General features: G+C 59.0%; 128 protein-coding genes, 1 tRNA gene and 2 pseudogenes (1 of these 131 running past the window's edge). 60 read left to right on the top strand and 71 right to left on the bottom strand.

Annotation, left to right across the window (positions count from 1 at the left end):
• The 7 genes in view from GOX88_RS09095 to GOX88_RS09065 are tightly spaced (at most 39 nt apart) and all read right to left on the bottom strand, a layout consistent with a single transcriptional unit that may run on beyond the window.
• Nucleotides 1-39 carry the 5' portion of a lysophospholipid acyltransferase family protein gene (locus tag GOX88_RS09095; RefSeq protein ID WP_170400844.1) on the bottom strand. Its footprint begins 861 nt before the window's first position, so 39 of the gene's 900 nt are visible here — the first part of the coding sequence; the start codon lies at nt 37-39; the stop codon falls past the left edge of the window.
• Between the two features lie 39 nt (nt 40-78).
• Nucleotides 79-348 (bottom strand): HPr family phosphocarrier protein, encoded by a 270-nt coding sequence (locus GOX88_RS09090; protein WP_170400843.1) that lies wholly within the window; start codon nt 346-348, stop codon nt 79-81.
• Nucleotides 349-350: 2 nt separating this feature from the next.
• Entirely contained in the window at nt 351-758 is a 408-nt protein-coding gene (locus tag GOX88_RS09085; RefSeq protein WP_170328298.1) for a PTS sugar transporter subunit IIA, read from the bottom strand.
• A complete protein-coding gene (gene rapZ, locus GOX88_RS09080; protein WP_170400842.1) occupies nt 755-1,648 on the bottom strand; it encodes an RNase adapter RapZ in 894 nt (297 codons plus the stop codon). Before rapZ ends, GOX88_RS09085 begins: the two co-directional genes overlap by 4 nt.
• A complete protein-coding gene (locus GOX88_RS09075) occupies nt 1,633-2,103 on the bottom strand; it encodes an HPr kinase/phosphorylase (RefSeq protein ID WP_170400841.1) in 471 nt (156 codons plus the stop codon). The genes rapZ and GOX88_RS09075 overlap by 16 nt, the downstream gene beginning before the upstream one ends.
• Nucleotides 2,104-2,107: 4 nt before the next feature.
• A complete protein-coding gene (locus GOX88_RS09070) occupies nt 2,108-3,823 on the bottom strand; it encodes an ATP-binding protein (RefSeq protein ID WP_170400840.1) in 1,716 nt (571 codons plus the stop codon).
• 32 nt (nt 3,824-3,855) lie between these two features.
• On the bottom strand, nt 3,856-4,560 hold the full coding sequence (locus GOX88_RS09065) for a response regulator transcription factor (RefSeq protein WP_170328302.1): 705 nt from the start codon (nt 4,558-4,560) through the stop codon (nt 3,856-3,858).
• A 348-nt stretch (nt 4,561-4,908) separates the two neighbouring features.
• On the opposite strand from GOX88_RS09065, the gene GOX88_RS09060 reads away from it, so the two are divergent.
• The 3 genes from GOX88_RS09060 to GOX88_RS09050 all read left to right on the top strand — a co-directional run bounded on the left by GOX88_RS09060 (nt 4,909) and on the right by GOX88_RS09050 (nt 7,738).
• On the top strand, nt 4,909-6,507 hold the full coding sequence (locus GOX88_RS09060; protein ID WP_170400839.1) for a phosphoenolpyruvate carboxykinase: 1,599 nt from the start codon (nt 4,909-4,911) through the stop codon (nt 6,505-6,507).
• A 361-nt stretch (nt 6,508-6,868) separates the two neighbouring features.
• Complete coding sequence (locus GOX88_RS09055; RefSeq protein WP_170328304.1) at nt 6,869-7,159, top strand: hypothetical protein; 291 nt, start codon at nt 6,869-6,871, stop codon at nt 7,157-7,159.
• A gap of 27 nt (nt 7,160-7,186) precedes the next feature.
• Complete coding sequence (locus GOX88_RS09050) at nt 7,187-7,738, top strand: hypothetical protein (protein ID WP_254443306.1); 552 nt, start codon at nt 7,187-7,189, stop codon at nt 7,736-7,738.
• Here the strand turns inward: GOX88_RS09050 and GOX88_RS09045 are convergent.
• Complete coding sequence (locus tag GOX88_RS09045) at nt 7,735-8,499, bottom strand: sulfite exporter TauE/SafE family protein (protein ID WP_170400838.1); 765 nt, start codon at nt 8,497-8,499, stop codon at nt 7,735-7,737. The two genes, GOX88_RS09050 and GOX88_RS09045, sit on opposite strands and share 4 nt — an antisense overlap.
• 145 nt (nt 8,500-8,644) lie before the next feature.
• Here GOX88_RS09045 and GOX88_RS09040 point away from each other — a divergent pair, with 145 nt between their 5' ends.
• The 3 genes from GOX88_RS09040 (at nt 8,645) to GOX88_RS09030 (ending at nt 11,482) form a co-directional block, all read left to right on the top strand.
• Nucleotides 8,645-10,336: an acyl-CoA dehydrogenase family protein gene (locus GOX88_RS09040; RefSeq protein WP_170400837.1), complete on the top strand. Its 1,692-nt coding sequence runs from the start codon at nt 8,645-8,647 to the stop codon at nt 10,334-10,336.
• Nucleotides 10,337-10,496: 160 nt separating this feature from the next.
• Entirely contained in the window at nt 10,497-11,051 is a 555-nt protein-coding gene (locus tag GOX88_RS09035; RefSeq protein ID WP_170400836.1) for a hypothetical protein, read from the top strand.
• A 38-nt stretch (nt 11,052-11,089) separates the two neighbouring features.
• A complete protein-coding gene (locus tag GOX88_RS09030; RefSeq protein WP_170400835.1) occupies nt 11,090-11,482 on the top strand; it encodes an META domain-containing protein in 393 nt (130 codons plus the stop codon).
• Here the strand turns inward: GOX88_RS09030 and recO are convergent.
• Nucleotides 11,466-12,191, bottom strand: a complete 726-nt coding sequence (gene recO, locus GOX88_RS09025) for a DNA repair protein RecO (RefSeq protein ID WP_170400834.1) — start codon at nt 12,189-12,191, stop codon at nt 11,466-11,468. The two genes, GOX88_RS09030 and recO, sit on opposite strands and share 17 nt — an antisense overlap.
• A gap of 222 nt (nt 12,192-12,413) precedes the next feature.
• Between recO and GOX88_RS09020 the strand changes: the two genes are divergently transcribed.
• The gene (locus tag GOX88_RS09020; RefSeq protein ID WP_254436268.1) at nt 12,414-12,803 is read left to right on the top strand and encodes a VOC family protein; all 390 of its coding nucleotides are present in this window, start codon (nt 12,414-12,416) and stop codon (nt 12,801-12,803) included.
• A gap of 50 nt (nt 12,804-12,853) precedes the next feature.
• Here GOX88_RS09020 and GOX88_RS09015 read toward each other — a convergent pair whose 3' ends face one another.
• Together GOX88_RS09015 and era are read right to left on the bottom strand one after the other, a co-directional pair.
• The gene (locus GOX88_RS09015; protein WP_170400832.1) at nt 12,854-13,183 is read right to left on the bottom strand and encodes a DUF1491 family protein; all 330 of its coding nucleotides are present in this window, start codon (nt 13,181-13,183) and stop codon (nt 12,854-12,856) included.
• Nucleotides 13,180-14,088: a GTPase Era gene (gene era / locus GOX88_RS09010; RefSeq protein WP_170400831.1), complete on the bottom strand. Its 909-nt coding sequence runs from the start codon at nt 14,086-14,088 to the stop codon at nt 13,180-13,182. Before era ends, GOX88_RS09015 begins: the two co-directional genes overlap by 4 nt.
• 156 nt (nt 14,089-14,244) lie before the next feature.
• Between era and GOX88_RS09005 the strand changes: the two genes are divergently transcribed.
• On the top strand, nt 14,245-15,621 hold the full coding sequence (locus GOX88_RS09005; RefSeq protein ID WP_170400830.1) for a multicopper oxidase family protein: 1,377 nt from the start codon (nt 14,245-14,247) through the stop codon (nt 15,619-15,621).
• A gap of 122 nt (nt 15,622-15,743) precedes the next feature.
• On the opposite strand, the gene rnc is transcribed toward GOX88_RS09005, so the two are convergent.
• The 9 genes from rnc to folK form a co-directional block, all read right to left on the bottom strand.
• Nucleotides 15,744-16,424, bottom strand: a complete 681-nt coding sequence (gene rnc / locus GOX88_RS09000; RefSeq protein ID WP_170400829.1) for a ribonuclease III — start codon at nt 16,422-16,424, stop codon at nt 15,744-15,746.
• Nucleotides 16,421-17,260 carry a signal peptidase I gene (gene lepB / locus GOX88_RS08995; RefSeq protein WP_170400828.1) on the bottom strand — a complete coding sequence of 280 codons (840 nt, stop codon included), beginning with the start codon at nt 17,258-17,260 and terminating at the stop codon, nt 16,421-16,423. Before lepB ends, rnc begins: the two co-directional genes overlap by 4 nt.
• A 57-nt stretch (nt 17,261-17,317) precedes the next feature.
• Nucleotides 17,318-17,737 (bottom strand): holo-ACP synthase, encoded by a 420-nt coding sequence (gene acpS, locus GOX88_RS08990; protein ID WP_170400827.1) that lies wholly within the window; start codon nt 17,735-17,737, stop codon nt 17,318-17,320.
• Nucleotides 17,734-18,207 (bottom strand): hypothetical protein, encoded by a 474-nt coding sequence (locus GOX88_RS08985; RefSeq protein ID WP_170400826.1) that lies wholly within the window; start codon nt 18,205-18,207, stop codon nt 17,734-17,736. Before GOX88_RS08985 ends, acpS begins: the two co-directional genes overlap by 4 nt.
• Nucleotides 18,207-18,953 (bottom strand): pyridoxine 5'-phosphate synthase, encoded by a 747-nt coding sequence (locus GOX88_RS08980; RefSeq protein WP_170400825.1) that lies wholly within the window; start codon nt 18,951-18,953, stop codon nt 18,207-18,209. Before GOX88_RS08980 ends, GOX88_RS08985 begins: the two co-directional genes overlap by 1 nt.
• Entirely contained in the window at nt 18,946-19,644 is a 699-nt protein-coding gene (locus GOX88_RS08975) for a DUF2062 domain-containing protein (RefSeq protein WP_170400824.1), read from the bottom strand. The genes GOX88_RS08980 and GOX88_RS08975 overlap by 8 nt, the downstream gene beginning before the upstream one ends.
• A gap of 16 nt (nt 19,645-19,660) precedes the next feature.
• Complete coding sequence (locus GOX88_RS08970; RefSeq protein ID WP_170400823.1) at nt 19,661-21,793, bottom strand: RelA/SpoT family protein; 2,133 nt, start codon at nt 21,791-21,793, stop codon at nt 19,661-19,663.
• 26 nt (nt 21,794-21,819) lie between these two features.
• Nucleotides 21,820-22,173 carry a DNA-directed RNA polymerase subunit omega gene (gene rpoZ / locus GOX88_RS08965; protein WP_170328321.1) on the bottom strand — a complete coding sequence of 118 codons (354 nt, stop codon included), beginning with the start codon at nt 22,171-22,173 and terminating at the stop codon, nt 21,820-21,822.
• Nucleotides 22,174-22,267: 94 nt separating this feature from the next.
• The gene (folK, locus tag GOX88_RS08960) at nt 22,268-22,837 is read right to left on the bottom strand and encodes a 2-amino-4-hydroxy-6-hydroxymethyldihydropteridine diphosphokinase (RefSeq protein WP_170400822.1); all 570 of its coding nucleotides are present in this window, start codon (nt 22,835-22,837) and stop codon (nt 22,268-22,270) included.
• 140 nt (nt 22,838-22,977) lie between these two features.
• Between folK and GOX88_RS08955 the strand changes: the two genes are divergently transcribed.
• The 7 genes from GOX88_RS08955 to GOX88_RS08925 all read left to right on the top strand — a co-directional run bounded on the left by GOX88_RS08955 (nt 22,978) and on the right by GOX88_RS08925 (nt 27,431).
• The gene (locus GOX88_RS08955; protein WP_058283597.1) at nt 22,978-23,553 is read left to right on the top strand and encodes a LabA-like NYN domain-containing protein; all 576 of its coding nucleotides are present in this window, start codon (nt 22,978-22,980) and stop codon (nt 23,551-23,553) included.
• 196 nt (nt 23,554-23,749) lie between these two features.
• Nucleotides 23,750-24,700: a 4-hydroxy-3-methylbut-2-enyl diphosphate reductase gene (gene ispH, locus GOX88_RS08950; RefSeq protein ID WP_170400821.1), complete on the top strand. Its 951-nt coding sequence runs from the start codon at nt 23,750-23,752 to the stop codon at nt 24,698-24,700.
• Nucleotides 24,697-25,149 carry a DUF3429 domain-containing protein gene (locus tag GOX88_RS08945; RefSeq protein WP_170400820.1) on the top strand — a complete coding sequence of 151 codons (453 nt, stop codon included), beginning with the start codon at nt 24,697-24,699 and terminating at the stop codon, nt 25,147-25,149. The genes ispH and GOX88_RS08945 overlap by 4 nt, the downstream gene beginning before the upstream one ends.
• Nucleotides 25,146-25,730, top strand: a complete 585-nt coding sequence (locus GOX88_RS08940) for a class I SAM-dependent DNA methyltransferase (RefSeq protein ID WP_170400819.1) — start codon at nt 25,146-25,148, stop codon at nt 25,728-25,730. Before GOX88_RS08945 ends, GOX88_RS08940 begins: the two co-directional genes overlap by 4 nt.
• A complete protein-coding gene (gene rnhA / locus GOX88_RS08935; RefSeq protein WP_170400818.1) occupies nt 25,723-26,190 on the top strand; it encodes a ribonuclease HI in 468 nt (155 codons plus the stop codon). Before GOX88_RS08940 ends, rnhA begins: the two co-directional genes overlap by 8 nt.
• Entirely contained in the window at nt 26,187-26,810 is a 624-nt protein-coding gene (locus GOX88_RS08930; protein ID WP_170400817.1) for a trimeric intracellular cation channel family protein, read from the top strand. The genes rnhA and GOX88_RS08930 overlap by 4 nt, the downstream gene beginning before the upstream one ends.
• Before the next feature lie 18 nt (nt 26,811-26,828).
• Nucleotides 26,829-27,431, top strand: coding sequence for an alpha/beta hydrolase (locus GOX88_RS08925; protein ID WP_170400816.1), 603 nt, complete (start codon nt 26,829-26,831; stop codon nt 27,429-27,431).
• Between the two features lie 2 nt (nt 27,432-27,433).
• Here GOX88_RS08925 and speB read toward each other — a convergent pair whose 3' ends face one another.
• The 6 genes from speB to def (GOX88_RS08895) form a co-directional block, all read right to left on the bottom strand.
• Nucleotides 27,434-28,255, bottom strand: coding sequence for an agmatinase (gene speB, locus GOX88_RS08920; RefSeq protein ID WP_170400815.1), 822 nt, complete (start codon nt 28,253-28,255; stop codon nt 27,434-27,436).
• A 63-nt stretch (nt 28,256-28,318) separates the two neighbouring features.
• Nucleotides 28,319-28,555, bottom strand: coding sequence for a GlsB/YeaQ/YmgE family stress response membrane protein (locus GOX88_RS08915; protein ID WP_170400814.1), 237 nt, complete (start codon nt 28,553-28,555; stop codon nt 28,319-28,321).
• 1 nt (nt 28,556) lies between these two features.
• Entirely contained in the window at nt 28,557-28,793 is a 237-nt protein-coding gene (locus GOX88_RS08910) for a hypothetical protein (RefSeq protein WP_170400813.1), read from the bottom strand.
• A gap of 5 nt (nt 28,794-28,798) precedes the next feature.
• Nucleotides 28,799-29,713: a methionyl-tRNA formyltransferase gene (gene fmt, locus GOX88_RS08905; protein ID WP_170400812.1), complete on the bottom strand. Its 915-nt coding sequence runs from the start codon at nt 29,711-29,713 to the stop codon at nt 28,799-28,801.
• 2 nt (nt 29,714-29,715) lie between these two features.
• On the bottom strand, nt 29,716-30,210 hold the full coding sequence (gene def / locus GOX88_RS08900) for a peptide deformylase (protein WP_170400811.1): 495 nt from the start codon (nt 30,208-30,210) through the stop codon (nt 29,716-29,718).
• Nucleotides 30,207-30,725, bottom strand: a complete 519-nt coding sequence (def, locus tag GOX88_RS08895; RefSeq protein ID WP_170400959.1) for a peptide deformylase — start codon at nt 30,723-30,725, stop codon at nt 30,207-30,209. The genes def (GOX88_RS08900) and def (GOX88_RS08895) overlap by 4 nt, the downstream gene beginning before the upstream one ends.
• Nucleotides 30,726-30,819: 94 nt before the next feature.
• Here def (GOX88_RS08895) and GOX88_RS08890 point away from each other — a divergent pair, with 94 nt between their 5' ends.
• Entirely contained in the window at nt 30,820-31,992 is a 1,173-nt protein-coding gene (locus GOX88_RS08890) for a MalY/PatB family protein (protein ID WP_170400810.1), read from the top strand.
• 4 nt (nt 31,993-31,996) lie between these two features.
• Complete coding sequence (locus tag GOX88_RS08885) at nt 31,997-32,524, top strand: L,D-transpeptidase family protein (RefSeq protein WP_170400809.1); 528 nt, start codon at nt 31,997-31,999, stop codon at nt 32,522-32,524.
• 7 nt (nt 32,525-32,531) lie between these two features.
• On the opposite strand, the gene GOX88_RS08880 is transcribed toward GOX88_RS08885, so the two are convergent.
• Nucleotides 32,532-32,885, bottom strand: a complete 354-nt coding sequence (locus GOX88_RS08880; RefSeq protein ID WP_170400808.1) for a hypothetical protein — start codon at nt 32,883-32,885, stop codon at nt 32,532-32,534.
• Nucleotides 32,886-33,098: 213 nt separating this feature from the next.
• Between GOX88_RS08880 and GOX88_RS08875 the strand changes: the two genes are divergently transcribed.
• On the top strand, nt 33,099-34,088 hold the full coding sequence (locus tag GOX88_RS08875; protein ID WP_170400807.1) for a glutathione S-transferase family protein: 990 nt from the start codon (nt 33,099-33,101) through the stop codon (nt 34,086-34,088).
• Here GOX88_RS08875 and GOX88_RS08870 read toward each other — a convergent pair.
• The gene (locus tag GOX88_RS08870) at nt 34,070-34,432 is read right to left on the bottom strand and encodes a response regulator transcription factor (protein ID WP_170328338.1); all 363 of its coding nucleotides are present in this window, start codon (nt 34,430-34,432) and stop codon (nt 34,070-34,072) included. The genes GOX88_RS08875 and GOX88_RS08870 overlap by 19 nt on opposite strands.
• 183 nt (nt 34,433-34,615) lie before the next feature.
• On the opposite strand from GOX88_RS08870, the gene cobD reads away from it, so the two are divergent.
• The 3 genes from cobD to GOX88_RS08855 are packed head-to-tail and all read left to right on the top strand — an operon-like array spanning nt 34,616 to nt 37,672.
• The gene (gene cobD, locus GOX88_RS08865) at nt 34,616-35,581 is read left to right on the top strand and encodes a threonine-phosphate decarboxylase CobD (RefSeq protein ID WP_170400806.1); all 966 of its coding nucleotides are present in this window, start codon (nt 34,616-34,618) and stop codon (nt 35,579-35,581) included.
• Nucleotides 35,578-36,498 (top strand): adenosylcobinamide-phosphate synthase CbiB, encoded by a 921-nt coding sequence (cbiB, locus tag GOX88_RS08860; RefSeq protein WP_170400805.1) that lies wholly within the window; start codon nt 35,578-35,580, stop codon nt 36,496-36,498. The genes cobD and cbiB overlap by 4 nt, the downstream gene beginning before the upstream one ends.
• A gap of 10 nt (nt 36,499-36,508) precedes the next feature.
• Nucleotides 36,509-37,672, top strand: a complete 1,164-nt coding sequence (locus GOX88_RS08855) for a lytic murein transglycosylase (RefSeq protein WP_170400804.1) — start codon at nt 36,509-36,511, stop codon at nt 37,670-37,672.
• Between the two features lie 64 nt (nt 37,673-37,736).
• Here GOX88_RS08855 and GOX88_RS08850 read toward each other — a convergent pair whose 3' ends face one another.
• Entirely contained in the window at nt 37,737-37,892 is a 156-nt protein-coding gene (locus tag GOX88_RS08850; RefSeq protein WP_170400803.1) for a hypothetical protein, read from the bottom strand.
• A gap of 294 nt (nt 37,893-38,186) precedes the next feature.
• On the opposite strand from GOX88_RS08850, the gene GOX88_RS08845 reads away from it, so the two are divergent.
• Nucleotides 38,187-39,371, top strand: coding sequence for an aminotransferase class I/II-fold pyridoxal phosphate-dependent enzyme (locus GOX88_RS08845; protein WP_170400802.1), 1,185 nt, complete (start codon nt 38,187-38,189; stop codon nt 39,369-39,371).
• Nucleotides 39,372-39,586: 215 nt separating this feature from the next.
• Here GOX88_RS08845 and GOX88_RS08840 read toward each other — a convergent pair whose 3' ends face one another.
• The 4 genes from GOX88_RS08840 to GOX88_RS08825 all read right to left on the bottom strand — a co-directional run bounded on the left by GOX88_RS08840 (nt 39,587) and on the right by GOX88_RS08825 (nt 45,248).
• Nucleotides 39,587-39,946 carry a hypothetical protein gene (locus tag GOX88_RS08840; protein WP_170400801.1) on the bottom strand — a complete coding sequence of 120 codons (360 nt, stop codon included), beginning with the start codon at nt 39,944-39,946 and terminating at the stop codon, nt 39,587-39,589.
• 54 nt (nt 39,947-40,000) lie between these two features.
• Complete coding sequence (locus GOX88_RS08835; RefSeq protein ID WP_170400800.1) at nt 40,001-43,456, bottom strand: AAA family ATPase; 3,456 nt, start codon at nt 43,454-43,456, stop codon at nt 40,001-40,003.
• 140 nt (nt 43,457-43,596) lie between these two features.
• Nucleotides 43,597-44,004, bottom strand: coding sequence for a hypothetical protein (locus GOX88_RS08830; protein WP_170400799.1), 408 nt, complete (start codon nt 44,002-44,004; stop codon nt 43,597-43,599).
• A gap of 44 nt (nt 44,005-44,048) precedes the next feature.
• Entirely contained in the window at nt 44,049-45,248 is a 1,200-nt protein-coding gene (locus GOX88_RS08825; protein WP_170400798.1) for a PLP-dependent aminotransferase family protein, read from the bottom strand.
• A gap of 150 nt (nt 45,249-45,398) precedes the next feature.
• On the opposite strand from GOX88_RS08825, the gene GOX88_RS08820 reads away from it, so the two are divergent.
• Both GOX88_RS08820 and GOX88_RS08815 read left to right on the top strand, forming a co-directional pair.
• Nucleotides 45,399-46,169 carry an FCD domain-containing protein gene (locus GOX88_RS08820; protein ID WP_170400797.1) on the top strand — a complete coding sequence of 257 codons (771 nt, stop codon included), beginning with the start codon at nt 45,399-45,401 and terminating at the stop codon, nt 46,167-46,169.
• On the top strand, nt 46,169-46,657 hold the full coding sequence (locus tag GOX88_RS08815; protein ID WP_170400796.1) for a metal-dependent hydrolase: 489 nt from the start codon (nt 46,169-46,171) through the stop codon (nt 46,655-46,657). Before GOX88_RS08820 ends, GOX88_RS08815 begins: the two co-directional genes overlap by 1 nt.
• 119 nt (nt 46,658-46,776) lie before the next feature.
• Here the strand turns inward: GOX88_RS08815 and GOX88_RS08810 are convergent, their stop codons facing one another.
• The 5 genes from GOX88_RS08810 to GOX88_RS08790 form a co-directional block, all read right to left on the bottom strand.
• On the bottom strand, nt 46,777-47,337 hold the full coding sequence (locus GOX88_RS08810) for a F0F1 ATP synthase subunit B (protein ID WP_170400795.1): 561 nt from the start codon (nt 47,335-47,337) through the stop codon (nt 46,777-46,779).
• A 5-nt stretch (nt 47,338-47,342) separates the two neighbouring features.
• Nucleotides 47,343-47,894, bottom strand: a complete 552-nt coding sequence (locus tag GOX88_RS08805; RefSeq protein ID WP_170400794.1) for a F0F1 ATP synthase subunit B' — start codon at nt 47,892-47,894, stop codon at nt 47,343-47,345.
• Between the two features lie 86 nt (nt 47,895-47,980).
• A complete protein-coding gene (locus GOX88_RS08800) occupies nt 47,981-48,205 on the bottom strand; it encodes a F0F1 ATP synthase subunit C (protein ID WP_005981269.1) in 225 nt (74 codons plus the stop codon).
• 48 nt (nt 48,206-48,253) lie between these two features.
• Nucleotides 48,254-49,012 carry a F0F1 ATP synthase subunit A gene (locus GOX88_RS08795; protein ID WP_170400793.1) on the bottom strand — a complete coding sequence of 253 codons (759 nt, stop codon included), beginning with the start codon at nt 49,010-49,012 and terminating at the stop codon, nt 48,254-48,256.
• Between the two features lie 2 nt (nt 49,013-49,014).
• Nucleotides 49,015-49,347, bottom strand: a complete 333-nt coding sequence (locus GOX88_RS08790; RefSeq protein WP_170400792.1) for an AtpZ/AtpI family protein — start codon at nt 49,345-49,347, stop codon at nt 49,015-49,017.
• Between the two features lie 231 nt (nt 49,348-49,578).
• Here GOX88_RS08790 and GOX88_RS08785 point away from each other — a divergent pair, with 231 nt between their 5' ends.
• Nucleotides 49,579-49,920 carry an ArsR/SmtB family transcription factor gene (locus GOX88_RS08785; protein WP_170400958.1) on the top strand — a complete coding sequence of 114 codons (342 nt, stop codon included), beginning with the start codon at nt 49,579-49,581 and terminating at the stop codon, nt 49,918-49,920.
• Here the strand turns inward: GOX88_RS08785 and GOX88_RS08780 are convergent.
• The 4 genes from GOX88_RS08780 to GOX88_RS08765 form a co-directional block, all read right to left on the bottom strand.
• Complete coding sequence (locus tag GOX88_RS08780) at nt 49,917-50,330, bottom strand: universal stress protein (protein WP_170400791.1); 414 nt, start codon at nt 50,328-50,330, stop codon at nt 49,917-49,919. The genes GOX88_RS08785 and GOX88_RS08780 overlap by 4 nt on opposite strands.
• Nucleotides 50,331-50,418: 88 nt before the next feature.
• On the bottom strand, nt 50,419-50,703 hold the full coding sequence (locus GOX88_RS08775) for a hypothetical protein (protein WP_170400790.1): 285 nt from the start codon (nt 50,701-50,703) through the stop codon (nt 50,419-50,421).
• 62 nt (nt 50,704-50,765) lie between these two features.
• The gene (locus tag GOX88_RS08770; RefSeq protein ID WP_170400789.1) at nt 50,766-51,677 is read right to left on the bottom strand and encodes a DMT family transporter; all 912 of its coding nucleotides are present in this window, start codon (nt 51,675-51,677) and stop codon (nt 50,766-50,768) included.
• Nucleotides 51,674-52,552: a LysR family transcriptional regulator gene (locus tag GOX88_RS08765; protein ID WP_170400788.1), complete on the bottom strand. Its 879-nt coding sequence runs from the start codon at nt 52,550-52,552 to the stop codon at nt 51,674-51,676. The genes GOX88_RS08770 and GOX88_RS08765 overlap by 4 nt, the downstream gene beginning before the upstream one ends.
• A gap of 121 nt (nt 52,553-52,673) precedes the next feature.
• Here GOX88_RS08765 and GOX88_RS08760 point away from each other — a divergent pair, with 121 nt between their 5' ends.
• Nucleotides 52,674-53,255, top strand: coding sequence for an FMN-dependent NADH-azoreductase (locus GOX88_RS08760; RefSeq protein WP_170400787.1), 582 nt, complete (start codon nt 52,674-52,676; stop codon nt 53,253-53,255).
• 76 nt (nt 53,256-53,331) lie between these two features.
• On the opposite strand, the gene GOX88_RS08755 is transcribed toward GOX88_RS08760, so the two are convergent.
• Nucleotides 53,332-53,862, bottom strand: coding sequence for a prolyl-tRNA synthetase associated domain-containing protein (locus tag GOX88_RS08755; protein WP_170400786.1), 531 nt, complete (start codon nt 53,860-53,862; stop codon nt 53,332-53,334).
• Between the two features lie 263 nt (nt 53,863-54,125).
• On the opposite strand from GOX88_RS08755, the gene ffh reads away from it, so the two are divergent.
• The 11 genes from ffh (at nt 54,126) to GOX88_RS08700 (ending at nt 60,969) form a co-directional block, all read left to right on the top strand.
• Nucleotides 54,126-55,634, top strand: a complete 1,509-nt coding sequence (gene ffh / locus GOX88_RS08750; protein WP_170400785.1) for a signal recognition particle protein — start codon at nt 54,126-54,128, stop codon at nt 55,632-55,634.
• The gene (locus tag GOX88_RS08745; protein ID WP_367647807.1) at nt 55,635-56,189 is read left to right on the top strand and encodes a GNAT family N-acetyltransferase; all 555 of its coding nucleotides are present in this window, start codon (nt 55,635-55,637) and stop codon (nt 56,187-56,189) included. It abuts the gene before it with no gap.
• Nucleotides 56,186-56,737 (top strand): GNAT family N-acetyltransferase, encoded by a 552-nt coding sequence (locus GOX88_RS08740; RefSeq protein WP_170400784.1) that lies wholly within the window; start codon nt 56,186-56,188, stop codon nt 56,735-56,737. The genes GOX88_RS08745 and GOX88_RS08740 overlap by 4 nt, the downstream gene beginning before the upstream one ends.
• Nucleotides 56,734-57,030: a chorismate mutase gene (locus tag GOX88_RS08735; RefSeq protein WP_170400783.1), complete on the top strand. Its 297-nt coding sequence runs from the start codon at nt 56,734-56,736 to the stop codon at nt 57,028-57,030. The genes GOX88_RS08740 and GOX88_RS08735 overlap by 4 nt, the downstream gene beginning before the upstream one ends.
• A 71-nt stretch (nt 57,031-57,101) precedes the next feature.
• Nucleotides 57,102-57,491: a 30S ribosomal protein S16 gene (rpsP, locus tag GOX88_RS08730; RefSeq protein WP_170400782.1), complete on the top strand. Its 390-nt coding sequence runs from the start codon at nt 57,102-57,104 to the stop codon at nt 57,489-57,491.
• 12 nt (nt 57,492-57,503) lie between these two features.
• Nucleotides 57,504-58,139 carry a 5,6-dimethylbenzimidazole synthase gene (bluB, locus tag GOX88_RS08725; protein WP_170400781.1) on the top strand — a complete coding sequence of 212 codons (636 nt, stop codon included), beginning with the start codon at nt 57,504-57,506 and terminating at the stop codon, nt 58,137-58,139.
• Between the two features lie 4 nt (nt 58,140-58,143).
• The gene (locus GOX88_RS08720) at nt 58,144-58,293 is read left to right on the top strand and encodes a hypothetical protein (RefSeq protein ID WP_170400780.1); all 150 of its coding nucleotides are present in this window, start codon (nt 58,144-58,146) and stop codon (nt 58,291-58,293) included.
• Nucleotides 58,286-58,789, top strand: a complete 504-nt coding sequence (gene rimM / locus GOX88_RS08715; protein WP_170400779.1) for a ribosome maturation factor RimM — start codon at nt 58,286-58,288, stop codon at nt 58,787-58,789. Before GOX88_RS08720 ends, rimM begins: the two co-directional genes overlap by 8 nt.
• Nucleotides 58,789-59,604: a hypothetical protein gene (locus GOX88_RS08710; protein WP_170400778.1), complete on the top strand. Its 816-nt coding sequence runs from the start codon at nt 58,789-58,791 to the stop codon at nt 59,602-59,604. Before rimM ends, GOX88_RS08710 begins: the two co-directional genes overlap by 1 nt.
• On the top strand, nt 59,601-60,410 hold the full coding sequence (gene trmD, locus GOX88_RS08705; protein ID WP_170400777.1) for a tRNA (guanosine(37)-N1)-methyltransferase TrmD: 810 nt from the start codon (nt 59,601-59,603) through the stop codon (nt 60,408-60,410). Before GOX88_RS08710 ends, trmD begins: the two co-directional genes overlap by 4 nt.
• A gap of 196 nt (nt 60,411-60,606) precedes the next feature.
• A complete protein-coding gene (locus GOX88_RS08700; protein WP_170400776.1) occupies nt 60,607-60,969 on the top strand; it encodes a hypothetical protein in 363 nt (120 codons plus the stop codon).
• On the opposite strand, the gene GOX88_RS08695 is transcribed toward GOX88_RS08700, so the two are convergent.
• Nucleotides 60,966-61,769 (bottom strand): glycoside hydrolase family 25 protein, encoded by an 804-nt coding sequence (locus GOX88_RS08695; protein WP_170400775.1) that lies wholly within the window; start codon nt 61,767-61,769, stop codon nt 60,966-60,968. The two genes, GOX88_RS08700 and GOX88_RS08695, sit on opposite strands and share 4 nt — an antisense overlap.
• Nucleotides 61,770-62,148: 379 nt before the next feature.
• On the opposite strand from GOX88_RS08695, the gene rplS reads away from it, so the two are divergent.
• The 4 genes from rplS to GOX88_RS08675 all read left to right on the top strand — a co-directional run bounded on the left by rplS (nt 62,149) and on the right by GOX88_RS08675 (nt 63,956).
• Nucleotides 62,149-62,532, top strand: a complete 384-nt coding sequence (gene rplS, locus GOX88_RS08690; RefSeq protein WP_170328369.1) for a 50S ribosomal protein L19 — start codon at nt 62,149-62,151, stop codon at nt 62,530-62,532.
• 11 nt (nt 62,533-62,543) lie between these two features.
• Nucleotides 62,544-62,765: a 50S ribosomal protein L31 gene (gene rpmE, locus GOX88_RS08685; RefSeq protein WP_170387136.1), complete on the top strand. Its 222-nt coding sequence runs from the start codon at nt 62,544-62,546 to the stop codon at nt 62,763-62,765.
• A gap of 102 nt (nt 62,766-62,867) precedes the next feature.
• Nucleotides 62,868-63,635, top strand: coding sequence for a hypothetical protein (locus tag GOX88_RS08680; protein WP_254443305.1), 768 nt, complete (start codon nt 62,868-62,870; stop codon nt 63,633-63,635).
• Nucleotides 63,636-63,728: 93 nt separating this feature from the next.
• A complete protein-coding gene (locus GOX88_RS08675; RefSeq protein ID WP_170400774.1) occupies nt 63,729-63,956 on the top strand; it encodes a hypothetical protein in 228 nt (75 codons plus the stop codon).
• A 19-nt stretch (nt 63,957-63,975) separates the two neighbouring features.
• Here GOX88_RS08675 and GOX88_RS08670 read toward each other — a convergent pair whose 3' ends face one another.
• Both GOX88_RS08670 and GOX88_RS08665 read right to left on the bottom strand, forming a co-directional pair.
• A complete protein-coding gene (locus tag GOX88_RS08670) occupies nt 63,976-65,571 on the bottom strand; it encodes an MFS transporter (protein ID WP_170400773.1) in 1,596 nt (531 codons plus the stop codon).
• 80 nt (nt 65,572-65,651) lie between these two features.
• Complete coding sequence (locus GOX88_RS08665; RefSeq protein ID WP_170400772.1) at nt 65,652-66,539, bottom strand: AEC family transporter; 888 nt, start codon at nt 66,537-66,539, stop codon at nt 65,652-65,654.
• Between the two features lie 207 nt (nt 66,540-66,746).
• Here GOX88_RS08665 and GOX88_RS08660 point away from each other — a divergent pair, with 207 nt between their 5' ends.
• Nucleotides 66,747-67,556, top strand: a complete 810-nt coding sequence (locus GOX88_RS08660) for a division plane positioning ATPase MipZ (protein ID WP_170400771.1) — start codon at nt 66,747-66,749, stop codon at nt 67,554-67,556.
• A gap of 165 nt (nt 67,557-67,721) precedes the next feature.
• A complete protein-coding gene (locus tag GOX88_RS08655) occupies nt 67,722-68,540 on the top strand; it encodes a DUF2189 domain-containing protein (protein WP_170400770.1) in 819 nt (272 codons plus the stop codon).
• Between the two features lie 89 nt (nt 68,541-68,629).
• On the opposite strand, the gene GOX88_RS08650 is transcribed toward GOX88_RS08655, so the two are convergent.
• The 3 genes from GOX88_RS08650 to GOX88_RS08640 form a co-directional block, all read right to left on the bottom strand.
• On the bottom strand, nt 68,630-69,082 hold the full coding sequence (locus GOX88_RS08650; RefSeq protein ID WP_170431200.1) for a hypothetical protein: 453 nt from the start codon (nt 69,080-69,082) through the stop codon (nt 68,630-68,632).
• 15 nt (nt 69,083-69,097) lie between these two features.
• Nucleotides 69,098-70,336, bottom strand: a complete 1,239-nt coding sequence (locus tag GOX88_RS08645; protein ID WP_170400768.1) for an adenylate/guanylate cyclase domain-containing protein — start codon at nt 70,334-70,336, stop codon at nt 69,098-69,100.
• A 65-nt stretch (nt 70,337-70,401) separates the two neighbouring features.
• Entirely contained in the window at nt 70,402-70,836 is a 435-nt protein-coding gene (locus GOX88_RS08640; RefSeq protein ID WP_437436419.1) for a MarR family winged helix-turn-helix transcriptional regulator, read from the bottom strand.
• A gap of 75 nt (nt 70,837-70,911) precedes the next feature.
• Here GOX88_RS08640 and hmgA point away from each other — a divergent pair, with 75 nt between their 5' ends.
• From hmgA to GOX88_RS08605, 6 genes are all read left to right on the top strand, one after another.
• The gene (gene hmgA, locus GOX88_RS08635; protein ID WP_170400766.1) at nt 70,912-72,267 is read left to right on the top strand and encodes a homogentisate 1,2-dioxygenase; all 1,356 of its coding nucleotides are present in this window, start codon (nt 70,912-70,914) and stop codon (nt 72,265-72,267) included.
• A gap of 243 nt (nt 72,268-72,510) precedes the next feature.
• Entirely contained in the window at nt 72,511-73,767 is a 1,257-nt protein-coding gene (fahA, locus tag GOX88_RS08625) for a fumarylacetoacetase (RefSeq protein WP_170400764.1), read from the top strand.
• A gap of 155 nt (nt 73,768-73,922) precedes the next feature.
• Nucleotides 73,923-75,533, top strand: a complete 1,611-nt coding sequence (locus GOX88_RS08620) for an FAD-dependent oxidoreductase (RefSeq protein WP_170400763.1) — start codon at nt 73,923-73,925, stop codon at nt 75,531-75,533.
• 5 nt (nt 75,534-75,538) lie between these two features.
• The gene (locus tag GOX88_RS08615) at nt 75,539-75,736 is read left to right on the top strand and encodes a DUF2783 domain-containing protein (RefSeq protein ID WP_170400762.1); all 198 of its coding nucleotides are present in this window, start codon (nt 75,539-75,541) and stop codon (nt 75,734-75,736) included.
• 4 nt (nt 75,737-75,740) lie between these two features.
• Nucleotides 75,741-76,367 (top strand): maleylacetoacetate isomerase, encoded by a 627-nt coding sequence (gene maiA / locus GOX88_RS08610; protein WP_170400761.1) that lies wholly within the window; start codon nt 75,741-75,743, stop codon nt 76,365-76,367.
• A gap of 90 nt (nt 76,368-76,457) precedes the next feature.
• Nucleotides 76,458-76,799 (top strand): DOPA 4,5-dioxygenase family protein, encoded by a 342-nt coding sequence (locus tag GOX88_RS08605; protein ID WP_170400760.1) that lies wholly within the window; start codon nt 76,458-76,460, stop codon nt 76,797-76,799.
• On the opposite strand, the gene GOX88_RS08600 is transcribed toward GOX88_RS08605, so the two are convergent.
• Nucleotides 76,796-78,424: an acyl-CoA synthetase gene (locus GOX88_RS08600; RefSeq protein WP_170400759.1), complete on the bottom strand. Its 1,629-nt coding sequence runs from the start codon at nt 78,422-78,424 to the stop codon at nt 76,796-76,798. The genes GOX88_RS08605 and GOX88_RS08600 overlap by 4 nt on opposite strands.
• 223 nt (nt 78,425-78,647) lie before the next feature.
• Here GOX88_RS08600 and GOX88_RS08595 point away from each other — a divergent pair, with 223 nt between their 5' ends.
• Nucleotides 78,648-80,039 (top strand): aminotransferase family protein, encoded by a 1,392-nt coding sequence (locus tag GOX88_RS08595; protein WP_170400955.1) that lies wholly within the window; start codon nt 78,648-78,650, stop codon nt 80,037-80,039.
• Between the two features lie 125 nt (nt 80,040-80,164).
• Nucleotides 80,165-80,626, top strand: coding sequence for a hypothetical protein (locus GOX88_RS08590; RefSeq protein ID WP_170400758.1), 462 nt, complete (start codon nt 80,165-80,167; stop codon nt 80,624-80,626).
• 100 nt (nt 80,627-80,726) lie between these two features.
• On the opposite strand, the gene GOX88_RS08585 is transcribed toward GOX88_RS08590, so the two are convergent.
• The 6 genes from GOX88_RS08585 to pyk form a co-directional block, all read right to left on the bottom strand.
• The gene (locus GOX88_RS08585) at nt 80,727-81,596 is read right to left on the bottom strand and encodes a hypothetical protein (protein WP_170400757.1); all 870 of its coding nucleotides are present in this window, start codon (nt 81,594-81,596) and stop codon (nt 80,727-80,729) included.
• Between the two features lie 194 nt (nt 81,597-81,790).
• Nucleotides 81,791-82,156: a 50S ribosomal protein L20 gene (gene rplT, locus GOX88_RS08580; protein WP_008756009.1), complete on the bottom strand. Its 366-nt coding sequence runs from the start codon at nt 82,154-82,156 to the stop codon at nt 81,791-81,793.
• Nucleotides 82,157-82,170: 14 nt separating this feature from the next.
• Entirely contained in the window at nt 82,171-82,371 is a 201-nt protein-coding gene (gene rpmI / locus GOX88_RS08575) for a 50S ribosomal protein L35 (protein ID WP_010443552.1), read from the bottom strand.
• A gap of 182 nt (nt 82,372-82,553) precedes the next feature.
• Nucleotides 82,554-84,098 carry an alanine/glycine:cation symporter family protein gene (locus GOX88_RS08570; protein WP_437436421.1) on the bottom strand — a complete coding sequence of 515 codons (1,545 nt, stop codon included), beginning with the start codon at nt 84,096-84,098 and terminating at the stop codon, nt 82,554-82,556.
• Between the two features lie 20 nt (nt 84,099-84,118).
• Nucleotides 84,119-84,556 carry a universal stress protein gene (locus tag GOX88_RS08565; protein WP_170400755.1) on the bottom strand — a complete coding sequence of 146 codons (438 nt, stop codon included), beginning with the start codon at nt 84,554-84,556 and terminating at the stop codon, nt 84,119-84,121.
• Between the two features lie 245 nt (nt 84,557-84,801).
• A complete protein-coding gene (gene pyk / locus GOX88_RS08560; RefSeq protein WP_170400754.1) occupies nt 84,802-86,247 on the bottom strand; it encodes a pyruvate kinase in 1,446 nt (481 codons plus the stop codon).
• A gap of 133 nt (nt 86,248-86,380) precedes the next feature.
• Here pyk and GOX88_RS08555 point away from each other — a divergent pair, with 133 nt between their 5' ends.
• The 3 genes from GOX88_RS08555 (at nt 86,381) to GOX88_RS08545 (ending at nt 87,803) form a co-directional block, all read left to right on the top strand.
• On the top strand, nt 86,381-87,118 hold the full coding sequence (locus tag GOX88_RS08555; RefSeq protein ID WP_170400753.1) for an N-formylglutamate amidohydrolase: 738 nt from the start codon (nt 86,381-86,383) through the stop codon (nt 87,116-87,118).
• Between the two features lie 59 nt (nt 87,119-87,177).
• Nucleotides 87,178-87,417, top strand: a complete 240-nt coding sequence (locus GOX88_RS08550) for a DUF6868 family protein (protein ID WP_170400752.1) — start codon at nt 87,178-87,180, stop codon at nt 87,415-87,417.
• A gap of 71 nt (nt 87,418-87,488) precedes the next feature.
• A complete protein-coding gene (locus GOX88_RS08545; RefSeq protein ID WP_170400751.1) occupies nt 87,489-87,803 on the top strand; it encodes a DUF1244 domain-containing protein in 315 nt (104 codons plus the stop codon).
• A 43-nt stretch (nt 87,804-87,846) separates the two neighbouring features.
• Here the strand turns inward: GOX88_RS08545 and GOX88_RS08540 are convergent, their stop codons facing one another.
• From GOX88_RS08540 to dgcN, 3 genes are all read right to left on the bottom strand, one after another.
• On the bottom strand, nt 87,847-88,707 hold the full coding sequence (locus tag GOX88_RS08540) for a D-amino-acid transaminase (protein WP_170400750.1): 861 nt from the start codon (nt 88,705-88,707) through the stop codon (nt 87,847-87,849).
• A 10-nt stretch (nt 88,708-88,717) separates the two neighbouring features.
• Nucleotides 88,718-89,683, bottom strand: coding sequence for an N-acetyl-D-Glu racemase DgcA (dgcA, locus tag GOX88_RS08535; RefSeq protein ID WP_170400749.1), 966 nt, complete (start codon nt 89,681-89,683; stop codon nt 88,718-88,720).
• Between the two features lie 69 nt (nt 89,684-89,752).
• Complete coding sequence (gene dgcN, locus GOX88_RS08530; protein ID WP_170400748.1) at nt 89,753-90,754, bottom strand: N-acetyltransferase DgcN; 1,002 nt, start codon at nt 90,752-90,754, stop codon at nt 89,753-89,755.
• 294 nt (nt 90,755-91,048) lie between these two features.
• Here dgcN and GOX88_RS08525 point away from each other — a divergent pair, with 294 nt between their 5' ends.
• Nucleotides 91,049-92,011: an L-malyl-CoA/beta-methylmalyl-CoA lyase gene (locus GOX88_RS08525; RefSeq protein WP_170400747.1), complete on the top strand. Its 963-nt coding sequence runs from the start codon at nt 91,049-91,051 to the stop codon at nt 92,009-92,011.
• Nucleotides 92,012-92,044: 33 nt separating this feature from the next.
• On the opposite strand, the gene GOX88_RS08520 is transcribed toward GOX88_RS08525, so the two are convergent.
• The gene (locus GOX88_RS08520; protein ID WP_170400746.1) at nt 92,045-92,623 is read right to left on the bottom strand and encodes a PA14 domain-containing protein; all 579 of its coding nucleotides are present in this window, start codon (nt 92,621-92,623) and stop codon (nt 92,045-92,047) included.
• Between the two features lie 116 nt (nt 92,624-92,739).
• Nucleotides 92,740-93,192, bottom strand: a complete 453-nt coding sequence (locus GOX88_RS08515; RefSeq protein WP_170400745.1) for an Lrp/AsnC family transcriptional regulator — start codon at nt 93,190-93,192, stop codon at nt 92,740-92,742.
• 73 nt (nt 93,193-93,265) lie between these two features.
• Here GOX88_RS08515 and GOX88_RS08510 point away from each other — a divergent pair, with 73 nt between their 5' ends.
• The gene (locus GOX88_RS08510) at nt 93,266-93,862 is read left to right on the top strand and encodes a LysE family translocator (protein WP_170400744.1); all 597 of its coding nucleotides are present in this window, start codon (nt 93,266-93,268) and stop codon (nt 93,860-93,862) included.
• Between the two features lies 1 nt (nt 93,863).
• Here GOX88_RS08510 and GOX88_RS08505 read toward each other — a convergent pair whose 3' ends face one another.
• Entirely contained in the window at nt 93,864-94,697 is an 834-nt protein-coding gene (locus GOX88_RS08505) for an AraC family transcriptional regulator (protein ID WP_170400743.1), read from the bottom strand.
• A gap of 121 nt (nt 94,698-94,818) precedes the next feature.
• Between GOX88_RS08505 and GOX88_RS08500 the strand changes: the two genes are divergently transcribed.
• Entirely contained in the window at nt 94,819-95,781 is a 963-nt protein-coding gene (locus GOX88_RS08500; protein ID WP_170400742.1) for an acetyl-CoA carboxylase carboxyltransferase subunit alpha, read from the top strand.
• Here GOX88_RS08500 and GOX88_RS08495 read toward each other — a convergent pair.
• The 3 genes from GOX88_RS08495 to GOX88_RS08485 all read right to left on the bottom strand — a co-directional run bounded on the left by GOX88_RS08495 (nt 95,778) and on the right by GOX88_RS08485 (nt 98,391).
• Nucleotides 95,778-96,905 carry a lytic murein transglycosylase gene (locus tag GOX88_RS08495; RefSeq protein ID WP_170400741.1) on the bottom strand — a complete coding sequence of 376 codons (1,128 nt, stop codon included), beginning with the start codon at nt 96,903-96,905 and terminating at the stop codon, nt 95,778-95,780. The genes GOX88_RS08500 and GOX88_RS08495 overlap by 4 nt on opposite strands.
• A gap of 111 nt (nt 96,906-97,016) precedes the next feature.
• Nucleotides 97,017-97,664 carry a GntR family transcriptional regulator gene (locus GOX88_RS08490; protein WP_170328406.1) on the bottom strand — a complete coding sequence of 216 codons (648 nt, stop codon included), beginning with the start codon at nt 97,662-97,664 and terminating at the stop codon, nt 97,017-97,019.
• A 31-nt stretch (nt 97,665-97,695) separates the two neighbouring features.
• Nucleotides 97,696-98,391, bottom strand: coding sequence for a M48 family metallopeptidase (locus tag GOX88_RS08485; protein ID WP_170400740.1), 696 nt, complete (start codon nt 98,389-98,391; stop codon nt 97,696-97,698).
• Nucleotides 98,392-98,491: 100 nt separating this feature from the next.
• On the opposite strand from GOX88_RS08485, the gene GOX88_RS08480 reads away from it, so the two are divergent.
• Together GOX88_RS08480 and GOX88_RS08475 are read left to right on the top strand one after the other, a co-directional pair.
• Nucleotides 98,492-98,818, top strand: a complete 327-nt coding sequence (locus tag GOX88_RS08480) for a TIGR02300 family protein (RefSeq protein ID WP_170400739.1) — start codon at nt 98,492-98,494, stop codon at nt 98,816-98,818.
• Between the two features lie 144 nt (nt 98,819-98,962).
• A tRNA-Ala gene (locus tag GOX88_RS08475) sits at nt 98,963-99,038 on the top strand.
• Nucleotides 99,039-99,820: 782 nt separating this feature from the next.
• On the opposite strand, the gene GOX88_RS08470 is transcribed toward GOX88_RS08475, so the two are convergent.
• Nucleotides 99,821-100,171 carry a tyrosine-protein kinase family protein gene (locus GOX88_RS08470; RefSeq protein WP_254436273.1) on the bottom strand — a complete coding sequence of 117 codons (351 nt, stop codon included), beginning with the start codon at nt 100,169-100,171 and terminating at the stop codon, nt 99,821-99,823.
• On the opposite strand from GOX88_RS08470, the pseudogene GOX88_RS08465 reads away from it, so the two are divergent.
• Nucleotides 100,136-100,342, top strand: a pseudogene (locus tag GOX88_RS08465) (transposase); the annotation flags it as partial. The gene GOX88_RS08470 and the pseudogene GOX88_RS08465 sit on opposite strands and share 36 nt — an antisense overlap.
• Before the next feature lie 63 nt (nt 100,343-100,405).
• On the opposite strand, the gene GOX88_RS08460 reads toward GOX88_RS08465, so the two are convergent.
• The 5 genes and pseudogenes from GOX88_RS08460 to GOX88_RS08440 all read right to left on the bottom strand — a co-directional run bounded on the left by GOX88_RS08460 (nt 100,406) and on the right by GOX88_RS08440 (nt 108,344).
• On the bottom strand, nt 100,406-102,448 hold the full coding sequence (locus tag GOX88_RS08460; RefSeq protein WP_170400738.1) for a beta-propeller fold lactonase family protein: 2,043 nt from the start codon (nt 102,446-102,448) through the stop codon (nt 100,406-100,408).
• Nucleotides 102,449-102,635: 187 nt separating this feature from the next.
• Nucleotides 102,636-103,559 (bottom strand): annotated as a pseudogene (locus GOX88_RS08455) (IS5 family transposase).
• 156 nt (nt 103,560-103,715) lie between these two features.
• A complete protein-coding gene (locus GOX88_RS08450; protein ID WP_170400737.1) occupies nt 103,716-106,094 on the bottom strand; it encodes a calcium-binding protein in 2,379 nt (792 codons plus the stop codon).
• An 807-nt stretch (nt 106,095-106,901) separates the two neighbouring features.
• Nucleotides 106,902-107,387: a DUF2799 domain-containing protein gene (locus GOX88_RS08445; protein WP_170400736.1), complete on the bottom strand. Its 486-nt coding sequence runs from the start codon at nt 107,385-107,387 to the stop codon at nt 106,902-106,904.
• Nucleotides 107,388-107,450: 63 nt separating this feature from the next.
• Nucleotides 107,451-108,344 (bottom strand): lipid A-modifier LpxR family protein, encoded by an 894-nt coding sequence (locus GOX88_RS08440; RefSeq protein WP_170400735.1) that lies wholly within the window; start codon nt 108,342-108,344, stop codon nt 107,451-107,453.
• Between the last annotated feature and the right edge of the window lie 258 nt (nt 108,345-108,602).

Genomic DNA, 108,602 nt, shown 5'->3' with positions numbered 1-108,602 from the left:
CATCGGGCCTGTCTTGGTCTCGTGCGTCGTTTCCGCCAATTCCTGGTCTTCCCGTTCTTCGTATCGCGGCTGGTTAGGTCAGAACCCTTCGCCGAACTTGTCGTTCACCAGGGTTTCCAATGCATCAGCCAACGCCTCAGCATCCGGTCCGGACGTCTCGACGTCAATAGTCGTTCCGCGCGAGGCTGCCAACATCAAAAGGCCCATAATGCTGTCGCCCGAAGCAGAAAAGCCGTCCTTGGACACTTCGGCCCGTGCGTCAAAGCCCTCGACCACCTCAACCAGCTTGGCCGAGGCGCGGGCGTGCAGACCTTTTTCATTAATGATTTTCAAGCTTCGATTGGTCATTCTTAATCAATCCGGTCTTCTTCCAACGTCACATTTTGCGCATTGATATATTTGCGTCCAGCCTCCATCGCCTGCCGCACGGCGTCCGCAATGGGCAGGTGGCGGGTTTTAGCCAGTTTAATCAACATAGGCAGATTTGCACCGTAAAGAATACGGCGATCCTGCGGGGCGCAGGCCCGCAGACTCAGATTCGATGGGCTGCCTCCGAACAGATCGGTCACGACAACCACACCATCTCCGGCATCGACACTGTCGGCGGCCGCACAAATTTCGGCCTGCTTGGCCTCGCGATCATGATCGGCTTCGATCGAGATCGCGACCAGGCCGGGTTGCTTTCCGACCACATGCTGCATGGCGGCCAGGTATTCCTGTGCCAGCCCACCATGTGCTACGAGTACAATCCCGATCAATCCGGCCTCACATTCAACGATCGACGTTCCATTTCGCGGTGCCTAATTGCCACTTGCTGCCCCTCCTCCGCAAGGGCCTTTGCAACTGCTTCGGCCATAGCCACCGATCTGTGTTGCCCTCCGGTACAGCCGAAGGCCACGGACAGATGTGCTTTGCCCTCAGCCCGAAAGGTCGGAAGCAAGAGTTTGAGCAGGTCAACAACCCGGTCAAAAAACGGCGCATAGTTTGTATCCGACTGAACATAGTGCGCCACGTCAGGGTTTCGACCATCTTCTGCCCGCAGCTCGGGGCGCCAGTAGGGATTGGCCAGAAACCGGCAGTCGAACACCATATCCAAACCGCGCGGCAGACCGCGCTTGTACGAGAAGGACTCGATGGCCACGGCCAGGTGACGCCCGCCCTGAGGGGCAAACCAGCGTTCGACCTCTTCGCGCAGCTGATGGACGTTCAGTGGGCTGGTGTCGATCAGGATATCTGCGATTTCGCGGATCGGGGCCAGCAGTTCCTTTTCCTGCCGAACGCCGGTTTCCGGGCTGGCATCGGCGGCCACAGGGTGCCGGCGACGGGTCTCCGAGAACCGCCGTAACAGTACGTCGTCACTGCAATCCAGATACAGCGTCGTTAGATCGACCTGTTCCATCCGCCGCAGCCTGACGGCCAATTCGATAAAGCCGGTGGTCGAAAAATCGCGGTTGCGGGCGTCTATACCCAGCGCCATTGGGCGGTCACTTTGCGGACCTTCCAACAAACGCATTAATAGACCCATCGGCAGGTTGTCGATGGCCTCAAAACCCAAATCCTCGAGAACACGGATCGCCGTCGAACGGCCTGCGCCCGAGGGGCCGGTCACCAGGACGATGCGCCGTTGCGGTGTCATTTGCTGGGCCATTCCGGGTCCACGCGCCCCATCTTCAACAATTGCATAAGTGCCGCAGCCAAATTGGGTACACCCGCCGCCCGAAGCAAGGGAACAGTTTGCCTCAGCACCACGATTTCTGTCGGTTCTGGCAGGCGCGCCGGTTCGGTCTGGTCAAGGTCCACCACATAGCTGACCGGTGTCGCCCCCGCTGCCTGAGCGCGGAGCAAACCGATGCCGCGTGCCTCGATCAACCCGCGCAGGTTCGGGGCCGCATCAGCCATCGCGTTTTCGCCAACCATTCGCAGCTCTACCCTGTCATCACTGACCAAATCTGCCCCAAGCGTCAGCATTTGCAACGCCAGCGTCGATTTCCCTGCCCCCGAACGCCCGAGGATCAATACACCACGCCCCTCGACGGCAACGCATGTGGCGTGGAGTATGGCAGTGTCCTGGTGCTGGATGTTCAAGAGGGTCTGGCCGCTCATGCGCTTACACGGGCAGGCCCACGACGAAACGCGCGCCTTGCGGGTCCGACGTGATGTCCGCCTCGGTCGGGCGGATATTCTCGGCCCAGATCACGCCGCCATGCGCCTCGACAATCTGTTTCGAGATCGCAAGGCCAAGGCCCGAGTTATTGCCGAAATGTTCAACCGGTCGTTGCGAGTAGAACCTTTTGAAGATTTTGGTCAGCGCCTGCTCCGGAATGCCGGGACCGGTGTCTTCGACCACGATCAGGACGCGGTTTTCACGCCGCCGCACCCAGACCCGGATGGCATCGCTTTCCTCGCAGAAGGAAATCGCGTTGGTGATCAGGTTGACGAAAACCTGCGCCAGACGCGCCTCAAGCCCGTTGATGGTGATCGGCTTTGTTGGCAGGTCGGTGATATAGTCGATGCCTTTGGCGCGGGCGTCTTCACCCAGAAACTGGCTGATATTGCCCAAAAGTTTGAGCAAGTCGAAGGGTTGTTCCTCTTCCTTGACCAGTTCGGCATCCAGACGGGACGCATTCGAGATATCGCTGACCAGACGATCAAGCCGCCGCACGTCGTGTTCGATCACGCCCAGCAACTTGTCGCGCTGATCGTCGCGCTTGACCATGCGCAGGGTACCCACCGCCGATTGCAGACTGGCCAGCGGGTTCTTGATTTCATGTGCCACATCGGCCGCAAACTGTTCGTTGGCGTCGATGCGGCTATACAACGCCGTCACCATCCCCCGAAGCGCACGACTGAGGCGTCCGATTTCATCCGGGCGCGCGGTGAGGTCGGGAATGCGGATACGGCCCGGGTTGACGCCCGCGCCCCGATCCTTGCCCATTTCAGCGGCTGCTGCCAGATCGGCCAGCGGGTTGGCGATGGTTGAGGCCAGCACAAGGCTTAGCCCGATAGACACCAGCAGCGCCACGACAAACATCTGCAGAATGCGTTCCTGCTCGCGCCGGGCCAGCGCGTCGATCTCACCGGCAGGACCTGCCATGGCGACCGCGCCAACCGGCGCTCCGTCCAGCAGGATCGGTGCCGCGCTGACAATGACGGTTTGGCCCATGTCATCCTGAACCGCCTGCACCTGCATCTGGCCCTGTAACGCTTGTGGAATGATCTCCTGTACCCGTTGCGCAAGGGTTGGTGCGTCAGTACCGCCCCCACCGGCAAAGACCCGGGACAAACCGGTCCAGACCGCATTCAGCGCATCGCTGATCAACGTACTGCCGGTTTGAACCTCGGATTCAGACCTGAGAAGAACCGGCATCTGCGACGAGGTCGATGCCCCGCGCGTCCAGCCGATCAGAGTGCCACCACCGTCATAGACAAAGACCTCACCCCCGTCAGGAAGGCTGAGGCCTGCAAGCGTGTCCTTCACGTCCAGCGCCGCTTCCGAAGAGCCGGCGGCCTGGTTCTGACGCAGCTGGGCCTCGAACACGTTGCTGACCAGCTGTGCGTCGCCGATCAGGTTACGCGCAGTCTGCTGGACCTGCTCTTCCCGGGAATCATCGAGATACAGCAAGCCGGTGACAAGGATGACCAGCGCGATCAGGTTGAAGGTAATGATCTTCCGTGCCAGCGGTGAGCCGCGCAGCGAAAACAGGTTGCGCCGACGGCGCCTGGCGCGCAGCTCGGCCGACTCCGGATCCTGCGGGATGACCCAATCATCCCCGAGAACGACATCTCCGTCCCGTACTTCGATGGATTGTTCCGTATCGCGCACCAGATCCGGTTACCCTTTTTCAGCGGCCACGCTTATTCTTCGTTGTACCGGTATCCGATACCGTACAGCGTTTCGATGGCCGAAAACTCGGGGTCTGCGGCCCGCATCTTCTTCCGCAAACGCTTGATGTGGCTGTCGATGGTCCGGTCATCCACATAGACCTGATCGTCATAAGCGACGTCCATCAGTTGATCGCGGCTTTTGACGAAACCCGGACGCTGCGCCAGCGCCTGAAGCAGCAGGAACTCGGTCACGGTCAGAGAGACATCCGTTCCCTTCCAGCTGACTGCATGGCGCAACGGGTCCATCCGCAATTCGCCTCGTTCCATCACCTTGGTGTCGCCGGTATTGGCATTGGTCACATCGCCCGCGGTCGCCTCCTGCCGGCGTAACAGCGCGCGGATACGTTCGACCAGCAAACGCTGCGAGAAAGGCTTTTTCACATAGTCGTCTGCGCCCATGCGCAGGCCCAGCACTTCATCGATCTCATCATCTTTCGAGGTCAGAAAGATCACCGGCATCTGGGTTTTTTGCCGCAGCCGCTGCAGTAGGTCCATGCCGTCCATGCGTGGCATCTTTATATCCAGCACGGCCATGTCAGGCAGTTTCTTGTTGAATGCATCCAGGGCCGCTTGCCCGTCGTTATAGGTTTCGACCTCGAACCCCTCGGCTTCGAGTGTCATGGACACAGACGTCAGAATGTTTCTGTCGTCGTCCACCAGTGCAATCTTTGACATCGGGATTACCCCTATTCCTGCTCACTCATGCAATATTTCGCTTATTAGTAAGGCATCTTTGTCGGTTTTATGGCTGCGAATCAATCCGTATCTGCGAATCGCATGGTTGTTGTCACATAGTTGCGGCAAAAAAGCCGTTAATCCGCGCAGAAAAGTGCCTTGTTTTTCGACAGGAATTTCCTGATGGCGCTAAACCTGAGCTTGGTTGCGCTAACTGCGTCAAACCCTCCTGTTCATGCCCCAAACGACCGTGATAAGACGCGCCCAGCCGCCGGACTGTCCCGGCACACTGCCCCAAGAGCGCACGTGGCCCCAACCGCCGCAGCGCCGCCACAGGAGAAGACACACATGACATCTGGACGGGTTAACCCGCAATTCCGCCTCGAAGATCAGGGCATCGAGGGTCTGGGAAATGTCTATTACAACTTCATGGAACCGGCGCTGATCGAAGAGGCGCTGAAGCGCGGCGAAGGCACACTTGGCAATGGCGGGGCCTTTCTGGTCACCACCGGCAAGTTCACCGGCCGTTCGCCCAAGGACAAGCACGTCGTCAAGACCGACAGCGTCGCCGACACCATCTGGTGGGAAAACAACGCCGCGATGAGCCCCGAGGGCTTTGACGCGCTGTACCAAGACATGCTGGCCCATATGAAAGGCCGCGACTATTTCGTGCAGGACCTCGTCGGCGGGGCCGACCCGGCCTTTTCAATCAACGTGCGCATGGTCACCGAGCTGGCCTGGCACAACCTGTTCATCCGCCACCTGCTGCGCCGTCCGGATCGCGAGGATCTGAACGAGTTCGTCGCCGACTTCACAATCATCAACTGCCCCAGTTTCCAGGCCGACCCGGCCAAGCACAACTGCCGCAGCGAGACGGTGATCGCGCTGAACTTCGATCGCAAGATGATCCTGATCGGCGGCACCGAATATGCCGGTGAGAACAAGAAATCCGTGTTCACCCTGCTGAACTACATGCTGCCGGAAAAAGGCGTGATGCCGATGCACTGCTCGGCCAACCATGCCGTTGGCAACCCGGTCGACACCGCCGTGTTCTTTGGCCTGTCCGGCACCGGCAAGACCACCCTGTCCGCCGATCCGTCGCGCACCCTGATCGGTGATGACGAGCACGGCTGGTCGGATCGCGGCACCTTCAACTTCGAAGGTGGCTGCTATGCCAAGACGATCAACCTGAACGCCGAGGCCGAGCCGGAAATCTACGCCACCACCAGCAAGTTTGGCACTGTGATCGAGAATATGGTCTTCGATCCCGAGACCAAGGAGCTGGATTTCGACGACGACTCGCTGACCGCGAACATGCGCTGCGCCTATCCGCTCGAGTATATCTCGAACGCGTCCAGCAGCGCCTTGGGCGGTCACCCCAAGAACATCATCATGCTGACCTGTGACGCGTTTGGCGTTCTGCCTCCGATCGCACGGCTGACACCGGCGCAGGCAATGTACCACTTCCTGTCCGGCTTCACCTCGAAGGTCGCCGGGACCGAGCGGGGCATCACCGAGCCGCAGCCGACCTTCTCGACCTGCTTTGGCGCGCCGTTCATGCCGCGTCGACCCGAGGCGTATGGCAACCTGCTGCGCGACAAGATCGCCCAGCACGGCGCAACCTGCTGGCTGGTGAACACCGGCTGGACCGGCGGTGCCTACGGCGTTGGTTCGCGGATGCCGATCAAGGCCACCCGCGCCCTGCTGACTGCAGCGCTGGACGGATCGCTGCGCGATGCCGAGTTCCGCAAAGACGCCAACTTCGGCTTTGACGTGCCGGTTTCGGTGCCCGGCGTGGCCGAGGTTCTGCTGGACCCGCGCCGCACCTGGGATGATCAGGCCGCGTTCGACAAACAGGCGGAAAAATTGGTTCAGATGTTCGCCGAGAACTTCGAACAGTATCTGCCCTTCATTGACGAAGACATCAAAGCCGTTGCAATCGGCTAACGGAAAAGGGGGCGGTTTCGTCCCCTTTTTCCTTTGGACGTATCGTCGCGCAGAAATCTCCTCCAGGTTGTATTGCGCACAAGACGGTTACAAATCCGTTGCCCGAGACCACTTCATGGGTTATTTGATGACGTCATTATGACAAAAAGGTCCGGCGCATTTCCGCACCGGACCGAACTTGAAAAGACCTTGGGGCAGCTCGAGCAGACGATCACATCAGCAAATTGAGCAACCTAATCAGATATGTACTGTATTACAAAGGGAAAAAGTGTCAAGATGAGACGTGCTGAAACCACTCAGATCAGTGTGTCGCAATCGTCGCGGAGATGCGGCTGACGACACTGGAATCGATGGGTAGAATATGACTGAAATCTCGAAACTGACCGAACTGCGCAAGCTGATGCAAAGCATGGAGCGGACGCTGGGGCTGGAGCAGCTGTCTCCGGTAGAGCGCGATATCTATTATGCCGCGGAAGAGCTGTCCAAATCCGATGAAGAGGTGCGCACCTTTGGACTGATCGAGCACACACTTGTTCAAAGCGTCTCGCGCCCGACCTTCTTTCGCGCGCTGAAATCGCTGGTGCAGAAGGGCTATCTATCGCAAAGCGGCAGTGCCAACCGGGGCCGGTATATCGTTCATGCCCCCAAATGATGCCTTGAACCTGCGCACAGGTAGCTGATGATCGACGTGCGCAGTTGGGTGACTGACACATTCTGGGCCTCACTGGCTTATGTTTTGGCATCGTACCTCACGTTTCAGGTATTGATGCCGCTTCAGAATGTGTTCTTTCCGGAATATCCAAGCAGGGCCAGCCTGCTGTTCCTGCCGCACGGCGTGCGGGTCCTGTCGGCGTGGCTGCTGGGATGGCGGGCGATCTTTGCACTTCTGCCAGGGGTCTTTCTGGTTTTTGCCGCCCTCGGCGGCAGTGATGTGTTCCTGCCAAGCCGGTTGATGGCAATTGTCATTGCAGTCACCACGGTGCCAGCCGTGTTCTATCTGTGCAAATGGGCAGGCTGGGACCTGTTTCCCCGCCCCGATCGCAAACCCTGCTGGTCTTGCGTTATGGGGGTCGGGATCATCACATCTTTCCTTGTTGCCGGCCTGACTAACCTGGCCTTTGGCAGTGCGCGCGTGGAATATGTTGCCTTTCTGATCGGCGACATCTCGGGCCTGTTTTTCCTGATGCTGGGCTTGTATTTCACCTTCTGGTTCGCCGACCGTCACAGCTAACCCAGAATCCCGCGCCGCAGCAGGTTCACACCCGCAATCAACAGAACCAACAGGGTCACCTTGCGAAACACCGCCTGATCGATGCGTGACTGCAACCCCAGCCCGATCCACATTCCCGCCAGCGCCGGGAAGATCAGAATCGCGGAAAACGGCACTGTCTCGGCCCGCAGAATACCAGAGCCCAGATGCGCCAGCATCAGCGCCACTGCCCCTAGACCGTAGATCACACCCTGCACCCGCATCTGCACCGCTTTGGGCGTGTTCAGCGCAGTCAGATAGGCAACGGTCGGCGGCCCCCAGATGCCTGACATTCCGCCGATAAACCCGGCAATCACTCCGATCCCAACTTCGATCCCCGTTGAAGGTTTGCCAAGAGACAGCTGCACCCCCAGCACCTGTATCAGCGCGAAAAACGTGACCGGAATGCCGATCATCAGCAAAAAGGTTCGGGCGGGCACTGCGCTTACCAGTTGAGCGCCCAACAGTAGGAACACAAGCCCGACCATCAGAAATATCCGGAACTGTTTGATTGCCGAGACGGCGGCGGGCAGTCCTTCACGCAGGGCCTGAATGCCGTTGGTCACCAGCGTGGGCAGGATCAGCCCGGCAATTGCCAGATCCGGCGGCAGGAACATACTGAGCCCCGACACCAGAACCATCGGCATGGCAAACCCGACCATGCCTTTGACCCAACCCGCCACGAAGGCGATGATCAGGGCCAGCAACAGATCTTGCGGAGAGAGCAGGGAAAACAGCGTCATACGCCCGTGATATCACTCTTGGCGGGCGCTGCACTGCAAAATCGTCAAAGCAATTTTCGAACTTTTTAGCCGCACTTCACGTATTTTTGTTGCGCTGCACGTGCAGCATGATATGACCGGACGACACCAGAGAAGGACCTGATTCATGGCCCATGACGGACAGGATATGACCCAGATGACAACATCCGCGATTTTGCCCGAGCTTCTGACGCTGACCCGTGCCGCCCTGCCCGCGGTCGAAACCGTGTTTGAGCGCGCCCGTGACGCGGTTCGTGAGATGGTCATCCAAGACGGCCGGGTCTCTGGCGCGCTGATCGAGGCGAACCAGACCGCCGCGCATGGTCTGGCCTGGCTCGCGACGTACAACCAGTCTCTACAACAGATGCAACGCTGGGCCGATGCGCTGGAAGCGGACGGCAAGTTCGGTGAGCTGGAGCAATTGCTGCACCAGATCGCCTTTGGTGAATACCTGCATCAGGTCGCAGGCGGCATCCCGATGAACCAGGGCGAAGTCGTACGACTGCAGGATATGGGCCTAGGCTGGGACGCGCTGTCCGGCTTCCAATGTGCCGAGGTGCAGACGCTGATGGCACAGGCCAACTCTCAGGCCGCCCGCACCCGACTGGTGGCGCTGATGGAGGATCAGGCTGGCGCAACCATGTTCGGTGAATCCGGCCTGGACGAAGAACTTGAAATGATCCGCGACCAGTTCCGCCGTTACGCGCAGGAAAAGGTCGAACCAAACGCTCATGAATGGCACCTCAAAGACGAGCTGATTCCGATCGAGATCATCGAGGAATTGGCCGAAATGGGTGTCTTTGGCCTGACCATCCCGGAAGAATTCGGCGGATTTGGCCTGTCGAAAGCCTCGATGTGTGTGGTTTCCGAGGAACTGTCGCGCGGCTATATCGGCGTCGGTTCGCTGGGCACCCGGTCCGAAATCGCGGCCGAGCTGATCATCGCGGGCGGTACTGACGAGCAGAAAGCCAACTGGCTGCCGAAACTGGCCAGCGCGGAAATCCTGCCGACCGCCGTGTTCACCGAACCGAACACCGGGTCGGACCTTGGCAGCCTGCGCACCCGCGCTGTCAAAAACACGGACGGTGATTATGAGATTACCGGCAACAAGACATGGATCACCCACGCGGCGCGCACCCATGTGATGACCCTGCTGGCTCGCACCAACCCCGACACCACCGACCACCGTGGCCTGTCCATGTTCCTGGCCGAGAAAACGCCTGGCACCGACGAAAACCCCTTCCCCACCCCCGGCATGACCGGTGGCGAGATCGAGGTTCTGGGCTATCGCGGCATGAAGGAATACGAACTGGGCTTTGACGGTTTCAAGGTCAAGGGCGAGAACCTGCTGGGCGGCGAAGAGGGCAAAGGCTTCAAACAGCTGATGGAGACGTTCGAGTCCGCCCGCATCCAGACCGCCGCCCGCGCCATCGGCGTGGCGCAAAGCGCGCTGGATATCGCCATGCAATATGCGCAGGATCGCAAGCAATTCGGCAAATCGCTGATCAACTTCCCCCGTGTGTCCGGCAAACTGGCAATGATTGCGGTTGAAATCATGATTGCTCGTCAGCTGACCTACTTCTCGGCTTGGGAAAAGGATCACGGTCAGCGTTGCGACCTTGAGGCCGGGATGGCCAAGCTGCTGGGCGCACGCGTGGCGTGGGCGGCTGCGGATAACGGCCTGCAGATCCACGGCGGCAACGGGTTCGCGCTGGAATACAAGATCAGCCGCGTCCTGTGCGACGCGCGCATTCTTAATATTTTCGAAGGGGCTGCCGAAATTCAGGCACAGGTCATCGCTCGGCGTTTGCTGGGCTGATCGCTCTCGGCATTCCTGTTTCCCCGACTGGCCCGGCCTTTGTGCCGGGTCTTTTTCCGTTGGGTGCCGGTTGTGATCCGCCGACGCGCGAACTTCCCCTTTGATCTCAGGCGGCAATCTGGTTAGAGCACCCTGCGCTTCAAAAAGAACGGCACCCGGAATGAACAGACGACTATTCGCACTTTGGGCGGTTCTCGCAGCCCTTGCTCTGGGCGGCTGCTCCAAGACACAGCCAACCGCCACGCAGAACGATATCGACGATCTGGCGCAGGCCATTCAATCGCTCGACCCAAAGGTCGACCCGGCCGAGGCGCAAAAGGCGGCCACAATCGCCTATACCTACTCTCAGCAATTGAAGCACGAATGGAACGTCACCGACTCGGCCATCATTCACAACGCCAAGATCATCAACGGCTTTCGTGAAAAGGGCCTTTGCAATGACTGGGCGCAGGCCATGACGACGCGCCTGCGGCAGGAAAACTTTCGCACGCTGGACCTGCACTGGGCCACGTCTCCGCCGACGGAATTCCGGATCATCCACCACTCGGCCCTGATCAGCGCCAAGGGGGATTCGATGTATGACGGGATCATCCTTGATCCGTGGCGTGCAAGTGGCGCGCTGACATGGGCACCGGTGCGAGAGGACACCAGGTACAACTGGCGTCCTCGTCTGGACGTGCGAGAAGAGTTGATCAACGGCGAGCTTCCCTACTAGCGGTTCCGTCGACCGCCCTGCTGCGCTAAGACCGACCCATGACACGCCTGATCCTGACCCTACCCCTGCTCGCCCTGTTCCAATGCGAAAAGGATGAGACAGTCGCCGCCTATGGCGCGGCGGACCGGACATGGGCCCTGCAAGAGATTGACGGCCAGCCTTATGAAGCCAGCGCCCTTCTGCGCTTTCCCGAGACCGGCAAGATCGAAGGCAACGCCCCCTGCAACAGCTACAGCGGCACCCTGAACGCGCCCTACCCGTGGTTTGAGATTACAGACCTGTCCGCCACCCGCGCCGCCTGCGCAGGGCTCGAGGCCGAGGGTTTCTATTTCGCCGCCCTGATAGCCATGACCCAATCCGAAGTGTCGGGCGATGTGCTGATCCTGAGCAACGAGGATGGGCATGAGATGGTGTTTACAGCCGCCGAGTGAACCGATCTACAAACCGCGCCCGCGCCTCGGGCAGCGGATGGTGGCCCAGCGACGGAGCGACCCGGTGCTCCAGAAAATACCCGGTTGTCTTCAAGGCATCGACAATTTCGGCGTCCGGCGCAGCCCCTTCGCCGCTCAAACAGGGCGGTAGCGGCAACAGCTTGTCCGCCCACTCCCCCGCGCCTTGGACGCTGACGGCCCGGCCGGTCTTGGGTGAGACATAAACCAATCCCTCGGTCGCCCCCGTCACCGCACAGGCGGACAGGTCCAGACCAAAGCCCAATTCCTCAAGCAGCGCCAGTTCCCAGCGCAGATAAGCCAGCGGCCAGATCTCGTCCTGACCTAACAGGTCCATCAGTTGTTCGGTCTGCTTGTAGATCGCCGGATGCGGCTCGCGCTCAGGTAAACAGAACGACAGCAACGACACCACCGCATTCAGCCCTGCCAGCGCCAACCGCCCCGAAAACGCCGCCGCTGCCCGAGACCGCAGGGGTTCCACCTGAAACGTCCCGATATGCTCCTCAAGCCGTGCGCGCCAGAGCACATCCAACTGCGCCCCCGGCTGCAGGATCGGCGCGATCTTGCGACTGGTTCCTCCGCGCACGACCCCGGCATGGCGACCATGGCCTTCGGTAAAGACCTCGATGATCGCTGCCGTCTCGCCATGGCGGCGAGAGGTCAGAAGTATGCCGTGATCGCGCCAGTCCAAGTTTGGCTCCGTTAAGTTCGTAGATCAGTGTGCAGAAAATCTGAAGGCAGTTGCACGTGCAAGGTACAAACCGGCTCAGACGCACGAACACTAACGGCAATTTGCCGAACGCCGAACTCATTTGTGTTTGAAGAACGTTCATGCAGTACGGCAGAAACACATTGCACGCGACTAAGACACTCGCTAATGTTCTCTTTATGTTCTAGATGTCAGGATTCAAAAATGTCACTGAACTACGTTATGATCGGTTCAAACGATGTCGCTAATGCCCGCACCTACTATGACGCGGTCATCGCCGGGATTGGCGGTAAGGTTGTCGCCGAATACATGCCATACGCCGTCTGCTATGAACTGCGCGGCGGCGGGCGCATCTGGGTTTCTGTGCCACACGATCAAAAAATGGCAACACCCGGAAACGGCAACATGGTCGGATTGTTATGCCAGAGCGAAGATGAGGTGCGCGAAGTCCATGCAGCGGCGCTGGCCAACGGCGGCGCCAACGAGGGCGATCCCGGCCCGCGTCCGCAGTATGGTCCGGACTTTTTTGGCGCATATGCCCGCGATCTGGATGGCAACAAGATGAGCTTTGTCTATTTTAATGCCGTGGAGTGATCGCATTTAGCGTTCAGTGAACTGGATGGGTTTTGACTCTGCGTGAGGCGTCAATCCAACCCTTCTTCGCCAAGTAAATGCCGCCCTTGCCTGTCCTCGACCTCGATCACCCAGAGGTCGGGGTCAAAGCTGCGCTGGCGCCCGATGGCGGTGTCCACATCCACCTCGGGGCCAGAGGAGAGTTCGACCCATTTGCGCTCACCGCTCATCAGGTCAAAGCTGCGTTGGAAGGCCACCGCCTGACCGTCCAGAGTGTTGAGTTTGATCAGAACCGCCCCCGCCGTGTCGTCGCCATGAACCACAACAAAGGCCGGGATTTCCTGAAACCGAAGCCGCGCCAGATAGGCGTGGACCCAGAATTCAGCCGTCAGGCGGCTCATGTGTTGCCGTCTTTGAAATCCAGACCCATTTCCGAATAACGCTCGGATTCCTCCAGCCAGTTGGGCCGAACCTTGACCTGCAGGAACAGGTGGATTTTGCGATCCAGAAACTCTTCCAGCTCGGCCCGCGCAGCCTGGCTGACGGCCTTGATCGTCTCGCCGCGCTTGCCCAGAACGATGCCCTTGTGGCCGTCGCGCATGACATAGATGACCTGATCAATCTTGGCCGAGCCATCCTTGCGCTCTTCCCAGCTCTCGGTCTCGACGGTCAGTTGGTAGGGCAGTTCCTGATGCAGGCGCAGGGTCAGTTTCTCGCGCGTCATCTCGGCCGCGATCATACGCAGGGGCAGGTCGGCGATCTGGTCTTCGGGGTAAAGCCACGGGCCTTCGGGCAGTTTCGCCGCAAGCCAGGCGCGCAGGTCATCGACGCCGTAACCCTTTTCGGCGGAAATCATGAAGGTTTCAGCAAAGGGATAGCGCCCGTTCAGGTCGCTGGTCAGCGCCAGCAGCTTTTCGGAGGGCACCTTGTCGATCTTGTTGATCGCCAGCGCGATGGTGCGGCCCTGCCCGATCTCCTCCAGACCTTCAAGGATGCGTTCGACCCCTTCGGTGATACCGCGATGCGCCTCGACCATCAGCACGACGACATCGGCGTCCGCAGCCCCACCCCAGGCAGCGGCGACCATGGCGCGGTCCAGTCGGCGGCGCGGTTTGAACAGGCCGGGCGTGTCCACGAACACCAGCTGCGCATCGCCCTCCATCGCGACGCCGCGAATGCGCGCGCGCGTGGTCTGCACCTTATGCGTCACAATCGAAACCTTGGCCCCAACCATGCGGTTCAGAAGGGTGGATTTGCCTGCGTTGGGCTCTCCGATCAGGGCGATAAATCCGGCGCGTGTGGTCATGTTCAATGCGATCCTGTTTGCAAGTGCGCATCCCTATAGCAGAAAGGCCCGGCGGGCCAGAGGGATTTGTCGCATTGCCGCCATGCGGTTACGGTGGCAGAACCCGATCACGCCGCGCCAGACCCAGCCAGGCATTTCTACTTCTGTGAGGCAACAATGAAACGTCGCGAGTTTCTTTTGGGCAGCGGAGCCGCTGCCGGTGCGTTGGGGCTGGGGGGCTTCGGTCTGGCAGCGGGAGAACAGGAACTGGTTGTCCAACCCGCTAGCTTTGCGCTGCGTGATCAGGTGACCACTGGCATGGTCAGTTTGTCGCCGGACGCGCCCCCCCCGGTGCTTTATGGCAAACAGGGCGAGCCGATGCGGCTGCCGGTGCGCAATACCCTACCCGACTATACAGCGATGCACTGGCACGGGCTGCGCATTCCCAACGGAATGGACGGGGTGCCCTACCTGACCCAAATGCCGGTCGGGCCGGGTGAAGTGTTCGACTATGAATTCACACCGCCGGACGCGGGTACCTATTGGTACCACCCCCATTGCATGACGATGGAACAGATGGCCCATGGCCTGACCGGCGTGATGGTGATTGCCGAGACCGAAGACCCCGGCTTTGACAGCGAACAGGTGGTCAATCTGCGCGATTTCCGGCTGGATGAAGAGGGGACGTTCCTGCCTGCCTATACGGCACGCGGGGCCGCACGGGCGGGTACATTCGGCAATGTGCAGACGGCGAACTGGCTGAACGAACCGGTCTATGATCACGCTGCTGGCGGTTTGGTGCGTTTGCGGGTGGTAAATACGGACACGACCCGCATCTACAATATCCATTTGCAGGGAGCCGAAGCCCGGATCATTGCCTGGGACGGCCACCCGGTCGAGATTGAGGTGCCAATGCCCAACGCCGAGGCCCCTCTGTTGGTTGGCCCCGGGCAAAGGGCGGACTTCGCGGTACAGATGCCTGCAGGCGAAGGGCAGACCGTTGACCTGATGGCAAAATTCCCGGGCCAGCCCCATCGCGCCATGGCCCGCTTGCGTTCGGTCGGAGTGTCTGCATCCCGCGATCTGCGCGAGTTGCGGCCCCTGCCCGCAAACCCGGCGGCCAAACCCGATCTGAGCAAGGCCAAGATGCATGAGTTTGTCTTCGGCTGGACGCCCGAAGGGGGGGAACCGACCAACGGGTTCTGTGGCTCTCTGGGGGCTAATTTCTGGTCGATCAACCGGAAACCATGGCCCGGTGACGCTGCACAAAGGGTTGGCCCTCTGGCGACGCTGGCGAAGGGTAAAAGTTATGTCCTGCGGCTGCGCAACGAGTCTCCGAACCTGCATCCAATACATTTGCACGGTCTGGCTTTCTTGCCGTTGAAATCAAACCAGCGCAGCCTGCCACCCCTGATGACAGACACGATGCTGCTGTTGAAGGATGAGGTGGTCGACATCGCCCTGGTTGCGGACAATCGCGGGGACTGGGCGTTCCACTGCCATGTGATCGAGCATCAGAAAACCGGTCTGACGGGCTTTATCCGGGTCATCTGAGTTTCGAATTGGCTACGCCAATCCGACCGGCGGGGGCCAGCCCCCTCGCCCGGATTGCATCCGGGCTCACCCCCGAGATATTTTTGGCCAGATGAAAAGGACCCCGTTGGCGCTCGGGGCGGTTACTTCGGCAGGCTTTCCAGCAGTGCCTTGGCCGCGGCCTGTTCGGCCTGACGTTTTGATCCCGCCGTTGCCTGTGCCTCGGTCCCGTCCTGCAGGCGGGCGGCGATGGTAAAGACCGGTGCGTGGTCCGGGCCGCTGCGTTTAATCTCGACATAGTTGGGCGGTTTCTGTCCCCGAGCCTGTGCCCATTCCTGAAGCGAGGTCTTGGCATCACGGGCGTCGGCCTCGACCGTGTGGATGCGATCCCCCCAGAGCGCCAGGATCACGTCACGTGCGGCCTCGAACCCGGCATCGCGGTAGACGGCGGCGATGACGGCCTCCATCGCATCGCCCAGCAGAGCCTGTTTGCGGCGGCCGCCGGACAGCATCTCGGACCGGCCGAGTTTCAGTACAGCGCCCAGATCGATCTGGCGGGCAACGTCGGCGCAAGCCTCTTTGCGAACCAGCGCATTGAAACGGGGGGCAAGCTGGCCTTCTGAAGCTTTCTTGTCGGCCTCAAGCAGCGCGGTGGCCATCACAAGGCCCAGAACACGGTCGCCCAAAAACTCCAGCCGCTGGTTGTCGGGTCGGGTGGTCGACGAGACGGACCCATGCGTCAGCGCGCGCACCAGAAGCTCGGGGTTGGCGAATTCATACCCCAAACGCTGCTGAAACGCTTTTATCTCGGCCGAGAGCTTCAATTGACCGCCTTGAAGAAGCGATCACCGCGCCAGGTCCAGAAGAACAGCATCGACCGGCCTGCGGACGAGAACATGATCCGGTCGGCCCGACCGATCAGGTTTTCGTAAGGCACATAGCCTACACCCCCCGCGGAAAGCGGCAGGCGGCTGTCACTGGAATTGTCGCGGTTGTCGCCCATGAAGAAATAGTGGCCTTCGGGCACGGTATAGATGCCGGTATTGTCGGACGCCTGATTTCCGATATTCAGCACATCGTACGTGACGCCGTTGGGCAGGGTTTCAATCGAGCGGGATTTTTCACAAGCGGCGCCAACGCCCACCGGTCCGTTTTCACAGCGCGGGCGCAGACGTTGCGGGCCCTGCGGTGCGGCCGTTTCGGTGAAGACGCCATCGGGTTTTTGCGGGACCGGCGTGCCGTTCAGAATGATCTGACCGTCGCGGATTTGAATGCGATCACCCGGCAGGCCGATCAGGCGTTTGATATAGTCACGCCCGGTGGCAGGGTGGCGAAAGACGATGACGTCGCCGCGCTCGGGCTCTCCGCCCAGAAAGCGGGTGTTTTCGTCGCCCTGCATCCAGCCACAGATATCCTCGGCGTCGATGTCCAGACCGACGCGGGGAATGATCAGGCTGGGGCAGGACGCGTAGGAATAGCCATAGGCCATCTTGTTGACGAACAGGAAATCCCCGATCAGCAAGGTCTGTTTCATCGACCCCGACGGAATCCAGAATGGCTGAAAGAACAGGGTGCGGAAAACGCCCGCAATCAGCAGGGCATAGACGATGGTTTTGATCGTCTCCCATACGGGATTTCCGGTTTTGACGTCCTCGGCCATACTGCTCTCCGGTCCTTGGGTTGTTGGGGTGCTACATGCGGGGCCGAGGGGGGCAAGTCAAGGCTGCGCGCCCTGATCTTGCAGCGGTCGCGCCTCGATCACCACGAAGGCCTGCGCCCAAGGATGGTCGTCCGTCAGAGTGACATGGATGATCGCCTCATGCCCTTCGGGCGTCATCTCTTTCAGGCGCTCGGCGGCCCAGCCGGTGACGTGCATGACCGGCTGACCGGTGCGCAGGTTGGTGACCGCCATATCCTTCCACGCGATGCCCATGCGCAGACCGGTGCCCAGCGCCTTGGAACACGCTTCTTTCGCGGCCCAACGTTTGGCATAGGTTCCCGCCGTATCGGCACGGCGTTCGGCCTTGCGTTGTTCTATGTCAGTAAATACGCGATTTCGGAACCGATCGCCGAAGCGGTCGAGCGTACCCTGAATGCGATCGATATTCGCAAGATCCGTACCGATGCCCAGTATCATGCGCTGCGGTTCTTTTTCTTCAGGAACATCGCAAAGCCCTTTTTGACGCCAAGCATGAAGGCAAACCGGCACAGAACGAATGAGACGAAACCGACAACAACAATCTGGACGACGTATTGGATCAGCGCCGTTCCGTCAGCCATCAGCGTCCAAAGACCCAGCACGAAAACCTGGAACAGGAAAAGCGCCAGAACGATACAAAGCCCGGTCAGCACCATTTTTCTGGCAACGACCCAGCTTTTGAATGACGGGTCGCAGTGCTTGCCACTCCGACCGGCCCACACCCCGTATAGGAACGCCGCCGCCACAAGTGCGAAACTCATTGGCAATAGCGAGAAAGGCAGGTCAAATTCAAACACGCGCCTGATGATGGAAAAGACCACCAGAACCGCAAAGACAAGACCCACGTAAGTGACGTGGTCAAGCCTTACCTTGGCTTCTGTGGTGGGAGCGGGAACCTCTCGAGCCATTATACCCGCGCCTCATCCATCAGCCGGCGCATCTCGGCAATGGCGGGGGTAAGGCCGCGAAAGATCGACTCTCCGATCAGAAAGTGGCCTATATTCAGTTCACGCACCTCAGGGAAGGCTGCAATGGGTTTCACCGTGTCATAGGTCAGGCCATGGCCCGCGTGAACCTCAAGACCCAGTGAGTGAGCAAAGGCGGACATGTCACGCAAGCTTTCAAGCTCGCGCGAGGCCGCGTCCATGCGGCCTTCGGCATGGGCGTCGCAATAGGCACCGGTGTGCAGTTCGATCACCTCGGCACCGATACGGTGGGCGGCCTCGATCTGGCTTGGATCGGCGGCGATGAAGATGGATACGCGGCAGCCCGCCTCGCGCAGCGGCGCGATGTAGTGGGCGAGCTTGTTTTCCTCGCGCGCGACCTCAAGCCCGCCTTCGGTGGTTCGTTCTTCGCGCTTTTCGGGCACGATGCAGACCGCGTGCGGTTTGTGACGCAGAGCGATCTTCTGCATCTCGGGTGTGGCGGCCATTTCAAAGTTCAGCGGTACCGACAGAACCCCCATCAGACCATCGATATCTGCGTCCGAGATATGGCGGCGGTCTTCGCGCAGATGGGCGGTGATGCCGTCGGCCCCGGCTTCTTCGGCCAGTTTGGCGGCACGTAGCGGGTCCGGATAAGCGCCGCCACGGGCGTTGCGCACAGTGGCCACGTGATCGATATTCACCCCTAAACGCAGGTGGTTGTCAGACATCGCTTGTTTCCTTTTTCGATTTCCGGTCCGAGCCTACAGGAGGAGCAACCGGAACGGCCACCTTGGATTCCGCCAGCCGTTTGATTTCATCGAATTTTGCTTTGATCCGGGCGCGACGGCGCTGCTGATAGGTCCGAACCACCGGCAGGCTGAGGTAATAGCAGATGAACCCCGCCAGAAGCCCCGGAAAGATGCCTCCGATAAGATAGGGAAAGAACACCTCATCGTAAAACACGGCAAGGCCCCGCCAATCGGCAACGCGGTCCGTGAACATCGCCAGGAAGTTGTTCTTCAGATCGCTCAGCGCTTTGGAAAAGCTATCCATCAGACCATGGGTTTCGCCTTCGTCGAAATCGTCACCCAGCAGGTAGTTTCCGGTTTGCAGGCAGACAACGGCGATGGGCACATAGGTCAGCGGGTTGCCGAAAAAAGTACCGCTGAGCGACGCCAGCAGGTTGCCGTTGATCAGGCGGCTGATAATGGCCGCGATAACGAAGTGAAGTCCATAAAACGGCGTGAACGCGGTGAACACGCCCGCGCCGACGCCACGCGCGATGCGTTCAGGTGAATCCGGCAGGCGCCGGATGCGGTGCTTGACGTAGTGAAAGGCGCGAGTCCAGCCACCGCGCGGATAGACAAACTCCGAAGCGATCCGAATGGGTGAGCGTCGGTCTCGGCGCTTGAAAACCACTCCTGATCACCCCTTCTCAGCCAACCGCTACCGCGGTTTTTTCCCTGTCCCGGTGCCGTTCGACCGCGGCAACGTCGCTTTCGGCCTCAAGCATCAGCATCAGCGAATGCAGCTGTTCAAGGTCGCGCAGTTCGACACTGATCAGCAGACGGTAAAAATCCGGTTTGCGATCAACGAATTCCAAGTTCGAGATATTGGCCTTTTTCTCGCCGATCAATGTGCAAATACGCCCCAGTACCCCAGCGTCATTGCCGATGGTCAGATCCAGCGTCACACCATAGACGGCCGGGTGCGTGCCCGAATGCCAGTGCAGATCGACCCAGCGATCGGGTTCGCTTTCGTATTCGGACAGGCGGTCACAGTCGATGGCGTGAACAACCACGCCCTTGCCGCGAAAGGTGATCCCAACGATGCGTTCACCCGGCAGCGGCTGGCAACAGGGCGCGCGATCAAATTTCTGCCCCGGCTCCAGACCAATCACCGCGCGGCGCGGCGAGATGGCGTCGCCCTCGTCCTGCGTCAGTTCCGGATAGACCGCGCTGACCACATCATGCGCCGTCAGCTCGGCGCTGCCGAGACGGGCCAGCAGTTCGTGCCGATCCTTCAGACGCAGGTGTTTCGCCGCAGTGTCCAGGGCCTTGTCGGTGGCCTTGCGACCCACGTGATCGAACCCGGACCGCGCCAGTTCCTTGCCCAGCTTGATGAATCGCTCGCGATCCACCTCGCGCAGGGCGCGGCGGATGGCGGTACGCGCCTTGCCGGTCACCGCGATCTCAAGCCATGTGACCTGAGGGGTCTGGCCGTCAGCAGTGATGATATCCACCGACTGCCCGTTCTTGATCCGGGTCCACAGCGGCACGCGGATACCATCAACCTTGGCCCCCACACAGGCGTGGCCAATACGGGTATGGATGGCATAGGCAAAGTCAATCGGCGTTGCACCACGGGGCAACTTGACCACATCGCCCTTGGGCGTGAAGCAGAACACCTGGTCCGAGTACATCTCGAGCTTTACAGCCTCGAGGAAATCTTCGTGATCATCCTCGCTGTCGAACTGTTCGGTCAGGTTGGCAATCCATTTGGCCGGATCGACTGCAAACGGGTTTTCCGAGCGCACGCCATCGCGATAGGACCAATGCGCCGCAACGCCTGTTTCGGCGACATCATGCATCTGGCGGGTGCGGATCTGAACCTCGACCCGTTTGCCGTCACGCCCCGACACCGTGGTGTGAATCGAGCGATACCCGTTCGATTTCGGCTGACTGATATAATCCTTGAACCGTCCCGGCACCGCGCGCCAACGCTGGTGGATTGCGCCCAACGTCCGGTAACAGTCTTCCTCGGTCTGGGTGATGATGCGGAAACCATAGATATCGGACAGTCGCGAAAAGCCCTGATCCTTTTCCTGCATCTTGCGCCAGATCGAATAGGGTTTCTTGGCGCGACCGAACACCTCGGCCTCGATCCCTGCCTTTTCCAGCTCGTGCCGCATGTCGCCGGTGATGCGATGGATCACGTCGCCGGTTTCGCGTTGCAGAGTGATAAAGCGGCGGATGATCGACTGACGGCCTTCGGGGTTTAGAACGCGGAAGGCGAGGTCTTCCAGTTCCTCGCGCATCCACTGCATCCCCATCCGCCCTGCCAGCGGTGCGTAAATGTCCATGGTTTCACGCGCTTTGACGATCTGCTTTTCGGGGCGCATCGCCTTGATCGTGCGCATGTTGTGCAGACGGTCGGCGAGCTTGACCAGAATGACACGCAAGTCCTTGGACATGGCCATGAACAGCTTGCGGAAGTTCTCGGCCTGCTTGGTCTCACGGCTGGAAAGCTGCAGGTTGGTCAGCTTGGTGACGCCATCGACGAGCTTGGCGACCTCATCGCCGAACAGCTCGGACACCTTGCCGTAGTTAGCCTTGGTGTCTTCGATCGTGTCGTGCAACAGCGCCGTGATGATAGTCGCATCATCCAGACGCTGTTCAGTCAGGATGGCGGCAACGGCAACGGGATGGGTAAAATAGGGCTCACCGGAATGGCGGAACTGCCCTTCATGCATCTCTTGCCCGAAGTCATAGGCCCGGGCGATGCGATCAGCATTGGTTTTTGGGTTGTAGTTGCGGACCAGCGCAATCAGGTCGTCAGCAGAAATCATCCGGTCCGCACCTTCGTTTTTGGGAGTTACCCCTGGCCTTGAGCCTCCATCAGAGCGCGCAGCAGCTTCTCTTCCGACATATCGTCCTCGGCCGGTTTGTCCGATTCCGCACCCATCAGCAGAGCCATCTGATCTTCTTCGGGTTCATCGACCTCGATCTGGGTCTGATTGGCCTCGATCAGGCGTTCGCGCAGTTCGTCGGCGCTCTGGGTTTCGTCCGCGATCTCGCGCAGCGACACGACGGGGTTCTTGTCGTTGTCACGGTCGACGGTGATCGACGCACCGGCAGAAATCTCGCGCGCACGATGGGCGGCAAGCATCACCAGTTCGAACCGGTTCGGAACCTTGTCTACGCAATCTTCAACCGTCACGCGGGCCATGGGGCGCTCTCCGTTACTGAATCCATGTCAGGAAGACGTTTATCTAAGCGCGAATCCCCGCCTTGACAAGCAAGAAATACCGCAAATGCATCATTCACAGAGGGGTCACCGCCGCAACGTCCTCGGCGGGCAGGTCATCCAGCATCTCGGTGACAGTCCGCCCCAGCACCGGATGGCGCCAGTCGGGGGCCACATCCGCCATCGGAACCAGCACAAACGCGCGATCCTGCATGCGCGGATGCGGCAATATCAACTGATCCGGAACCTGCTGCGTCTGCGCCTCGGGCGGCAGGGCAAGCCATTGATCATATACGGTGCGGTCCGGCAGAATCCGGTCATCATAGCAGACCAGATCCAGATCCAGAGTGCGCATCCCCCAGCGCTGCACCCGTTCGCGACCGAATTCATGCTCGACCTCATGCAGCACTTGCAGCAGCTCTTCCGGGGTTTTGTCCGTCTCGATCAGGGCGGCTGCATTCACATAGTCGGGCCCTGCGCCGGGCGGGAAGCACGGGGTCTCGAAAAAGCGACTGACGGCGCGAATCACCACCCCATGACGCAAAATCGCGTCAATTCCCTTTTTAAGTGTCACCTTGGGTCCTGATTCTCTCAAACTGAGATTTCCACCCAGTGCAATCACCGCTTTAGACGAAAAAATGCTCATAAGACTCCCTATATCCGGCGAATTGCATGCTTGCGATACACATCAAATGCCCTAATTATAGACGTATCAGCGCGCCGCATTTTATCTAGCTCACTCACCTAACACCCGGTGTCGCTGGTTTGTACCGGAAGGAACTATTTATGTTTTATAAAGACGAACGGCTAGCGCTGTTCATCGACGGCTCGAATCTTTATGCGGCCGCAAAAGCACTGGGATTTGACATCGACTACAAATTGCTGCGCCAGGAGTTCATGCGCCGCGGCAAGATGCTTCGTGCTTTCTACTACACAGCGCTTCTCGAAAATGACGAGTATTCGCCGATCCGTCCATTGGTTGACTGGCTGCATTACAACGGCTTCACCATGGTGACGAAACCGGCAAAAGAATACACCGACAGCATGGGGCGTCGGAAAGTCAAAGGAAACATGGACATCGAACTGACTGTCGATGCCATGGAACTGGCGCCGCGCGTCGATCATATTGTGCTGTTCTCGGGCGATGGGGATTTCCGCCCGCTGATTGCCAGCCTGCAACGTCAGGGCGTGCGCGTGTCGGTCGTCTCGACCATTCGCAGCCAGCCTCCGATGATCTCGGACGAGCTGCGCCGTCAGGCAGACAATTTCATCGAACTGGAAGACCTGCGCGACGTGATCGGGCGGCCTCCGCGTGAAATGCCGATGGAGCCGCGCAGCGTTGCGGCTGCCGGCGGTCAGTAAAACCCCGGCCACACACCAAACCGGGGGAAAGAAACAGGCGCGGTCAGGGTTTGAAAACCTGACCGCGCTTTTTTTAACTAAGAACAGGTGCTGAAAACGCCTTCTGGCTAGCACCGATTCATGTCAGGCAAATGACAAGTTGGCGTCTGGACCAGGGCCGGGAAAAGACTTACCTGTGGCCTATGGAGACCGCGACATGACCAAGCCCCCCCTGACCCTTTACCTTGCCGCCCCACGTGGCTTTTGCGCCGGTGTGGACCGGGCGATCAAGATCGTCGAAATGGCGCTGCAGAAATGGGGTGCCCCCGTCTATGTGCGCCATGAGATCGTGCACAACAAATTCGTCGTCGACGGGTTGCGCGCGCAGGGTGCCGTGTTTGTCGAGGAACTGGACGAATGCCCCGATGACCGCCCAGTGATTTTTTCAGCCCATGGTGTTCCGAAATCCGTGCCCGCCACGGCTGCGCAGCGCGAGATGATCTATGTCGACGCCACCTGCCCGCTGGTGTCGAAGGTGCATGTCGAGGCCCAGCGCCACGCCGAAGCCGGGCTACAGATGATCATGATCGGCCACAAGGGCCATCCCGAAACGGTTGGCACCATGGGGCAGTTGCCGGATGGTGAGGTTCTGCTGGTCGAAACCGTCGAAGATGTAGACACCGTACAGGTGCGCAATCCGGACAAGCTGGCCTATGTCACCCAGACCACCCTGTCGGTGGACGACACCAAGGATATCGTTGCCGCGCTCGAGGCGCGTTTTCCGGCCATCGTCGGCCCCCACAAGGAAGACATCTGCTACGCCACCACCAACCGGCAAGAGGCTGTGAAAGCCGTGGCCCCGAAATCGGATGCTCTGCTGGTAGTCGGCGCGCCGAACTCGTCAAACTCACGCCGTTTGGTCGAGGTCGCCTCGCGCGCCGGGTGCACCTATGCGCAACTGGTTCAACGCGCGACCGATATCGACTGGCGCGCACTTCAGGGTATCTCGTCTGTGGCCATCACCGCGGGCGCATCGGCCCCCGAAGTGCTGGTCAACGAAGTGATCGACGCATTCCGGGATCATTTCGACGTGACCGTCGAACTGGTCGAAACCGCCGTCGAGAACGTCGAGTTCAAGGTCCCTCGCGTCCTGAGGCAACCCGCATGAGGGGCATTCCAAGGGCCCCGCTAATCCTGGGGCTGGCAGGGCTGATCCCGTTTATCTGGGGGGCGCTGACTTACCTGAGCGATGACCTGCATACCTGGGGAACGCATACTTTTGGATCGCGCTTTGTGGGGCCGTATGTACAGCTGTTTTACGGTTCGGTGATCCTCAGCTTCATGTCGGGGGTCTTATGGGGGTTCGCCACCAAGACCTCGGGCAGCAAGGCGGCGACCTGCTATATGCTATCGGTTTTGCCCGCGCTGTGGGCATTCTTCAAAACCGGCGGCGGCCCGGTCAGCACTGGCACCAATTTGATGTACGGGTTTGCCGGGGTACTGATTCTGGACGCCCTCTTCGCCTATTGGCGCCTGACCCCAACCTGGTGGTTGCGGCTGCGCGTGACGCTGACCGCCATCGTACTGGCCTGCCTGGCCGTGGGAGTTTACCTGTGACCGACAAAAGAACCATCAACGCCTATGCGACCCGCGTGGCAGACTATCTTCAGATCCCCCTGCCCCCGGAACAGATCGAAGCCCGCATGGCCTTTGCCGAGGCCGTGGGCTCGGGTCACATTCTGGATCTGGGCGCAGGCCCCGGATCAGACAGTGGATTTTTCATGCGCGAGGGCCTGACTGTTCGGGCGCTGGACGCAACCCCCGCCTTTGTCGAGCACGCGCGGGAAAACGGCGTCGATGCCCATCTGGGCACGTTTGACGATGTTACCGAAGAAGCCGAGTATGACGGCATTTACGCCAGCTTTTCTCTGCTGCACGCCCCCCGCGCCGATTTCCCCCGCCATCTGGCGGCGATCCACCGGGCGCTGAAACCCGAGGGTGTATTTTTCCTCGGCCTGAAACTGGGCACCGGTGAACATCGCGACGATCTGGATCGCTACTACACCTATTTCTCGCAGACCGAGATCGAAGAAGCGCTGGAGCAGGTTGGTTTCACCATCGACCGCATCACCACCGGCATGGGTACGGGTCTGGCCGGGTCTTATGACGGGTTCATTCTGGTGCTGGCCCATGCCTGAGCTGTTTGCCTATACCGACGGTGCCTGTTCCGGCAATCCCGGCCCAGGCGGCTGGGGCGTGCTGTTGCGCGCGGTCGACGGCGACAAAGTCCTGAAAGAGCGTGAGCTGAAGGGTGGCGAGGCCGAGACCACCAACAACCGCATGGAACTGCTGGCCGCGATCAGCGCGCTGGAAACGCTGGAGCGGGCGTCAAAAATCACCGTCGTCACCGACAGCGCCTATGTGAAAAACGGCGTCACTGGGTGGATTTTCGGGTGGAAGCGGAACGGCTGGAAAACCTCGAACAAGAAACCGGTCAAGAATGTCGACCTGTGGCAGCGGCTGGATGAGGCGCAGATCCGTCATGATGTCACATGGGAATGGGTCAAGGGTCACGCCGGTCACCCCGAGAACGAAAAAGCCGATGAGCTGGCCCGCGCGGGCATGGCCCCTTTCAAGCCGAAAAAGGCGCAATCGTGAGCGGGCTGGCCCTGCTGGACTATGCCTCGGTTCTGGTATTTGCCCTGACCGGAGCTTTGGTGGCCAGCCGGGCGCAGCTGGATCTGGTGGGGTTTGCCTTTATCGCCTGCCTGACGGCGGTGGGCGGCGGCACGGTGCGGGATTTGCTGCTGAACCGAGATCCGATCTTCTGGGTTGGGCAGCCTGACTATATCCTCATCGCCGTCGCCGCAGCGGTGCTGGTGTTTTTTACCGCCCACCTGGTCGAAAGCCGCTATAACTGGCTGATCTGGCTGGATAGTTTCGCATTGTCCGTTGCGGTGGCCGCCGGTACGGGTGCCGCGCTGTCGCTGGACCAACCGGGCGTGATTGTCGTGCTGATGGGCATTTCCACTGGCTGTCTGGGCGGGTTGATGCGCGACGTTGTCTGCAACGAGGTGCCACTGGTCCTGAAACAGGGTGAGCTTTATGTCTCCTGCGCATTTACAGGGGCACTGACCGCCGTGGTTGCAAACCGGCTGGGATTTGAAGAGTTTGTCGCCCTTGGCGCCTGTGCGCTGATCTGCTGGGCCTTGCGGGCAGGTTCGCTGCTGTTTGGCTGGCAACTGCCCGTCTATAAAAGCCGACCGCCACGCAACTGAGAAAGGCCAGGTCCCGCAATGAAGAGTTCGCCATTTCTCGCCGCAACTGGTTTCGCGCTTTTGAGCGCCTGCGCCGAATACTACGAGCCAGTCCGGTTCGAAGCGCAAGGGGATGAGATTGTCGTTGTCGGCACCATCGACCACACAACGTTGACCGAGTTTGAGGAGGTCACCCGGCAGAACCCACAGATCAAAACCCTTGTCCTGCAATACATCGAAGGGTCAGTGGATGACGATGCCAACGTCATCTTCTCGCGCGTCGTGCGTGAGCAGGGGTTTGACACGGTTGTGCCCTCGGATGGGATGGTCGCCTCGGGCGGAACAGACCTGTTTCTGGCGGGCAACCGACGTGTTCTGGAAACCGGGGCCTGTGTTGGCGTCCACAGCTGGGGCGGCTGGAACATCGTCGCCACCGAAATCCCCGAAGACGACCCAGAGCACGACCGCTATCTCGACTATTACGAAGACATCGGCGTTGACGACGCGTTTTATTGGTACACTTTAGACGCCGCACCCGCAGAAGGGATGCACTGGATGACCGCCGCCGAGGCCGATCTGTACGACCTGACCTCTGGCAGGGCACCGCGTCTCGGATCACCCGCTATCTGCGACGAACGCTAGCGTCAGTTTGACAACAGTCGCGCGCCAATTTCTTTGACGAATTTGGCCGCAACCATCGCGGTCATCCCGTAAGGGTCGCGATGCGGGTTCAGTTCGACAATATCCGCGCCGACCAGTTGCCCTTTGAACCGATGGATCAGGTTGATCACCTCCCGCGTGCTCAGCCCGCCGGGTTCATGATGCGACACGCCCGGCGCAAAGGCCGGGTCCAGCGCATCCAGATCAAGCGACAGGTAGACCGGGCCGTCAAAGCTGATCTCAAGATCGGGACGCCAGCTCTGCATGTCGATCACCTCGACCCCGAACTTGTCGGCCTGCTCCTGCTGGTGCTTGTTCATGGTGCGGATGCCGACCTGAACCAATCGGTTGATCTGGCAGGTCTCCATCACTCGTGCGAAGGGGCAGCCGTGGCCCAGTGGGCCGATCTGCTGGCTGTCATACAAGTCGGGATGCGAGTCGATATGCAGAATGTTCAGCCCCTCATACCGCTCGGCATGGGCCTTGATCAGCGGATAGGCCACCGAGTGATCGCCGCCCAGCGACAATAGCCGCGCACCGGTTTGGATGCGGGCAGCGGCCCCGGCTTCGATCCGGTCGATGGGTTCCTGCCCCATCATCTCGAAGACATCGAGATCGCCGGTGTCCTTGAACCGGTCGGTTGCACCCAGATCGGTGCCATCCTCGGCGGTCAGGTTGGCCGCCCCGGAATGTATCGCCTCACGGATGCGGCCCGGCGCAAAGGCAGGTCCCTGCAAAAACGAAGAGTGCAAATCCAGCGGCACCCCCATCAGGGCAACGTCACCGGTGTTCAGATCAAATGACATGGCAATTCTTTCGGGTTGAGCGTTACGGCGATCTGGCTGGGAAACCGCCCGAAGGTCAAGCGCTTAGCGCCGCAGGTATGTCTGCCAGATCCAGATCACCAAAAGCGCGCCCATCACGGCACCCACAAAGCCCGACAGCCAGCCGGCCACTGCGATCAAGGCCCGCAACAAAAAACCACCGACCAGAGCACCCACGATGCCGATCAGCATGGTCGTGGGGATGTCTGCCTCGATCCGCATCAGGCGGGTGGCCAGAAACCCGGCGGCGGCACCAATGACGATCAGGGCAATGACGGGCACGTTATTTCCTCCAATGCGTCGGCACGATGATCAGCGCGCCGATGGACGATAGAACAGCATCCAGACCCGGCGGGCCAAAGCTGATGCCAAACATGATGCGGACAAAATAGAACAGGAAGGCACCGCCGACGCAAATTATGATCGAGGGCAGATAGCCGTTGTGGGTGAACCCGGTTTTTTCGGACAGATACCCCACGATTCCGGCAATCACGACGGTGCCCATCAGGACCATGAACATCTGGCTTACTCCGAATTCAAGCGGGTCCCGGCCACGACCGGCCAGCCCCGCAGGAAGGTTTCCGTATCCTGTGCGCCCTTTCCTGCCCGCTGCAGGCGCAACAGGTCAATCGCCCCTTCGCCACAAGCAATGCGGAGTGTGTCGTTCAGAACCTCTCCGGGCGTGCCCTGCCCGTCAGCCAATGTCGAGGCCAGCAGCTTGACCCGGTCGCCCGCAATCTCGGTCCAGGCACCGGGAAAGGGTGACAGGCCGCGGATCTGGCGATCAACTTCAACCGCCGGGCGGGACCAATCGACCCGCGCCTCGGCCTTGTCGATTTTCGCAGCATAGGTCACGCCGTCTATGGGCTGCGGTTCGGGCGTCAGTTCGGGTAGACGGCCCAATGCCTCGACGATCAGACCGGCCCCCATGGGCGCAAGCCGGTCATGCAGTTGCGCCGTGGTTTCCTGCGACCCGATATCGGTGGCCTGCCGCAGCAGGACGGGGCCGGTGTCCAGCCCGGCCTCCATCTGCATGATGCAGATACCGGTCTGCGCATCCCCCGCCATGATCGCCCGATGGATCGGCGCAGCCCCGCGCCAGCGCGGCAGCAGGCTGGCGTGGATGTTCAAACACCCATTCTTCGGCGCATCCAGAATGGGTCGCGGCAGCAGCAAACCATAGGCCACAACCACCGCCACATCGGCGTTCAGATCGGCAAACGCGGCCTGCTCCTCAGGGGATTTCAGAGAAACGGGGTGGCGAACCGTAAGACCCAGCGCCTCGGCCCGCGCATGAACGGGCGTCGGGCGGTCTTTCTTGCCCCGCCCCGCCGGGCGCGGAGGCTGGCAATAGACGGCGATAATCTCGTGCCCGGCCTCAACCAGCGCGTCCAGCACCGGAACCGAAAACTCGGGAGTTCCCATGAAAACAACGCGCATGGTCACCCCTGTTTCTTGGCTTTGCGCAGCAGCATGTCACGTTTCACCTTACTGAGCTGGTCGAAATACATCCGGCCGTTCAGATGGTCGATCTGGTGCTGCACGCTGGTGGCTTCGATCCCCACGAAATCGCGACGGTCGATCATGCCCTGTTCGTTCAGGAATTTCACGGTCACCGCACGCGGGCGTTTCACCTTGGCAGAAACGCCGGGCAGGTTCGGGCTGGCCTCTTCATGCTCGCGCAGTTCGATCGAGCTGTGCAGGATTTCAGGATTCGCCAACCGCACCGCCTTGCCACGCTCGGTTGAGCCATCCACGACCGCCAGCCGCAGCATCACCCCGATCTGCGGGCCTGCGAGGCCAACACCGGGCATCGCCTCCATCGTGTCGATCATGTCGTCCCAGATGGCGCGGATTTCGTCGGTGATCTCAGCCACATCCTCGGCCCTGGTCCGCAGCCGTTTGTCTGGCCACGGCAGGCAGGTGCGAACGGTCATGCGCGGGCCTGTTCGCGTTTCAGTTTCTGCATCTTGCGCGTGATCATCTGGCGTTTCAACGGCTTGAGATAGTCAATGAACAGCTTGCCGTTCAGGTGGTCGATTTCATGCTGCACGCAGGTGGCCCAAAGCCCGTCAAAGGTTTCCTGCTTCAAGTTGCCATCGCGATCCATCCACGCAACGTCGACCACTTTGGGCCGGGTCACTTCTGCGAATTGCTCGGGGATGGACAGGCAGCCTTCCTCATAGACATTGGTTTCCTCCGAGGACGCAATGACCTCGGGGTTGAACATGACCAACGGGCGCGGCGCCTCGCCTTCTTCCTTGATGCAGTCCATCACGATCAGGCGCTCCAGCACGCCGATCTGCGGAGCCGCCAGCCCGATGCCAGGGGCGTCATACATCGTCTCAAGCATGTCGTCGGCCAGTTTTCGCAGCTCGTCCGACAGGTCGGCCACAGGGGTGCAGACCTTTTTCAGACGGGGGTCGGGATGGATCAGGATATTGCGTTTCATGGGCTTGATGTAGGCCATCCCGCCCCCCGCCGCAACGCCCCCCTTGCGCCTGCCGGAATTGTGGCTAGCTTTCCACCCAACAGACGGAGCAGACATGACTTTCAACGACCTGACCGACCGCCGCGGAACCAACAGTTCAAAATGGGACAAGATGGAAGACCTGTACGGCGTGTCGCCGCAGGACGGGTTGGCCATGTGGACGGCAGATTCCGACTATGCCACCGCACCTTGCGTGATCGAGGCGGTGCGCGAAGCGGCCGATCACGGGGTATTTGGCTATTCCTGGACACACCCTGATTATCTGGCCTCGGTCCAGTGGTGGATGAAGAACCGCCACGATTGGGAGATCGACACCGATTGGGCGTTGACCTCGCAGGGATTGGGTAACGCGATCGCCCTGTGCCTGGATGTCTGGACCGAACCAGGTGACGGGGTGGTGATCTTTACGCCCGTCTACCATGAGTTCGCCTACAAGGTGAACAAAACCGGCCGCCGCGTGGTCGAATGCCCGCTGGTCCGTGACGGCGAAAGCTATGGCGTCGATCTGGAGGACGCACAGTCTCGGCTGGACGGGTCGGAAAAGATGTTGCTGTGGTGCTCGCCGCAGAACCCTTCGGGCCGGGTCTGGACGCCGGACGAACTGCGCGCAGTGGCGGCGTTTGCCGAGCGGAACGGGTTAATTCTGGTCTCGGACGAGATTCACCACGATCTGGTCTATCCCGGTCACAAGTTTGTGCCGATGGATGTGGCCGCACCCGATGCGCGACCGTGGACGGTGACGCTGACGGCGGCGTCCAAGACGTTCAACATTGCCGGTCAGCGCACCGGCAACATGATCATCCCCGACCCCGAGCTGCGCGCCGCCATGCGCTATCGGCTGCACACGCTGGATTATGCGCCCAGCGCGTTGGGTGTCGCCATGATCACCGCCGCCTATTCTCCGGCAGGCGCGGCTTGGGTGGATGAACAGATCGCCCATCTGGACAGCAACCGCAAACTGTTCGACGCGACCATCGCCGAAATCCCTGGCCTGTGGTCGATGCCGCTGCAGGCAACCTATCTGGCCTGGGTCGATTTCTCGGGCACCGGCATGAACCACGACGAGTTCGTCCGCCGCCTGCGCGAAGACGCCAAGATCGCCACCTCCTCCGGCCCCGGCTTCGGCCCGGGTGGAGAGAATTTCGAGCGGTTCAACCTTGCCACCCAACGCGCAAGGGTGGAAGAGGCCTGCGCCCGCCTGAAACACGCGTTTGGCGATTTGCAATAGATTCATGCGACGGGTTGCGCGTGTCGTCCTTCTGATCTGTCTGATCGGCGCGGCGTGGTTTGGCTGGCATCGGTTCGGCCCACGCCCACCCGCGCCGCCCATGGCACCCGAGGCCACACAAATCGATCATATCCTGATCGAGAAATCCGCCCGCCGACTGACCGCATCCCTGGACGGGGCGATTGTCATGCAGGCGGATGTCGCACTGGGGTTCCAACCCGAAGGCGATAAACAGCAGGAAGGTGACGGCAAGACTCCGGTTGGGATCTTTCGGATCGACCGGCGCAATCCGCAGAGCGCTTTTCACCTCTCACTTGGGATCAACTATCCTTTGCCCGAAGATATTGACCGCGCCCAAAATCACGGCATTGACCCGGGCGGAGATATCTTCATCCACGGACAGCCGAACGGCGTTACAGGCCTGACCCTACCCGGCGATTGGACTGCGGGTTGCATCGCTCTGTCGAACGCTGAAATGGCACGGCTTTGGAGCCTGACGCCCACAGGCACAGTGGTGGAAATCCGCCCCTAGTCGCCGCCTAGTCCTCATACCCCAACAGCGCAATCGGTGCATCCGGCGCGCGGTAGAAGTCCAGCGGCGCCTTGTCGGCGGCTGCGGTGCTGCGCTTGAACTCGTAACGCATCTCGCCCGCTTCCTCGTCATCCGCGATGATCAGGCATTGGTACAGGTGATGCGCACCATCATAGATATCGACCAGTCCGCGCAATTGCGGCGTGGTTTCGGCCTCAACCGTGAAACCATCTTTCCACAATCTGAGAATTTTAAAGGTATTGTCGCCGAATTCCACACGAAGACGGCTGGTTTTCTTTAATCCTGCGATTCGCGCCGCATCCAATTCGGCGCTCATCTCCTTAGAAACATAGGTTGTCATAATAAATTACCCCCGGAAAACGGACTCCATTGTGCGGCACTGACTGTAAAAATCCAGTGAAGACGGCCACATAGCGCGGCGCGATTTCAATCTGTTGCGCGGAAATCTCAATCCGGGCTGTGCGCCGATGCAGACTCAATGCGCGGCACCTGATGTGGGAAGGCCCCGTTCAAAACCCTATGTTTGCGGAAACGCACAAGCGGAGGATGCGCAATGGGCCTGTTGGTCGACGGCAAATGGCAAGACACCTGGTATGACACCAAATCCACCGGCGGTGCCTTCAAACGAAGCGCCGCGCAGTTCCGCAACTGGCTGACCGCCGATGGCAGCGCAGGTCCTTCCGGCAAGGGCGGTTTCAAGGCAGAACCCAACCGCTATCACCTCTATGTCAGCCACGCCTGCCCATGGGCACACCGCACGCTGATCTTCCGCGAACTGAAAGGGCTGAGTGACCTGATCTCGGTCTCTGTTGTGCATCCGGATATGCTGGACAAGGGGTGGACCTTTGAAATGGACGACCACGGTGCAACCGGCGATACGCTCTACGGTTTCGATTTCGCACACCAGATCTATACCAAGGCCGACCCCTCCTACACGGGTCGTGTCACCGTTCCGATCCTGTGGGACAAGCTGCAAGAGACCATCGTTTCCAACGAAAGCTCGGAAATCATCCGCATGTTCAACTCGGCCTTTGACGGGATCACCGGCAATACCGACGATTACTGGCCCGACGCGATACAAGATGAAATCGAAGTGGTCAACGCGCGCATCTATTCCGACGTCAATAACGGCGTCTATAAGGCGGGTTTTGCCACCACCCAACAGGCTTATGACGCGGCCGTAGCCCCGCTGTTCGACACACTGGACTGGCTCGACGACCGCCTGTCCCGGAACCGCTACCTGATGGGTGACCGCATGACCGAGGCCGACTGGCGCCTGTTCACCACCCTGATCCGGTTTGACCCGGTCTACCACCTGCACTTCAAGTGCAACCGTCGACGGCTGGTCGATTACCCGAACCTATGGGCCTATACCCGCGAACTGTATCAGTGGCCGGGCGTCGCCGGGACCGTGAACATGAACCACATCGTGCGCCACTATCACTTCAGCCACGACACGATAAATCCAAACCGGATCATCCCGGTGAACCCCGTCCTAGACTATCTGGAACCCCACGGGCGCGATCAGCGGCCCGCCGCATAATGCTCGACCATCGCCGCCAGATCCTCTGGCGGCGTTGCGCTTTGCACATAGGCGCAAGCGTTGGGGCTGTGGGCAAAAATCGACCCGTCCGAGAAAAAGGTGGTGTTGGTGACAAAGATCACCCGCGCCTCAGGGCGGCGGTAGCTGGCGAAATCCGCTACTGCCAACGCACTGCCGGTTTCCAACACCAGATCCAATACGATGATATCAAAATCCTGGCCATAGAGCGCAAGAATCGCAGCCTCTTGCCCCGGCACCAGCGTCACCTCGGCGCCGTGCCGTTCAAGATGCCTTTTCCAGACCCGACCAAGGTCGGGGTTACTCTCAACAATCAAAACATTCATTCGCAACAACCTCGGCACATGATAGAGTGTCTGGTGCCGTCCCCCGTAATTCGTGATCCCGCTTATTCCTTAACAAAGTGTTAACAGCATCAGCTGGAGGCTCCGAACGGGCGGATTTGCTTGTGTAAATGGCAAAAATCCGCTTGAAGCAGGCCGAAACAAGCGATTCCGGCGAGAAACTCCATGGCAAGCGACAACGATAACTTGAACCCACGCGCCGCGCGTGACCATGGCGGCGGGCTGGACGGAGCCGTCGCCCGCTATGGCGGAGTCCGCGCGGATTGGATGGACTTGTCCACCGGTATCAATCCGCACCCATATGAGGTCTCGGGCCTGAGCCCATCGGACTGGGCCGAATTGCCCGATCACGGCGCGTTCGAGCACCTGACTGAAGCCGCGCGCCAGTTCTGGTCCGTCCCGGAAGGGGCCGCGATCCTGCCCGCACCCGGTGCCTCGGCCGTGATTGCACGCATTCCTGCGTTGGCACCTCGGGGCCGGGTTCAGATCACGACACCCACCTACAACGAACACGCTGCCGCCTTTGCTGCGCAGGGCTGGTCCATACAGCCCGACACCCAGGCCGAGGCCCGCGTCATCGTGCACCCCAACAATCCCGACGGGCGGATCTGGACAGAGACAGACGCTAACGCACCCCTGACAGTGATCGACGAGAGCTTTTGCGATGTCACCCCCGAGGCGTCGCTGATCCATCTGGCCGCGCGGCCCGGCGTGGTCGTGCTGAAGAGTTTCGGAAAATTCTGGGGTTTGGCGGGGCTACGGCTGGGTTTTGCCATCGGCCAGCCCGACCTGATCGCCCGGCTGAACGATCTGACCGGTCCCTGGGCTGTATCTGGCCCCGCCCTGAGGATCGGAACGCGCGCGCTGCAAGACGTCGAATGGGCCGATGCAACGCGCAACCGGCTGGCCGCCGAAACCGCCCGACTGGACGATCTGGTGACCGCCAAAGGCGCGACCCTTGTGGGCGGCACCACCCTGTTCCGCCTGTACGAAGTTGACAGCGCTGCCGACTGGCAGGACCGTCTGGCCCAAGCCCATATCTGGAGCCGCATCTTCCCCTACTCCAGAACCTTCCTGCGCCTGGGCCTGCCCCCTGCAGATGGCTGGGACAGGCTGGAGGCCGCGTTGTGAGCACGGCCTTCCTGCTGGTCTGCGCCATGTGCCTGGACGCCGCCTTGGGTGAGCCGGAGTGGCTGTGGTCGCGGGTGAAACACCCGGCTGTTATGATGGGAAACCTCATCGGCTGGCTGGACCAGCACCTGAACCAAGGGTCGCGGCGGCGGCTGAAAGGGGTCGCAGTGGTGGTCTTGCTGGTTTGCGGTGCGCTGATCCTCGGGCGGCTGCTTGCCCTACTGGGACCGGTGGCAGAGATCATCATCTGCGCCATACTGCTGGCCCAGAAATCACTGGTGACCCATGTGCGGGATGTAGCCGACGGACTGCGCGCCTCGCTAACCGAAGGGCGCGCGAAGGTTGCCATGATCGTCTCACGCGACACGCGCAACATGACCGAGGCTCAGGTTGCACGATCCGCGATAGAAAGTGCCGCAGAGAACCTCAGCGACGGGGTCATTGCACCCGCCCTCTGGTTTCTGGTCGCCGGTCTGCCGGGCCTGCTGATCTATAAGGCGGTCAACACCGCCGACAGCATGATCGGCTACCGCACCGAAAAATACCGCGACTTTGGCTGGGCTGCCGCCCGCCTGGACGATGTGCTGAACCTCATTCCGGCCCGCCTGACTTGCATGATGATCGTGGCATTGACCGGCCAATGGAAGCGCTGGCCAGACATGGTGGCGGATGCACGCCGCCATATCTCACCCAATGCCGGATGGCCCGAAGCCGCGATGGCCCGCGCCCTGAACGTCGCCCTTGCCGGCCCGCGCAGCTATGACGGGCAGATCCGCGATCTGGCCTGGGTTAACGGCAATGCTCCGCGCGAAATCGGCGCGCCGGAGGTTTTCCGCGCATCTGATATGCTGTGGAAGGTCTGGGGGCTTGCGCTCGGCCTCATGTCGGTGTGGGTTGGGCTCAACTTTATTCTCTGACGGAGCCACCATGCGCTTTCTCTCTGGCCTTGTTGCCGCCGCCCTGTTCGCCTCACCCGCTCTGGCCCAATGCGGCGGTGGGTTCAATGCCTTCGTCAAGGGTTTGAAAGGCGAGGCCGTCCAGCAGGGGTTCGACAAATCCACTGTCAACGCGTTCTTCAAAGGCGTACAGCAGGACGGCGCGGTATTGAAAGCCGATCGCGCGCAGGGCGTATTCCAGAAACCGTTCATCGACTTTTCCCGCCACCTGATCTCGCAAAACCGGATCGAACGCGGGCAGGCCATGTCGCGCAAATACGACGCGGTTTTCAACCGAATCGAGGCCGAATACGGCGTCTCGCGCGGGGTGCTTCTGGCGTTCTGGGCGTTCGAGACCGACTACGGCGCGTTTCAGGGCGATTTCAACACCCGCAACGCGCTGGTGACGCTGGCCCATGACTGCCGCCGCCCGGATTTGTTCCGCCCGCAGGTGTTCGCCGCGATCGAGCTGTACCAACAGGGCAATTTCGACCCCGCCCGCACCACCGGCGCCTGGGCCGGAGAGATCGGCATGGTGCAGATGCTGCCGCGTGACATTATCGAAAACGGTGTGGATGCGGATGGTGATGGTAAGGTTTCGCTGAAAACCTCGGCCCCGGATGCCCTGATGTCGGGCGCCAAGATGCTGTCGCATCTGGGCTGGCAACCGGGCCAGCCCTGGCTGCAAGAGGTCACGGTGCCCGCGCAGATGGACTGGTCACTGTCCGGCCCCGGCAAACCGCGTCCGGTGTCGGAATGGCAAGCGATGGGCGTGCAGGCCCGCAACGGGTCGCTGGCCAACCTGCCCGCCTCGCTGATCCTGCCGCAGGGGCACAACGGGCCTGCCTTCCTGGCCTATCCCAATTTCGACGTCTATTTCGAATGGAACCAGAGCTTTGTCTACGTCCTGACCGCCGCCTATTTCGGCACACGTCTTGAAGGCGCACAGGTTTACAACGCGGGCACCCCGGCACAAGGGCTATCGGGCGCGCAGATGAAGCAGTTGCAGACCAAGCTGCAGGCGCGTGGGCATGATGTGGGTAAGGTCGACGGCATTCTGGGGGCCGGAACGCGGGCTGCGGTGCAGGCGGAACAGGTGCGGTTGGGCCTGCCTGCGGATGCGTGGCCAACGGTGGAGTTGTTGGGCCGGTTGTGAGGCTGTGTCTGCTCTGAGCCCTGCGTGCCTTTTCAGGTCTATTTGACCGCTGCGCTTGCAGTCGTCAGGTTTGCTGGCATTGCAGACCTTCAGGGTTTGATTGACGAACGCACAAGACGCGCAAAAAGCGTAGTTTCGCCTGCTTCAAACCAGCGTCTGCATCCAGCCCAAATTGATCACTAAGTATGGCTTCCCAATGGGCGTCCATAGTGAGTTTCATAATTAAACCCCTGGCTTTTTTGGATTTGGTGAACACGATCTTCAACCCGACAGTTTTCCCTTGGCTGACTTCAGAATGTTAGGGTTTCGCCCGGAAACACTGCGGTAGTTCTTTGTGTAGATGCCGGCACCGAGGCAAAAATGGGAATATTCCCACGACATGAGCGTCTGCGTTGCGCCAGCCAAATGGTGAAAAATGCTGCAAAATAGCTGTAGGTCTGGTACCCCTAATTTGTTCGGCACTACGCAGTTCCTGCTGGGCTAGTACAGCCGAAACCGTAGTAGGGAGAATTCCATGACTGTAATTGCCCGACGCGCGAGCGCAGCCGCGCGATCAATCCGGAAAGTCGAATCCTTCTTTACATCCTACCATGCAGCGGTGAGAGAAACGCCTGCAGTCGCTGACTTCACATTTGGCAACCCACATGAAATGCCTTTGCCCAATCTCATCGATGCGCTTAAGACACACGCCGAACCTCAGAGTGTGGACTGGTTCGCATACAAAACCAATGAAGCAGACCCGTGTGCGTTTCTGGCGGACGCGTTATCTGAAGAGTTAGGTCTACCTTTCGAGGCCGAAGATATTGCGCTGACTAAAGGTGCTTTTGGGGCGATCAAGATGTGTTTCACCATGCTTCTTGAACCCGGTGACGAATGCATCGTGCCATTACCGGGCTGGTTCTGCTATGGGCCAATGCTGGCCGCTGCCGACGCCAAAGAGGTACAGGTGCCTCTGGACCCAGACAATTTTGACCTCGACTTGGAAGCCATTGCCAGTGCCATTACCCCGCGCACCAAGATCGTGGTTGTCAATACGCCGCACAATCCGACAGGTCGTATATACTCGCGTTCGGATCTGCAACAGCTCGCCGACCTGCTCGAGGCCAAGTCAGCTGAGATCGGTCATCGAATTTGGATATTGTCTGACGAACCTTATCGCCGCATTCGGTTCGACAGCATTGGATTTACGACACCGGCTGCTGTCTATCCGCACACGCTGATCGACTACTCTTACGGGAAAATTCTCCTCGCACCCGGGCTACGCCTTGGTTACCTTGCGATTTCTCCAACCCTACCTGCAGCAGAGCGAGAAGAGCTTCGGGCGCTGCGGTTTGCCGTACAGATGGCGGATGGATGGAACGTTCCAGATGCTCCGTTAATCTATGCGCTGCAGGACCTCGAAAACGTATCAATCGACGTTGCCGCGCTGGCCCGCCGTCGCGAACGAATGCTTGGTGCTTTGAGTCAGTGGGGATACAACATGACAAGACCGGAAGGCACCTTCTATTTATGGGGGCGGGCCCCCGGCGGCGAAAGCGATGCCTTTGCTGAATATCTTCGAAAGAGTGGCGTCTACGTGATGCCCGGAACAGTCTTCGACCGCCCAACGGATTTTCGTGTTTGCCTTACCGCTACTGACGAAATGATAGAAAACGCAATGCCCGCATTTCAGGCAGCAGCGAACAAAATGCAGGTATAAGCACCTGCGTTAGATCGAGTTTTTGGCGTTACCACTAAATGGCGGCCTTGTCGTGCAGAGCTGCCGATGTGAACGCTCGACTATGCGACGACAGCGAATGGCAGCTTAGCGGCCGGTTACCCCTTGCCTTGCCCAACACATTGCAGGCGCGGCGAATGTCGGCAAGGGTCCGCATAGCTGCCATTAGAGGAAACGATTATCGGTGCGCTTCCGATTTACTCCGGCCGCACCGGATAGCGGTCCCCTTTCTCGTCAATCAGGATCAGCCGCTCACCACTGCGCACATACAAATCACACCGGCTAAAGCCGTTGCGATAGGCGATGCAGACGCTGCCGTCTTCAGCGATACGATAAGAACCATAGGCCGTACCCCCGCCATTGGCTGCGGAATAGGTATAGGAATAGGCGCCTCCGGCCAAGAAAGCGGCCTGACCGTCATCGTAGAAGGTGAACGTCTGGCCTGCCAGGGCATTCAGTTCCTCGGCGGACAGGGGAACGTCTCCGGGTTTTGTGGGCCATTCGGCGGCGATGACCGGGCTGGCGGTCAACAGAGCAAGGATCAGAAATCGGGTCATGCAGCCAGCTTACCCTGTGGGGCCGCAAGGTCGTCATAACGTTGCAGTGAGTGGTCAGGCGACCATCTGCTCGGCTTTTTTCAGGTCGACCGAGACCAGTTGACTGACGCCCTGCTCCTGCATGGTCACGCCGAACAGCCGATCCATCCGTGCCATCGTTACCGCGTGGTGGGTGATGATCAGGAACCGCGTATCGGTCTGGCGGCACATCTCGTCCAGCAGGTCGCAGAACCGGGTCACGTTGGCATCGTCCAGCGGCGCGTCGACCTCGTCCAGCACGCAGATCGGGGCCGGGTTGGCGAGGAAGACGCCAAAGATCAGCGCCGTCGCGGTCAAGGTCTGTTCGCCGCCTGACAACAGGCTGAGGGTCGAGAGCTTCTTGCCCGGCGGCTGGCACATGATCTCAAGCCCAGCATCCAGCGGGTCATCGCTTTCGACCATGACCAGATTGGCCTCGCCACCGCCAAACAGGTGCTTGAACAGCATCGCGAAGTTCGAGTTCACCTGTTCGAATGCGGTCAGCAGACGTTCGCGCCCTTCGCGGTTGAGGCTGGCGATGCCGCTGCGCAAGGCCTTGATCGCCTCTTCCAGATCGGCCTTTTCGGTGTTCAGCGTGTCAAACTCTTCCTGAACCTCTTTGCTGTCCTCTTCCGCCCGCAGGTTCACGGCCCCCATCGCATCGCGCTGACGCTTGTGGCGATTCACTTCGGCCTCAAGGGCATCCGCAGCAGGCATCTGGTCGGGGTTTACATCCAACTGGTTCAGCAACTGGTTCGGCGTCAGCTGCTGATCCTCGGCGATGCGCTCGGCCGCAGCGGTGACGCTTTCCTTAGCCGCATCACACCGCGCTTCAGCCGCGGCCCGAGTTTCGCGAGCTTCCGAGGCCAGACGTTCCGCATCCCGCTCGGCCAGCACGACCTCGCGCTGTTGGGTTTCGGCTTCGGCCAGTTTGTCCGCGGCCTCGGCGCGGCGGGCTTCGGCGGCTTCGATCAACTCGTTCAGCTCTTCCCGTGCCTCGGCGATTTCCGTAGGGGCCGCCATGGCTTCGGACAGTTCTTCTTCCGAGCTTTCCTTGCGTTCCGCCAGTTCGGAAATCCGTTTCTCAGCCGTCTCCAGACGGTGTTTCCAGCCGCTGAGGTCCTTGGTCACCTCTTGCGAGCGGCGGGTGCGGGCTTCGCCCTCGCGGCGCAGCTCATCGTGGGTCGAGCGGTGGGTCAGCATGGTGATCCGCGCGGCCTCGACCGTCTGCTTGATGTCCTCAACCTGCGCGCGGGCGCTGTCGAGGTCACCCAGCTCGTTCAGCGCCCCTTCGGCCTCGCGCAGTTGCGCACGGGCGGACATGGCGTCTTCCTTGTGGCGGTCGACGGCAAGGGTCAGGGTCTCAAGCTTGCCTTGCGCCAGATTGCGGTCCGCCTCGGCGCGGCTGAGTTGACGCGCAGTTTCGGCCATGCGCTGATCGGCGGCACGGCGGGCCTCACGCGCGCGGCGGTCAGCTTCGGTCACATCCGCCAGTTGCTGCGACAGCGCCTCATGCGCGGCGCGGGCACCATCGGCCTGCGCCTCGGTCCGGGCCAGTTCCTGTTTCAGCGCTTCCAGCTTGTTGAGTTGTTCCAGACGCAGGGCCGCTGCACTGGGCGCATCCTCGGCCCAAGCGCGGAAACCGTCCCAGCGCCACAGGTCACCCGAGCGCGACACCAGCCGCTGTCCGGGTTGTAATGACGCCTGCAAACGCGCGCCCTGATCCGCATCGACCAAGCCAATCTGCGCAATCCGGCGACTGAGCCGATCCGGTCCCGAAACATGCAATGCCAGCGGTTCAACCCCGTCCGGCAACGGCTGATCCGCGTCGTAACCAGCAACCTGCACCCAACCCGAGGGGCCATCCCCTTCGACCAGTGGTGCGCGTAGATCATCGGCCAGAGCCGCGCCCAAAGCCTTTTCATAGCCCGGCTCCACGCGCAGCAGGTCCAGCACCTGCCCGCCCTCAGCCGTGTCACGCTCGACCAGTTTGGCCAGAGCGGTGGTTTCGGCGCGGATCGCACCCAGTTCACCTTCGGCCTCGGACCTTTGCGCGCGGGCCTCGGCCTCACGCGCCTGAGTGTCGTTGCGCAACTCGTCCGCAGCAGCCAGCGCCTCTTCGGCGGCTTCGGCGGCTTCGCGGGCCTCTTCCTCACCCTCTTGCGCGGCCTCGAACGCCTCGCTGGCACGGGTCAGAGCACCGCGCGCTTCATCCACGGCAGCACGTGCCTTTTCCTCTTCAGTCTCGGACCGGGCCAGCGTTTTGCGGCTGTCCTCGACCAGACGCTGCGCCGACTGGTGACGGGCCACCAACCGCGCCATATCCTCGGTTTGCTGCGAAAGATGATCTTCACGGTCCTGCAACACCGCGGCGGCCTCACGGGCAATCTCAGCGGCCTCAGCGACCTTGTCGTCATGTCCCTCGGCAGCCTTGGCCAACTCACGGGCCTCCCACTCCAGACGTTCGATCATCTGGCCCGCGTCGCGGTTCAGACCTGCCTCGCGTTCGATGTCATTGCCCAGTTGCTGAATCCGATTGGTCAGCGTTTCAATGGTCTGGCGGGCGCGGGTTTCCTGATCCGAGAGTTGATCGCGCTGTACCTGCTGGCGTTGCAGGACGGCGGCGGCAATAGCCTCTTCCTCGCGCAGAGGCGGCAGGGTTTCTTCGATCTCGGCGCGTTTTGTTGCTGCCGCGCGGGCCTCAGCCTCGGCGCGGGACGCCTCGGTGATGCGCTCGCGCAGCTTTTCCTCAGCCTGCTGGCGGGCCATGTCGGCCTCTTTCCAACGGCGGTACAGCAACATGCCTTCGGCCTGGCGCAGCTGTTCCCCGATCTCACGATACCGCGCGGCCTGACGGGCCTGACGCGCAAGCTGCGCCAATTGTCCGCCCAACTGCTCCAGCACGTCGTCGACGCGGGTCAGGTTGGACTCGGTCCCCTTCAGCTTCAGCTCGGCCTCATGGCGGCGCTGATACAGGCCCGAGATGCCGGCGGCCTCTTCCAGAATACGGCGACGGGCGCGCGGCTTTGCGTTGATCAGCTCGGCAATGCGGTTCTGCCCCACCAGCGCAGGCGAATGCGCCCCGGTTGAAGCATCGGCGAACAGCATCTGTACATCGCGCGCACGCACATCCTTGCCGTTGGTTTTGTAGGCACTGCCAACATCCCGCGTGATCCGACGTACAATCTCCAGCTGATCGCTGTCGTTGAACCCAGACGGTGCCAGCCGTTCCGAGTTGTCCATGGTCAGGACAACCTCGGCAAAGTTGCGGGCGGGGCGTGTCGCCGCCCCGGCAAAGATCACATCTTCCATCGCACCGCCCCGCATGGATTTGGGACGGTTTTCGCCCATCACCCAGCGCAACGCTTCCAGAAGGTTAGACTTGCCGCAACCGTTCGGCCCCACCACACCGGTCAACCCATCCGCGATGATCAGATCGGTCGGATCGACAAAGCTTTTGAAGCCGGTGAGTTTGAGTTTGCTAAAGCGCAAAGGCGGCGGGTCCCATGATTCCTACGTCTTTGAAGTCTGCGCAAGGGATTGGGGATGAGTCAACGGAGTTGCGCAGGATATGGGATATCAACCCGACTTATCCACAATATCTTGCCGAAATGCGCAGGAATACGCGTATCTCAGTAGGGCGTGCACTCAAATACCTGATAGCCGTTTCCGTTGCCGATGTTTTCATAGATGCCGTAATCGACGCATTCGTAATTCGGGGTCGACACAGCCGTCAGCAGCAAGCGCTCCCCGGCATCACGGTCGCAGCCCAGCACACCCACGGTCACCGCCGCATCCCCCAATACATCCAGAATCGGACAGCCCGAGACCTGCGCCATGGCCAACCCGGCCCGATCGCGGATCGGACCCAGACGCGGGGCGTATTGGGTGTCGACCCGCACCGCCTCGGCCAACTCCCCGCGCACGCGCACGTCAAACACGCTGCCGTTCACTGCTATGCGGGTGGCCGGTACGTCGCGAAAGTAAGACGTGCCGGCCGAACAAGCGGCCAGCACGAGGAGGGAAAGATACCGGATCATGCGTCCAGCTTTGCCGCAATATGGTTAACAGAACCTTTCCAGATTCAGGCGCGCAGCGCATCCCCCAGCCTTCGGATGCCCTCGCGGATCGTGTCCTCATCCGAGTTCGAGAAGCTCAACCGGATCGTGTTGGCCCCGGACCCGTCCGGAAAGAACGCCTGACCGGGGACAAAAGCGACCTTGACCGTCTCAAGCGCCCGCGCCAGCAGGTCAGCCCCGACCATGCCCTTAGGAAGCGTCACCCAGATGAACATGCCGCCTTCGGGCTTGGTCCACTCAACCCCGTCCGGCATGTGCTGATGCAACGCGTCCAACATGGCGTCACGACGCGCACCGTAGACGCGGCGCAGCATCGGGATATGAGTGTCAAAGCAGGCCCGCGCCACGTCATTGATGGCCATCTGATTGATCGTCGCCGAATGAAGATCGGCAGCCTGTTTCATCAGCACCAGTTGCGAGATCACCGGTTTGGCCGCGACGACCCATCCAACCCGCAACCCCGGAGACAAGGTCTTCGAGAAACTGCCGCAATAGATCGTCCTGCAGGTTTCAATCGCCCCCTTGCGCGCCAGTTCCAGCGCCAGAACCGGCGGGATTGCCTCTCCGTCAAAGCGCAAGGCCTGGTAGGCACCGTCTTCGATGATGGCACAGTTCAGGTCCTCGGCCAGATCCAGCAGGGCTTCGCGACCACGCAGGTCCACGGTCTCTCCGGTCGGGTTGGCGAAATCCGGCGAGAGATAGGCGAACTTCACCGCCCCCTCGCCCGCCGCCGCCCTGTATTCCGCAGCGCCGCGATTGCCGTTGATGCTAAGCCGACCAAAACGCGGCTCATAGGCGTTGAAGGCCGCCAGTGCACCCAGATAGGTGGGCCACCCAACCAGAGCCGTGTCACCCGGCGATATGTAGAGCTTGCCCAGATAGTCCAGCGCCTGCTGCGAGCCCGAGGTGATCAGGATGTTGTCCAGCCCGCACTCGATACCGATCTGACGCATGTGATCGACCAGCCATTCGCGCAGCGGCACATAGCCTTCGCTGACGGAGTATTGCAGTGCCTGCGCCTGGCTTTCCGGACCCAACGCATTCTGGAACGCCATCGCAAAACCATCCGTCGGAAACAGCGCCGGATCGGGAATACCGCCAGCAAAAGAAATGATCCCCGGCTGGTCTAACAGCTTGAGCAATTCGCGAATCTCGGACGCCTTCATCCGGGACGCTCGCGTGGCAAACAGATCTTTCGTCAACATCGGTCTCCTCCGCCTGGATTTAGGGCAGCGTAGGTGTCACGTCATTAAAGTCAATAGTTCTGACCTATTGTAACAAAACAGGTGATCGGCTTTCCTTGAATCAACCCCTTATACGTGGTCATATGATTTGACCAATTTCGGAACATCCACATGCCCTTTCAGAAAATCCAGCCCGAAAAGCTGTCCCTCGCAGTGGTAAAACAGATCGAGATGCTGATCCTGCGCGGCATCCTGCGGCCGGGTGAACGGCTTCCGGCTGAACGTGAGCTGGCAGACCGGCTGGGCGTGTCCCGGCCTTCGCTGCGCGAGGCGATCTCGAACCTGCAGGATCAGGGGCTGCTGACCGCCAAGGCCGGATCAGGCATCTATGTGGCCGAAGTTTTGGGTTCGGCCTTTTCCCCCGCACTTGTCCGGTTGTTCGGAAGTCACGAAGAGGCAGTGTTCGATTATCTCTCCTTCCGCAAAGATCTTGAAGGTCTGGCAGCGGAACGAGCCGCGCGGCTTGGATCGGACAGCGATCTGAAGGTCGTGCAGGCGATCTTTAACAAGATGCAGGCCGCCCATGAGCGCAACGCGTCCGAGGATGAGGCGCAGTTGGACGCCCAGTTTCACATGGCCATCATCGAAGCGAGCCATAACGTGGTGATGCTGCACATGATGCGGTCGATGTACGAGTTGCTGCAACAGGGCGTGTTCTACAACCGTCAGATCATGTTCCAGCAGCAAACCACCCGCGGGGCTATTCTGGACCAGCACCGCGCAATCAACACCGCCCTGCAAGCCCGGGACCCGGAAGGCGCGCGCGATGCGGTTCACAAACATCTCAGCTTTGTCCAGAGATGTATGGAAGACCATCAGAAAGCCCAGCGCAACGAAGCCATCGCGCAGCAGCGGCTGCAGCACGAGACAGGTCAGACCTGATGTTCATCGGGCATTTACCGGGGGCTTATCTGGTCTTTCGGGCCGCCACGCCAAATGTCGGGAAAACGATTTTCGCCGCGGCGATGCTCGGCGCGATCGCACCGGATCTGGACATGCTATGGTTCTATCTGGTCGACGACCGGGCACATCATCATCACGCATACTTTACACATCGCCCGGTTTTGTGGGCAGGTATCGTATTGCTGGGGTTTGTCATCGGGTTGAGCCAGCCGCAAGCGGGGCGTGTCGTGACCTTTTTTGGGGCCGGTGGGCTGGTCCATATGGCGCTGGATTCCATCGTCGGTGAAATCACTTGGCTTTGGCCGCTTTCGGACTTTTCCCACCCTCTCGTGACCGTCGAAGCCACGCATTCGCACTGGGTCCTCTCCTTTCTCAACCACTGGACGTTTATGGTTGAGATCGGGGTCACCGTGCTGGCCGCAATCGTGTTTTTTGCTGGCAGAAACAGGTCGGTCCGCACCGGCTAGGATCAGCTTTGGGCATAGCGCTGCTACCCGAGTGTCGCTCCGGGCAAAAAACCCGCCCCTGAAAACGGCAGACCCGGCAGAAAACTACCGGGTCGCACAATGTTCATACTGGGCAAAGCTTAGTGCAGCTTTTCGCCTACATCGGCAATCGCCGCGTCGATCAGCTTGTTCGCCTGTGTCGCCGTCATCTGCTTGGCCAGAACCGCGTTTGCTGCAGAAACAGCAACGGTGATGGCCTGATCGCGGACGTCCTTCACAGCCGACGCTTCCGCCGATGCGATCTGGTCCTGCGCAGCGGCCAGACGGCGTGCGATGGATTTTTCCAGATCGGCCTTGGCCTGTTCAGCAGCCAGAGCGGCGTCGTCTTTCGCAGCAGCCACGATGGCATCCGCCTGCGTCTGCACTTCACGCTGCTTGCGCTCGTACGAGGCCAGCAGGCTGCGCGCTTCTTCATGCAGGGCGCGGGCTTCGTCCAGTTCGGACTTGATGCCAGCGGCACGGTTGTCCAGCGCACCACCGATCAAGCCCGGGACCTTGAAGTAGAACAGGACCGCGATGAAAACGATGAAGCCCAGAAGGACCACAAAGTCGGTGTTGCCAAGCGAGAAGAACGGGCCGCTTGCGGCAAATGCCGGGCTGGCTGCGCCGACGGTCAGGATAAGGGCAAGAGTGTTCCGCATGTCACTTATCCTTTCATCTGCGTGTCAACTGCACTGTCGATGGCAGAGGCATCCGCCTCGCCGCCCAGTGCGGTAACCAGTTCAGCCGCCGTGTCCTTGGCAACCACTTGAATGCTTTCCAGCGCACCGGCACGGATTTCGGCAATTGCCTTTTCCGATTCAGCCGCCTTTGCAGCGATTTCCGCGTCCGCCTTGGCAATCGCGTCATCCAGACCAGCCTGGATTTCAGCACGGGCTTCGGCAGCGATACGCTGCGCTTCGGCACGGGCATCGGCCAGCGCCTTGTTGTAGGCCTCTTCGGCCTCGACCGCCTTGGCCTTCAGATCTTCGGCCGCAGCCAGGTCATTTGTAATGGTCCCCTGACGTTCAGCCAGGATTGCCGCGATGCGGGGCAGAGCCACGCGAGACAGGACCAGAAAGATGACGACCAGCGTGATGACCAGCCAGAAAATCTGGTTGGGGAACCAATCGAAGCAGAGCTGCGGCATCCCGATGGCAGAGCCATGCGTGTCGACGCACGAGCCAACTACTTCTTCGCTAATGGGTTCAGTCGCCATGATGTCCTCCGTCGGAACGTTGTCTTTACAACAGGTGGGCCGCTATGGCTTGGGCCCACCTGCGCGTAAGGATCAGGTTCCGCAGATTAGACGGCGAACATCAGCAGCAGTGAGACCAGGAATGCAAAGATGCCCAGCGCTTCTGCGAATGCGATACCGATGAAGAGGGTTGCGGTCTGCGAAGCAGCCGCCGAAGGGTTGCGCAGAGCGCCGGCCAGGAAGTTGCCTGCAACGTTGCCCACCCCGATTGCGGCTGCGCCGGAACCGATTGCTGCCAGGCCTGCGCCGATGTGTGCGAGATCGCCTTCCATGATGTATCTCCTTACGAATTGGAAGTTTCGATGTTGGGGTATCGGACCTTAGTGCGAAGGATGCAGCGCATCTTTCAGATAAACACAGGTCAGAATGGTGAATACGTAGGCCTGGATAAAGGCCACCAGGACCTCGAGGCCGTACATTGCGGTGATCGCCAGAACGGATACGGGCGAGATCACGGCAACTGCGGCGAAGCCCGCGAAAACCTTGATAACCGCGTGGCCAGCCATGACGTTACCGGCAAGACGAATGGAGTGGCTGACCGGACGTACAAAGTACGAGATCAGCTCGATGATCGCCAGGATCGGGCGCAGCGCCAGCGGCGCGCTGGAGACCCAGAACAGACCCAGGAATGCGGCACCGTTCTTGACGAAACCCAGAATGGTCACGGTCAGGAACACAGCCAGCGCCAGCGGGATGGTGACCGCGAAATGCGACGTGGTAGTGAACGAGGTCGGGATCAGACCCAGGAAGTTCGCGCTGACGATGAACATGAACAGGGTCATGACATAGGGGAAGAACTTGACGCCTTCCTTACCGCAGATGTCTTCCAGCATCTTGTAGATGAAGCCGTAGGTCAGTTCCGCGATCGACTGCATCCGGGTGGGTACGATCGCGCGCTTGGACGTGGGCAGAACCAGCAGAGCAGCCACAGCCAGAACCGCAAAGAACAGCCACAGGGTCACGTTGGTGACCGTGAACATGCCGACCGCTCCGTCGCCAAACAGCGGCTTAACGATGAACTGGTCCATGGGGTGGAATACCAGGCTGCTGCCTTCTGCTGCGGTGGTCTCAGTTGCCACGTTCAGTCCCTCTCGTCCTTCTCGGCCGCGTTTGCCGCCGTTTGTTTCTCTTGAGCCTCTTTCGCGCTGCGGAGCATAACCTTCACGCCCGCGACAAGGCCCAGCAATGTGAACAGCACCAGAAAGATCGGGATCGTCCCGAGCAGGCTGTCCAGCCCGTATCCGATGCCAAATCCGATCCCCAGACCGGATACCATTTCGATGACCATCCGCCAGGCAAGCTCGCCGCCCGAGACGTCAGCGTCTGCGCGAGGCTTCGGCGCCTTGGCCTTTTTCGCCGCCTCGATCTTGGCCTCCAGCTGCGCCATACGCTGCTTTTGGTCATCATCTGTCACGGGCGTTGTCCTCGCTCAGTCTTGGGCACGGTGCTAAGGGGCGAAGGGCGCAGAGTCAACGACGTTGAAGGCCCTAATTGCCGCAGCTTAATTAATTGTTTTAAAATGATTTTTCACCCAACGCTTCGCAATTCAAAACTGCCTGGCCCTTTCTGTTCCGTTCAAATGCATTGAATCCATATATTCAACCAAATGGTTGACCAAACCCGGGCGCTGTGGTTCAGCGGAGGCATGTCCAATGATCTCGACACCGTATTCGCGGCCCTAGCCGACCCCACTCGCCGCGCCATACTGGCGATGCTGCTTGAGGATGACATGGCCGTCACCGACGTGGCCGAACCGTTCGAGATGTCGCTGGCCGCGATCTCGAAACATCTGGTCATCCTGACCAAGGCGGGGCTGATCAGTCAGGAAAAGCGCGGCCGGGTGAAATGGTGCAAGCTGGAACCCGACGCCTTGCGTGCGGCGTCGGTGTGGATGCAGGGGTTCGGGCAGTTCGAACCGGTCAATCTGGACGCATTCGAGCGGTTTCTTGAAGCCGAACTGCCCGCAGCCGACGATCCCCAAGTCTAGCGCACGACGAAAACCGATACTTTCGCATGATTAGCCAGATACCCAGCGTGGCTTGAAAAGATATAGTCGGTGATCCTTGGCGCATGGGTTCCCACGACGATCAGGTCGGCTCCGATTTCCTCGGCAGCGCGGGCCAGGTCGCCATCAACCTCGGCCGCGACATCGACCGAGTGGATATTGAGGTATGCGACTTCCGTCCCGCTGTTCGTGGCAAGCTGTTCAGCGAAGGCCCGCAGGTTGTCGTTGATTGCGGCATCCGTCTGAACCGGATCACCGGGTTGGGTGCCCGTCACGCTGACAATAGTGATCTTGGCGCCCTGCCACTTGGCAACCTCGGCCGCAACATCGGCCGCTTTGCGAACCTCTGGCGGAAGATGCAGGTCAACAGGGAACATGATGTGAGTGTACATGGCGAATTCCTCCTTGCCCTCAAGCGTAGGGATATTCGCATGTATCGACCTTGATCTGCCTCAACGGGCGGCCTGCGCCAAATGCCGGCTATCCTTCCTGACTGTATTCAACGCCGGTGATGACGCCGAACGGGTCCGCCAGACACAACCACGGCGCCTGCGCGCCAACAACAGACACCGTCGTTACTGACCCCGTAGGCTCGGTCTTGGTGGAAACCGCAGAAACGTCCTCGGGCCGCACCCCGGTTTCGGCTGAGACTAGCGCCTCGCAACTGCCTTGCAGATCTGCCTCCGAAACTGCGGTGCTCGGTCCGGGTTGAGTACAGGCAGCCAATCCTGCCGCCGCGATCAGAAAGAATGCTGGTTTCGTCATCTCGTGCCCGTATGTAGCCTGTACCTATCCGACGCTGGCACAATTTGAGGGGAAGGCAAGCTTTATTCAGGCACCGGGTTCGTTGTGCGGCGCTGCTCTTCGGTTTTCAGCAGCAGCACAAGCGCCACGACGGTCAGGATTGCACCCACAACAACCAACAGCGGAGGCGGTTGCTGACCCAGCCCAATCTCCCACAGGATCACCCAGCTGGGGGTCAGGTAGGTATAGGCCATCACCTTGGCCGAGGGCAGCCGCAACGTCGCAAACTGCACCAGGACAAAGCTGACAGCGGTGGCAAAGATCGACAGGTACAGCAGCCCCACCCAGACGATCAGAGGCAAATTGACCCAATCGGTCGCGCGGATGTCGGACCAGCCGTAGAGCGTGAGCAAAATACAGCCCGCAACCATAGTGCCAAAACTGAACACCACCGCCGGTTCGCCCCTGTTCAGCTTGCGCACCATCGGTGTGTAGATCGCGTGTGCGATACAGCCCCAGAAATAGATAATCTCACCGCCGCCGATCTGAAACGCGGTGAATGCCTGCCAGTCCGCGCGGAAAATAACCCAGAGCGCCCCCACCGCCCCCACGGTCAACGCCAAGGCCATCCGAGGCGTCGTGATCTGCCTCAGCAACACCCAGCCCGCCATCGCCGACATCACCGGGGTCAATGTGAACACGGCCGCTGCACTGACCGGTGGTGCGGTTTTCAGGCCGTGGAACATCAGAACAAAGTAAGCGGCAAACAAACCACCCAGCACCAGATAGCGCCACGGCGCTTGTGCTGCGTTACGTGGCAGGCCAGTGGTCATCAGCGCCGTAACACCAATCACGACCGAGGCGATCAGAAAGCGCACCGCCGTAAGGGCCTCGGGTGCGATCTGGTTGGCAACCAGCGAGCCCAGCGAAAAGCTGCCCGCCACCAAGGCCGAAAAAACAAGCATGGCCAGATGGCCCTGTGCCTGAGGGCTCACGCCAGCCAGCCTTTGGATCGTTCTTTCAGGAATGTCAGAAAGCTTTGAACCTTGGTTGTGCGGTGCAGATCCACATGGGTCACCAGCCAAAGGTTGCCGAACCATTCCGGCAGCGGATCGATCACCTCGATCAGATCGGGGTCCCGGCTTGCTTCCCATCGGGAGATGAACCCGATCCCGGCACCGGACAGAACCGCCTCGCTGATGCAGAAGTTGTTGGTGCAGCGAAAGGTGATGTTTTCGGCGGGAACCGTCGCACGCAACCACCGGGAAAACGGAGCGCGGCTGTTTTCGTCGTCGGTGCTGACGAAGTAGTGGTTGACGAAATCCTCTACGCCAGCGGGCTTACCGTGGCGCTTCACATAGCCCTTGCTGGCAAACAGGCCGATTTCCTGGGTGACAAAGGGCTGCACCACATTGTCCGGCTGGTCCGGGGCCGACCCTGCACGAATAGCCACGTGTGCCTCGCCATATTCCAGGCGGAACAGGCGGTCTCCGGTCAGGTAGCGCACGATCAGACCCGGATGCAGACGCTGAAACTCGCTGAGCACCGGTACCACCAGCGGCGCCAGTGAGGACAGAGACGTCACGACCAGCTCACCCGAGACATCATCGCCACGCCCCTTCATCCGCCCGACCAGTTGGTTGAACTGGTCCTCGGTGGCCTGTGCCACGCGCAGCAGGTCATTTCCGGCCTCGGTGGGGGTATAGCCGCGGGCGTGGCGCTGGAACAGCTTGGTTCCCAACCGCGCCTCAATCGCGTCGATGTGGCGGATCACCGTTGCGTGGTGAACGCCTAACACTTCGGCCGCGCCGCTGACGGTGCCCATGCGGGCCACCTGATAGGCGGTTCTCACTTCGTCCCAATTGTCCACGGCATCACCACTACTGTGCAATTTCCAACATCAACTGTTGATGTATCCGAGTTTTGTTCACCCACGCAACATCCATATTGAGCGCAGACGAGAATTCCCTATCCAAAAAGGATCAAGTGAAATGACCAAGACCATCCTGCATATCGACGCCTCAGCCCGCCGCGATGGGTCAGCGACCCGTGACCTGTCCGACCGCATCGTCAAGCATCTGGGTGCCGCGCGCATCATCCGCCGTGATCTGGCCAGCCCCCTGCCCTTGCTGACCGAAGACTGGATCAACGCCAACTTCACCCCCGCCGATCAGCGGGATGAGACCCAACGTGATCAGCTGGCGCTGTCGGAAACGCTGGTGAACGAACTGCAAGAGGCCGACACTATCGTCGTCGGTCTGCCGATCTATAACTTCTCGGTGCCTGCCGCGTTCAAAGCCTGGATCGATCTGGTGGCCCGCGCCGGTCTGACCTTTAGCTACACCGAGAACGGCCCTAAGGGCCTGCTGGAGGGCAAACGTGCAGTTCTCGCCATTGCGTCGGGTGGTGTTCCTGTCGGGTCCGAGGTCGATTTCGCCACCAACTATGCCAAACATGTGCTGGGCTTTATCGGCATTCACGACGTGGATGTTGTTGCCGCAGACCAGATGGCTCTGGACGCTGAAACAACGCTGGCCAAGGCGCAGAAAGCCGTTTTGGAACTGGCAGCCTGATCACCTGCACCATAAGCACCCTCCGCGCCCGGCCTGTCTTTGCAATGGCTGGGCGCACTTGTTCTATGGCTTAGGTTCAGGGCAGCCAGGTCACCTCACAACCGATCCGGTCGAAGAACGCCATCAGATCGGTCCGTGAAACCGCGACGGTGCGATCATTGACCAGCGGGTGCATGTAAATGACATCGGCCTGCTGCGCCGCGCCGTCCATGAAGAACCGCACGTTGTTCTGAACCCCGTTGATCATCGCCAGCGGGCTGACCGCTCCGGGCCGAATACCAAGGTTTTGCAACAACCGATCCGCCGAGCCGAATGACAGGTTGCCCACACCCAGCTCCGCCCCCAGCGCCTTGAGGTCAATCTCGCGGCTTTGCTCCAGCGTCACCAGATAGTTCCGCTTTTTCTTGTCCCGCAGGTACAGGTTCTTCAGGCGCAAAGCGTTTTCACCCGGCACCATGAACTGATCTTCGACCGACTTCGAATCCTCGACCGTGCGCAGCGGTACATGGGTGTGCAGGCGATAGGTCAGCCCCCACTCGTCCAGCTGCGCCAACAGCGCATCCGAGCTGAGCGGCAGTGTGTCCTGAAAGGCGGATGATGCGTCCATTGTGGGCTCCTGATAATATTGCCTTGCTGATGCCGCCAAAGCCAGCCGGGTTCAAGGCCTGTCCGGCGTGTCCGGCTTGACTACGGGCGAAAACGGACATAATGAACCGCCAAACATCCGGAAGAGACGATCCTTCCGGTCCCTTGAGTCGTTCAGGGATCGCCCCCCACCAGCGAGTTTCGCCCGTGGGGGCAATTGTGTATTTAACCGGTGTTTCCTACCTAGGAAGTGCCACCAGATAACCGGCTAAGGAGGCCGAAGGCATGTTTGAAAATCTATCCGAACGCCTTTCCGGCGTCTTTGACCGGCTGACCAAACAGGGTGCTCTGTCCGAAGAAGACGTCAAGACCGCCCTGCGCGAGGTTCGCGTCGCCCTGCTCGAGGCCGACGTTTCGCTGCCGGTGGCGCGTGAGTTCGTCAAGAAGGTGCAGGAACAGGCGACCGGTCAGGCCGTCACCAAGTCGATCACGCCCGGCCAGCAGGTCGTCAAGATCGTGCACGATGCGCTGGTCGATACCCTGCGCGGCGAGGAAGACCCCGGCAAGCTGAAGATCGACAACCCGCCTGCCCCGATCCTGATGGTCGGTCTGCAGGGTTCGGGTAAGACAACCACCACCGGTAAGCTCGCCAAACGCCTGAAAGAGAAAGAGGGCAAGAAGGTCCTGATGGCCTCGCTGGACGTCTACCGCCCGGCGGCGATGGATCAGCTTGCGGTTCTGGGCACTCAGGTCGGCGTGGACACCCTGCCGATCGTTCCCGGCCAGAAACCCGTCGATATCGCCAAGCGCGCCAAGCAACAGGCGACGCTGGGCGGCTACGACGTCTACATGCTGGATACCGCGGGCCGTCTGCACATCGACGAAGTCCTGATGGACGAGGTCGAGCAGGTCCGCAACGCTGTTGACCCGCGCGAGACCCTGCTGGTGGTCGACGGCCTGACCGGTCAGGTCGCCGTTGAAGTGGCTGAAGAGTTCGACGCCAAGGTCGGCATCTCGGGCGTGGTTCTGACTCGGATGGACGGCGACGGGCGCGGCGGTGCGGCCCTGTCGATGCGCGCGGTTACCGGCAAGCCGATCCGCTTTGTCGGTCTGGGCGAGAAGATGGACGCGCTCGAAACCTTCGAACCGGACCGTATCGCCGGTCGTATTCTGGGCATGGGCGACATCGTGGCCCTGGTCGAAAAGGCCCAGGAAACGATGGAGATGGAACAGACCGAGCGCATGATGAAGCGCATGGTCAAAGGTCAGTTCAACATGAACGACCTGAAAATGCAGCTGGAACAGATGATCCAGATGGGCGGCATGCAGGGCATGATGAGCATGATGCCCGGCATGGGCAAGATGGCAAAGCAGGTCGAAGAGGCGGGTATGGATGACAAGGTGCTCAAGCGCCAGATTGCCATGATCCAGTCCATGACCAAACGCGAACGCGCCAACCCTCAGCTGTTGCAAGCCAGCCGCAAGAAGCGCATCGCGGCTGGGTCCGGGATGGAGGTCAGCGACCTCAACAAGCTGCTTAAGATGCACCGGCAGATGTCGGACATGATGAAGAAGATGGGCAAGATGGGCAAAGGCAAGATGCTGAAACAGGCCATGAAGGGCATGTTCGGCAAAGGCGGCCCCAGCCCCGAGGAGATGGCCGCAGGTATGGACCCCAAGGCGCTGGAACAGGCGGCCAAGGCGATGGGCGGCAAGATGCCCGGCGGTTTGCCCGGCATGGGCGGCGGCATGGGCTTGCCTCCGGGTCTGAGTGGGTTCGGAAAGAAAAAGTAAGTGACCTCTTTCGTGCATCATATCCCCCGGCTTGAGACGGAACGCCTGATCATGCGTGCGCCGTCCGAGGCTGATTTCGAGGCCGAGGCGGAGTTCTTCGCGTCCGACGCCTCGAAATTCGTCGGTGGCCCCTTGCGTCCGGACGAAACATGGCGCGCCATCGCCATGTTGCTGGGCCATTGGGCAATGCGCGGATTTGGATTCTGGGGCGTCGAGGAAAAAGCCACCGGCAGCTATGTCGGTCACGTCGGCCTCTGGTTTCCGCATAGCTGGCCCGAGCCTGAGATCGGCTGGACCCTGATGAACAACGCCACCGGCAAGGGCTATGCGACCGAGGCCGCCTTGGCCGCACGAACGCATGCCTATGACGTGCTTGGATGGGAAACGGCGATCTCTCTGATCGATCCGGACAATCTGGGCAGCAAGGCCGTGGCCGAACGTCTGGGCGCACAGTTCGATTACACCTACGAACACCCGGGCTTTGGTACGATGCAAGTCTGGCGACACCCTGCCCCGGGTGATCTGGTGAACGGCGGGATGGAGGCCTACGCATGACCTCTTACACCATCCCCACCGTAGAAACCGAGAACCTGATCCTGCGGGCGCCGCAAGAATGCGACCTGCCCGCGATGACCGAATTCTTCGCGTCGGACCGCAGCCGCATGGTCGGTGGCCCAAAGTCGCCGTTGGATGCTTGGCGGTCCCTGTTGGGCCGGTTCGGGCACTGGGCCATCATGGGGTACGGCGGCTGGCACATCGTCGAAAAGGCCAGCGGAACATTTGCAGGCTGGACCGGGATCATCAATGCGCCGGGCTGGGATGAACCCGAACTGGGTTGGGTTATCTTCGAAGGGTTCGAAGGTAAGGGAATTGCATTCGAGGCAGCGACTGCCGCCCGTGCCTATGCCGCCCAACACCAAGGGGTGAACGGCCCGATCTCATACATCGCTCATGAAAACGACCGCTCGCGCGCGCTGGCTGAACGCCTTGGCGCCACCTATGAACGCGAGGGCGAAGTTGTGGGCAAACGCTGTCAGGTCTGGCGGCACCCGAAACTCGTTACTTCTGACACCGCTTTGACCACCGAAAGGACCGGCCAATGACCAACCCCGTGACACAGGCTGCCACGCTGTTGAAAGAGCATCGCGAAAGCATCGACCGGCTGGACGCGATCCTTGTCTATACACTGGGCGAGCGGTTCAAGCACACTCAGGCCGTTGGCAAGCTCAAGGCCGAACACGACCTTCCCCCGTCCGACCCCTCGCGCGAGGCTGCGCAGATCGCACGGTTAGAAGACCTGGCAGTACAGGCCAATCTGGACCCTGATTTCGCCAAGGCTTTCCTGAATTTCATCATTCAGGAAGTCATCCGACACCACCGGAAACATCAGGAATAATCCTCCGTTTCCACGAATACCAAGAATAACCGGAACTGCTCCGGTAAACGCCATCCAAAGGAGATACCACCATGGCAATGAAAATTCGTCTCGCCCGCGGCGGCTCGAAAAAACGTCCCTTCTACCGCATCGTGGCTGCTGACAGCCGTATGCCCCGCGACGGCCGTTTCATCGAGAAACTGGGCACCTACAACCCGCTGCTGCCGAAAGACAGCGAAGAGCGCGTGAAAATGGACATGGAGCGCGTTCAGTACTGGCTGGATCAGGGCGCCCAGCCCACCGACCGTATCGCACGTATGCTGGAAGCAGCTGGCACCAAAGCGAAAACCGAACGCAACAACCCCAACAAGGGTACCCCGGGCAAGAAAGCTCAGGAGCGTGCGGAAGAAAAAGCTGCAAAGGCCGCTGAAGCTGCCGAAGCTGCTGCTGCACCTGCAGAAGAAGCAACCGCAGAAGAGTAAGAAGGCGAGCGCGTGCAGGATCAAACTTTCACCGACGATTTTCGCACGCAGTTCGATCTGTTGATGCGGCTCCGGCGCGATGTGCGCCGGTTCCGCACCGATCCTGTGGACGAGGCAGTGCTGACGCGCTGCCTCGACGCATTTCGCCTGGCCCCTTCGGTGGGGCTGAGCGAACCCTGGCGCGTGATCCGCGTCGAAAGCGAAGCCGCACGAGCGACGGCGCTCAAGAATTTCCAGGCTGCCAATGCCGAGTCACTGGCCGGATATTCCGGTGAGAAAGCACAAATCTACAGCGGTCTGAAGCTGTCGGGGATGCAGGAAGCCCCGGTGCAATTGGCCGTGTTCTGCGACGATACCACTGACAAGGGGCAAGGTCTGGGCGCGGGAACGATGCCCGAGGCGCGGCGCTATTCCGTCGTTTCGGCGATCACGCTGTTCTGGCTGGCCTTGCGCACCCACGGGTTGGGTCTGGGCTGGGTGTCCATTCTGGACCCCGACAAGATGACCCGTGACCTGAACGTTCCGGATGGCTGGCACCTGATCGGATATTTCTGCGTCGGCTGGCCGGAAGAACTATTGGACACGCCCGAGCTGGAACGCGTCGGCTGGGAATCCCGCTACGACACACTGCCGATCGAGGTACGATAGGCAGATGTTCGGGCTGATACGTCTTCCCATCCTGTTGCTGATCGCATTTATTGTCGGCGTGTTTTTCGAACGTAGTAACCAGCGCGAGGCCTGTGCCGCGCGGGGTGACTGGCAAGATGGGCTATGTGTGACGGTGGACAAGCCAAATGAGTGATCTGATCTGCGTGGGCAGCATTGCGGGCTCTTATGGTGTGCGCGGTGAAGTGCGCCTGAAAAGCTATTGCGCGATCCCGGAAGATATCGAAGCGTATTCTCCTCTGACGGATGAGACCGGCGCCCAGCGGTATCCACTGGTCCTGACCCGGTCAATCAAGAACGGGTTTGCCGCGCGGCTGGGCGGGGTCGAGACCAAGGAAGAGGCCGACGCGATGAAAGGCCTGCGCCTGTTTGCCCGGCGTGATCAGCTGCCGTCCCTGCCGGATGACGAATTCTATCACACCGACCTGATCGGGCTTGAGGTTTATGATACCGGCGGCACGCTGCTGGGCCGGGTCAAATCGGTGCAGAACCACGGCGCGGCCGACCTGCTGGAGCTGCACGGACCGGGTCTGAAAGCCACCGTGCTGCTGCCCTTTACGCTTGAAGCCGTACCGACCGTTGACCTGGACAAGGGTCGCATCATCGCCGATCCGCCCGAAGGGCTGATCTGATGCGCCGCATCCTGCTGCATCTGGGCCTGCACAAGACGGGAACCACGGCGGCACAGTCTTTCCTCTATGAAAATCGAGAACTGATCTGGCCGCATTTCGCGCTGGTGCTGCCGTATCGCACCCGCAAGTCCGGCCTGTCGCGGGCGGCCACCAACCACTCGGTCTATGGCACCGTCGGCACGCTGTCCGAATTTGGCACACAGGTTCGCGGTTTATTGGACTCGATCGATTTTGGCGACAAACGTGGCCTGATCGTCAGCGAAGAAAACTTTGCCGGGTTGCGCCCCAGCCGCAATACCGAAAACGGCTATGCAGCCGCGCCCGAGCTTGCGGCCTGTCTGGTGGATGCCATCCGCCATCGCTTTTCCGGGCAAGTGGTCGAGATCACGATCTACCTGTCTCTGCGCCAACGCGGTGGCTGGCTGCGCAGCCTTTGGGCGCATGATCTGGAGCGCATTCGCCAGGTCCACGACTTTGAAGCCTTTCGATCGAATCTGGATCACCTGCCGCCCTTACAGGACACGGTGGATCAGATCCGGGAAAGGCTGCCTTCGGTCACCGTTACGGCTGAATGGCTTGAAGAACTGCAATTGCGCCGCTATGGCCCCGGCACCCCGTTTGCCGAGTATCTGGACCTGCCGCGCGACAAGGCCAAGGTGCTGGTGCAGCCCTCCAAGGCCAACAGTCGCCTGCCCGAGGATATTCTGGCAGAGTTGCTGGACCTGAACCGCTCGCGTCTGGATGAGGCAGCTCTGCTCGAGCAGAAAAAAGCGATAATTGAACGCGCGAAAGGCGCGCTGATCGGCACGACATGACAGACAAGCCCAGTAAATCCCACGGTCGCAAAGCGATCCGTCCGACATTGAAACCGCGTGAGTTGATGACCCCCACGCCGGACCTGCATGGCGTTTGGAAGGCCAAGATCATCACCCTGTTCCCCTCGGCCTTTCCCGGCGTTCTGGGCGAAAGTCTGACCGGCAAAGCGCTGCAAGAGGGGCTGTGGCAGCTGGAAACCGTCGATCTGCGTCAATTCGGCATCGGCAAGCACCGCAATGTGGATGACACGCCCGCTGGTGGCGGCGCGGGCATGGTGCTGCGCGCCGACGTGCTGGGGGAGGCGATCGAACATACGATGGCAGGCATTCGCGGGAACTGGCCGCTGATCTATCTCAGCCCCCGTGGTCGTCGAATGGACCAGCGCATGATGCAGAACCTGGCACGCTGCGACGGCATGACCCTGCTGTGCGGCCGTTTCGAAGGTGTCGATGAACGCGTGCTGGAGCATTACGGCGTGCAAGAAGTCAGCTTGGGTGATTTCGTCATGACCGGCGGTGAGATCGCCGCGCAAGCCCTGATCGACGCGACGGTGCGGCTGATCCCTGGCGTTCTGGGCAATCAGGCCTCAGCCGAGGAGGAGAGCTTTTCCTCGGGCCTGCTGGAGCATCCGCAATACACCCGCCCTGCCGAATGGAAAGGCCGTCCGATCCCGGATATCCTGATGTCCGGCCACCATGGGCGCATTGCCAAGTGGCGGCACGGGATGTCGGAAAAGATCACCCAGGAACGGCGCCCCGATTTGTGGGAGCGCTATGTTGATTCTGGGGATGAAAGCCAGGACTGAGACCGGGTGTGTGGCCTGTATGCCGCAAGTGTTGGATATTGACACGCACTACTTGCAGCTGATTTTTCTTCGAAATATTCGCCTGGAAGATGTTGCAAAACGCCTTTCCTACCAACACCTTACAGGCTGCTAAATGAAGAAAATCATGTGCTTATCTGTGCTCGCCCTTTCGGCCTGCACAACGAAACCCCTTGAAATGTCAGTCCCTACGCAAGCTGGTCACAATCTGCATTCAGCACGGGTTGCGGTCGAAGCCTGCTCGACCGAAGCCGACATTGGCGGCAACGCCGCTGTGATCGGCAGCTACCCGACATTCATCCTGATGACGTCGCCCTTGATCGGTACGGCAGCTGCCTATAGCGGAAGACACGACCTGCGTATCCGGGGTGAAATAGACCAGGTTGACCGCTGCTTGACCGAGCGCGGGTTTGAGCGCCGCGATCTCACAAACGCCGAGCGGGCCTGGTTGCGTAACGCAAGCGGAGACGAACGGGTGCGCCGTCTGGATCACCTTGTGGCCGGAGGCACCATGGAAACTTACGGGGCGCCCAACAGCTAAGCACCCCCTGCCTTCCAACGCGCCCATGTCTCGGGGTGCCCGTTGAACGTGTTGATATCCACTTTGCCTTGCACACCCGGCACCAGCCCGGTGCCGGTGTACTGCCAGAACCGCCACGAAGCCCGAGGGTAGACTTTGTGCGGATGCCCGGCAACGGACCGCAGCCAGAATTCGGTTCCGGGCAAACGGCCAATACCGGTGTCATCGTAAAAATCCACCGTTGTGTAGACGATGGGTCGCCGCCCGTAGTGGCGTTCGAGTATGTCGAGGAATCGCTTGGCTTCGGAACGAACCTTGGCCCCATCGGGACGCAGCCGGCAGGTTCTGGAATGCGGCGTCCATTCCATGTCCAACACATGCGGCAGGTCCGAGCCTTTGGGCACGTTTTGGATGAACCATCGTGCCTGCTCATGTGCCGGGCGACAGAAATAGTAATAGTGGTACGCCCCCCACGGCACCCCCGCCGCCTGCGCCCCACGCCGATGGTCGTCGAACATGGGGTCGGCCACATCACCGCCCTCGGTCGCTTTGATGAATACGAAACTGACCCCCGATGCCTTGGCCCGGTGCCAGTCAATCGCACCCTGCCAGCGCGACACGTCCAGCCCGTGTACCGGATAATGGCCGGGGTGCCGCCCGTCCCAGTCATGCGGGTCAGCATCGCCAAAGGCCGGATAAATGACCGAAGGCGACGTGGTGCCCAGAAAAGCCTTGGCCTCGACCTGTTGAGGCGGAGGAGTACTGCGACCGCAGGACAGGGTCGCCGTGGCCAGAACGGCCAGCATCAACGCTATGCGCATGGTCTGTTCCTGTTTCAAATTTCTGCTCGTATAATTCCCTCCAGAATGCCTGATCGGCCTCACAAGGCAACGGCGTATTTTGCGGACGGCGAAATCCCACCGTCCAGCTATGAAAATATGGCGATTTTGACTTGATCCCTGTCCGCAAACCTCGTAAAGCAGCGCAATCCGGTGCCGCAACTGCGCGACTCCGGTGTTTTGGTTTGCACCATGGCGCAACGCCGGGCTTTCTTCAGCCGCAGCGTGTCAGGGCGGACCGGACCAAAGGAACATTCGATCTGACCTCTGGCGGGCTGTACGCAGGACCCGGTGAAGACCAAGAGCTCTCAGGCCGTGCTTAACTTCGTGGACCAACCACGAGCAGATAGGAGAAACTGCGATGGACCTGATCGCACAGCTTGAGGCGGAACAGATTGCCGCCCTGGGGAAAGACATCCCCGATTTCAAAGCCGGTGACACCATCCGTGTCGGCTTTAAAGTGACCGAAGGCTCGCGCACCCGTGTGCAGAACTACGAAGGCGTCTGCATCGCGCGCAAAGGTGGCAGCGGCATCGCCGGTTCGTTCACCGTTCGCAAAATTTCGTTTGGCGAAGGCGTGGAACGTGTGTTCCCGCTGCATTCGACCAACATCGACAGCATCACCGTTGTCCGCCGCGGCCGCGTCCGTCGCGCCAAACTGTACTATCTGCGCTCGCGCCGTGGTAAATCCGCACGTATCGCAGAAGTCACCAACTACAAGCCCAAGGCTGGCGCCGAGGCGTAAGGAGCGGAAAGATGAAAAAAGACATCCATCCCGATTACCACTTCATCGACGTCAAAATGACCGACGGCTCGATCGTGAAAATGAAATCTACCTGGGGCAGCGAAGGCGACCAGCTGGCTCTGGAAATCGACCCCTCCGTGCACCCCGCATGGACCGGTGGCTCGTCGCGCCTGATGGACGCCGGCGGCCGTGTGTCGAAGTTCAAAAAGAAATACGAAGGTCTGGGCTTCTAAGCCTGACTTGTTTGAGATGCGAAAGGCCGTCCCTTGGGGCGGCCTTTTTTATTTTTGCCGTTCAATAACTTGAACGGTAACTCAATTCGATTGCAGCACACCATGAACAGTGACAGCTTTGCGTTCATGTTTCGTATTTTCATCAACACATTGATCATTCTTGTTCTGACAGTGCTGACGCAGGTCGGAGGGCTTGCTTGGGGAATTGCGCTGTTCTTCAAAAAACGATTGATTTCATTTGTGGTCGCCTATGCCGCTCTTTCACTTGCTGCGATCTGGATCGCCCCGCAGTTTGGGCGCGTCGCACTAAGCTGTACAGAGGACGGCCCACTGCAAGTTCAAAGCTGGATGTACTGCGTTCTGAACAGAAATTACGTCTCTCCTGAACTTGCTGATGTTCTGCAGGATGCTGCGAACAAAATGGATCGCCAATACCCGGGAACTACAACTCTTGTCCTGGACGCGAACTTTCCGTTTCTGAACGGATTTCCCCTGCCGCCACATCTGTCACACGATGACGGAGAAAAAGCTGACCTCGCCTTCTATTACGCCGAAGACGGCAGTTACCTGAATGGCGCCACGCGATCTCCGATAGGGTACTTCGCCTTTGAGCAAAGCAGCACCAACTGCCCAAAGCGTTGGCCAACCCTGAGATGGGATTTCGATTTCCTGCAGCCCCTTTGGCGCAGCTACAGCATAGATCGTCAACGCATCCGTTCGGTGTTGATTGTGCTGTCTGAAGACGACCGCGTGGGCAAGATTTTCGTTGAGCCCCATCTGGCCAAGAGCCTACATGTGTCCGGTCCCAAGATTCGTTCTCAGGGATGCCGCGCTGCACGCCATGATGACCACATTCATTTTCAACTCTAACGGCTCTCATCAGGCACAGACCAATTTCGCCTAACGCCAGCAAATGCTACACTGGACTGTAACGCAGGTAAAAAATCTATGGAGACCCTGAAAATGCCCCAGTACAATGACATGATCGAGCTTTCCGTAGAGGATATGGACCTGATCGAAACGGCGCTGCGTGGTTCGGTTGCCTCGTTGTCACAGGCTGCGATGGATGAGGACGAAGGCGGCAAAGCGGGGCGCGAAGACACTTTGCGTCGCATTCACGATCTTCTGGGTAAACTGCACGATCAGAAGGTGTTCTACCGCCCGAAAGAAGGGGTGTATCTTGGGGGGTAACCCCGCCTGGGCCATTGTCTCAACGAGGTTCGCGCGTCAGGTCTGCCGCGCTGTGGACCGGCGGCACAGGGCCGCGCAGCAACATCAGCGCCAGCCCCATTCCGATCAACGCCGCAACCGCCGCAACCAGCATAGCACTGTCAAAGGCGTTATCCTGCAAATCCCGCAGCGCCTTGGCCAGGGCAGTTCCGGCCGATGGATCCATCCCCGCGATCTGCTGTTGTATCTGGTTGGGCGTGCCATGGGTCAGCGCATGGGCCAAATCCTCGCGCTGAGTCGATCCGGCGGGCAACGCATCGATCACTTCGGACAGGCCGCGGCGTTTGGTGATGGCTTCGGCAAGGCCTCCGACCACGGCCCCCAAGGTGGCCCCGAAATAGAGGCAGGCATTGATCACGCCCGACCCCTGCCCCACATGCTCCTCGGGCAGAAGGCGCAGGCCGAGGCGCGGCAGCAGCGAGAAACAGATACCCATGCCGATACCGACAATCAGCAGTTTCCACCAGATCTCGGAATATTGCGTGGTGTTCGTGGTGGTCATCAGCAACAGGAACCCGCATGCCATCGCCCCAAGACCAATCGCAACTGGCCACTGAAAGCTGTAGGGCGCCAGATACCGCGGCGCGGTGACCGAGATGACAAACATACTGAGGCTGAGCGGCATGATCGCCAACCCTGCGCCGATCGAGGAGTACCCGAAGGCATCGGGCGACTGCACGAAGGTGTTGAAATAGACAAAGAAGCAGAACAGCGTGAACCCGGTAAAGAACATCCCCGCCGCAGCCATGAAATAGCGCGGATGGCGGAAATAGCGCAGCTCGATCAGCGGGTCTTCGGCGCGGCGTGAAACGATAACCAACACAACCGTTGCCAACGCCGCAATCGCCAGCGGCACCAGCGTGAGCGGCGAGGACCACCCTCCGCTTTCCCCATTGCTGAGCGCAAAGGACAGCGGTCCGAGGAACAACAGGATCGCAATCGCCCCCGGGTAATCGAATTTTGCCCCGGCAAGGCGTGTGTCCGGAACATATTTCCGCTTGCTGACATGCAGCCCGATGGCAAAGGCTATGGCCAACAGCAGCAGATCGGTCGCAAAGACCGCTCTCCAACTGACATAATGCCCAAAGGCCCCGCCGACGATTGGTCCGACGCCAATGGCGAGGCCAACGATTGCGCCCCAGGCCCCGGTGACGCTGGCGCGCTGCTCTTCGGGTGTTGCCGCCGTCAACAAGGACAAAGAGGTTCCGAACAGCGCCGCCGCCCCTGCCCCTTGCGCCCCACGGCCGAACAACAACATCGCTCCATCCTGCGCAAACAGGACCGAGGCCGACCCGATAGCAAAGACGATCATGCCAAAGAAAAACACACCCATCTTGCCGGTGATATCTCCCAGCCGAGAGACGATTGTGACAAGCGTGGCGCTGGCCACCGTATAGGTCGCCATCACCCATTGCAGCCCGGATGGGGTCAGATCGAAGTCGGCCTTGAGGTTGGGAAGAACGGTGGCGACGGCGGTTGTATTGAACCCCACGACCATCATGCAAATCGCCGTCATCGCCAGAACGACGCGGGCGCGGGCCTGCGGGGTCACGTCTTCCGAGGTCTTGTCACGCATCAAATTGCCCTCAAACTATGGTTGATTAACGCAATTATTCAGCAGTTTAGCGATTTTTATCCCTGCGCATAGGGGCCGCGTCAGATCCAATAAGACAACGCAACGGGCAGTACGACAATCGTGCTGAGCGTCGATATCAGGATAAAGCCCGCCACATCCGGCCCGTATTCCGGCACGTGCTGGTCAATGAAAAGGTAGGTCGCCACCGAAGACGGCATCAGGCAACACAAGATCACCGCACCACGTTCCGCCCCGGTAAAGCCGAACGCCCAGACCAGCGCGCTGGAGATCACGACGGCCATTGCCAGATGCAAAACGGTCAACACCACCGCCCGGCCCAGGCCCTGGATCTGCAACGTCGCCAGAGTATGCCCGAGTGTCAGCAGCATCAGCGGGATGGACAGGCCTCCGAGTATGTCAAAGGACTTGGCCACCGGTTGCGGCAGACTGTATCCGGTCGCCATCAGGATCAGCGAGATTACCACAGCATAGATGATCGGCGATGTGGCGAGTTTCTTCGGCGCAAACTCTCCGGCCGGGATCCACATGCCCACAGTGAAGATGCTGATCAGGACGACAACCACGAAACCCATCGTATAGGCCATCCCCGCGTCGCCCAGCGCCAGCAGGGTGATCGGCAGGCCAATATTGCCGACATTGCCGTGCATCAGCGGTGTCAGAAATGCCCGCACCGGCAGGCGCATCGCCTTCAAGGCAACGAACCCCAGCGCGCCGAACCCGGCAATGGCCAACGCGGCGGCGACCATCACATCCAGAAACGTACCCACGGCGATCTTGGTGGTAGACAGGTGCGAGATGATCAGCGTCGGATACCCCACGCGCGAAACGATACCGCCGATCACCTTGTTGTCGAAGGGCGCCTTGATCAGGGCCAGACTATAGCCAATCCCGGCGCAGATCAGCACCGGCAGGACCACGTTAAGAACGTTCAGAAACAGATGATCCAAGCCCGGTCCTTATCCCATTTTACTGCTCTGAACTGTGAAACAGCGCGCCGAGCTTGACAAGCGCGCAGCCTAACCCGCGCCCACAGCTCGGTTTTCCAAATTAGAGCCTGATATCACCGATTGGGGTTCTTCCCTTCCCGCTTTCCACAACATATAGTGGCTCACAACAACGTGTGGGCAAGCACGGCGGGACATGGGAATACAAGCATGGCACATATCATCGTAGTGGGGAACGAGAAGGGCGGCGCAGGCAAATCGACCGTGTCGATGCATGTGGCAACCGCACTGGCGCGGCTGGGTCACAAGGTCAGCACACTGGACCTGGACCTGCGGCAACGCAGCCTTGGGCGCTATTTCGAGAACCGCGGCAATTTCATGAACGGCTCGGAAACACGGCTGCCCAGCCCGCGCCACCATGACCTGCCCGAGATCGATGCCAGCAAGCTGAAACCCGGCGAGAACATCTATGACCACCGCCTGTCCGCCGCGGTTGCCGAGCTGGAAAGCGACAGCGACTTTATCCTGATCGATTGCCCCGGCTCGCACACCCGCCTCAGCCAGGTGGCGCATTCGCTGGCCGACACGCTGATCACCCCTCTGAACGACAGTTTCATCGATTTCGACCTGCTGGCGCGGATCGATTCAAAGGGTGAAAAAATCCTCGGGCCATCGGTGTACTCTGAAATGGTCTGGAACGCGCGGCAACTGCGCGCACAGGCCGGGCTGAAACCCATCGACTGGGTCGTCGTGCGCAACCGTGTTGGTACACAGCGCATGGTCAACAAGGAAAAGATGCAACGCGCGATCGAGATGCTGTCGCAGCGCATCGGTTTCCGCGTCGCCTCGGGCTTTTCCGAGCGGGTGATCTTTCGCGAACTGTTCCCGCGCGGTTTGACCCTGCTGGACCTCAAGGATATTGGGGTCAAACAGTTGAACATCTCGAACATCGCCGCGCGGCAGGAGTTGCGCGACATGATGAAAGAGCTGAACCTGCCGGGTGTCGAGATCGATTTCTAAGGGGTACTGCCCCGCAGGACACACACAGCTCGGCTGCTAAACTCCCCCACCTTGCCCTTGTGCCTTACCTGATGCAAACTTGCTTGCGGAGGAAAGGCGCCTGTTCACAGCTGGGTCCGTTGGCAAACGGATCAGCAAAGCACTGTGCTTTGGGAGGAGCGTGCCATGACATCCGACACCGAAGGGTCCACACCACCGGACAATCTGAAGCCGCAGCAACATTCCGTGCCCGAAGTAAACACGGTGACATCAAGCGATATCACCGCGTCGCTGAAGGCCGGGTTCTCCGACTTTCTCGCGCGCCCCTTGATGAGCGGATTTTTCGGCCTGTTCTATGCGGTATTCGGCATCCTGTTTGTTTGGGGTCTGGTCTGGCTTGGCAAGATCTGGATGATCATTCCCGCCATTGTAGGTTTCCCACTGGTCGCGCCCTTCGCCGCCGCCGGGCTGTACGAGATGTCGCGCCGGCTGCAAAAGGGTGAGAGTTTCGGCTGGTCTGAAATCCTCGGCGTCATGGCCAATCAGCGCAAGCGCGAAATGGGCTGGATGGCCTTTGTCACCCTGTTCATTTTCTGGGTGTGGATTTACCAGGTACGGCTTTGGCTGGCGATCACCCTGCAGAATACATCTTTCTCGGATTTCGACGGTTTCCTGAATATCGTCTTTTCCACTCCGCAGGGCTGGACCTTTCTTGCGATCGGCACCTGCGTCGGCGCGTTTCTGTCGGCGGTCCTGTTCACGGTGACCGTCATCGCCATGCCCATGCTGCTTGACCGGGAAACCAATTTTGTTTCCGCAATGTTGACGTCCATCCGCGCCGTTGCAGAAAACCCGGTGGTCATGCTGACCTGGGCGGCAATCATCTCGGTCACCATGCTGTTGTCGATGGTTCCGGCGTTTCTGGGCCTGATCTTTACGCTGCCAATCCTTGGCCATGCCACGTGGCACCTCTATCAGCGCGTCGTGCCGCCAGTGCAAGGGTGATTTTCTGCAAGCTGTTAGCGCCTGGCCCGCCCCTCCGGGCCTCAGGGCTTGCGGAGTTCCGCTGTTGGCATAGACAGTACAAAAAGCCGTTACTGAAGGTGCTCAACGACCCGGTAGAATTCTGCCCATGCCGCGCTGGGTTCAGGGGCAATTGTGTCTTCACCACCGTTGGTCAGTTGCTCTGGCGTCGCCCAAACAAGGCTAAGAGGTCGCGCAGCTGCGCATAATTGCTCCGTCTGTTTGCTGGTCAATTCAGCGCCAAGTATTTCAGTCAAGCCCGCTCTGCGCTCCGAAACCTGTAACATACTATCAACAAAACCCCGCAAATCGGCGCGTTCTGCATCTTCAGGAAATGCAGCGATAAGCGCCTCAATAGCCGTCAAATCCTCACTTTGCTGACCTCCGCACGCCCACTTGATGGCAATCGGCTGCAAAACGTAATCAAAACCAAAGAAGATATTGATGGCAGGATCGGTCTGCGCGGATACGGCAGATGCCATTAGACCCAACGAGAGGACAAACGACGTTATTGCTTTTGGCATCGCACAAACACCCAGTTACGACGCAGCCTCATTATACACCGTAAACAGCTCTTTCGGCTCGGGCACGCCGCGCAGCATGTACCGCCCGACGGACACGAGGTTCTGTCCGCAGGGCTGTGCTGCGCGCGCAACATCGTCCGAGATCAGAATCCGCTGCCCCAAAGACTTGTGCATGCCGGCAATTCGCGCGGTCTGGTTCACGGCCGGGCCGATCACCGTAAAATCTAAACGCGTCTCGGACCCAATGTTGCCATACAGGATTTCACCCGCATGCAGGGCGAGGGTGAAGCTCGCCACCGGCAGGCCCTCGGCCTCGCGGCGGGCATTCAGCGCCTCCATCCGTTGCTGCAATACCGGCACGGCTTTCAGCGCCGCACGCGCGTCTTCGTCGATCTCGCCGACGTCGAACATCGCCATCAGCCCGTCCCCCATGAATTTCAGGATATTGCCGCGATTGTCATGTACGACACCCACGGCGACGGCCAGATAGTCGTTCAGCATGTCGATGATTTCGTTGCCCGGCAGCTCTTCGGACAGGCTGGTAAAGCCCTCAAGGTCAAAGTTCCACATCACCGCATCGATCTGCTGCAATGATCCGCGCCGGATTTCGCCTGACAACACGCGCCTTCCCGCATCGCGGCCCAGATAGACCCGCATAAGGTCTTTCGATATTCGGGCACTCGACGCGGATTTCAGCGCCAGCCCCAGATGCGGCAGCGCCGTGTTGATCAGGTCCAGATCACAGTCCCGGAATCCTTCCGGCGCGTTCGAGGTCCAGGACATCAGAACCCCGTCCACGGCCTCTTTGGTGATTCCTGTCACGCTCTGGGTCGGCACGTTAAAACTGACCCCGGTGGCATAATAATCCGTTGCCCCGATCTGGCGCAGATCATTCAGCAAGGGATAGCGATTGGCCTCGTTCTGCTCGACCAGACGCTCGCGGATTTCATCCACTTCATTGTTCAGAATGGCGAAGAGGGGGCTTTGTCTCCACTGCTCGCTGGGCTCTTCGGTATACTCAAAGGTCTCGGACTCACCTCCCCGGCCCTGATACCAACTGAACCCGGTGCCACCGTAGACCGGGTGCAAGGCCGATTGCGCCGCATGAAAGCGCATCAGGGGCACGCCGAGTTCCAACAGCTTGTTGCAATAGCCGTCCAACAGCTCTTCTTTCGCAGCCCCTTCCAGGCCGCGTGTCACAATCCATTCGATAAGATCCGTTGATTTCGCCGTATCGGCGTTCAGGGTCGTCATTTTGTTATTATTCCAGTGTCCGCTCTGGTTGTCATCTGGGGGCCAGAGGCCGGGATTACCAGTGTTCACCCCATATGCGCCAGCTGTCGCAGCATTTTGCGCAACAGGGCCACTTCGTCCGTACTGAATTGTGCTGCCAGCTTTGCGTCATATTGCCCCGCGATACCACAAAGCTCGTGATAGACGGATTGCCCCAAGGCCGTCAGCATCAGATTTTCCACCCTGCGATCCGTTTCACTGCGGGTGCGCAGCAGATACCGGCGTTCCTCCAGCCTGTGCACCGCGCGGCTGATCTTGGTCTTGTGAAGCCGGGCCTGTTCACCGATCTCTTTTGCGGTCATTTCGCCGTAATTGCCCAGATGAAACAGGACCCGCCATTCGTTGCGCAGCATACCGTAATGGTCCTTGTAGACCTTCTGAAACTCCAATGAGCTTTCCTCGGCCGCCCGGTTCAGCAGGTACGGCAGGAAATTTTGCAAATCAAAGTCATCTTTTTTCATGGAATCGTCCCGAGTCATGCTTGTTAGTTACAAAACCGACTATTATCCCACAAGCAGCAAACGGAGGAACGCAGGATGAACCATCCGACTGATCCGCATGAAATGACCCAGGCAAGCAGCCCGGTCGGCACCCATGCGGGCTATATGCCCGGCTTTGGAAATGACTTTGAAACCGAGGCCCTGCCCGGTTCATTGCCGCAGGGAATGAACAGCCCACAACGCTGCAACTATGGACTGTATGGTGAGCAACTGAGCGGCACGGCCTTTACCGCCAATCCGCCTGAACGGACGTGGTGTTATCGCATCCGGCCGTCGGTCAAGCACTCGCATCGCTACGAAAAGATTGATCTGCCCTATTGGAAATCCGCGCCCTTTGTTGATCCGGACGTGATCAGCCTGGGCCAGTACCGCTGGGATGCGGTGCCGCATTCCGATCAGGGGCTGACCTGGCTTACGGGCATGCGCACGATGACCACCGCAGGGGATGTGAACACGCAGGTGGGCATGGCCAGCCATATCTATCTGGTTACCGAGTCGATGGTGGACGCCTATTTCTATTCGGCCGATTCCGAGCTGCTGGTGGTACCGCAGGAAGGCCGCCTGCGCTTTGCCACCGAGTTGGGGATCATCGACCTTGAACCCAAGGAAATCGCAATTATCCCGCGCGGGTTGGTGTACAGGGTTGAAGTGCTGGAGGGCCCCGCGCGCGGCTTCGTCTGCGAAAACTACGGTCAGAAATTCGAGCTGCCGGGCCGCGGCCCGATCGGCGCCAATTGCATGGCCAACCCGCGCGATTTCAAGGCGCCCGTGGCTGCGTTTGAGGATCGCGAGGTGCCCTCGACCGTGACCGTCAAATGGTGCGGGCAGTTCCACACCACCAAGATCGGCCAAAGCCCGCTGGATGTGGTCGCATGGCACGGAAACTACGCGCCCTACAAATACGACCTGCGCACCTATTGCCCGGTCGGCGCGATCCTGTTCGATCACCCCGATCCGTCGATCTTTACCGTGCTGACCGCACCGTCGGGGCAGCCGGGCACGGCCAATATCGACTTTGTCCTGTTCCGCGAACGCTGGATGGTGGCCGAGGATACGTTCCGCCCACCGTGGTATCACAAGAACATCATGTCCGAGCTGATGGGCAACATCTACGGTCAGTATGATGCCAAGCCGCAGGGCTTTGTCCCCGGCGGCATGAGCCTGCACAACATGATGTTGCCGCACGGCCCGGACCGCGAGGCGTTCGACAAAGCGTCGAATGCGAACCTTGGCCCGGACAAGCTGGACAACACCATGTCCTTCATGTTCGAAACCCGGTTCCCGCAACATCTGACACCGTTTGCCGCCAAAGAGGCCCCCTTGCAGGATGATTACATTGACTGCTGGACCTCGCTTGAGAAAAAGTTCGACGGGACACCAGGCAAGAAGTAATGGATGGTGGCTACATAGTCATCGCCGTGTTCTTGGGCATTATCGGCATGTCGATATGGGCACGGCGCGGACGCTGGAATGGCAAGCGTGACCACTACAAGCACAATCCAATGCCCGGCCATCGCCAGGAGGGTTCTTCCGGTGGGGCCGATCCTGGCGACTGAAAGATGGAAACAGGGCCATGCGGCACACCCTTTCGCGGTGCCACTTTCGCAACGACGACAAAGGCGACAAGGAACTTAAATGACACTTTCGAAATCCTGGGTGGCCTCGGCCAATGACGCCAACCACCCGTTTCCGCTGAACAACCTGCCTTATGGTGTCTTTTCGGTCGACGGGTCCGAACAACATTGCGGCGTGGCGATCGGAGATATGATTCTGGACGTCACTACGGCTGAGGCCGAAGGGGTGATCAATCTGGACGACGAGCCGCTATTTGACCTGCCCTTCTGGAACCCGTTGATGGAGCAAGGCCCGGCCGTCTGGGCCGCATTGCGCGCGCGGCTGACCTATTTGCTGGCCGAAGGGTCGGAGGAACAGGACAAGGTGGAACCTTTGCTGGTTCCGCAGAACGCAACCGAGTTGCACATGCCCTTCGCCGTCAGCGAGTACACCGACTTCTACGCAGGTCGTCATCATGCGCAAAACGTCGGCACCATGTTTCGCGGGCCGGAAAATGCCTTGCCGCCGAACTGGCTGCATATTCCCATCGGGTATAACGGCCGGGCATCCTCGGTTGTCGTCTCGGGCACCGATATCCGCCGCCCCTGGGGTCAGCTTAAATCACCGGACCAAGAGAAACCCGCTTTCCTGCCCAGCCGCCGCTTTGACATCGAGCTTGAGATGGGCGCCATCGTCGGCACGCCCTCTGAGGGGCCGATCACGGTGCAGGAGGCGGATGACCACATCTTCGGATACGTTCTGCTGAACGACTGGTCCGCGCGCGATATTCAGGCGTGGGAATACCAACCTCTCGGCCCGTTTCAGGCCAAGGCTACTGCGACGTCCATCAGCCCGTGGATCGTGACCAAGGCCGCGCTGGAACCGTTTCGCTGTGACACACCTGCACGCGAGGTTCCGTTACTGGACCATCTGAAAGACTGCGGCCCGATGCTGTATGACATCGACCTGTCCGTGACGATGGCACCCGAAGGTAAACCAGCCACTACGATTGCCCGGACGAATTACAAGGAAATGTATTACTCCGCCGCGCAGCAACTGGCGCATCATTCGACCTCGGGATGCCCGATGAATACAGGCGATCTGCTGGGGTCCGGCACCATTTCCGGCCCGACAAAACCGGAACGCGGCTCGCTGCTGGAACTCAGCTGGGGCGGAAAGGAACCGCTGACGCTGAACACGGGCGAGACGCGCAGCTTCATTGAGGACGGTGACACCCTGACCCTGACGGGCGCGGCCAAAGGCAAGGGATACACAATCGGCTTCGGCGACTGCACCGGCACAGTGTTGCCCGCTCACTCCTCCCCGTACGCACGGTGAGAACAATACCTCGACTGACGACATTCCGTCGCATTTGATCCAGATCGTTTTACGGCGGGTTTTTCGGTGAGACCATTGGCTCAAGCCTTCGGCTTCGCAGGGCCGGAGAACGAAATCTTGCGCTTTATCAGCGCCAGACCATCGGGGGAGAGCCCATGAACAAGATTTTCGAAGTCCCGCTTTACGCCTATGAACGCACTCCGGATCAGGATGCGTCCATACCTGTCCGCCACAAAGTGATCGTGATCGGTGCGGGGCCGATCGGACTGGCCACCGCGATCGATCTGGCCCAGCAAGGGGTTGAGGTCGTGGTGCTGGACGACAATGACAAGGTCAGTTTCGGCAGCCGTGCGATCTGCTTCTCGCAGCGCACGCTTGATATCGCCGACCGTCTGGGCGCGGGGCGTCCAATGATGGAAAAAGGGGTGCTGTGGAACGCAGGCAAGGTCTATTTCGATGAGCGACAGGTATATGAGTTCGACCTGCAGCCCGACACAGGATACGCGAACCCGGCCTTCATCAACCTGCAGCAATACTATTTCGAAAAGGCCCTTGTAGACCGGGTGCGCGAATTGCAGGCCGAAGGCGCGTCCCTTGAAATCCGTGGCCGCAACAAGGTCGAAGCCATCGGAACCCATAACAGCCATGTCACGCTCGAGGTCGAAACCCCCGAAGGCCCCTATAACATCGAGGCCGACTGGCTGATCGCCTGTGACGGGGCGAACTCGTCGACGCGGCGGATGCTCGGGCTGGATTTCGAAGGGCGCGTGTTCGAAGACAATTTCCTGATCGCTGATGTGGTGATGGAGGCCGATTTCCCGACCGAGCGCTGGTTCTGGTTCGATCCGCCCTTCAATCGCGGGCAATCGGCGCTGCTGCACAAGCAGCCCGACAATGTCTGGCGCATCGACCTGCAACTGGGGTGGGATATCGACAAGGAACGTGAACAAAAGCCCGAGAACGTCATCCCGCGACTCAAGGCAATGCTGGGCGAGGATGTGAAGTTCGATCTGGAGTGGGTATCGATCTATACCTTCCAATGCCGGCGTATGGACCGGTTCCGTCATGGCCGCGTGTTGTTCGCCGGGGACAGCGCCCATCAGGTCAGCCCGTTTGGCGCGCGCGGTGCAAATTCCGGAATGCAGGATGCGGACAACCTGTGCTGGAAGTTGAAGCTGGTCATCGACGGCAAAGCGCCCGAGATTCTGCTGGACAGCTACAACCGCGAGCGGGTTCAGGCCGCTGATGAAAATATCCGCATGTCCACGCGCTCGACCGATTTCATTACACCGAAATCCGACATGTCGCGACAATTCCGGGATGCGATTCTGGACCTCAGCGAGCATTTTGAGTTCGCCCGGCCGCTGGTGAATTCCGGCCGGTTAAGCACGCCTTGCACTTATGAGGGGTCCTCGCTCAGCTCGGCGGATGCACTGAACGGGCCGGACATCACCCGCCCGGGTGCGGCCTGCCCTGATGCGCCTTTGGGCGATGACTTCCTGTTGCCGAAACTGGCGGGTAAATTCACCCTGCTGACCATCGACGCCGACGCCCCCGAACGCATTGAGGAAGACGGCATCGAAGCCACCCGGCTGGCGCTGTCCGTGAAGGATGATCTGACACTGGAACTCAAGCGCAGGTACTTGGGCGACGCTGACAGCGCGGTCTACCTGATCCGCCCGGATCAGCACGTCGCCGCACGGCGCGACACGTTCGAAGAAAACGCATTCCGGCAGGCGATCCGCCGGGCCACCGGTAAGGAGTAAGCAAGATGGCCGATCTGATCCTCACCCCGAACCTCGACAATGGCGACGATTTCTATGCCGAGTTGCTGACCGCCCATGACGGGCTGAACAAATCGGAAAGCGAAGCACTGAACGCACGGCTCATTCTGGTGCTGGCCAACCATATCGGAAACGCGGATGTGCTGGCGCAAGCCCTGAAAGCTGCCGCATTGAAAAACGGCTGACAGCATGGCCGAGGTGATCCTGTTTAACTACGGGCAGTCATCGGCCAGCTACCGGGTGCGCATCGCGCTGAACCTGGCGGGGATCGCCTATCGCGCTGTCTCGGTCGATCTCAGGGACGGGGCACAGAAATCGCAACCCCATCTGGCGCGCAATCCGCAGGGGCTGGTTCCGGTGCTTGAGATCGACGGGCTTCGACTGACGCAATCTCTGGCCATCATCGACTATCTGGATCAGACCCGGGGTCTGGGGTTGCTACCGGCGGAACCCGCGCACCGTGCAAAAGTAGCGGCTTTGGCGCAGTCCATTGCCGTGGATATCCACCCGGTCTGCAACCTGTCAGTTGCTCAGTACGCCGCCACGCTCAGCGGCGGAGCCGAAGGGATGCTGGGCGATTGGATGCGCCACTTTATCCGCCCCGGCCTGCTGGCGTTCGAGGCGCTGTTGGCCGAGTTCGAACAGGCCCCCTATTGCGCTGGGTCGCAGCCCGGCCTGGCCGATCTGTGCCTGGTCCCGCAGTTGTACAACGCGCGCCGCTGGCAAGTGGACCTGTCCGGGCTGCAGCGCAGTCTGGCGGTCGAGGCCGCCTGCGTCGACCACCCCGCCTTCAGGGCCGCCCACCCCGAGGCTTAACCTAATCTGGCGCACAGGCCCTGTGTGCAGACCTTGGTGGTGAGGGCGGCCTGCCGCGAGTATCCTGCAATACGAACGCAGGAGGCCCCAATGCCCGAGATCACCGGCTATCACGCCCATGTCTATTTCGACGCCGAAACGCAGGACATCGCGCAACAGGTCTGCCAAGAGGCCGCGCGCCTGTTTCCTGTTGGGAAGGGCCGGATGCATGCCAGGAATGTCGGCCCGCACCCACGTTGGAGCTGCCAGCTAACCTTCGCCCCGGATGCGTTCGATCAGGTCATCCCGTGGCTGATGCTGAACCGGCAGGGTCTGACCATTTTCACCCACCCGGAAACCGGTGACCATCTGGACGATCACCGGGACCGAGCCGTGTGGATGGGTGAGATGCTGGAGCTTGACCTGTCGATCTTTGACAAGATAGGCGCCTAGGTCAGCGCCCGCGCCTGATCCCGCAGTTTGAACTTCTGGATCTTACCGGTCGAGGTCTTTGGCAATGCCCCGAAGACCACCGTCTTGGGCGCCTTGAAATGGGCCATGTTGTCCCGGCAGAAGGCAATGATATCCGCCTCGCTCGCCTGCGCATCCGGCTTGAGTTCGACAAAAGCACAGGGCGTTTCACCCCATTTCTCATCCGGGCGCGCAACCACGGCGGCCTCCATCACGGCGGGGTGTTTGTAGAGGATATCTTCGACCTCGACCGATGAGATATTCTCACCACCCGAAATGATGATGTCCTTGGACCGATCCTTGAGCGCGATATAGCCGTCCGGGTGCATCACCCCTAAATCGCCCGAGGCGAACCAGCCGCCACGAAACGCCTTGTCCGAGGCCTCGGCGTTTTTCAGGTAGCCTTTCATGACGACATTGCCCTGCATGAAAATCTCACCCATCGTCTCGCCATCTGCGGGCACGGGCTCCAAGGTTTCCGGGTCAGCCACCATCAGCCCCGACAGGGCCGTATAGGGAACCCCCTGACGGACCTTGAGCGCGGCACGCTCCTCGGCCCCCTTGCTGTTCCACTCGTCCTTCCACGCGCAGACTACCGAGGGGCCGTAGGTTTCCGTCAGGCCGTACACATGGGTCACCTCGACACCCATGCTTTCCATCTTTTCGATCACGGCGGCGGGCGGAGGGGCGCCGGCGGTCATCACCTTGATCTCATGGTCGAAATCCTTGAGGTGATCCGGCGCGTTGGCCAGCATGTTCAGTACAATCGGCGCGCCGCAGAAATGGGTGACTTTTTCATCGCGGAAGGCAGCATAGATCGGTTCATCCCGAACCGCCCGCAAACAGACCGAGACCCCGGCATTGGCCGCCATCGCCCAGGGAAAGCACCAACCATTGCAGTGGAACATCGGTAGCGTCCACAGGTAAACCGAATGCTTCGGCATGTTCCAGTCCAGCAGATCCGACTGCGCGTTCAGCGTTGCACCCCGGTGGTGATACACAACCCCTTTCGGATTGCCGGTGGTGCCGGAGGTATAGTTCAGCGTGATCGCATCCCATTCGTCATCGGGTAAGGACCACGCGAATTCCGGATCGCCTTCGGCCAGCAGCGCGTCATAGGTCAGGCTGCCCAGCTTTTCACCGCCATCAAAACTGGGGTCTTCGATGTCGATGACCAGAATGTCGTGATCCACCGTTTTCAGAGCCTCTTTCACCACGCCCGAAAACTCGGGGTCGACCAGTAGCACCTTGGTTTCGGCGTGGTTCAGGATGAAGGCGATGATCGGCGCGTCCAGTCGCGTGTTGATGGTGTTCAGCACTCCACCCGCCATGGGCACGCCGAAATGGGCCTCGTACATCTCGGGGATGTTGGCGGCGATGATCGAGACTGTGTCGCCTTTTCCGACGCCGCGCGCCGCCAGTGCGCCCGCCAGACGGCGGCAACGGGCATAGGTTTCCGCCCAGCTAAATCGGCGTTCGCCGTAGACCACCGATGGATAATCGGGGTAAATCTTCGCGGTGCGTTCGATGAAACTCAGCGGAGACAAGGGCGAGTAGTTCGCGCGGTTCTTGTCCAAATGACGCTCGTAGATATTGTCCCCTGCCATGTGCTGACCCTCCCAGTTCAGTTCTCGCCGGACTTGATCACAAAGTGTCGCGTCAGGCAAACCCGTAGAAATACGCCGAAGCCATGGACTGGCAATACGGGATGGTGCAATCTGGCCCTATCTACAGATGGCCATTCGCGGTGATCTGGGCCATCGAAAATTCCAAGCCGGGGCGGCAACGTACCCGCAACTTGCGCACCCAACACTTCTGAAAGGACATGTCATGGACGGCACGTTCAACGAAAACGATCTTTCCCGCGTGGTCGAAGCCGACCGCGCCCATATCTGGCACCACCTGATCCAGCATAAGCCCTTTGAAACCAATGATCCCCGCATCATTGTCGAAGGCAAGGGAATGCGTGTTTGGGATCAGAACGGCAAAGAGCATCTGGATGCCGTTTCGGGCGGTGTGTGGACCGTCAACGTGGGCTATGGCCGCGAATCGATCTGTAAGGCTGTGTACGACCAGTTGATGAAGCTGTGCTACTTCGCCAACTCGGCAGGCTCGATCCCCGGGGCAATCTTCGCCGAAAAGCTGATCGAGAAGATGCCAGGCATGAGCCGTGTCTACTACACCAACTCGGGCTCTGAGGCGAACGAGAAGGCGTTCAAGATGATCCGCCAGATCGCGCACAAGAAATATGGCGGCAAGAAAACCAAGATCCTGTACCGCGAGCGCGACTATCACGGCTCGACCCTGGCGACCATGTCGGCCGGTGGTCAGGATGAGCGCAACGCGCAATATGGCCCCTTCGCACCCGATTTCGTGCGCGTGCCGCATTGCATGGAATATCGCAAGCATGAACTGGACGGCGCGCCTGTCGAAAACTTTGGCGAATGGGCTGCGGATCAGATCGAAGAGGTCATCCTGCGCGAAGGTCCCGACACCGTTGGCGCGCTGTGCCTCGAGCCGGTGACCGCAGGTGGCGGCGTGATCGAAGCGCCCGAGGGCTACTGGCAGCGCGTGCAGGAGATCTGCAAGAAATACGACGTGCTGCTGCATATTGACGAGGTCGTCTGTGGCGTTGGCCGTACCGGCACTTGGTTCGGCTATCAGCAATACGGCATCAAGCCCGATTTCGTGACCATGGCCAAGGGCGTCGCTTCGGGCTATGCGGCGATTGCCTGCATGGTGACCACCGAGGAAGTCTTTGAAATGTTCAAGGACGACGCAGCCGATCCGCTGAACTATTTCCGCGACATCTCGACCTTTGGCGGTTGCACCGCCGGTCCGGCAGCCGCGATCGAGAACATGCGTATCATCGAAGACGAGAACCTGCTGGGCAATTGCTCGGCCATGGGCGATCGCATGATGGGCAACCTGCAGGCGCTGATGGAAAAGCACAAAGTCATCGGCGACGTACGCGGCAAGGGTCTGTTCCTGGGCGCTGAACTGGTTGCAGACCGCGGCAGCAAAGAGCCTGTGGACGAGAAGCTGGCGCAGGCGGTTGTGGCCGATTGTATGGCGCAAGGTGTGATCATCGGCGTCACCAACCGCTCGGTCCCCGGCCGCAACAACACGCTGTGCTTCTCGCCCGCACTGATCGCTACGCCGGATGACATCGACCAGATCACCGACGCGGTCGATGGCGCGCTGGGGCGTGTCTTCGGGTAAACTGACCCAAGTTAGAAGTAGATCAAACCGGCGCTTATCGCGCCGGTTTTTTTGTTGTCGGGCTATGTTTTGCCAAACTCCTGAACTCGGTTAGCCTGTGACCATTCTATTCAGGAGATACACCCATGGCATTCAATTTGCTTCGCAGCTTGGTCACGGTTCTTGCACTTTCCATCGCCGTACCAGCCAGCGCCGAAGACGGCAGCGGTTTCCCGCAGATCGTCGGCACGTGGCACGGCACCTATCTGGTGGGCTTCGCCAAATCGAACCCAAACCACGAAAAGGGCCTGTTAAAAACTGAGATGGAGTTGGAGATCACCAAACTCGACGGCAACCTGATCACCGCCACCAACCGCTGGCGCCGGATCGGAGACACCGACTGGATCGTCGAAGAAGCCATGGGCACATTCAGCCTGGACGACCCCACCCGCTTTGTTCTGGCCGAGGCCGGGATTTCGGGGGATGACGTATCCGCAGGCATCTTCAACGGAGTCTATCTGGATGATGTGATCATGGTCACTTATGCTGGACCGGCGACAGGTGTGGCCTTTGCGGCACAGTTGGTGAAGAAGGAAGGTAAAAACTAAGCCTTACAGCGGGTTGGTACGACATAGAGGTTTCAAATTCCTCAATCCGCTTTGCCAATGTCAGCAAGGCGGACAAAGCTGACCTTGACCCATTCGGGTTTCACGTGTCTTGGCTTTCTAGGCATCTAATCACGGACGCTTCAAGTAGTTCGCGATTGAAAGGCATACTTTCGGCGGATGTACCCAAGAGGACAAAGGCCGTCTTCCAAGTCGCGTCGCAAAACCCAGATGCATTCATCCATGCAACAAAGGCAGCGAACCGCATTCCATTGTGCTGTATCTCGTCGGGTTCATTGCTCGGTTCAATCAGAGACAATTCTAAATCCGGTGGCCGGCCTTGGGCGATGTCCAGAGCAATCTTCAGTCCAACGCCATCAATCGTATCATTGATATCGGCATCTTTTGTTTCCGACATCAGATACTCCAAAAACTCTTGAAGTGTTTCGGCTTTGGTGTCCGGGCTCTCAAGCAGCTTTGCAAAAGTAAGCAGTCTTCTTTGTTGGTATCCGCCCGGCTCTAGGCGTTGTGCTAAGTTGCGAAGTAACTCGGTATCTCCGGTCGCTATTGGCATATAGTATTGGCTTGTCAGTGGGTTAGTCGCTGATGCAAGTAATTCGAGCGCTTTCTCAACGCAACCGTTTAGCCAGAAAGCCGCGATAATCTTGCTTTGATCCCTAGGATTTGAACGGGAAAAGTCAGTTAGTTGAATGACATCATAAAGCGAACCTTCTTGCAGTTTCTTTCTGAGCACTTCTTTGTCGCCATCGAATTGCATTAACGCCGTACGCATCAAAAGGCGCTGTAACTCATCCCGCTGTGCGTGGGCGGGTTCATTGGACATAAGCAACATATTCAAACTGGCTAGCCTAACGTCTTGCTCCAAGGCATCACCCAAACTATCCAAATATGACTGAGTAAGAGGTTCGTCATGCCATGTTGGCGTATCAAAGCAATCCGCAAGTGCGGGCATGGTGGCGCACGTTGTTCCTAGAACTAACAAGAAAGTTCGAAAGTTCATAACGGTACCATCCTCAATAGGTTTATCCCTATTACCAAAGCACAGGATTGTACGCTATGGGCTCAAAGCGGCCCAACCGGCTCTCCAACAGAAAAAGGCCGCCCCAATCGGGACGGCCCTTCATTCACTGTCTCTCTAAAAGAGGATCAGGCAGCCAGAGCGGCCTGAGCTTTGGCGACGATCGCGCCGAACGCTTCCGGTTCGTGCACGGCCAGGTCGGCCAGAACTTTGCGGTCCACTTCGATACCAGCCAGGTTCAGGCCGTTGATGAAGCGGGAATATGTCAGTGCCTCGTCATGCGAACGGACGGCGGCGTTGATACGCTGGATCCACAGCGCGCGGAAGTTGCGCTTGCGGTTCTTGCGGTCGCGGGTTGCATACTGGTTGGCCTTGTCGACGGCCTGACGGGCAACTTTGAAGGTGCTCTTGCGGCGGCCATAGTAACCTTTGGCAGCCTTGATGACCTTCTTGTGACGGGCGTGAGTTACGGTTCCACCTTTAACGCGGGACATCTCTTAATCTCCTCTTAGCGGTCGTAGGGCATGTAGCCCTTGACGATCTTGGCGTCGGGGGCGGACAGGGTGGTGTTGCCACGGGCGTCGCGGATGAACTTCTTGGTCCGCTTGATCATGCCGTGCCGTTTGCCGGCCTGGCCAGCAAGGACCTTACCGGTCGCAGTCACCTTAAAGCGCTTCTTGGCGCTCGACTTGGTCTTCATCTTAGGCATTTCCGTCTCCTTTCAGGGTTCGGTACTAAACGCGACTCGGCATGCCATCTCGGCCGGTCACGCGATCAGAAGCGCCGTTTACGCAAGTTCTTCCATACTGGCAAGGGGGTTTGGACCAGAATCTGCGCTTTTCGCAGGGTGGTCAGGCACCGGGGCAGCGCTGGCAGCCCCGGTGGAGTGATTTAGTGCTCGAATTTGCGGATTTCACCGGTTTTCAGGCGGGCTGCATAGCTGGCCAGCTCTTCCCGCACCACTTTCATCAGGAAGTAGAGCGCAAAGACGTTCACCACCGCCATCGCAAAGATCGCCGCATCCGAGAAGTCGATGACCGGACCAAGGTTGGCCGCAGCACCAATGACGACAAAGATGCAGAAGATGACCTTGAACACCAGTTCCTTGGTGTGGCCCTCGCCGAACAGATAAGTCCAGGCTTTCAGGCCGTAGTAGGACCAGCTGATCATGGTCGAGAAGGCGAACAGGACCACCGCGACGGCCAGCACGTAGGGGAACCAGCCAAAGGCGCTGGCAAAGGCCGCCGAGGTCAGGCTGACGCCCGAGTTACCATCGACCGTGGCAATACCACCGCCATCTTCTGTCAGCATGTACAGACCGGTTTGAGGATCGATGATCAGCTGCTGGGTAATGATGATCACCAGCGCGGTCATGGTACAGATCACAACCGTGTCGATGAACGGCTCCAGCAGCGACACGAAGCCTTCGGTGATCGGCTCGCTCGTCCGCACGGCCGAGTGCGCAATCGCCGCGGAACCAACGCCCGCCTCGTTCGAGAACGCCGCACGGCGGAAGCCCTGGATCAGCGCGCCAACCATGCCGCCAGCGACGCCAAGGCCGGTGAAGGCACCCTCAAAGATCTGGCCAAATGCCCAGCCGATCTGATCCGCGTGCATGATGATAATCACCAGCGCGGCAACCACATACATAACGCCCATGAACGGCACGACCTTTTCGGTCACGCGCGCGATGGATTTCAGGCCGCCCACGATCACCGCAAACACGATACCGGCGAAGACCAGACCGGTGATCCAGCCGGGATAGTCGCCAGTGATACCCGCGATCTGCTGGTGCGCCTGGTTGGCCTGGAACATATTGCCCCCGCCCAGCGCGCCAAGGATACAGAAGATCGAGAACAAAACCGCCAGAATCTTGCCGCCCGGCAGGCCCAGTTCGTCGAACCCTTTGGACATGTAATACATCGGACCACCCGAAACGGTGCCGTCCTCGTATTCGTTGCGGTATTTCACACCCAGCGTACATTCGGTGAATTTCGAGGCCATGCCCAGCAGGCCCGCCATGATCATCCAGAACGTCGCGCCCGGCCCGCCGATACCGACGGCGACCGCCACACCGGCGATGTTCCCCAGACCAACAGTGCCCGAAAGCGCAGTGGCCAACGCCTGAAAGTGGCTGACCTCACCCGCATCATTGGGATCAGAATAGTCACCTTTGACCAGGCTGATGGCGTGTCCGAAAAAGCGGAACTGCACAAAGGCGAAATACAGCGAAAATACTGTCGCCGCGATCACCAGCCATCCCACGATCCATGGGAAACCCGTTCCCGGGAACGGTGCGAAGATAAAGCTGACAAATGGTCCGGTGAAGTCGGCGAATGCCTGATTAATCTTGTCATCCAGGCCCGGTGCTTCCTGCGCAAATGCGGGGCTGGCGAACAGAGCTGCGGATGCAGCAAGGCTCAGTTTTTGAAGCATGTTCATACTCGTCACTCCCCTCAGTTCACGACCGTGACCGGCACATCGGCGTGCATGACCAGATTCTGGGTCGAGCTGCCGAACAGGCGTTTCTTGAACCCGTCCGCCGAGGCACGCCCGACGATGATCTGTGTGCCCTTGTTTTCGACCGTGATCGCGTTCAGCGTTTCGGCCACGTCACCATGGCGCACTATGCCATGCGCCGCGAAACCTTCTGCCTTGAGCGCATCTACCGCAGGAGTGACAATGCGGTTGGTGGCCAGTTCGACCTCTTCCTCGCGCCGCTTGTGTCGCAGAGCGTTTTCTTCAGGTGTCTGGAAAGTGAAAGGGGACCATTCGATCACGTAAACCACTAGCAATTCACATGATCCGATCCGCCCGGCCAAATCCTTGGCAAAGTTGATCGCACGTTCCCCGGTTTCTGTCCCGTCCAGTCCAATGACAATTTTCGTTGTCATGACGTTCCTCCGTTATTTTTTGATTGTACCGGGGCCCGTGCCCCCGGCAGGGCAGCCGGAACCTGGAACTTTCTGAGTAGACTGCCCACGCGAACCAGTATCCGGGAAAAACACCGAAAAACAGAGGGGAAATTGCCGAACTCAACCCAGAGTCCGGCTTTTTGTTGATATTACTGTATTTTTTTCGCCCAAAAATTAGGCAAATACCGCAAACCAGCGGTGAATAAGGGGCTTTACCGTATGGGTCAGCCCGGGTCCGTGTTGTAGATCAGACGCTCATCACAAGGCGCGATACGCAGAATATTAGTGGTTCCCGGCACGTTGAAGGGTACACCGGCGGTCACAACGATCTGATCAGCCTCGGCCGCAAATCCGCCTGCCCGCGCCGCGCGGGCCGCGTTGACGACAGCACCCTTGAACCGTTCCAGCTCGGGCGTCATCACGCAGTGGCAGCCCCAGCTCAGGCACAGACGCCGCGCGGTTCCGGTGGCCGGTGTCATGGCAATGATCGGCACGCTGGGGCGTTCCCGCGCCGTCAGCAGCGCGGTGGTTCCGCTTTGGGTAAAGCAGCAGATCGCCTTGATGTCGGTCTTTTCCGCAATCTCACGCGCGGCGGCCACGATCCCATCAGCAATCGTTGTTCCCTTGGCACTGCGCGACGCGGAAATGATCTGCATATAAGTGGGGTCGGCCTCAACCTCGATGGCGACCTTGTTCATGGTCTGCACCGCCTCGACCGGGTACGAACCCGCCGCGGATTCCGCACTCAGCATGATGGCATCGGTGCCCTCGTAGATGGCGGTCGCCACGTCCGAAACCTCGGCCCGGGTGGGCATCGGGCTTTCGATCATGCTCTCCAGCATCTGGGTGGCGACAATCACCGGCTTGGCCGCGCCCCGGCATTTCCGAACCAGACGTTTCTGGATGGGCGGCACGGCAGACACCGGCAGTTCCACCCCAAGATCGCCACGCGCAACCATGATCCCGTCCGAGGCGTCGAGGATGTCGTCAAAAGCTTCAACCGCCGCAGGCTTTTCGATCTTGGACAGGATCGAGGCACGGCCATCGGCCAGCGCGCGAGCTTCGAACACGTCCTTGGCACGCTGAACAAAGCTCAGCGCCAGCCAGTCAACGCCCAGCTGGCAAACAAATTCCAGATCGTCGCGATCCTTGGCAGACAGCGCCGCCAGCGGCAGTACGACGTCGGGCACGTTGACGCCCTTGCGGTTCGAGATGGTACCGCCCACCTCGACCGTGCAATTGGCGAAATCCTGGCCGCAGTTTTGAACGATCAAACGAATCTTGCCGTCATTCACCAACAGACGCGCGCCCGGTTCAAGTGCGGCGAAAATCTCGGGATGCGGTAGGCATACGCGGCCTGCGTCGCCGGGTGCCGGATCAAGATCCAGCCGGAAGGCCGCGCCCTCCTCCAATTCCTCAGCGTCATTGGCAAACTCACCCACGCGCAGTTTCGGCCCCTGAAGATCAGCTAGGATGGCAATTGGGCTATCCAGATCCTTTTCCACCTGCCGAATGATCCGATGCTGCTCACGGATCTCGTCATGGCTGCCGTGGCTCATGTTCAGGCGGAACACATCCGCGCCGGCCTCGTGCAGGGCGCGGATCATGTCATAGTCATTGGACGCCGGACCCAGCGTCGCCACGATTTTTACATTTCTCAGGCGTCGCATTGGTGGTGTTCTCCTGACGTCATCTCTTGGTTTCGCAAAAATGTTACCGCAAACATTGCTTCACGCCGCTTATTGCGCAATTCCCTTTTCAAAGCAACTGCCCTACACCTGCGACAAACTAGATGACAGGCTTATGACGTATTCTCCGTTTTTTATCCACGGCGCTGATCGCCCGTCGCGCTGGCTGATCACCTGCGACCATGCAACCAATACAGTGCCACCCGAAATCAATGGTGGCGACCTCGGCCTGCCGCGCGAGGATATGGAGCGTCACATCGCCTATGACGTGGGCGCCTATGAGGTATCAAAGCATCTGGGCGAGATCCTGAACGCGCCGGTGATTGCAGCGAACTTCTCGCGCCTCGTGATCGATCCGAACAGGGGTGAGGATGATCCAACCCTGCTAATGAAGCTTTATGACGGCTCGATCATTCCCGGCAACCGCCACGCCGATGCGACTGAACGCGAACGGCGCCTGAACATGTGCTATCGCCCTTACCATGAGGCGCTTGGGCGCATGGCGGGCCTGCCGCATGCGGTGATTGTGTCAATGCATTCCTTCACTCGCCAGCTGCGCGGCCGTGCGCCACGCCCATGGCATATCGGTGTGCTGCACACGCCGGACGAACGGTTCTCGCGCCCGCTCGTCAACCGGCTCGAGGCCGGGGGCGACCTGTGCGTCGGCGTCAACGAGCCCTATACCGGTGTCTTGCCCGGCGATGCTATTGACCGCCACTGCACCGCCCATGGGCGCCCGAACGCCCTGATCGAGCTGCGTAACGACCTGATCGCCGATCACGCCGGTCAACGCGCCTGGGCCGAGCGTATGGCCGTGATCCTGCAGGATGCTCTGGCTGACAGCGGCCTTTGATCACACCGTATTGTGAGGCCAGCCGCTGATCCCCATATATATAGGGAAAGGGGGCGATCATGACTCAGGAGTTTCTGACTTCCGTCTTTGGCTGGATGGCGGTGCTCAACATCGCGGTTTTGCTTTTCACGACCCTGATGATCGTGCTGTTGCAGGACTGGATCGCAGGGGTTCATGGCCGGATGTTCCAGATGGAGCGTCCGGATGTGAAACGGGCGTATTTCCGGTATCTGGCGAACTATAAAATCCTGACCCTGATCTTCTGCATCATTCCTTGGCTGGCTTTGAAACTGGCCTGAGACACCGTGTTGAAACATCGCCACGGGACCGCTAGGTCAGAGACAACGATACTGTCATCCGGAGCCAGACCATGGACAAGCAAACCGAAATCGAACTTCAGGCCGCCGCGTTCCGTCGGTTGCAAAAACACCTGATGGAAGATCGCACCGACGTTCAGAACATCGACATGATGAACCTGGCCGGGTTCTGCCGCAACTGCTTGGCCCGCTGGTATCAGGAAGCCGCCAACGAAAAAGGCATCGAGATGGGCAAGGACGAAGCCCGCGAGGTTTTCTACGGCATGACCATGGATGAGTGGAAGGCCAATTATCAGACCGAAGCCAGCCCCGAGAAACAGGCCGCCTTCAAGATCGCCTTCGAAGAGAACGTAATGAAAAAGGGCTGATGCCCGGTACGAAAAAGGCCCGCCGTTTTGGCGGGCCTCTGCTTTAGATCGCGGCCTTGCGGCTTTCGTCCAGATAAATCTCACGCAGGCGTTTCGAAATCGGACCCGGCGTGCCGTCGCCCAGCGTCACCCCGTCAATCTCGACCACCGGCATGACAAATGCGCTGGCCGAGGTGGTAAAGGCCTCATCCGCCTCTTTCGCCTCATCAATGGTGAACAGACGCTCTTCGACTTCCATCTGCGCCTCGGCTGCCATGCGCAGCACCGCCTTGCGGGTGATGCCGTGCAGAATGTCGTTCGACAGCGGGCGAGTGACGATCTTGCCGTTCTTGACGAAATACGCGTTGTTGCTGGTGCCCTCGGTGACATAGCCGTCTTCGACCAGCCACGCATCGTCGCAGCCCGCTTTCTTGGCCATCATCTTGCCCATCGACGGGTAGAGCAGCTGCACGGTCTTGATGTCACGACGGCCCCAGCGGATATCCTCGATCGAGATGATCTTGGCACCTTTCTTGGCCGCAGGGCTGTCGGCCAAGCCGGGCTTGTTCTGGGTGAACAGCACTAGGCTGGGTTTGGTGTCGGCGGACGGGAATACGAAATCCCGGTCGCCATCCGACCCCCGGCTGACCTGCAGATAGATCAGACCCTCATCAATGCCGTTTAGCTCGACCAGCTTGCGGTGAATCTCCAGCAGCTCTTCCTTGGTGCAGGGCTCGGCCATCTCCAGTTCGTCCAGCGACCGCTTGAGGCGCACCGCGTGGCCTTCGAAATCGATCAGCTTACCGTCCAGAACGCTGGTGACTTCGTAAACGGCGTCTGCGAACAGGAAACCACGGTCAAAGATGGACACCTTGGCCTCGGTCTCGGGCAGGTATTCGCCATTCACGTAAACGGTGCGGGTCATGTATCTCTCCTCAGCCCCAGAGCGTCGCCACAGGCGGATGCACTCCGGCGTCATCAAAAATCAGCGGGTTGTCGCGGTCTTCGGCCAACAGAAGCGGGCCGTCAAGGTCCGTTACCATCGCACCCTGCGCCAACAGTGTCGCGGGCGCCATGGCCAGGGAACTACCGACCATGCAGCCGACCATTATTTTGTAACCTTCGGCCAGCGCAGCTTCACGCAGGGCCAGCGCCTCGGTCAGGCCACCGGTTTTATCCAGTTTGATGTTCACCACATCATATTTGCCCTTCAACGCGGGCAGGCTGGCGCGGTCATGGCAGGATTCGTCGGCACAGACAGGCACCGGGCGATCCATCCCGATCAGCGCGTCGTCTTCCCCGGCGGGCAGAGGTTGTTCGACCAGTTCGACGCCAAGCCGCACCAGATGCGGCGCTAGATCGGCATACACCTCGGCCGACCAGCCCTCGTTGGCGTCAACAATGATCTTGGACTTGGGTGCGCCTGCGCGCACGGCCTCCAGCCGGGGCATGTCGTCCGGCGTACCCAACTTGATCTTCAACAATGGACGGTACGCATTCGCAGCCGCCTGCGCCTGCATCGCCTCGGGCGTGTCCAACGACAGGGTGTAGGCAGTGATTTCAGGCCCCGGCACCGGCAGACCGGCCAATTCCCAAGCCCGCTTGCCCGCGCGTTTGCATTCCAGATCCCACAACGCACAATCCACGGCGTTTCGGGCGGCACCGGCAGGCAACAGGTCCATCAGCGACTGACGGGTGAACTCGGCGGGCAGACCCGCAATCTCGGCCTCGACCGACTCGAGCGTCTCATCATAGCGCGCATAAGGAACGCATTCGCCCCAGCCCTGATGGTTTCCGTCCGAAATCCGAACTGTCAGCACCTTTGCCTCGGTTCGCGACCCGCGCGAGATGGTGAACACCTGCGCCAGCCGAAATACATCGCGAGAGACCTCTACCTGCACGCAAACGCTCCTTCGTCTTTTCAAAAATACGCCGGGGAGAAGAACCTCGCCCCCGGCGCGTCGTTCAGATCACATCGCGGCCAGCGCGTCCACCAGCTTGCCCGAGCCGAAACGGAACGGATCGGTCGCAGGCAGACCCATGTCAGCTTCGATCTTGGCCAGATAGGCGGAGGCGTCCTCCTCGGACATGTGCTGCGTGTTGACCGAAACGCCAACGACCTGACAATCCGGGTTCGCCACCTTGGCCAATGCCAGCGCGGTGTCACGCAGGGTCTCCAGTGTCGGCAGCTGATAGGTCGGCAGGCCGCGCATATGCTCGCGGGTCGGTTCATGGGACAGGATAAGCGCATCGGGCTGACCGCCATGGATCAGCGCCATGGTCACACCTGAATAAGACACATGGAACAGCGACCCCTGCCCTTCGATCAGGTCCCAGTGGTCGTCGTCATTGTCAGGTGTCAGCCATTCCACCGAGCCGGCCATGAAGTCGGCAATCACCGCGTCCAGCGGCACACCGTCCCCGGTGATCAGGATGCCGGTCTGACCGGTGGCGCGGAAGGTGGATTTCATGCCGCGCTCGCGCATCTCAGCGTCCATTGCCAGCGCCGTATACATCTTGCCGACCGAACAATCGGTGCCCACAGCCAGACACCGCTTGCCCTTGCGCTTGATGCCATTCGCGATCGGGTAATCTACTTCGGGCACACGCACGTCGTGCAATTTCTGGCCGGTCGCTTCGGCAACAGCAACCAGATCGGGTTCATCGCTCAGCAGGTTGTGCAGGCCCGAGGCGAGGTCAAACCCTTCCTCCAACGCCATGACCAGAACCTTTTTCCATTCCTGGCTGATCACACCACCACGGTTGGCCACGCCGATGACCAGAGTTTTTGCCCCGGCTGCTTTCGCCTCGGTCAGGGTCATGTCCGTCAGGCCCAGATCGGCCTTGCAGCCGTCCATCCGGTACTGGCCCACGGCGTTTTCGGGACGCCAGTCCTTAATTCCAACTGCCACTTTGGCCGCCAATTGGTCGGGCGCATCGCCCAAAAACAGCAGGTACGGTGTCTCGATCATTGCGGTCACTCCTTTGATTCCGACGCAGGCTAAGGGACGTGCTTAACGAGTGTTTCGCGTTTTCCTTTGGGTTCGGCTGCCCGTGAGGGATTTTTTTGCGCCCATAGAAGCCAGCACGCAAAAATCTCCTAAGTTTTCACAGTGATTAATCTTTAATCACCACGCAGACCGCAACCTACGGCAGATGCTGCGATTGCATTGCCGCAGCTGCACAAAGGCGCTTGCGAAGCGTTGCGCAATTTAATACCTCATATGGCAAGAAAATCGTAATTTCCTTTCTTGCACGAGGTCCAGATGAGCTTTCGCATTCAACCCGCCGCCCCCGCGCGCCCCAACCGTTGTCAGCTGTTCGGGCCGGGATCGAACACAAAGCTGTTCCCGAAAATGGCCGCGTCAGCAGCGGATGTGATCAACCTCGACCTTGAGGACTCGGTCGCGCCGTCGGACAAGGACGCCGCCCGCGCCAATGTGATCGAGGCACTGAACACCGTCGATTGGGGCAACAAGTACATGTCGGTGCGGATCAACGGGCTGGACACGCCCTATTGGTATCGCGATGTGGTCGATCTGATGGAACAGGCAGGTGACCGTCTGGACCAGATTATGATCCCCAAGGTCGGCTGCGCGGCGGATGTCTACGCGGTGGACGCTCTGGTCACCGCCATCGAGCGCGCCAAGGGCCGTACCAAACCGGTCAGCTTTGAGGTCATCATCGAATCCGCCGCCGGTATCGCCCATGTCGAAGAGATCGCGGCCTCATCCCCGCGAATGCAGGCGATGAGCCTGGGTGCGGCGGATTTTGCTGCCTCGATGGGAATGCAGACCACCGGCATCGGCGGCACACAGGAAAACTACTACATGCTGCGCGAAGGCGAAAAACACTGGTCCGATCCGTGGCACTGGGCGCAGGCCGCCATCGTCGCCGCCTGCCGCACCCATGGCGTGCTGCCGGTGGACGGGCCGTTCGGCGATTTCTCGGATGACGAGGGCTATATCGCGCAGGCCAAACGCTCGGCCACTTTGGGCATGGTCGGCAAATGGGCGATCCACCCGAAACAGATCGCACTGGCCAATCAGGTCTTCACTCCGTCGGATGAGGCTGTTTCCGAGGCACGCGAAATTCTGGCCGCGATGGAGCAAGCCAAGGCCAATGGTGAGGGTGCCACTGTCTACAAAGGGCGTCTGGTCGATATCGCCTCGATCAAACAGGCCGAGGTGATCGTGGCACAGGCAGAACTGATCGCCGCCAACGGCTAATCAAAAAAGGCGCCCTGCGGGGCGCCCTTTTTCTTACCGGCCGAATACGTCGTTGGGCGTCCAGGTGAAACGCTCACCCTGTTTACCCGATTTCATCATCAGGCAAGAGCTTCCTAGTTTTTGGAAGTAAACAATCTTCAATGGATACCAGCCCGCCTGGGGTACCTCTACTTCGGTTCGCTGATTGGCTTCACATCCTTGAATACCGTTCACGCGGCCAATCTGTTGGCCACCAACCGAAGCTTCGATCCCGTCATTGGACCACGTTTCCAACTCGTAAATCCCCGGCGAGTCGAACCGCATATACCCGGTAACTTCGGCGGCAACATTGTATGCGCCGTCGAACGTCATGACATCCTCACCCTTGCTGGTGTCAGCATAATCCAACCCCCGAAGCGGTTTTCCGGGCTGCGCTTGAGACAGCAGGCTTTTGGCCTGGCTCAGATCTCGGATCTTCTTGTGCTGATTGCCTGTACCATAATATTTCACATTCAACCCGGCCTTGGGGTTGGGTTGCGGGTTTGCGGGTTGCAGTTTCAACGGCGCGGCCATGGTTGCCCCGGCGATCAACGCCAAGGTTGCGGCAAGCGCTCCGGTCCGAACGAATGTCATAGTCATCTCCCTGAGCTTGGCCCGTCTGAGGTTCTTCTGCCTGTTTGCCCGGACCTTTTGGTGACACTAAGACGTGAATTTTTACCCTGCAAGTCAGTTAAGGATCACATGCCCGCTCAGGCGCGCATGTCCTTGGGGGTTCCCATCACAACATAGGACGTGATCGACGTCACATGCGGCAGGGTTCCCAAAACGTCGGTGTGAAAGGTCTTGTAGGCGGCAAGGTCGGTGCATTCCACGCGCAACAGGTATTCGATCGTGCCCGTAATGTTGTGGCATTCCACCACCTCCGGCGCGCGTTGCAGGGCGCGTTCGAACCCTTCCTGCGCGGCCTTGGTATGCTCGCCCAGACCAACGCCGATATAGGCCACAAAGCCCACCCCCAGCGCCGCCGGGCTCAGCACCGCGCGATAGCCTGATATCACACCCGCGCGCTCAAGTTCCTGCACCCGGCGCAGACAGGCCGAAGGCGACAGACCAACGCGGTCCGCCAGCTCCAGGTTGCTGATGCGGCCATCGCGGGACAACTCACGCAATATTTGTTGATTTATTTGATCCAACTTCGTCATTTGTTGCGAAACTACTGCAAATACGCACGAAAACGCAATTTCATTTGGTCGTTTCGCGGCAATTATAGCAACTATGACCTATGACATCCTTTTGGCCCTGATCGTCTTTGCCTTTGTTTCGTCCATCACCCCAGGGCCGAACAACCTGATGCTGATGGCGTCAGGTGCCAATTTCGGGTTTCGCCGCACCATCCCGCATATGCTTGGGATCGGGCTGGGGTTTACCGTCATGGTCCTGCTGGTCGGTGCCGGGCTGGTGCAGTTGTTCGACAGGTATCCGGTCAGCTACACGGCGCTGAAAATCGTCTCGGTCGGGTATCTGCTGTTTCTGGCCTGGAAGATCGCACATGCGGCTCCGACCAAGAGCAAGGCGTCTGAGGGCGACCCCATGACCTTCCTGCAGGCTGCCGCGTTTCAATGGGTCAACCCCAAGGCCTGGGCCATGGCCCTGACGGCCACCACAGCCTATACGCCGGACCATACGTTGAAGGCCATCGTGATCGTGGCACTGATCTTTGGGGCGGTGAACCTGCCCTCGGTCAGCACTTGGACCGTTCTGGGGCAGCAAATGGCGCGAGTCCTCACGAACCCGCGCCGATTGGTGGCGTTCAACTGGACCATGGCCGCTTTGCTGGTTGCATCGCTCTATCCAGTCCTGTGGCCGAACTGAGTTACTTCAGCGGCAGGCAGATTTCCGTCAGCAGCTCCTCGGGCGCGGTGTCGCGGGGGTCGTTCAGGTAGATTTCGTAACACGGCTGATCCGCTGGCTCCTCACCCGATTCCGGCAACCAGTTGCCGAACAGGCTGTGATAGGCAGCCCCAAGCCCCGAATATGGACCCTTGAAGGTCATCACGGCTGTTTTGCCTCCGGGGATTTGCACGGCCTCCATGCCTTCGGGCGTTGCGTCGCCACGGAATTCAGCCCCCGCATAGCTGCGCAGATCGTCTACGGGTGCGCTGTCGGTACTATCGAGATATATGCCGATCACCGGCCCGACCTGCGGCCACAACTGGCGGGCTTCGCACAGGGCGCCGAAGGCCTCAAAGCTTTTGCCGATCTCGGCATAGGCACCTTTATGCGGCAGGCCAACAACGCGGCGGGCGGGTTCGGTTCGGGTGGTTACAGGATACATGGGATACTCTCCGGTTCTGAATCGTGGATGGGCGGGCAGAAACTGCCCGGCCTTGCGAAATGCGGCAGGGCTGCTGCCGTAGGCCTCGGAAAAGGCCCGTGCAAAGGAATTCAGGTTGGGATAGCCCACATCAGATGCGACCTGCGCCACTGGCTTGTCGGACTGAACCATCGCGATGGCCGCACGGTGCAGACGGATACGACGCACCGCCTGCGCGCAAGTCTCGCCGGTCAGGGCGCGAAACACCCGATGCCAATGAAACCGAGACATCGCGGCCACGTCGGCCAGCGCATCCAGCGACAGATCCCCGGCAGGGTTGTCGTGGATATAGTCCAGCACGCGCAGAATTCGGTTTTCATAGCTGGTCGGCATTGGTGTCCTTCCTTCACTTTGCTCATCCGTGGTTGCATATTCCGCATCCACAAATCTTGCTGAGTTGCATCCGGGGCGACGTCAGGTCATATAGCAAGGAACTTCCGCGTTGAGAGGCGTTATGACCCAGTATCTGGATTTCGAAAAACCCCTTGCCGAGATCGAAGGCAAAGCCGAGGAACTGCGCGCGCTGGCCCGTGCCAACGAAGAGATGGACGTGGCAGAAGAAGCCGCCGCGCTGGACGCCAAGGCTGCCAAGCTGCTGGAAGAGCTGTATGGCGACCTGACCCCCTGGCGGAAATGCCAGGTGGCGCGCCACCCGGAGCGCCCGCATTGCAACGATTACGTTGACGCCCTGTTCACCGAATTCACTCCGCTGGCCGGTGACCGGAACTTTGCCGACGATCTGGCGGTGATCGGCGGCCTGGCCCGGTTCAACGATCAGCCGGTGATGGTGATTGGCCACGAAAAGGGCTCGGACACCAAATCGCGGATCGAACGCAACTTTGGCATGGCGCGCCCCGAAGGGTATCGCAAGGCCGTGCGCCTGATGGAAATGGCCGGCCGCTTTGGCCTGCCTGTGATCACTCTGATCGACACGGCGGGTGCGTATCCCGGCAAGGGTGCCGAGGAACGCGGCCAGTCCGAAGCCATCGCGCGCTCGACCGAGATGTGCCTGAAAATCGGTGTGCCGCTGGTATCGGTGATCATCGGCGAAGGTGGTTCGGGCGGGGCTGTGGCCTTTGCCACCGCGAACCGCGTCGCAATGCTGGAGCACTCGGTCTATTCGGTGATCTCGCCCGAGGGCTGCGCCTCGATCCTGTGGAAGGACGCCGAAAAGATGCGCGAGGCCGCCGAAGCGCTGCGCCTGACTGCACAGGACTTGCATAAGCTGGGTGTCTGCGACCGGATCATCACCGAGCCCAAGGGCGGCGCCCACCGGGACCGTGAAGCGACCGTTGAATCGGTACGCACAGCGATTGCCGCCATGCTGCAAGAGCTGGACGGCAAAGATGCGGCGGCCCTGATTCAGGACCGCCGTCAGAAATTCCTGGATATCGGCTCGAAAGGGTTGGCGGCCTAACCGCCCAACTGCCGCAGCAATTCAACAGAGGGTTTGCCGGTAACGGCCAGCCCATTGGCGCGCTGATATGCGCTGATCGCGGATTCGGTATTCTTGCCGATCACCCCGTCCGCGCCCTGCGTGTCGTAGCCCGCCGAGGTCAGGCGGCGCTGAAGCTCTTTACGGTCCTCCAGCGTCAGCCCCGTAGCATCCGGCCCGAACGAGGCCTGAAACGGCGCACCGCCCGCGATCCGGTCAGACAGATGCCCGACCCCAATCGCATAGCTGTCCGAGTTGTTATAGCGTTTGATCACCTGAAAGTTGCGGAAGACGGCAATGCGCGGCCCCGGTTGTTGCGGCTGCAACACCGCGACCGGCGTGCCCGAGACAGTACCGGCTTCACCCCCCCAAGGCTGTCCCCGCACCCAACCCGCGCGCGCCAGATAAGCGGCGGTTGAGGCCAGCGAATCCGTCGGATCATCCGACCAGATATCCCGCCGCCCGTCGCCGGTGAAATCCACCGCATAGGCTAGATAAGACGTCGGGATGAACTGTGTATGCCCCATCGCTCCGGCCCAGCTGCCGGTCATGTTGGCAGGGCTAGTGTCACCCTCCTGAATAATCTGCAGCGCGGCCACCAGTTGCTTTTCAAAGAACGCGCCGCGCCGTCCGTCATAGGCCAGCGTGGACACCGCCGAGATCACCGGCACATCTCCGCGCCGCGCGCCATAGCGGCTTTCCAGCCCCCAAACGGCCACGACCACCTCTTTGTCGACGCCATATTTCGCCTCAATCTGCGACAGGGTGCCTGCGTGACGCACCAGCATCTGCTTGCCTGTGTCGATCCGCTCGTCCGAAGCCGCAATCGCCAGATAATCCTCAAGCGAGCGTTTGAATTCGACCTGATTGCGGTCGCGCTCGATCACCTCGGGCAAATAGCCAGACCCCTGAAAGGCAAGGTTGAGGGTGTTCTGTGAAATCCCTTGCGCCGACGCCCGGCCCTTGAAACTTGCAACCCAGGCGTCCCACCCGGCATTGGGCACCGGTCGCATCCGCGAGGCGGGCGTGTTGGTTGGGGCACCGGTGGAACAGGCGGTCAGCAAGGCCGACCCGAGGCCCAGTGAAAATATCCGTCGATCGATCATGATTGAAATCTGCTCTTGTTGTGATTTGGACCAGAGTAACCCAGACCCAATCTTCAGGCCACAACGACAAAGCCAATCAGGGGCAATTTCCGACCTTCGGCAACAAGCCGCTTAGCTGACCAGCAACCGCAGACCCTGTGTCACATCCGAGCGGACCGCCAGCCGCAAACCCGGCTCGTCTCCGGCCTGCAACGCTGCGATGATCAGCTTGTGGTTATGCGGAGGATCGGTCCGCCGCAACCTGCCATAGAGCGCGCGCATGGTTGGGCCCAACTGCAGCCAGACTGTTTCCGCAATGGCCAACATCGCCGGGGCCTGCGCCCGCAGATAGAGCGTGCGGTGGAACTCGAGATTGGTTCGGATATATCCGACAGCATCGCGCTTGGTGACCATCTCGGCCACATTCATGTTGATGCTCTGCAACCTATCGATCAGAGCCATATGCGCACGCGGCAAAGCGCGGCTGGCCAGTTCGACCTCAAGCAATGCGCGCAGGGCGGCCAATTCCTCGATCCGGTCATTTGTCAGCTCGGGCGTTGAAACGCGGCCAGACGTGGACAGAAACAACGCCCCTTCAGCCGCCAAGCGCCGCACCGCTTCACGCGCGGGGGTCATCGAAACACCGAATTCCTTGCCGATCCCGCGCAGGGTCAGCGCCTGCCCCGGCGCCATTTCGCCATGCATGATTCGAGAGCGCAACGTGCGATACACCCGATCATGTGTCGCGCCGTGAGAGTCGGAGGGTCGTGTGGTCAACATTCCCAATTTGTGATCACAAAAAGACCCGAGGTCAACTAACCGCGGCATCAAATCTGTACTGGTGCAGCTGCGCCCCGTTGTCGCGCAACCAGAGCCTCTGGTCGCCGTAATCACCGAAAATCCGTTCGACCTGCGCCCAGAATGCGGGCGAGTGGTTCATCTCGGCCAGATGCGCTACCTCATGCGCGGCGACATAGTGCAGAATCTCAGGCGGGGCGAGGATCAATCTCCAGGAAAACATCAGCCCCCCGGCAGAGCTGCACGACCCCCAGCGCGATCGGGTGTCGCGGATGGTCAGGCTGGAATAAGACCGGCCCAGCATCGCCGCGTAATCATCACAGGCCCCGGTCAGACGGTCCCGCGCCAATTCCTTGAGAAACCGCGCCAGACGCCGTGCCTCGGCTCCTGCGGGCACGGCGATCTCATCGCCCTGCAATAGTACGCGGCGGCCTTTTGCAGGAACGATTCGCCGCTCCACGCCTTCGATGGGGATTGTCTGACCAAACTGAACGACTGCCGGGTCGGGGCGATCCTGCAAATGCTGACGTATCCACTCTTCCTTGGAGCGGGCGAAACTCAGCGCCTCAGACTCGGGCACACCCTGCGGGTAGGTCAGCGTAACCCGCCCGTCCAGTTGGGAAATCCGCAGACTGATCCGCCGCGCCCGCGCTGATTTGCGCAACGTCAGCGGCACCGGAGGCGTCCCGGGCAGTGCGTGATCTCCCATATGCCTGTTTCTCCTGCTCAAAGGCTTTGACAGTGCCCGCTGCATGTGGCACGTGACCTGAATCGTTATTACGACTCACCTGATATCAAGGGGATTTGACATGCCCAAGGAAGAATGGGGCGTAAAGCGCGTTTGCCCGACAACCGGCAAGCGGTTTTACGACCTGAACAAGGACCCGATCATCAGCCCCTACACTGGCGAGATCGTGGAGCTTGAGACCGGCAAAAGCCGGATGATCGCCGCAGATGCGGAAGACGCCGCCTCGGCCAAAGCGCGTAAAGACGCGTCGGCCGAGGATCTGGTTCTGGATGATGACGACAATGTCGACGTCGATCTGGACGACGATCTGCTGGACGACGATGACGACGACAACGATAACGTCTCGCTGGACGATATCACCGACATGTCGTCGGAAGATGAAAACTAAGACTGGTCAGGGGCGGCCTCTCGCCGCCTCATGCCCACCCCCGGACGCGGAACGCAAACTTTTTGGCATTTTCCATTTTTTTGGACTTGCACTCACAGCCACCGTCTCATAAACGTCCGTCCACTGCTTCGGCAGTACCTGGAAGGGGCCTTAGCTCAGTTGGGAGAGCGCTTGCATGGCATGCAAGAGGTCAGGGGTTCGACTCCCCTAGGCTCCACCAAACAAACCACATAAAGCACTATAATTGCTCAATGATTTTACCAAGTTTGCTTGGTGATCCACCTTTTTTTCACCCCCAAGGCCTTTGGTAGATATAGTAGTAGGCCACGATTCCAGAGCGCTCGCACAAATAGTTTTCTGCGCTGTTTCCCACCCACAGGCCCAACCCCCGCAGGAAGGACCCGCGTTTCCGAATCGAAAGTGAACAGAAAAATTGCGCACTCGGGGCAAGGATCTGATACCCTGAGAGCGCAATCTGGCCTCTCAGCCAGTGCGTGCTGGATGGACCGATGCCATGGAACTCATCCAGCAATTCGTTACCGAAGCCCGAACCAACGTGCACTCCAGCTTAGCCGAACGGCACCACGCAGCTTTCGCTTAGCAGCACAGTACGTGATCCGCCGCCCATTGTTTTTCCTTTTTGGCAATAGGATTTTCCTTTGGGGCCGAAGCGGAACTCAGAACCCTAAGCCGCCATTGCCGTAACAGGTAGGTGCTGCAGATGTATTGGGTAGGTCGCAGCCCGAAGCAGACATTCAAATCGAGTATTGCACTTCCGACTTTGCAGGCTAGTGCTTCTTCTCTGACGACAACGTTGATGATCGCTTCAAGTCCAGTCGCACCCTGCGCAAATTCCACAGACACTGCATTGACCTCTGCCTTGGACGTACGATTGAACAACCCATCGGGGGCATAGTTCGGGTGATTTTTGATGCAACACTGTGCCGTCAACAATTCTCGATTTCCATCAAACACCTTAATATGAGTTTGAGGTTGTGCGCCTTAGTTGTTGTAATATTTGTTGCCGTAGGAATAACCGTAATGCCGCGCGCCACGCGCGTTGATCTGACCAAGGATCAAACCTGTCAGACGTTGATTGCCGGTGTAGAACAGGCGCATGGCTTCGGTGAGATCCTGTTCGGATGTGTCGTTCCATTTGGCGGTCAACAGCACCGCATCCGCATTGCGCACAATCAGGCGCGCATCAGAGGCCAGCAAGGTCGGCGGCGTGTCGATCAGGATGACGTCATACTTCTGGCGCATATCCTTAAGGAACAGACGGAACCGTTCCGATGCGAAGAGGTCTGCCGCATTGGCCGAGGTTTTCTCGCCTGCATCCCGGGTCGAAAGCAACGCAAGACAACCGTGAAGTACGACAAACGCCGATACAAACGGCGTAACCGGATTGAGATCATGTTCGGCAGGCTCAAGGACTGGCGGCGTGTGGCCACACGTTACGACAGATGCCCAAGGGTCTTTCTATCAGCAATCGCTCTCGCTGCGACCGTCATCTATTGGTCATGAATCCTGACCCTATTCAACCTAACTCCAGAGTTTGTGAAACAGCCCTCAGGTGGGGCTGATCAATTATAGCTGCTCTACATTTCCCAAGAGGATAGAAGTTGTTTGAACTGAAAAATCTCCATTCAACGCAACTACTGAAATTTTGGGATCATAGTGTGTAGCGTCGGCTGATACCCCTGAAATATCAGTATTGGAATCTATGAAGACCCACTCCGCATCATTTTCTACCGGCAACCCCACTGAGACACGTAGAATGTCCAGTGCGTCCCAAGCGTTAACTGACCCGTCCCTATTGATATCTGCCGCAATGTAGTTTTCTGGCTGGGCGGTCCCCCAAGTTGGCTCTAAGCCGACCGACATGCGTAGCACTTGTAGGGCGTCGAGTGCGTTGATTTCTTGGCTTCGAGTAGAGTAGGACTTTATGATTTCTATATGGCCTTGTTCTGAACCAACCGGTAGCTGTAGGTCAAAATGACCCTTACTATCAGCTTGCACGACAATGGGCGCACTTCCGTCTTGAATGAAATGAACTTCTGCGTCCCGGATGCCTGGATTGTCTTCAGCGGTGCTGACCGTTACCGCTCCAGTTATTCCAGAAGAGCTCACTGTATCAGAAAAATTCTCGTTGGGGCCATTCGGCAGTCGAACAGGTGCATCAAAAAAATCTCCAAGAACGTCAGTTTGTGAAAGCGACCCGCCGTCTGCGCTTCGGAGGACTATCCTTTGGCCAAGAAAGTCAATTTGGGCCCCGTCTTCCGTAGGTGTGAAATCCAACTGGTTTGGAAAACGTAGCTGCCCGAAGTCAGACAAGTCCAGCCTGTCCACCCCCACTTCAAAATCAGTGACAACGGTAGTTCTACCGCCGTTTTGAACCACAAAAATGTCGGACCCCTCACCGCCCACCATGACCGTAGTCCCATTTCCGGCGACTAGTACATCATTCCCCCCCCCGGCGAGAAGCGTTGAACCACCCATACCAAGAAGTATGTCATCTCCGTTTGTTCCTGATTGAATACTGTCGCCTTCGATGACACTTCCCAAGTTGTCAAGCGACACAGAGAATTGTGATACGCCATCTTGTTGCTGATTGGCCGCAAACACTTGCAGTTCGTTGCCAACCTGAGCGACCGAGAGAGTATCGACACTTCCCAACCCATTTTCAGCAGTGCCTTCCACCGTTTCCAAATGCACCAATTGACCACCCGGGACCAACGCAAACAGGCTTATTCCGTCGTCCTCACCACCTGCGAAAACAAAAACTTGATCACCAACATTAGTCACGGCGATATCTTGAATGGAATTGAATTTCGTGCCGGAACTGTCGAGCACATGATCTGTGGGCAAAAGACTCCCGTCGGAGCCCAACTCCATCACTGAAATGGAGTTGCTGCCCGATCCCGCCACAAGCACCCACGAACTACCATGCGCCTGGATTACTTCCATTGAGCTCGGAGTATTCAGTGCCAAATGCGAAGTCGCATCGGAATTGTCTAATTGATTCAGTTCTCCTGTTTCGGTGTCAGCTTGGAATGTGACCACTGAGTGAGTTGATGAATCCGCCGTTACAACTATCGTATTGGAAGCAGTTTCAACTGTATCCAAAAACGCCGGGCGCCCGATTTCAGCGTCCACTTCCGTAAAGGTGCCGGTAGGTCCGACATGGTACGCAGTAATTCGGCTTCCACCGTCTGTCGCTGCGACGATAAACTCAGTGTCACTGGAAGAGTAACTAGCCAACAACGTGGTCCCACCGCCTTCTGACGGCAATTGAAACTGCTGCGTCTCACCGATCATTCCAGTCGGCCCTAAACTATACCCAAAAATTGACCCCGATGAGCTGATATCCAGAACAAGTAAGCCTTCACTACCCAAGTTCGCGAATTCTATTGTCAGGCCGCCATCTAGCGAGACACTTGAATCAATCACTTGGGAATCGAAGAAGGTAGGAACATCACCGTTATTCAGTTGCCAAACCACCAGTCCACCGCCAGAACCGGAAGTGCTGTAAAGGTAAGTTCCCGTTCCAAACTCAATTGAGGCCAAATCGCAAATTCCGCGATCAAAATTTGCGGATCCAGTCGTCAATATCCTTTCAAATTCAATCATGAAAAGCCCCTCCTAACCACACTGAAGCTGCAAAAAAGTTAGCGTGCAAAAGTTAACGACCAGACTATGTAGCTGCACAGGCCGGGGGTTTAGAGTGTCATTTTTCTTAGATTTTTAGGGTTTGTTTTGAACCGGCTTTGTTGCACAAGTCGGGGTGTGATCGCACTTCCTCTTTCCCTGGACAGACTTATCCTACAGGCGTTGTGACGGGCATGCCAAGAGCGGTGGAGCGGTTGAGAACAGCAACGCGGATTTGGATTTCCTCGACCTGCCGACAAAAGTCTCTTTCCATCAAGGATTGGCCAAGAAGCTTGATGCAGTTCATCTTGGCCCCGACACGGCTCCGACGGTGGTAGCCTCTCCATCTTCGCCAGATGGCGCACCCCAGATAGCGTGATGCGTTCACGGCCTCGTTACGAGCAATGGTACCGGGGCTGGAGGGTTTCCACGGTTCGGCGTTCGTGCGTGGTGGTATAACGGCGTCTGCATTGCGGGCGGCAATCGCGTCGTGGCATTTGCGGGTGTCATAGGCACTATTGGCAGTTACTGAACCGATGTCTTGGTCGAGTGGGATTTGATCAAGCAAATCCGGTAACATGGGCGCGTCACCGACATTTCTGGTGGTGACTTCGACTAAGCGAACTTACAACTTTTCCTCGTCTATCCTGATGTGTATCTTGCACCAAATCCGGCATTTGGAGCCACCATGCTTGCGGTCGTTCTATTCACCTTCACTCTCGACCTTGGTACCTATGCTATCGACTAGAAGGTTCAGCGGGCAGGTGCCGACGCGATATGGCAGGCTCACGTTAAGTGTCTTTTGACGGCGGCACAGTGTACTATAGTCGGGCACAGCCCAGTCCAGTCCGGCAGACCGCAATAGGCTCCCTACGAAGCCGGTCGTTTGCCGTAATGGAATTCCGAATAGCACCTTCATTGTCAGGCAAGTCTGGATAGCTGCATCGCTAAACCGTTGTTGCCGCACGCGCTTGCCACTCGGCGGCGGCACCAAAGTCATCTCAGGGTAAAACCATATCGACAGCGAACCGCGCTGCTTCAACGCTGTGTGGCCAATTTCTAGTCTTGTACTTCATCGGGCCCAACTGCTCATGCTGCTCAGCTATCACCCTAGATTCAAACAGTGAATCCACGGCGTGATTTGTGCAACAAAGTCTTTTGAACCTCTTACAACGCTCTACGTCTGCGAACCAAAGCTAAATCCCGAACTGGAAACGCCAAAGGAATGTCGCGCTAAATATGAACTTGTTTAAATGAACTGAAAATCATCAGCAACAAGAGCGTCCGGAGACACTCCCAAGATTGCTATAGGAACATCATCCAGTTCGACGAGAGTGCTGTTGTCGTGTTCAGTTAGTGTTAAGTCTTCGTAATTCGCACCCATCGCATCGATCCGAACAATATCCACGCCCTGCTCGAAGTCGTAGGCACTATCAAGGCCCTCGCCCGGTCGAAAAACGAAAACGTCTGCCCCTTCGCCACCGATAAGCAAATCATCACCTAGGCCTCCATCAAGTATATCGTCGCCAGCGCCGCCTTCCAAAATGTCAGTGCCCTCCCCGCCCGCGAGGGTATCGTCACCCACCCCTCCTAACAGCGCATCATCATCCGCGCCCCCAATGATGTGATCGTTACCTTGACCGCCCATTATTACATCCTGGCCAGCACCACCATCTAACCGATCGTCATCCGCGCCTCCATCCACGTAGTCGTCACCGTTTTCTCCAAGAATTTCGTCTTCACCTTCGCCGCCAAACAACCGGTCATCACCTTCACCACCGTAAATTTCATCTGCCCCATAACCTCCATTTACTGTATCGTTACCGGCCCCACCTAAAAGTGTGTCGCCAAAGGTATCGCTGCCTCCTCCAACGAGAGTATCATTTCCGTCACCTCCCGAAACGTAGTCAGCTCCTCCGCCGCCTTCGATATAGTCATTTCCATCATCGCCCTGAATTTCCTCGTGGGAGTCCGATCCCATTATTGTGTCACTATTCTCGGAGCCAACTACTTGGTCATATGGGGTTATAGTGATCTCCACGACTTCATAAGGGTCCAGTTCAAGTTTCACTTCGCCCGCGTCATCAAATGTGAATTCCTCGACTTCCACCGTAACGTCGGTCTCTCCAGCAAAGTAATAGTGGTCAAGACTAGTCGCCGTTTCGGGGGTGTATCCGGGCTTAAAAAGAATGGTGGACGGTGGCGGAAGATACGTTCGATAAGTTCCTTCGTTATAAGAAGAAATTTTCCTGGGGCTGATCACCCCCAACGCAAACAAGTTCTGGAACTTCGCTTCCAGGGCTAATTTTTCGGCTTCATCGATAACTCGGAGCTGATTGCGAGAATTAGGAATCAGTCTACCATTCTCGTCGTATTCAGCCCGGTCACTCAAACCGTCAGCACTACCTTCGAGAATTCCAATTTTCCGAACGGACACAATGTGTCTTCCTTCGACCAGTTCATTAAGGTCCAAGTCAACTGACACCCCAAACTCTTCCGTTCTGTTAGACCCGTAGAGAACCGTCTTCCCATCTCCGCTAAAGGCATTGATTTCAATTGGGCGGTGATTGTCAGGCAGCCCTCCCAACTCCAGCAGAGAGAGCCCGACCCCATTCGCGTCAACCAAGCTCTCCCTCATCCAGCTAAAAACCTGACCAGCAGGTGAAGGATGAACCCGGCTATCCTTTGTAATGCCACCAGCAAATGAATTATAGTTTCTATTCAAAACCGACCAGATTTCCGCTGCGTCCACCCCGGATTCCAACATGGTCTCGAACATCTCAAGGATTACCGACGCCGCCTTCAGACCTTGCTGAGTAATATTGGCATTTTGAACATTCCATTCTGTAACGTGATAATCCAATTCTTGTTCAAAATACTTGTACCACATATCCGGCCGCGACCCGATTTCCCGGTTTTCGTAGTAACCGTCGGAAAAAGTATTATCCTCTTCGTAGGTTTCATAAAAATAGTAGTGGGAAACTACTCCGTCGATAGCTTCACTCGCGACAGTTGGTTGGAATCCATCCGACAAATCTTTGTTGGCATCGAAATGCTCAATGATCTCTTTGTTCTTTTGGTCCATCGTGCTATCTGGACCAACGTGCCACGGTGGCGCTGTTTGCACTAGGATCTTGGGATCATAATCGGATGTCGGGTTTTCGACATTGTATGCCTCGTAAGCATTAGCGAGATACTGCGTCGCCTGTGCTGCATCCCTGCCATACTCGGATGCTTCTTGAAAACTCCAATACTCGTTGCCGATTTCTATTGTCGTCAAAAGATGCCCATTTGGGCCCAGTTGTTCATATACCGCTTTGACAAATTCCGTCATTTCAGACTGATTTGCCAGTTTTTCCCCAACTGGAATACTCAAAGTGAAGGTGGTCCCTCTTTCGGCGACCCAATCTAAAAATTCAGTCAAGTTATCGTTTAGCTGACCGTCAATCAGATTCGTAATGTCTTCCTGTTGGGCACTGCCTGAAGGGTAGCGCAAATGCGTAACACCAAGCATATCGAAGGCCTCGCCGATATTCGGGAACATACCTCGAAAATTCGCACCAAAATGGTCCTCGCTGACGGTTTCTGAAACTGCACCAGGAGTTAATTCATAGCTGTAGCTGACCATCTCACCCTCACAACATCACCCAACCCCAGAATGATTTTCTGAAGCCACCTTGCGAGAGTGGGTCTAGTTTTTCAAAGAATCAGTTCAGAAAACTTATCTGTTAATGTTGAAAAAAGGTTTGCTTTTTTTAGTAAGTTTTTCTTCAGTGTTTTCCTGATTACAACTCTTGAGTTTTAGCTGCTTTCGGGGATTTTCTGCGCCCGAAGCACCATTCTCCTGCAAATTCTGGGGATGCAATCACTGTAGCTGCTCGGTTTTACCCCAAACAGTAGCTAGCCCACTTAAGTCAAGGCTTGGTCGCTGGAGTTTCTAGATAACTATACCAGCCACCGGAGTACTGTGTGCAGTCTAAGGCGTGTGTTACGGCTCCTACGTCCGGTCCATCGGCACGGCAGACCTCAATCCAACGGTCATGAGTGTATTCGCCAACCAGGTCGCAGGTAATAGGTTTTCCAGCGGTTGGCTTCATGGCCCGACCTAGTGTTGTGCTCAAATGCATCCACTCCATTTAGTCGAACCGGAGTGCCATCTACGATGGTAGATGCATCGCGGACATGAAGAATGTCAGTATACGCGGGGAAGAAAAGGACCAATTGGACCCTAAGCAAATGTATCATGCTTTGCATGTAGAGGTTTCGGGTTACTTTTGATCTTAAAAAACGTAGAAATAACGCCCGACAATCAGAGCCGAGCTAGTTCGAGGAAAATCTTCCGCCGTTTAGAGCATTCGGCAATATGGCAATTAACCCGCTTTGGGCCACGCGCTGTTGCCAGTGACAAAGGTGGTGACACTGCTCGCGTCGCCCACTACTCAAGTAGGTTTGCGAATCCATCCTGAACGGCCTTACGTATCTGGGCGGTATCTTCACATGCACCGATTGCGACTGCGCCGCGACGAGCCAGCTGATAAATATTCTCGGGGGTGCAATACGACCTTATGCCCTCACGGTAAGCATCAAAATACGCATTCTTGTCAGGTTTTTGCGACCTGCGCGCACAAAGCTGTTCGTATACATTGAAATAGCTCGCCTCTACTCCCAGTCTGCCGTCAGACAATCCAACCTGAGACCAGTCTATTTTGCCGACACAGGCTTCCGGAGGAAACATTTTTGAGAATAAACCGCTGGGCTTGTCGCTGGCTGACGCCGTGCCTCCAACGCAGACAGCCACTGCCACATAGACGCAATACAACAGAGGCTTCTTCCACTGCTTGCCAAAAGAGTTAGCTCGCTTGCCGTTCACTGCCTGTTCCATCATTACCGTCGCCCTATTGATAAAGAGTGTTGCGTTCATGAGATTCGCGGGATCGGGATGAGAATAAGAAACGCTGCCTAACGTTTCCTTAACGTTCAATGTTCAGAAAGGAAATTCGAGAGACAAAACGCCAATCGTTTGGCTTTCAACCTGTGACTCGAATTCTTTACTGAGATAGGTAAGTCCAAAGAAAGTTGAAACTTTACGAATCCGTACCTGAACTCCTGCCCGCGCCCTAAAACGTGAATTGGTCATTTCGACATCTGACCAATCCGGAATGAAATCGCTATGAGTGACATACGTGTAGTCGGCCCCCAACAGAAACGACATATCGTTCATCCTGTCCACCCGTTCTGGAGAAGAAGGCTGTAGGAACCCAGAAACTGGGTCACGGACATAACGTTGGGCATTGGCATAGCCATCAATGAGCAGGTCAATTCCGACTCGCCCGAAAGTTTCGTATCCGGCCTGAGTCCCGACAAATGGCCTAACGGATAAACTATCTGACAATGTGTAGGCTCTGGCGATTTCAGCCGACACCATGCCTGTTACACTATCGCCCACGTGCTCATGCGACATTTCCTCAGGCAAGTAACCAGCAATTCCTGTCAGGTCGTGAAAGCCCTGTTGAAAGTCGGCTATGTTCGTCTGCTCGCCCGTAAAGAGCACTTCGACACCGGCGTTGTATTGCAGATCCCCGTAGCTGTCGTTGGCGAAAATCCCGAACCCCAGCATCCCAACATAAGGTCGGTCGTCATCTGTCGGTTGATCTCTTGCCCCCCACGGAGAAATAACTTCCGCACGGGCGCGGAGGTCGTGAGCGACTCCGCCTGTGTTATCACCCTCAAAGCCTAAGAAAATTGTGTAGCTCGCGGATCGCCAGCGATCCCTGCCATCTCCAAAGAAGTCGTTGGTAAAAAAACTTGATTTAATGGGTTCCGCTGAAGCCGAGGAAACCGTGAACATCGTGCACAATACCAAAAAAATCACCTTCATACATTCCGCCTCGCTGCTACAAAGATTCGAAACTGCGACCTCAGTAACGTTAGCGAGCGTTAAAATTATCCTAAAATGGCGTGCTTACGTTTGACCACAACATTAAGCAGAAACAACCTTTCCAGCAGTTAACTTTTTGCGCCTCTAAAAACTATTTTACAACCTTACGGCATGTTAATTTGTCGTTATTTTTTTGAATTCATAAGTTGATTGCGTTTAACGAAAGGCCGCGTAATTGTTTTGCCCGACTACGACTCC

Source organism: Ruegeria arenilitoris, assembly GCF_013030985.1.
GTDB classification, from domain to species: Bacteria; Pseudomonadota; Alphaproteobacteria; order Rhodobacterales; family Rhodobacteraceae; genus Ruegeria; species Ruegeria arenilitoris_B.
Note: the sequence above shows the minus strand (reverse complement) of the source record. Positions and strands in the feature narration are given on the sequence as shown.

Excerpts from the sequence above, each read along its gene's own strand:
- GOX88_RS09090 (WP_170400843.1), bottom strand. The coding sequence starts at position 348 with ATGACCAATCGAAGCTTGAAAATCATTAATGAAAAAGGTCTGCACGCC.
- rapZ (WP_170400842.1), bottom strand. The coding sequence starts at position 1,648 with ATGGCCCAGCAAATGACACCGCAACGGCGCATCGTCCTGGTGACCGGC.
- GOX88_RS09075 (WP_170400841.1), bottom strand. The coding sequence starts at position 2,103 with ATGAGCGGCCAGACCCTCTTGAACATCCAGCACCAGGACACTGCCATA.
- GOX88_RS09065 (WP_170328302.1), bottom strand. The coding sequence starts at position 4,560 with ATGTCAAAGATTGCACTGGTGGACGACGACAGAAACATTCTGACGTCT.
- GOX88_RS09060 (WP_170400839.1), top strand. The coding sequence starts at position 4,909 with ATGACATCTGGACGGGTTAACCCGCAATTCCGCCTCGAAGATCAGGGC.
- GOX88_RS09055 (WP_170328304.1), top strand. The coding sequence starts at position 6,869 with ATGACTGAAATCTCGAAACTGACCGAACTGCGCAAGCTGATGCAAAGC.
- GOX88_RS09050 (WP_254443306.1), top strand. The coding sequence starts at position 7,187 with ATGATCGACGTGCGCAGTTGGGTGACTGACACATTCTGGGCCTCACTG.
- GOX88_RS09045 (WP_170400838.1), bottom strand. The coding sequence starts at position 8,499 with ATGACGCTGTTTTCCCTGCTCTCTCCGCAAGATCTGTTGCTGGCCCTG.
- GOX88_RS09040 (WP_170400837.1), top strand. The coding sequence starts at position 8,645 with ATGGCCCATGACGGACAGGATATGACCCAGATGACAACATCCGCGATT.
- GOX88_RS09035 (WP_170400836.1), top strand. The coding sequence starts at position 10,497 with ATGAACAGACGACTATTCGCACTTTGGGCGGTTCTCGCAGCCCTTGCT.
- GOX88_RS09030 (WP_170400835.1), top strand. The coding sequence starts at position 11,090 with ATGACACGCCTGATCCTGACCCTACCCCTGCTCGCCCTGTTCCAATGC.
- GOX88_RS09020 (WP_254436268.1), top strand. The coding sequence starts at position 12,414 with ATGTCACTGAACTACGTTATGATCGGTTCAAACGATGTCGCTAATGCC.
- GOX88_RS09015 (WP_170400832.1), bottom strand. The coding sequence starts at position 13,183 with ATGAGCCGCCTGACGGCTGAATTCTGGGTCCACGCCTATCTGGCGCGG.
- era (WP_170400831.1), bottom strand. The coding sequence starts at position 14,088 with ATGACCACACGCGCCGGATTTATCGCCCTGATCGGAGAGCCCAACGCA.
- GOX88_RS09005 (WP_170400830.1), top strand. The coding sequence starts at position 14,245 with ATGAAACGTCGCGAGTTTCTTTTGGGCAGCGGAGCCGCTGCCGGTGCG.
- lepB (WP_170400828.1), bottom strand. The coding sequence starts at position 17,260 with ATGGCCGAGGACGTCAAAACCGGAAATCCCGTATGGGAGACGATCAAA.
- acpS (WP_170400827.1), bottom strand. The coding sequence starts at position 17,737 with ATGATACTGGGCATCGGTACGGATCTTGCGAATATCGATCGCATTCAG.
- GOX88_RS08985 (WP_170400826.1), bottom strand. The coding sequence starts at position 18,207 with ATGGCTCGAGAGGTTCCCGCTCCCACCACAGAAGCCAAGGTAAGGCTT.
- GOX88_RS08980 (WP_170400825.1), bottom strand. The coding sequence starts at position 18,953 with ATGTCTGACAACCACCTGCGTTTAGGGGTGAATATCGATCACGTGGCC.
- GOX88_RS08970 (WP_170400823.1), bottom strand. The coding sequence starts at position 21,793 with ATGATTTCTGCTGACGACCTGATTGCGCTGGTCCGCAACTACAACCCA.
- rpoZ (WP_170328321.1), bottom strand. The coding sequence starts at position 22,173 with ATGGCCCGCGTGACGGTTGAAGATTGCGTAGACAAGGTTCCGAACCGG.
- folK (WP_170400822.1), bottom strand. The coding sequence starts at position 22,837 with ATGAGCATTTTTTCGTCTAAAGCGGTGATTGCACTGGGTGGAAATCTC.
- GOX88_RS08955 (WP_058283597.1), top strand. The coding sequence starts at position 22,978 with ATGTTTTATAAAGACGAACGGCTAGCGCTGTTCATCGACGGCTCGAAT.
- ispH (WP_170400821.1), top strand. The coding sequence starts at position 23,750 with ATGACCAAGCCCCCCCTGACCCTTTACCTTGCCGCCCCACGTGGCTTT.
- GOX88_RS08945 (WP_170400820.1), top strand. The coding sequence starts at position 24,697 with ATGAGGGGCATTCCAAGGGCCCCGCTAATCCTGGGGCTGGCAGGGCTG.
- rnhA (WP_170400818.1), top strand. The coding sequence starts at position 25,723 with ATGCCTGAGCTGTTTGCCTATACCGACGGTGCCTGTTCCGGCAATCCC.
- GOX88_RS08925 (WP_170400816.1), top strand. The coding sequence starts at position 26,829 with ATGAAGAGTTCGCCATTTCTCGCCGCAACTGGTTTCGCGCTTTTGAGC.
- speB (WP_170400815.1), bottom strand. The coding sequence starts at position 28,255 with ATGTCATTTGATCTGAACACCGGTGACGTTGCCCTGATGGGGGTGCCG.
- GOX88_RS08910 (WP_170400813.1), bottom strand. The coding sequence starts at position 28,793 with ATGTTCATGGTCCTGATGGGCACCGTCGTGATTGCCGGAATCGTGGGG.
- fmt (WP_170400812.1), bottom strand. The coding sequence starts at position 29,713 with ATGCGCGTTGTTTTCATGGGAACTCCCGAGTTTTCGGTTCCGGTGCTG.
- def (WP_170400811.1), bottom strand. The coding sequence starts at position 30,210 with ATGACCGTTCGCACCTGCCTGCCGTGGCCAGACAAACGGCTGCGGACC.
- def (WP_170400959.1), bottom strand. The coding sequence starts at position 30,725 with ATGAAACGCAATATCCTGATCCATCCCGACCCCCGTCTGAAAAAGGTC.
- GOX88_RS08890 (WP_170400810.1), top strand. The coding sequence starts at position 30,820 with ATGACTTTCAACGACCTGACCGACCGCCGCGGAACCAACAGTTCAAAA.
- GOX88_RS08885 (WP_170400809.1), top strand. The coding sequence starts at position 31,997 with ATGCGACGGGTTGCGCGTGTCGTCCTTCTGATCTGTCTGATCGGCGCG.
- GOX88_RS08880 (WP_170400808.1), bottom strand. The coding sequence starts at position 32,885 with ATGACAACCTATGTTTCTAAGGAGATGAGCGCCGAATTGGATGCGGCG.
- GOX88_RS08875 (WP_170400807.1), top strand. The coding sequence starts at position 33,099 with ATGGGCCTGTTGGTCGACGGCAAATGGCAAGACACCTGGTATGACACC.
- GOX88_RS08870 (WP_170328338.1), bottom strand. The coding sequence starts at position 34,432 with ATGAATGTTTTGATTGTTGAGAGTAACCCCGACCTTGGTCGGGTCTGG.
- cobD (WP_170400806.1), top strand. The coding sequence starts at position 34,616 with ATGGCAAGCGACAACGATAACTTGAACCCACGCGCCGCGCGTGACCAT.
- GOX88_RS08855 (WP_170400804.1), top strand. The coding sequence starts at position 36,509 with ATGCGCTTTCTCTCTGGCCTTGTTGCCGCCGCCCTGTTCGCCTCACCC.
- GOX88_RS08850 (WP_170400803.1), bottom strand. The coding sequence starts at position 37,892 with ATGAAACTCACTATGGACGCCCATTGGGAAGCCATACTTAGTGATCAA.
- GOX88_RS08845 (WP_170400802.1), top strand. The coding sequence starts at position 38,187 with ATGACTGTAATTGCCCGACGCGCGAGCGCAGCCGCGCGATCAATCCGG.
- GOX88_RS08840 (WP_170400801.1), bottom strand. The coding sequence starts at position 39,946 with ATGACCCGATTTCTGATCCTTGCTCTGTTGACCGCCAGCCCGGTCATC.
- GOX88_RS08830 (WP_170400799.1), bottom strand. The coding sequence starts at position 44,004 with ATGATCCGGTATCTTTCCCTCCTCGTGCTGGCCGCTTGTTCGGCCGGC.
- GOX88_RS08825 (WP_170400798.1), bottom strand. The coding sequence starts at position 45,248 with ATGTTGACGAAAGATCTGTTTGCCACGCGAGCGTCCCGGATGAAGGCG.
- GOX88_RS08820 (WP_170400797.1), top strand. The coding sequence starts at position 45,399 with ATGCCCTTTCAGAAAATCCAGCCCGAAAAGCTGTCCCTCGCAGTGGTA.
- GOX88_RS08815 (WP_170400796.1), top strand. The coding sequence starts at position 46,169 with ATGTTCATCGGGCATTTACCGGGGGCTTATCTGGTCTTTCGGGCCGCC.
- GOX88_RS08810 (WP_170400795.1), bottom strand. The coding sequence starts at position 47,337 with ATGCGGAACACTCTTGCCCTTATCCTGACCGTCGGCGCAGCCAGCCCG.
- GOX88_RS08805 (WP_170400794.1), bottom strand. The coding sequence starts at position 47,894 with ATGGCGACTGAACCCATTAGCGAAGAAGTAGTTGGCTCGTGCGTCGAC.
- GOX88_RS08800 (WP_005981269.1), bottom strand. The coding sequence starts at position 48,205 with ATGGAAGGCGATCTCGCACACATCGGCGCAGGCCTGGCAGCAATCGGT.
- GOX88_RS08785 (WP_170400958.1), top strand. The coding sequence starts at position 49,579 with ATGTCCAATGATCTCGACACCGTATTCGCGGCCCTAGCCGACCCCACT.
- GOX88_RS08780 (WP_170400791.1), bottom strand. The coding sequence starts at position 50,330 with ATGTACACTCACATCATGTTCCCTGTTGACCTGCATCTTCCGCCAGAG.
- GOX88_RS08775 (WP_170400790.1), bottom strand. The coding sequence starts at position 50,703 with ATGACGAAACCAGCATTCTTTCTGATCGCGGCGGCAGGATTGGCTGCC.
- GOX88_RS08760 (WP_170400787.1), top strand. The coding sequence starts at position 52,674 with ATGACCAAGACCATCCTGCATATCGACGCCTCAGCCCGCCGCGATGGG.
- GOX88_RS08755 (WP_170400786.1), bottom strand. The coding sequence starts at position 53,862 with ATGGACGCATCATCCGCCTTTCAGGACACACTGCCGCTCAGCTCGGAT.
- ffh (WP_170400785.1), top strand. The coding sequence starts at position 54,126 with ATGTTTGAAAATCTATCCGAACGCCTTTCCGGCGTCTTTGACCGGCTG.
- GOX88_RS08740 (WP_170400784.1), top strand. The coding sequence starts at position 56,186 with ATGACCTCTTACACCATCCCCACCGTAGAAACCGAGAACCTGATCCTG.
- GOX88_RS08735 (WP_170400783.1), top strand. The coding sequence starts at position 56,734 with ATGACCAACCCCGTGACACAGGCTGCCACGCTGTTGAAAGAGCATCGC.
- rpsP (WP_170400782.1), top strand. The coding sequence starts at position 57,102 with ATGGCAATGAAAATTCGTCTCGCCCGCGGCGGCTCGAAAAAACGTCCC.
- GOX88_RS08720 (WP_170400780.1), top strand. The coding sequence starts at position 58,144 with ATGTTCGGGCTGATACGTCTTCCCATCCTGTTGCTGATCGCATTTATT.
- rimM (WP_170400779.1), top strand. The coding sequence starts at position 58,286 with ATGAGTGATCTGATCTGCGTGGGCAGCATTGCGGGCTCTTATGGTGTG.
- GOX88_RS08710 (WP_170400778.1), top strand. The coding sequence starts at position 58,789 with ATGCGCCGCATCCTGCTGCATCTGGGCCTGCACAAGACGGGAACCACG.
- trmD (WP_170400777.1), top strand. The coding sequence starts at position 59,601 with ATGACAGACAAGCCCAGTAAATCCCACGGTCGCAAAGCGATCCGTCCG.
- GOX88_RS08700 (WP_170400776.1), top strand. The coding sequence starts at position 60,607 with ATGTCAGTCCCTACGCAAGCTGGTCACAATCTGCATTCAGCACGGGTT.
- GOX88_RS08695 (WP_170400775.1), bottom strand. The coding sequence starts at position 61,769 with ATGCGCATAGCGTTGATGCTGGCCGTTCTGGCCACGGCGACCCTGTCC.
- rplS (WP_170328369.1), top strand. The coding sequence starts at position 62,149 with ATGGACCTGATCGCACAGCTTGAGGCGGAACAGATTGCCGCCCTGGGG.
- rpmE (WP_170387136.1), top strand. The coding sequence starts at position 62,544 with ATGAAAAAAGACATCCATCCCGATTACCACTTCATCGACGTCAAAATG.
- GOX88_RS08680 (WP_254443305.1), top strand. The coding sequence starts at position 62,868 with ATGAACAGTGACAGCTTTGCGTTCATGTTTCGTATTTTCATCAACACA.
- GOX88_RS08675 (WP_170400774.1), top strand. The coding sequence starts at position 63,729 with ATGCCCCAGTACAATGACATGATCGAGCTTTCCGTAGAGGATATGGAC.
- GOX88_RS08670 (WP_170400773.1), bottom strand. The coding sequence starts at position 65,571 with ATGCGTGACAAGACCTCGGAAGACGTGACCCCGCAGGCCCGCGCCCGC.
- GOX88_RS08660 (WP_170400771.1), top strand. The coding sequence starts at position 66,747 with ATGGCACATATCATCGTAGTGGGGAACGAGAAGGGCGGCGCAGGCAAA.
- GOX88_RS08655 (WP_170400770.1), top strand. The coding sequence starts at position 67,722 with ATGACATCCGACACCGAAGGGTCCACACCACCGGACAATCTGAAGCCG.
- GOX88_RS08650 (WP_170431200.1), bottom strand. The coding sequence starts at position 69,082 with ATGCCAAAAGCAATAACGTCGTTTGTCCTCTCGTTGGGTCTAATGGCA.
- GOX88_RS08645 (WP_170400768.1), bottom strand. The coding sequence starts at position 70,336 with ATGACGACCCTGAACGCCGATACGGCGAAATCAACGGATCTTATCGAA.
- GOX88_RS08640 (WP_437436419.1), bottom strand. The coding sequence starts at position 70,836 with ATGAAAAAAGATGACTTTGATTTGCAAAATTTCCTGCCGTACCTGCTG.
- hmgA (WP_170400766.1), top strand. The coding sequence starts at position 70,912 with ATGAACCATCCGACTGATCCGCATGAAATGACCCAGGCAAGCAGCCCG.
- fahA (WP_170400764.1), top strand. The coding sequence starts at position 72,511 with ATGACACTTTCGAAATCCTGGGTGGCCTCGGCCAATGACGCCAACCAC.
- GOX88_RS08620 (WP_170400763.1), top strand. The coding sequence starts at position 73,923 with ATGAACAAGATTTTCGAAGTCCCGCTTTACGCCTATGAACGCACTCCG.
- GOX88_RS08615 (WP_170400762.1), top strand. The coding sequence starts at position 75,539 with ATGGCCGATCTGATCCTCACCCCGAACCTCGACAATGGCGACGATTTC.
- maiA (WP_170400761.1), top strand. The coding sequence starts at position 75,741 with ATGGCCGAGGTGATCCTGTTTAACTACGGGCAGTCATCGGCCAGCTAC.
- GOX88_RS08605 (WP_170400760.1), top strand. The coding sequence starts at position 76,458 with ATGCCCGAGATCACCGGCTATCACGCCCATGTCTATTTCGACGCCGAA.
- GOX88_RS08600 (WP_170400759.1), bottom strand. The coding sequence starts at position 78,424 with ATGGCAGGGGACAATATCTACGAGCGTCATTTGGACAAGAACCGCGCG.
- GOX88_RS08595 (WP_170400955.1), top strand. The coding sequence starts at position 78,648 with ATGGACGGCACGTTCAACGAAAACGATCTTTCCCGCGTGGTCGAAGCC.
- GOX88_RS08590 (WP_170400758.1), top strand. The coding sequence starts at position 80,165 with ATGGCATTCAATTTGCTTCGCAGCTTGGTCACGGTTCTTGCACTTTCC.
- GOX88_RS08585 (WP_170400757.1), bottom strand. The coding sequence starts at position 81,596 with ATGCCCGCACTTGCGGATTGCTTTGATACGCCAACATGGCATGACGAA.
- rplT (WP_008756009.1), bottom strand. The coding sequence starts at position 82,156 with ATGTCCCGCGTTAAAGGTGGAACCGTAACTCACGCCCGTCACAAGAAG.
- rpmI (WP_010443552.1), bottom strand. The coding sequence starts at position 82,371 with ATGCCTAAGATGAAGACCAAGTCGAGCGCCAAGAAGCGCTTTAAGGTG.
- GOX88_RS08570 (WP_437436421.1), bottom strand. The coding sequence starts at position 84,098 with ATGCTTCAAAAACTGAGCCTTGCTGCATCCGCAGCTCTGTTCGCCAGC.
- GOX88_RS08565 (WP_170400755.1), bottom strand. The coding sequence starts at position 84,556 with ATGACAACGAAAATTGTCATTGGACTGGACGGGACAGAAACCGGGGAA.
- pyk (WP_170400754.1), bottom strand. The coding sequence starts at position 86,247 with ATGCGACGCCTGAGAAATGTAAAAATCGTGGCGACGCTGGGTCCGGCG.
- GOX88_RS08555 (WP_170400753.1), top strand. The coding sequence starts at position 86,381 with ATGACGTATTCTCCGTTTTTTATCCACGGCGCTGATCGCCCGTCGCGC.
- GOX88_RS08550 (WP_170400752.1), top strand. The coding sequence starts at position 87,178 with ATGACTCAGGAGTTTCTGACTTCCGTCTTTGGCTGGATGGCGGTGCTC.
- GOX88_RS08545 (WP_170400751.1), top strand. The coding sequence starts at position 87,489 with ATGGACAAGCAAACCGAAATCGAACTTCAGGCCGCCGCGTTCCGTCGG.
- GOX88_RS08540 (WP_170400750.1), bottom strand. The coding sequence starts at position 88,707 with ATGACCCGCACCGTTTACGTGAATGGCGAATACCTGCCCGAGACCGAG.
- dgcN (WP_170400748.1), bottom strand. The coding sequence starts at position 90,754 with ATGATCGAGACACCGTACCTGCTGTTTTTGGGCGATGCGCCCGACCAA.
- GOX88_RS08525 (WP_170400747.1), top strand. The coding sequence starts at position 91,049 with ATGAGCTTTCGCATTCAACCCGCCGCCCCCGCGCGCCCCAACCGTTGT.
- GOX88_RS08520 (WP_170400746.1), bottom strand. The coding sequence starts at position 92,623 with ATGACATTCGTTCGGACCGGAGCGCTTGCCGCAACCTTGGCGTTGATC.
- GOX88_RS08515 (WP_170400745.1), bottom strand. The coding sequence starts at position 93,192 with ATGACGAAGTTGGATCAAATAAATCAACAAATATTGCGTGAGTTGTCC.
- GOX88_RS08510 (WP_170400744.1), top strand. The coding sequence starts at position 93,266 with ATGACCTATGACATCCTTTTGGCCCTGATCGTCTTTGCCTTTGTTTCG.
- GOX88_RS08505 (WP_170400743.1), bottom strand. The coding sequence starts at position 94,697 with ATGCCGACCAGCTATGAAAACCGAATTCTGCGCGTGCTGGACTATATC.
- GOX88_RS08500 (WP_170400742.1), top strand. The coding sequence starts at position 94,819 with ATGACCCAGTATCTGGATTTCGAAAAACCCCTTGCCGAGATCGAAGGC.
- GOX88_RS08495 (WP_170400741.1), bottom strand. The coding sequence starts at position 96,905 with ATGATCGATCGACGGATATTTTCACTGGGCCTCGGGTCGGCCTTGCTG.
- GOX88_RS08490 (WP_170328406.1), bottom strand. The coding sequence starts at position 97,664 with ATGTTGACCACACGACCCTCCGACTCTCACGGCGCGACACATGATCGG.
- GOX88_RS08485 (WP_170400740.1), bottom strand. The coding sequence starts at position 98,391 with ATGGGAGATCACGCACTGCCCGGGACGCCTCCGGTGCCGCTGACGTTG.
- GOX88_RS08480 (WP_170400739.1), top strand. The coding sequence starts at position 98,492 with ATGCCCAAGGAAGAATGGGGCGTAAAGCGCGTTTGCCCGACAACCGGC.
- GOX88_RS08460 (WP_170400738.1), bottom strand. The coding sequence starts at position 102,448 with ATGATTGAATTTGAAAGGATATTGACGACTGGATCCGCAAATTTTGAT.
- GOX88_RS08450 (WP_170400737.1), bottom strand. The coding sequence starts at position 106,094 with ATGGTCAGCTACAGCTATGAATTAACTCCTGGTGCAGTTTCAGAAACC.
- GOX88_RS08445 (WP_170400736.1), bottom strand. The coding sequence starts at position 107,387 with ATGAACGCAACACTCTTTATCAATAGGGCGACGGTAATGATGGAACAG.
- GOX88_RS08440 (WP_170400735.1), bottom strand. The coding sequence starts at position 108,344 with ATGAAGGTGATTTTTTTGGTATTGTGCACGATGTTCACGGTTTCCTCG.